A 110,306-nucleotide genomic window follows, 5' to 3' on the forward strand; every position below is an offset into this window, starting at 1 on the left:
CGCCATCGCCTTCGGCATCGGCGTCTACGTGCTGATGCTGTCGGCCTTCCAGACGCTGAACAACGAAGGCCAGGTACTGTGGCTGCTGTACACCGTGCCGCGCTCGATCGAGAGCGTGTTGAAGGAAAAAGCCCAGCTGTGGGGCGTGCTGACCATGGTCTATCCACTGGTCGTCATCGGCATCAGCGCCTGGTACACCACGCAGTTCGACTGGACCATGCTGGTGCTGCTGCTGATCGTCTTCGCCGGCATTCCGATCTACTCGGTGATCGCCGTCTCGCTGGGCGTGTTCGCCTGCGATCCGCAGGCGGTCGACGTCCGTTCCCGCGTGCGGCCGACCTACATCTATCTCTACATGCTGCTGGCCAGCTTCTACACCTGGTCGATCTACAGCAGCGTGTGGTCGCAAAAGCTGGTGGTGATGGTGCTGATCGCATCGATGGCGCTGGCCTTGTGGCAGAAGGCGCGCGACGCCCTGCCCTATCTGCTCGATCCGGCCGCAGCTCCGCCGCCGCGCGTATCGACCTCCGACGGGCTGATCGCCGCCACCGCCTTCTTCATCCTGCAGGGCATCGTCGTGCTGGTGATCGCGCGGGACCCGAAGGCCATCGATCCGAAATCCATGACCATCGCCTTCGCCGCGGCCGGCGCGCTGGTATATGCGCTGATGCGCTTCAGCTACTGGCGCAGCAAGGCGGCCGGCGTGCCGGCCATCCTGCGCGGCGGCGATGTCGCGCAATCGCTGCGCCATGGCGCGCTGACGGCCGGCGTGGCGTGTATCGCCGGCGTGGGCTACCTGGCCGCGCTGCACCACTCGGCGCTGTGGGCGGACGTCGCCCGGCAGACCGCGGCATCGACAGGCGGCCGTGGCTGGATCATGCTGCTGGCCGTGGTGGCCGCGCCGTTGTGCGAGGAATTCATCTTCCGTGGCCTAATCTACGGCGGCCTCCGGCGCTCGATATCCGCGCCGCGCGCCATGCTGATGAGCGCAGCGGTCTTCGCCGTGGTCCATCCGCCGCTGTCGATGCTGCCGGTATTCGCGCTGGGCCTGTGCACCGCGTGGACCTACGAGCGCAGCAAAAGCCTGCTGGCGCCCATGCTGGTCCACGCCTCATACAACGCGGTCATTCTCGGTTCGCAGCTCTGGCTATTACCTTGATCTCGAAATCGAAACCGTACAACCAGGTGACGCCGACAGCGGTAACGGTAGGATGCGGCGCATCGCCCCAGAACTCGCCGACGACGGACCAGATGCGCTCGAACCTCGTCGCCGGATCGACCATGAACACGGTGACGTCGACGACATCCTCGAAACTGCCGCCCGCCGCAGCCAGGATCGCGTTCAGGTTCTCGAATGCCTGGCGCACCTGGGCTTCCAGCTCGGGCTCCGGCGAGCCGTCGGGCAGACTGCCGACCTGCCCCGACACGAACAGAAAGCCATTGGACCGGATCGCCGGCGAATAACGGTTGCGCTCATACAGCGCCTGGCGGCCGGCGGGAAAAACTACGTCGCGTACAGACATGACTAACTCCTACAGTGATGGGATACCGAGACTGTAGAAAAATCCCGCCGAACGATAAACAGGCAAGACGTACAATGACTGTTTGGCGATCCCAAACAATCGAACCCGAAAACCCATGGACAGATTCGACACGCTGCAGGCGTTTGCCCGTGTAGTGGAAGCAGGCAGCTTCACCAAGGCGGCGCAGACGCTCAATATGAGCAAGACCACGGTGTCGCAGCTGGTGCAGCAACTGGAGGCGCGCCTGCGCGTCAAACTGCTGAACCGCACCACGCGGCAGGTCAAGGTTACGCCGGAAGGTGCGGCCTACTACGAGCGCGTGGTGCGCCTGCTGGGCGACCTGGAAGATGCGGACCATGCGCTGGCCGGCGATCTCGCCGCACCGCGCGGACGCCTGCGCATCGATGTTCCCAGCCCGTTCGCGCGACTGATACTGATGCCGGCGCTGCCGGAGTTCCACCGGCGCTATCCGGAGATCCAGGTCATCATGGGCGTGAGCGACCGCAATGTCGATGTCATTGGCGAGAACGTCGACTGCGTGCTGCGCGGCGGGGAAATCACCGTGCCGTCGCTGGTGGCGCGCCGCGTCGCGAACTTGCGGCTAGGCGCATACGCCGCGCCGGCCTACCTGCGCGGCGCGGGAACGCCGGCGCATCCCCGCGACCTGGAGCAGGCGCCGCATCACATCGTCGGCTTCCTGCGCTCCGGCAGCGGCACCATCGCGACCGCACGCATCAGGCGCCACCGCAACGGCGCGGAAGAATCGCTGGAATTGAAAGGCCGCTACGTGGTCGCGGCCGATGACGGCAACGCCTGCCTGGCGGCGGGACTGGCCGGCATGGGCGTGCTCTGGCTGCCGCGCTACATGGCGGCGCCGCACGTGGCGGCAGGCGAACTGGCCACCCTGTTCGAGGACTGGCAGCTCGATCCCATGCCTTTATACCTCGCCTATCCGCAGAACCGCCACCTCAGCGCCAAGCTGCGCGTGTTCATCGGGTGGATAGACGAGCTGGTGGCCGCCACTCAGTCCTTGTAGCGCATTTCCGCCAGCGCGAAGCCGCCACCGTGATAGGTGACGGCGGCGTTCGGCCCGGGATAGGCGCCGGTGGCCGGGAATTTGGCCGCGAACTGCGCCGAGCTGTCCTTTGCGTTGAAGCCCAGATGAGAGGCCTTGCTGTTGTCCCACCACTTGGACTGGTTGTCCGAGACGCCGAACAGGATCGTAAAGCCCACGCGCGGGGCAAACAGCGAGCAGCGCAGCGCCTCGACCAGATCGTCGTAGCTGAGCCACGTCACCATCATGCGCGGATCGACCGGTTCCGGGAACGACGAGCCGATGCGCAGGCAAACCGTCTCCAGACCGGTGCGGTCGAAGTAGTAGCTCGCCAGCTGCTCGCCGAAGCATTTGCTGACGCCGTAGAAGCTGTCCGGGCGCGTGCGGGCGTCCGCGTCGATGTAGTCGGTGTTGCGGTAGAAGCCGACGGTGTGGTTCGAGCTGGCGAAGATGATGCGCTTGACGCCGTGCTTGTGCGCGGCCTCATACAGGTTGGCCGTGCCGACGATATTGGCCGAGACGATGTTCTCGAACACGTTCTCGGTCGAGATGCCGCCGAAATGCAGCACCGCATCCACGTCTTCGAGCAACTTCATCACGGCCGGCTTGTCGGCCAGGTCGCACTGGATGATTTCCTCGCCTTCGCGGGCCTCGCCCATGTCGGCGATATCGGACAACACCACCACATCCGCCCAGGGCTTGATGCGGTCGCGCAGGATTTTACCCAGGCCGCCGGCGGCGCCGGTCAGCAGCAATCGTTTGAATGGTTTGGTCATTTTCAGGTCTCGTGTCTATTCTCGTGTTTTCAGGTCACCGGGGCCGGGTTGAACAGCACCAGTGCATTATGCAGCTTCCATTTTTCCGCCCAGGTACGGCGTCCGCTGGCGACATCCAGCAACAGCTGGAACATCTCCCAGCCGACGTCCGCGATGGTGGCCTCGCCGCTGGCGATGCGGCCGGCGTTGATGTCCATCAGATCGTGCCAGCGGGCGGCCAGCTCGTTGCGGGTGGCGACTTTAATCACCGGCACTTCGGCCAGGCCGTACGGCGTGCCACGGCCGGTGGTAAAGACGTGCAGGTTCATGCCGGCCGCCACCTGCAGCGTGCCGCAAATGAAATCGCTGGCGGGCGTGGCGGCGTAGATCAAACCCTTTTGCGTCAGCTTCTCGCCCGGCGACAGCACGCCCGAGATCGCACTGCTGCCCGACTTGACGATGGAGCCCATCGCCTTCTCCACGATGTTGGACAGGCCGCCCTTCTTGTTGCCGGGCGTGGTGTTGGCGCTGCGATCGACGCCGCCGCGCTTCAGGTAATTGTCGTACCACTCCATCTCGCGGATCATCGCTTCGGCCACTTCCGGCGTGGCGGCGCGCGAGGTCAGCTGGTCGATGCCGTCGCGGACTTCGGTCACCTCGGAAAACAACACGGTGGCCCCGGCGCGCACCAGCAGGTCGGTGGCAAAGCCCACGGCCGGGTTGGCGGTCACGCCGGAGAAGGCGTCGCTGCCGCCGCACTGCACGCCGACCACCAGCTCGGACGCCGGCACGGTCTCGCGCCGGCGCTTGTCCAGCGCGGCCAGGTTGATCTCGGCCTGCTTCACGATCGAATCGATCATCGACATGAAGCCGACATGCTGCGCATCCTGCAGGCAGACCAGCGCCGGATCGGCGCCGCCGCCGTTCTGGATCGGGATCGAACCCTTGGGGAACAAGCGCGTCGGCTGCAGCTTTTCGCAACCGAGGCTGACCACCATGGCCTGGCCGCCGAAGTTCGGGTTCAAGCTGATATTGCGCAGCGTGCGGATCGGCACCATCGCGCCCGGCGCGTCGATCGCCACGCCGCAGCCGTAGGTGTGCTCCAGGCCGACGACGTCGTCGACGTTCGGATACTTCGGCAGCAGTTCGTCCTTGATGCGCTTGACCGCGACTTCCACCACGCCCGCCACGCACTGCACGGTGGTGGTGATGGCCAGGATGTTGCGCGTGCCGACGCTGCCGTCCGGATTGCGGAAGCCCTCGAAGGTGTAGCCCTCCAGCGGCTCGGCCGGCGGCGGCTTGACCGTGGCGATCGGCAGGTTGACCAGTTCGCGCGCGGCGGGCATGTCCACATTCTGTTCGTTGACCCAGCTGCCGGCGGCGATGTCGCGCGCCGCGTAGCCGATGGTGACGTTATAGCGCTTGATCGGGTCGCCCTTGGCCAGGCTGCTCAGCGCGACCTTGTGTCCCTGCGGGATCGCCTCCAGCAGCGCCAGGCCGCTGGCGAAGACGGCGCCGGCGGACAGGCCGCCGTCGTTGACGACAATCGCGACGTTATCGTTGTCGTGCATGAGGATGTAGCGCGGCGTACCTGCGCTCGTCGGTGTCGTCATCTGAATTCCTTTTCCGGGCCCAGGTCCCGGCGAACGTTGTTTTTGCGTTGTTTTTTAGTGCTGCAAAGTGGTCAGGCCAGTTGGTTCGTGGCCGGCCGGCCGCTGGTTGTGGCCTTGACGCCACAGCCTGAGAACCGCATTATTCCGGGGCTTCTCCCCTGAAAAAACCGGTCGTCATACGGCTGCTTGATGATTTTAGTATGACAGCTAAAAATTAATTTGGCTAGTCCACATTGCATATTTGGTCTGACCACCTTAGAATGGCCTGACCAGATGGCAAGACAATGCCACTAACGAGATGAGACAAATGTTGAAAAAATCTTCCGCTCCAGCCGACGGCAACACCCACGAACCGCGCTTGTACCGCGTGGTGGCCGACCGCATCCAGGAGCTGATCCAGAACGAAAACATCGCCGCCGGCGAACGCCTGCCGTCCGAGCGCGATCTGGCCGCCAAGCTCAGCGTCAGCCGCGCCTCGCTGCGCGAAGCGCTGATCGCGCTGGAACTGGGCGGCGTGATCGAAGTGCGCGGCGGCTCCGGCGTCTATGTCAGCGACGTGCCCGAGCCGGTCGCCGCCGACCTGCCGGAAGCGGGCGCCGGGCCGTTTGAAGTGCTGTCCGCGCGCCGCCTGATCGAATCCGAAATCGCCGCCATCGCCGCGCGCGTCGCCACCGACAGCGCCATCGACGCCATCCTCAAGGCGGTGGTCGAGATGGAACAGAACCACGCCAACTATTCAAGCAACGAGCAGGCCGACCGCAACTTCCACATCGCCATCGCGCGCGCCACCGGCAACAGCGCGCTGGTCGGGTCGCTGAACTACCTGTGGGACCAGCGCGGCCGCCTGTGGCACAAGCTCAAGGAACACTTCCAGACCGAGGAGCTGCGCCAGGAGACACTGAAGGATCACCGCCGCATCCTGGAGGCCATTGCCGCCCACGATCCGGCCGCGGCGCGCAAAGCCATGCGCGCACACCTCGAACGCGTGACCCGCACCTTCTCGCGCGGATGAAGCATCGGCAGTAGCCGCAGCAATAGCAGTAATAGCAGCAATACCGCAGGACCGGCCTCGATGCCGGTCCGCGAACAAAGTAATCAAGTTATCGACCGGTTTGCGACCTCGGCCTGCCATCGCGCAGCAGCCCTCGTCTCAACGGCACGGAGTACGCGAGGTGCTCCAATCACGTCCAGTGCACATTCAGCACGACGCATAACTTTATTCAAAAAACGAAGGAGACAAGCATGAACAAGTCCGATCACTCGGTCCAAAAACGTTCCGCCCAACCCCGGCTGCTGTTGTCGGCCATTACCGTGGCTGTGCTGACGCTGGCCAACCAGGCTGCCGCGCAGCAGTCCGGCGAGGCGATGACCCGCGTCGAGGTGACCGGTTCGAGCATCAAGCGCCTGGCGACCGAGGCATCGCTGCCGGTCAGCACCGTCAAGGCCGAAGACTTCATCAAACAAGGTATCACCACGCTGGCCGACGTCATGATGTCGCTGCCGCAATCGGCTTCGCTGGCGCCGTCGAACGCCGGCTCCGGCACCAACATCAACCTGCGCGGCCTGGGCGTCAACCGCACGCTGGTGCTGCTGAACGGCCGCCGCATGGCCAACGAGGCGATCGCCGACGGCTATGCCAACCTGGACGTGATTCCAATGAGCGCCCTGTCCCGCGTTGAGATCCTGCGTGACGGTGCTTCGTCGATCTACGGCTCCGACGCGATCGGCGGCGTGGTCAACTTCATCACCAAGACTTCGTACGAAGGCCTGTCGTTGACCGGCCAGGAAGTGCAGCCTGAAAAGAACGGCGGCGGCGACGAGCAGCGCGCCAGCATCACCTGGGGCAAGGGCAACCTGGAACGCGACGGCTGGAGCGTCTACGGCACCATCGACGCCCACCAGCGCACCCGCCTGGCCGCCAGGGACCGCGCCGACCTGAGCTCCGCCGCCCTGCTGACCAGCATCGGCCGTCCGCCTACGCTGGGCACCGGCGGCAACGCGACGCCTGCAAACTTCACCACCTCCACCAACAAGACCGCGCAGAACCCGTACGCCGCAAGCGGCTGCCTGGCTCCTTATTCGATCGTCGGCCAGAAGGGCACTTGCGTCCTTGATGCCAACGAATACGGCACCGCGCTGTACGCCAACCAGCAAGTGACGTTCTACGCCCGCGCCGCCAAGAAGCTGAGTGAAGACCACGTCGTCACCGTCGACTACTCGCGCGGCGAGGAATTCATCCTCGGCACCAAGAACCCGACCAATGCGCTGGCCGTCAGCGGCGTCAGCGCCACGCTGCCATCGACCAGCAAATGGTATCCGGGCAAAGCCGGCGGCGTGCCTGCCGTGGCAGGCCTGAACAACGCACCGCTGATCCTGACCTGGGCCGTGGCCGACCTCGGCCTGGCCACCACCAAGGACGTCCAGCTGAACCAGCGCTTCTCGGTCAGCGACGAGGGCACGCTGGCGGGCTGGGACTACAAGGCCGGCCTGGTGGTCGGTATCTCGAATCGCGACAACTACTACTACTCCGGCTACGTCAAGGGCCAGGGCCTGCTGGACGGCCTGAAGAGCGGCGCCCTGAATCCGTTCGGCCTGCAGGACGCAGACGGCAAGGCCTACCTGGACACCATCAAGGTGGACGGCGCCAAGAACCGCACCTCGAAGAGCACCTTCACCGGCGTCGACCTGACCGCCAGCCGCTCGCTGATGGAACTGGAAGGCGGCTCGCTGGCGCTGGCGCTGGGTGCAGACTTCCACCGCGACACCACCGAAGACACCAAGCTGCCGATCAGCGGCGAAGTCACCTACGCCAGCGCCGTGCCGTCGCACGGTGAAGGCAATCGCAACGTGGCCGCGCTGTTCGCCGAGCTGAATGTGCCGATCACCAAAACGCTGGAACTGAACGCCGCCGTGCGCGACGACCATTTCAGCGACTTCGGCAACACCATCAATCCCAAGGTCAGCTTCCGCTACGAACCGACCAAGCAGCTGATGTTCCGCGGTTCGGCCAACACCGGCTTCCGCGCACCGACCCTGTTCGACCGCTACGGCTACCGCCTGCCGGGCGCCACCGGCCTGACCGCCGCCAAGTGGGACGATCCGGTCCTGTGCCCGGGCGGTACGCCAGGCGTGGCCGGCACCGGCAAGGCGCTGCCGGGCTACGTCGCTTCGACAGTCTGCAACACCACGCTGCCCAAGCAGACCGGCTCCAACCCCGACCTGGTGCCGGAAAAATCGAAGGGCTTCACGCTGGGTACCGTGTTCGAGCCGACCAAGTCGTCGATGGTGTCGATCGACTACTGGAACATCAAGATGACCGACATGCTGGCGAACTTGCCGGAGCAGGTCTACTTCCTCGATCCGGTGAAGTATGCGTCGTACTTCGTGCGCAACGCCGACGGCACGATCAACTACATCAAGAACACCACGATGAACCTGGGCGGCCAGAAGGCGGCCGGTGTCGACGTCTCGGCTTCGTACGCATTCCCGCGCACCGACTATGGCGACTTCAAGGCATCGATCGACGGCACCTACCTGACCCAGTTCGACAATCAGCTGGACAAGGGCAGCCCGTACGTATCGAACGTCGGCCAGTTCGGCCTGGCCAGCAACGGCACCACCAGCAGCCTGCCTATCATCACCTTCCGCTGGAAGCACACGCTTAAGCTGAACTGGGCCAAGGGCAACTGGAACATGCAGATGACCCAGAACTACAACTCCAAGTACACCGACCAGAACCTGGTAGCGCAGCAGTACTGGCGCAACATCAACTCGTACAAGGTATGGAACTGGACCACGACTTACAACGGCTTCAAGAACATCCAGATCACCGGCGGCATCACCAATCTGTTCAACGTGAATCCTCCAGTGACCAACAGCAGCCTGTATAGCTTCGGTTACCTGAGCAGCGCCGCCAGCCCGATCGGCCGCGCCTACAACGTCCGCGCAACCTACACCTTCTATTGAGAGAGCAGATGCATAACGACGAACAGAAACGCGAAGGCCTTGGCCGCCGCCGCTTCCTGCAGGCCCTGTCGGCTGCGGGCCTGACCGGCGCCGCCGGCCCGGCGGCGATGGCGGCCACGGCGAAAGCATCCGATCCGTGGAAGGAGGCGCAGGCGATCATCGACCGAGTCAGCAAGCCGCTGAAGTTCCGCGACGAGGATTTCACCATCACCGCTTTCGGCGCGGCTCCCTGCCAGACCAAAGCGGTGACGGCATGGACTTCGTTCACCGAGTCGGACACGCTGCAAACCCCGGTCTCCGGCTCGCATGACTGCTACCCTGCCATCGCCGCGGCCATCGCCGCCTGCCACAAGGCCGGCGGCGGCCGCGTGGTGATCCCTGCCGGCAGCTGGTACTGCGCCGGCCCCGTGGTGCTGCTGTCGAACGTGAACGTGCACCTGAAGGCGGATGCCCACGTCTACTTCAGCAACAACCCGGCCGACTACGCAAAGTACGGCGCCTACGACTGCGGCAAGAACGGCAAGCTGTCGATCACGCGCTGGGAGGGCAACGACTGCCTGAACTTCTCATCGATGATCTACGCCCACGGTCAGGACAACATAGCCCTGACCGGAGAAGACAACAGCGCCATCCTGGACGGCCAGGCCGGCGTCGCCTTCGACGGCGATCCGGATTGCTGGTGGTCGTACAAGGGCCGCGAGAAACCGAATTGGGCCGGCGACATCGCCGCCGGCGCCGGCAACTACGTCAAGCACACCAAGGGCAAGACCGAAGTGCACGTCAATCCGGCCAATCCGACCTCGCTGCGCGAAGTCGCGCCGCACCTGAGCGAAGCGGAAGCCCTGTTCATCCAGGGCCCGAACGACAAGTGGCGCACCGACTCCTACTATCTGCGTTCGCTGGCGGAAGCCCGGGTGCCGGTGGAGAAGCGCATCTTCGGCCTCGGTCACTACCTGCGTCCGCACATGGTGCAGTTCATCAGCTGCACCAACGTGCTGTTCGAAGGCTACCAGACCACCAACACGCCGTTCTGGCAGCACAACCCGGTCAACTGCCACAATATGCACGTGAAGAAGATCTATGCCAACAGCATGGGTCCGAACAGCGACGGCTTCGACCCGGAGTCGTGTACCAACGTGCTGATCGAGGACTGCCACTTCAACACCGGCGACGACTGCATCGCGATCGACTCGGGCAAGGGCCCGGACATCCAGTTCGGACCCGCCAAGAACATCGTGATCCAGAACTGCAAGATGCAGAGCGGCCACGGGGCTTTGACGCTGGGCAGCATCATGTCCGGCGGGATCGAGAACATCTACGCGCAGAACCTGGTGTTCGAGAACAGCAACTGGAAGACCGATCCGCTGAACATCGCGATCCGCCTGAAGACCAACATGAGCCGCGGCGGCTATCTGCGCAATATGCATGTGCGGAACGTGCACATCCCGAACGGTATCCGCACCACGCCGGCGTTCTACTCGTCGCTGCCAGGCTCGCTGATACCGAACAAGTCGGTGGCGACATCGGCGGGCGGCATCATCACCATCGATTGCGGCTACGATCCGATCAACGACAACGTGCGGATACGTCCGCCCAGTGTCAGCCATGTACGGATCTCGAACGTGACCTGTGCCAATGTCGAGACCAAGGATGGCAAGTTCTCCTGCTACCAGGCGATCGTGATCCTGGGGCCGGTGGCGTCGGACTACAACGGCCCGGGCAAGCCGGTGGTGCTGCCGGTGTCCGACATCGAAGTCAGCGACTGCGACCTGGGCACGCCGGTCAACGCCGACAAGCCGCTGTATCTCTATAACGTCAAGGGTCTGAAGCTGAAGAACGTCAAGATAGCCGGCAAGGCTGTCAACAAGAGTTTCTCCGCCTGAGTCCAGGCGCCGGACCGCGACGCGGCCGGCGCCTTTTTTTTATCCCGGATATCATCATGAACTTCCAGAGCCTCACCATTGCCGCCGCCCTGACACTGGCCGGCGCGGCCGGTCACGCCGCCGACATGCCTGCACCCGCGCCGGCCAAGCCGATCCGCGTGATCCTCGTCGGCGATTCGACGATGGCCAACACCAGCGGCTACGGCGACGCCTTCTGCGCCCGCATCAACCGCGCCAATACCTGCATCAACCTCGCCAAGGGCGGCCGCAGTTCCGGCAGCTTCCGCGCCGAAGGTCGATGGGACGAAGTCGAGGGCCTGCTGCGCGGCGCCGCCGCTTATCGCGCCACCTATGTGCTGATCCAGTTCGGCCACAACGACCAGCCGGGCAAGCCGGGCCGCTCGACCGACCTGAAAACCGAATTCCCCGCCAACATGACCCGCTATGTGCAGGAAGTGAAGGCGCTCGGTGGCGTGCCGGTACTGGTCACGCCGCTGACCCGCCGCAGCTTCACCAACAAGGTCCTGGAAAACAATCTGCTGCCATGGGTGGAAGTTATCCGCGCCACCGCCGCCGCGCAGCACGTCGCGCTGCTGGACCTGAACGCCGACAGCTACGCCGCCGTGCAAGCCATGGGCGAGGATGAAGCCGACACGCTGGCCATGGCGCCGCGTCCCGACAAGGCCACCGAAGCGTCGCTGGCGGCAGGCAAGGTGGAAGTCGCCGGCGCCGCCAAATCCGCCTTCGACCGCACGCACCTGGGCACCAAAGGCGCCGCCTACTTCTCGCGCATGGTGATGGAAGAGATGAAGCGCGCCTTGCCGGAAACGGCCGGCCAGTTCAAACCGGAAAGCGAGCAATAATGCGTGGCCTGCGCTTGGTAGCCACGGCCGCCACCATGCTCACAGCGGCGGCCATGGCACCTGTGCGCGCGCAGGACACGCGCACCGTCGCGGAACCAGTCGCCCCGCCATCATGCGCAGTGCTGACTCCCACTACCGACACACCCGGCAAAGACGACACCGCCCGCATTCAATCTGCCATCGACAAATGTGCCATCGGTCAGGCCGTACGGCTATCGGCCAACAACGAGAAACAGAATTTCGTCGCCGGCCCGCTGACGCTGCGCAGCGGCGTCGGCCTGCTGGTCGACGCCGGTGTAACGCTGTACGCCAGCACCAATCCAAAGCTGTTCGATCGCGGCGCAGGCACCTGCGGCACCGTCGACAAGCTGGGCAGGGGCTGCAAGCCCTTCATCACCGCCGAGCAGACCAAGGGCAGCGGCATCTTTGGCGCGGGCGTGATCGATGGCCAGGGCGGCCATGTGGTCGACGGCGCCGCGGAATCGTGGTGGCAGCTGGCGCGCCGCGCACAGAAGGAAGACGCACGCCAGAACGTGCCGCGCCTGATCGAAGTCACCAGTTCGCAGGACTTCACGCTGCACAAGATCACGCTGCGCAATTCGCCCAACTTCCATGTCACGCTGAACAAGGTGGACGGCTTTACCGCCTGGGACATGCGCATCGACACGCCGGCCACCGCGCGCAACACCGATGGCATCGATCCTATCTCGTCGCGCAACATCACCATCGCCCACAGCCATATCCGGACGGGGGACGACAACGTCGCCATCAAGGCCGGCAACAACGGGCCGACGGAGAACATCTCCATCCTGCACAACCACTTCTACAGCGGCCACGGCATGTCGATCGGCAGCGAGACGAATGGCGGCGTACGCCGCGTGCTGGTGGATGACCTGAGCATGGACGGCACCACGTCCGGCCTGCGCATCAAGAGCGACGTCTCGCGCGGCGGCGTGGTCGACCAGATCATCTATCGCAATGTCTGCCTGCGGGATGTCAAGGCTCCGATCGACATCAGCACCCGCTACAACCCGCGCGCGGAAGGCAACCAGGTTCCGGTCTATGGCAACATCGAGTTCGACCGCGTGCACGCCATCACGCCGGGCCGCATCATCATGCAAGGTTACGACGAACAGCATCCGCTGCAGGCGACGCTGCGTGACGTCGGCATCGCCGGCAAAGCCGACCGCAAGATCGAATTCGCCCGGCTGACCGGCGACGCGACGGCGACTTCGCAAGCTTTCTGCGATGGCCGTTTCCCCGTCTACCCTGTGCAGGCCACCAATCGCCCACAGCTCAGCATCGAGCAAGCCAGGCAATTCTCTTACGCCGAAGTGCTGAAATACGTCGGCGCCGCCGGTAGTGAGACCACCGATCCGTGGGATCCGCTGTCCGATCCGCTGGCAAAAGGCGCGGCCTTCACGCCTGACTACATCGTCGACAAGTCTGCCGCCGCCGACGGCATCAAGCTGTTCAACACCGTACAGGAAGCCGTCAACCGCGCGCTCGCCGACAGCAAGGATCATCCTGCCAAACGCCTGTACATGCTGCTGAAGCCGGGAACCTATCAGGAGCTGGTCTACATCCCGGCATCGGCGCCGCCGATCACCATGTACGGAGAAGGCAAGGACTCTGCCGTCACCAGGATCACCGCGAAGCTGGACGCCTCCAACACCGGCGCCGCCTATGCCGCCCAATACGGCGCGCAGTTCGCCAAGGCGCCCGTTGACGTGCAGGCGATGTACGCAAGCATCAAGGACCGCGCGCAGATCGGCACCTTCGGCACCGCCACTGTCTGGGTGCGGAACGACGGCTTCCAGGCGCGCAACCTGACTTTCGAAAACGGCTACAACAAGGACAGCGGCAATGCCCGCGCCGAGGAACTCCCCAACATCAACAACGTGCACCATCAAGCGCTCGCCCTGCAAGTGGACGGCGCCGACAAGTCGCAGTTCGAAAATATCCGCCTGATCGGTTTCCAGGACACGCTGTACCTCAAATCGCCGCAGACCGGCAGCACCTCGCGCAGCTTCTTCAATAGGTCCTACATCGAAGGCGACGTCGATTTCATCTTCGGCGACAGCACCGCCTACTTCCACCAGACCGAAATCAAATCGCTGGGTGACCGCGGCCTGTCCTACGCCGCCGCGCCGGATACCCATGTCAGGACGCGCTACGGCTTCGTCTTCGACAACTGCCGCTTCACGCACGACGGTTCCGCCAACGCCAAGGCCGGAACCTTCTATCTGCTGCGCCAGTGGTTCCACAGTTCCCGGTGCACGCCATACAGCAAGGTGCCTGTGGACGGCTACTCCTGCACATACGGCCCGGCCAATGGCTATCAGGCACCGAAGGGGACGATCGCCAAGGTCTCGCTGGAAGCAGTCGGCAAAATGGTTGTGCTCAATTCCCGCATCGGCTCACACATCAATCGCACGCGCCCCTGGTCCGACTGGAACAAGGAAGGCACGCTGGCCTTTCGTCCGGCCCAATACAACTCCGACGACCACTGGAACAATCTGATCAAGGCCGGCATCGATCCCGTCAAGGATCTCGGCTACACAAGCAAACCCTCGCCAGCGGATATCTACCTCGGTGAATTCAACAATTCGGACGAATAAGGAAACCAGCATGACTATCAACACCCAGCGCCGCAACCTGATGAAGGCCTTGCCGGCCGCGGGCCTGTCGTTCGGCATCCCCGCCGTAGCCGCCACCGCGCCCGATCCATGGCTGCAGGCGCAAGCCATCATCGACCATGTCTCCCGGCCGATGAACTTCCGCAAGCAGGATTTTTTCATCACCGCATACGGCGCGCAGACCTGCAAGCTGTCCAAGGTCAAGGCCTGGATCTCGTTCGAAGAACAGGACACGGTGGATACGCCCGCCGCCGGTTCGCCGGATTGCCATCCGGCCTTCGCCGCCGCCATCAAGGCCTGCAGCGAAGCGGGCGGCGGCCGCGTGCTGGTCCCCTCCGGGAACTGGTACTGCGCCGGTCCCATCGTCATGCTATCGAACGTGAACCTGCACCTGAGCGCGGGCGCGCAGATCTACTTCAGCAACAACCCGCTGGACTACGCCAAGTATGGCGACATCGATTGCGGCAAGAACGGCAAACTCTCGATCTCGCGCTGGCAGAGCAACGACTGCCTGAATTTCTCCTCAATGATCTACGCCTACGGCCAGGACAACATCGCGCTGACCGGCGACGACTGGACCAGCATCCTGAACGGCCAGGGCGGCGTGCCCTTCAACGAAGCCGGCGACTGCTGGTGGACCTGGAAAGGCAAGTTGAAGACCCTGAACGCCGTGGCGCAAGGCTCCACGCCGAACTACAAGGCCGGCAAAATGTCGGAGAACACCGAGAACCCATTGAACGCCGCGTCGCTGTCCACCGTCGCTCCGCTGCTGACCGAGGCGGAACGCCTGCTGATACAAGGTGAAGGACAACGCTGGCGAGCGGACGGCCAGTATCTGCCGGCGCTGTCTGAAGCGGGCGTGCCGCTGTCCAGGCGTGTGTTCGGCATCGGCCACTACCTGCGTCCGCCGATGATCCAGCTGATCGGCTGCACCAACGTGCTGCTGCAGGGCTACCACGTCACGCACACGCCATTCTGGCAGCACCACCCTGTCCACTGCCGCAACATCGTTATCCGAAAGGTCCATTGCGAAAGCCTTGGACCGAACAGCGATGGCTTCGACCCGGAAGCCTGCGACCACGTGCTGATTGACGGCTGCACCTTCGACACCGGCGACGACTGCATCGCCATCAAGGCCGGCAAGGATCTGGACACGCAATACGGTCCTTCGCAAAACATCGTGATCCAGAACTGCACCATGCAGAGCGGCCATGGCGCCGTCACGCTGGGCAGCGAGATGGCCGGCGGCATCCAGAACGTGTTTGCGCAGAAGCTGGTTTTCCAGAACATCAACTGGGCCACCAATCCGCTGAACACCGCCATTCGCTTGAAGACCAACATGAATCGCGGCGGCTACCTGCGCAATTTCTACGTGCGCGACATCTCGATTTCCAACGGCGTGCAGACCAGCCCTTCGTTCTATGCGTCGCTGCCAGGGTCGCCGATCCAGTCGAAGACCGTGGCCACGGCGGCCGGCGCCATCGTCACCTTCGATTGCGACTACACGCCGATCAGCGACAACGTCCGCACGCGGCCGCCGGTGGTGAACAACGTGCATATCTCGAACGTCAAGGTGGGCAATGTGAAGACCAAGGATGGCAAGTCCGCGTCGTGCTATCAGGCGATAGTGATACTCGGCCCGGTGGCGTCCGACTACAACGGCCCGCAACCCATGCCCGCCGTTGTGCCTGTGACGGACGTGACTATCACCGACTGCGATTTCGGCACACCTGTCAACACCGCGCAGCCCTGGTTCCTGTACAACGTCAAGGGACTGACGCTGAAGAACGTCACCATCGGTGGCAAAGTGCACAACGCCACGCTGTCGGTGTAAACTGCCCAAATTATTCCAAGAGGCCTGCCATGCGTCCATTGCTCATACTGTTGCTGTTGTCCGCCGCCGCCGTGCAGGCCGCGCCTGTCGAAGCTTTGAAGCCGATGGCTTTCCTGGCCGGGCATTGCTGGAAGGGTGATCTGATCGAAGGCAAGCAAAGCGATGAGCATTGCTTCCAGTGGATTTACGATAGCCAGGCGCTGCGCGACGTGCATACCGTGCACACTCCGGGTAAGCCTGACTACGTGGGCGAGACGACCTACTATTACGACTCACAGGCGAAGGAAGTGGCGTTCCTCTACATCGAAAACCTCGGCGGCTACAGCCGGGGCACGGTGGTGCCAACCGCCACCGGCTTCGAATTCCCCGCCACGCAATACGTCGGCGGCGGGCAAGCCCTGACCTACCGCGTCCGCTGGACGCTTAAAGGTCCCGACGCTTACGAAGCCTTCAGCGAGATGATCATCAAGGATAAATGGATCACCCAGTTCAAAGTAGTCTTGAAGAAGCAGTGATCACTTTTTGGTGCCGTTAGAAAAGTAAAACGAGATCACCAGCGTCGCCATCGGCAGCGCGCCGATTTTGATGATTTCGGTCAGTGCGGCTAACGCCCTATTGTCCGGGTAGCAGTACCGTTCGTTTGACGCAGACCAAACGAACAGGCCTTCGCTCGGGCGTTACGCGGAAGTAGTCGCCGACGCGGATCACGTCGGGATCGGTAGCCAGCAAAGCCGCAAACAAAAAGGGCAGACACCGTTGCAGCATCTGCCCCCGCATTACGCAGCGAACGGCGTTTCCGCCACACCTTTGACGCCAGGCCGCAGCAGCACGACCGAACCGCCCCACTCCGCATCCTCCGGCTTGCCGGAGACGATGGACGTGACCATCAGCGTGTCGAGATCCTTGCCGCCGAAGGCGCACATGGCGGGCTTCAGCATCGGTACCTCGACGCGGCGATCCAGCTTGCCGTCCGGCGTGAAGCGCAGCACGACGCCGCCGTCGTTACCGCAGATCCAATAGCAGCCGTCGCTGTCGATCGCGGCGCCGTCGGGACGGCCCACATAGGTCGACAGATCGGCAAACACCCGCTTGTGCGACGGCACGCCGTCGTCGATGTCGTAGTCGAACTCCCACACCATGCGGCGCGCCGGATGCGAATCCGACAGGTACATGGTGCGGCCGTCCGGCGAAAACGCCAAGCCGTTCTGGGTGATCAGCTCCGACACCACCGGCGCAGAAATGCCGCGCGCATCATAGCGATACAACTCGCCGACCGCGCGCGCGGCCGACATGTCCATGAACATGGTGCCGCTCCAGAAGCGGCCCTGGCGATCGCAGCGGCCGTCGTTGAAGCGCATGCCCGCGCCCAGGCCGGCCACCGGCGCCGCCAGCCTGGTCTGGACGGCGGCTTCCGCCTCGCCCAGCTCCAGGCTGAAGATGCCGGTCTCCATGCCCGCGATCAAACCGCCGTTCGACTTGGCAGCGACGCACGCGACCATCTCGGTGGTGGTCCAGAAGCGCGCCGCGCCGGTGGCGCCGTCCAGCCGCCACACGCGCTTGGCGGGAATATCGACCCAGTACCAGGCCGATTCCGCCGCGCTCCAGGTCGGGCTTTCTCCCACCGTGCAAGCAACGCCGCTTACGCGTTCCACGCCAGATCCCCGTTGACGACGCGCGGGATGTTTTGCGGGTTCTCGTCGGTCAGCGATTCAGGCAGCAGGTACGAAGGCACGTCCTGGTAGCAGACAGGGCGCAGGAAGCGGTCGATGGCCGAAGCGCCGACCGACGTCGAACGGCTGTCCGAGGTCGATGGGTACGGGCCGCCGTGCACCATCGCGTGCGACACTTCCACGCCGGTACCGAAACCGTTGAACAGGATGCGGCCGACTTTACGTTCCAGCACAGGCATCAGGCGCGCGGCCAGTTCGCGGTCGGCGGCGGTGGCGTGTACGGCTGCGGTCAGCTGGCCTTCGACGTGTTCGGCCACGGCCAGCATTTGCGCTTCATCGTCGCACACCACCAGCAGCGAGGTAGGTCCGAAGATCTCGCCTTCCAGCGCAGGATCGGTCAGGAAGGTGTGCGCGTCGACCTGGTACAGGAAGGCTTGCGCGCCGCATGGCAGCGCGTCGGAAGCCTGGCCTGCGGCGGCCTGCTTGACGCCGTTGACGCCTGCCAGCGTTTGCACGCCGGTGACGTAGGCCTTGTGTATGCCCGGGGTCAGCATGGTGGCTGCGCCCTTTGCGCCCAAGGTGCCGGCGGCGGCGTCGACGAAGGCTTGCAGCTTGTCGCTTTTGAGGCCGATCAGCAGGCCCGGGTTGGTGCAGAACTGGCCGGCGCCCAGAGTCAGCGAATCGGCGAACGCCTGCGGCAGCTTGGCGTTGTCCAGCGCGCCCGGCAGCAGGAACACGGGATTGATCGAGCTCATTTCGGCGTACACAGGGATAGGCTCCTTGCGTGCAGCGGCGGTTTTCATCAGCGCCACGCCACCGTTGCGCGAACCGGTGAAGCCGACAGCCTTGATGGCCGGATGGCTGACCAGGTTCTGGCCGATGGTCTGGCCGGAGCCGATCAGCATCGAGAACACGCCTTCAGGCATATTGCACTCGGCGGCGGCCTTGGCCACGGCCTTGCCCACCAGTTCCGAGGTGCCCAGGTGAGCCGAGTGGGCTTTCACCACGACCGGGCAACCGGCGGCCAGCGCCGACGCGGTATCGCCGCCGGCCACCGAGAACGCCAGCGGGAAGTTCGATGCGCCGAACACGGCGACCGGACCCAGGCCGATCTTGCGCAGGCGCAGATCGCTGCGCGGTGGGGTGCGTTCCGGCAGCGCGCTGTCCAGCGTGGCCGACTGGAAGCGGCCGTCGCGCACGACTTTGGCGAACAAGCGCAGTTGATTGCAGGTGCGGCCGCGCTCACCTTCGAGGCGGGCTTGCGGCAGGCCGGTTTCCTGCATCGCGCGCTCGATCAGCGCCGGACCCAGGTCCATGATGCGGTCGGCGATGGTTTCCAGGAACTTGGCGCGCACTTCCAGGCTGGTGGCGCGGTAGGCGTCGAAGGCAGCGTCGGCCAGTTCGCAGGCGCGCTGCAGGTCGGCGGCGCCGGCCAGGCCGAAGGCCGGCTCGATTTCCACGTTGCGCGACGGGTCGATCGCCTTCATCGAACCCTCTTTACCCAGAACCGCGCTGCGGCCAATAATCATTTCGCCAGTAATTTGCATAACCACTCCTTAGATGTGTGAAAAGCGCGGACGAGCCGCGCTTGTTTTAAAGCTGAAAAACCTTTGCTGATTACTGAGCGCCCTGCTTGAGCATCAGCTTATGCAGCATGTCGCATTCTTCCGCGGTCAGATCGGTCAGCGGTGCGCGCACCGGACCCGCATCGTGACCCGCCAGGCGCGCGCCGGCCTTGACGATGCTGACTGCGTAACCTGCCTTGCGGTTGCGGATCTCCAGGTAAGGAAGGAAGAATTCATCCAGCATGCGGTTTTGTTCGGCGTGATTATCCGAGGCCACCGCGTGATAGAAGTCCATTGCCAGCTTAGGCATGAAGTTAAACACCGCCGACGAGTATACCGGGGTTCCCAAAGCCTTGTAAGCAGCCGCATAAACTTCCGCGGTGGGCAGGCCGCCCAGGTAGCTGAAGCGGTCGCCCATCTTGCGCCAGATCGAGACCATCAGCTCGATATCGCCGACGCCGTCCTTGAAACCGATCAGGTTAGGGCAACGGTCGGCCAGCTTGGCCAGCGAGTCAGGCGTCAGGCGGCAGTTGGCGCGATTGTAGACCACCACGCCCAGCTTGGTCGCCTTGCAGACCTCGGCCACGTGTTCGATCAAGCCGTCCTGGCTTGCTTCGGTCAGGTAGTGCGGCAGCAGCAGCAGGCCCTGGGCGCCAACGCGCTCGGCTTCCTTGGCGTAGGCGGCGGCCACGCGGGTCGGACCGCCGACACCGGCCAGGATAGGCACCTGGCCGGCGCAGGTGTCGACCGCGGTCTTGATGATGTCGGTGTATTCGTTGGCCGTCAGCGAGAAGAACTCACCCGTGCCGCCGGCGGCGAACAGCGCGCTGGCGCCGTACGGTGCCAGCCATTCCAGGCGCTCGATATAGGTCGACTTGCGGAAGTTGCCTTCTGCGTCGAAGTCGGTTACCGGGAACGACAGCAGGCCAGAGGACAGGATTTTTTTGAGTTCATTCGGTTGCATAAGGTCTCCAAGTATCGACGTCTGAGCTATGTGGATGGGAACTTCGGCGGCATATTCGCCACCTGTTGTATGACATCGTACAACCATATCCGTTTGTGAGCAAGCAATTTAGCAAAAACTGCCGAATCGCCCGCCAGTCGTTGCTTTTTTTACGCCGGCTCGCCGGCGGCGATGCCCTCTTGCGCGCGGCGCAGGCGCTCGCGGCTGTTGCTCAAATGGGTGCGCATGGCGGCGCGGGCCGCCTCCGCATCCTTGCGCAGGATGGCGTTGTAGATATCGTCGTGCTCGCGGTTGACGCGCTCCAGGTACACGGCCGGGTCGTCATGCGCCAGCTGCGCCGAGTTGACGCGGGCGCGCGGGATGATGGCGTTGCCGAGGTCGCTGAGGATGTCGACGAAATAACGGTTGCCGGTGGCCTGCGCGATCAGCAGGTGGAAGGCCACGTCCGATTCGACCGATCCCGGACGGTTCTGCGAATTCTGGATGCGCCGCAATACCGCGCCCATTTCCTGCACCTGCTCTTCGCTGCGGCGGGTGGCCGCCAGCCAGGCCGCCTCGGTCTCCAGGCTGATGCGCAGTTCCAGGATCGCCAGCACGTCGCCGATGGTGCGGATGGTGTCGGACGAAATCCGCAGGTTGGCCGGCTGCGGCTCCAGCACGAAGGTGCCGATGCCGTGGCGGGTCTGCACCAGCCCGGCCGCCTGCAGGTGGGAGATCGCCTCGCGCACCACCGTGCGGCTGACGCCGTGCATCTCCATGATCACCGATTCGGTCGGCAGCTTTTCGCCCGGCTTCAGCGTGCCGGCCTGGATGCTGTTGGTGAAGGCCTCAACCACGCCCTGGGCGAGATTGCGGTGCTTCTTCTTCGGCACGAGGACGGTGGGAGCGGACATGGCGGCTGCGGTCTGGTTCATGGTTATTCACTGTTGTATGACGACTATAAGCATACACGCTTCCTGCGTGTCGCACGAAGCGCATATTGCCAGAGTTTTGACGAAAATTGTGCCTTAGACACTATTTTGACCACAATTAGTGGGTATGGACTAGTTCTACCGGCGCTCAGGCCAGCAGCGCGGCGCTCATGGACGCTGCCTCGTCGGCCGACTCGAGCACGATCTGCTGCAGCGCGGCGTTGTCGCTGAAGAAGCCGGCCAGGCTGGCGTGCTCCGTTGTCGGCGCCAACGGCGAGGCGACCGGCGCCAGCCGCTTGGCGATCAGCAGCGTGTCGCGCAGACCCAGCGGCGGCGGCGTCAGCGTGGCGCCGCGCAGCGACACGATGGCCTGGCTGACCGGATCGGGGATGGCCATCTTGCGCATCACCTCGCGACAGATGATTTCCTGCGCGGCGCCGGCCCAGTCGTCGGGATCGTCCAGCAAGCCCGGGATCTCGTCGGCGCGCGACAGCAGGTAAAAGCCCCCTGCCTCGTGCACGATGCCGGCGAACATCGCGGTATCGGGATCGGTGTTGGTCAGCCTGCGGGCGATCACATGGGCCAGCGCGGCCACATGGGCCGAATGGCGCCACAGCTGCTCGGCCTGGGCGCGCAGCGCGGCGTCGCGGATGGGGCTGCCGAACTGGCGCACCACCATCGCCGCCGCCATCGTGTACAGGTTGCGGAAGCCGACCCGCTGCACCGCCGAGCGCACGCTGGTCACCGGCGCGCCGCTGCGGTTGAACACCACGGCATTGGCCAGCGCCACGGTGCGCGCCGCCAGCAGCGGCTCGCCCAGCACCTTGCGGATCACGTCTTCGGTTTCGCAATCGGGATCGGACACCGCCATCTGCAGCCGCAATGCGGCATTGACGCTGGTTGGAAAGACCAGTTCCCCGCGCGAAGCTTGGGCGACGATATCGGCATAGTCTCTTAGTTTTTCCATAGCAACATTATAGCGCCATATACCGCTAACCAGCGCTTCCCTTCGCAACATGGGCGCCGGCGGCCGGCGCCAGCCGCAAAGCGTCGGCCAGACCCAACAGGCTGACCAGCGCCACCAGCAGGAAAGCGAGCCGGTAGTCGATGGCCGGCCAGTCGGCGATGCCGAACGCCTGCGCGCTCCAGTGGCCCAGCCGCACGCCGGTCGCCCCCAGCGCGATGCCCAGCCCCAGCGCGACCTGGAAGGCGGTGCTGAACAAGGTGTTGGCCGCCGCCATGCGCTGCTGCGGCACGTCGGCGAAGGCGATGGTGTTGAGGGCGCTGAACTGCATCGAGCGCGTCAGGCCGCCGGCGTACAGCACGGCGGCGATGATCCACACCGGCGTGGACGGCGTCAGCAAGGCGCAGCCGGCCAGCGTGGCGACGTTGGCCAGGCCGTTCACCAGGATCACCGGCTTGAAGCCGAAGCGGCGCAGGATGGGCGTGGTGGCGGGCTTCATCATCAGGTTGCCGGCGAAGACGGCGATCACCAGCAGGCCGGAATGGAAGGCGTCCAGCCCGAAGCCCAGCTGGAACATCAGCGGCAGCAGGAACGGCACCGCGCCGATCGCCATACGGAACAGCGAGCCGCCGACGATGGTGATGGCGAACGTGGGAATCGCGAACGAACCGAGGTCGATCAGCGGATGCGCGGCCCGGCGCAGATGCCAGCCCAGCGCGGCCAGCAGCGCGGCGCCGGCGGCGATGCAGGCGCCCGCCTCCAGCCAGTCCGGCCGCAGGCTGCCCGCCACCTCCGCGCCCCAGGTCAGCAGCAGCAGCGCGCTGGCGCTGAGCAGGAAGCCGGGCCAGTCGAACGGCCGCCGCGCCGCCGCGCGCTGGTCGGGCACCAGCCACCAGGCCAGCGCCAGCGCGATCACGCCCAGCGGCAGGTTCAGGTAAAAGATCCAGCGCCACGAGGCATAGCTGGTGATGAAGCCGCCCACCGGCGGGCCGAGCACCGGCGCCACCAGTGCCGGCCAGGTCAGCGTGGCGATGACGGCGATCAGGCGTTCCTTGGGCGTGTTGTTGAGCACCACGAGGCGGCCGACCGGTACCATCATCGCGCCGCCCGCGCCTTGCAGCACGCGCAGCCAGACGAATTCGCTCAGGCCGTCGGCCATGCCGCACAAAACGGAGGCCAGCGTGAAGATCGCGAGCGCGGCGGCAAACACGCGCCGCGCGCCGAAGCGTTCGGCCACCCAGCCGCTGATCGGGATGAACACGCCCAGCGTCAGCAGGTAGGCGCTGACGCCGATGTTCAGCGCCAGCGGCGCCACGCCGAATGTCCTGGCGATGTCCGGCACGGCCGTGGTGATCACGGTGCCGTCCAGGTTCTCCATAAAGAAGGCGCCGGCCACCAGCAAAGCTATCCATTTGCTGGCGGTCGGCGCCGGGGTGTTGCTAGTCATGTCCGGCCCTGGCTGCGTTCGCGTCGATGCGCTATTGTAGCGCCGGAGCGCACGACGTTGGCGGACAGCGGTCGGCCGGATGGCGATTACAGGTGTGCGGCGATCTGCGGCAGCAGCTCGTCGAAAGTGCGGCCCTTGCCGTTTTCGCCGATGGCATGCATCTTCCATTCGCCGTTGTGGCGGTACAGCTTGGCCATGATCTGCGCCGAGTGCGGTCCCTGCACCGACAGGTTGAAGCGCGCCACTTCCTTGCCGTTGACCGCGTCGACCAGGCGGCAGTAGGCGTTCTCCACCTGCGCGAAAGTCTGGCCGGTGAAGCTGTTCACCGTGAACACCAGGCTCTTGATCGACGACGGCACGGCGCCCAGGTCGACGTTGATCTGTTCATCGTCGCCGTCGCCGGCGCCGGTGCGGTTGTCGCCGGTGTGCTGGATGCTGCCATCCTTGCTCTTCAACTGGCGGAACCAGATCACGTCGACCGGCGCGCCGGACTCGTTGAACATCACGCACGAGGCGTCCAGGTCGACCGCCTCGGTCTTGGCGCCGAAGCCCAGGAAGCCCTTGCTCTTGATGGCGTCCCAACCGAGGCCCATCGTCACGCGGCCCAACGCGCCGCCGGCTTCCTTTTCCAGAGATATCTTCTGGCCCTTGCTTAAACTGACTGTCATGGTTGACTCCTATGTTGATTTACTGCGTGCCGCCGCGCTGCGCCCAGGCCTGGAACGCCGCGCCGTTGCGCGAGCAGATCAGGATTTTTCCTTGTCCGGAAAAGCGCAGCACCATGCCTTCGCCGCTGGTCTGGCTGTTGACCAGATTGCTCAGAAAGCCGCTGCTGCCGCCCGTGGTGACCGAGATTTCATAGCGCAGCGCGCTGTCCCATGCCACCACGTGCGAGTTATCGATGATCACGTCGCGCCCCGGCGTCACGTCCAGTTGCGACATCGAGCCGAAGCCCGACACCGCCACCTGGCCGACGCCGGCCGTCTCGGTGATGAAAAAGCCGCCGCTCTGCGCGAACAGCGCATTGCCCAGGCTTTGGGTACGCACCTTCAGCTCGACGCTGGAGGTGGCTGCGACGAAGGCGCCGTCGCTCAGCATGTACTGCTGCTGGCCAACGTCCAATATCTGCATCGCTCCGGGCAGGCGCGGCGCCAGCAGGCAATCGCCTTCGCCGCGCACCGCCTCGATATGCTGCTGGAAGAAGGACTCGCCGTTGGCGAAGCGGCGCATGATGGCCGCGCCGATGCCGCCGGTGACCTTGCCCTTCAAATCGAGCGCCGCTTCCATCATCACCATCGCATCGGACTCGCAGTAGATTTTTTCACCGTGAGCCAGCGAGACGTGCAGGAATGGGTCGATATCGCCGGTGATCGAAAACTTGGGCATGATTGAGTCCTTTCTTCTGACTTTAAATTAAACGCTTACGCCGAACGACGAAGCCAGTGGGCCCAGGCCGCCCTTGAAACCCTGGCCGACGGCCTTGAACTTCCAATCGCCGCCGTTGCGGTACACCTCGCCGAACACCATCGCCGATTCGGTGGAACCGTCTTCCGACAGGTCGTAGCGGGCGATCTCGCCGTTGCCGGCGGCGTTGACGCAGCGGATGAAAGCCTTCTGCACCATGCCGAAGTTCTGGCGGCGTTCGTCGCCTTCGTGGATCGTCGCGCAGATGGCGATGCGCTCCACGTTGGCCGGCACCTTGGTCAGGTCGATGGTGACGGTTTCGTCGTCGCCGTCGCCGGCGCCGGTGCGGTTGTCGCCGGAGTGCGTGACCGACTGGTCCGACGATTTCAGGTTGTTGTAGAAGATGAAGTCATTGTCGGCGCGGACCTTGCCGTCCACTTTCAACAGGAAGGCCGAGCCGTCCAGGTCGAAGTCCTTGCCGTCGGTGCTGCGTACGTCCCAGCCCAGGCCGACCACGATTTTCGACAGGCCGGGAGCTTCCTTGCTCAGATTGACGTTGCCGCCTTTTTGCAGACTGATTGCCATGATGTGATACTCCTAAAAAGAGAACCGGACCTTATTTACACTTGGTGCTGCAGGCGGCGGGCCGTGTCCGTAATTGACGGCCCGCCGGATTCTTGAAAATTTTATGCTGCGATCGCGACGGCGGCTTCCTGCTTGCGGCGGTGGCGTACCGAAGACCACAGCGAGGCGCCGATGAAGGCAACACCAATCAGGCCGGTGAACAGTTCCGGGATGTGGTACTTCATACTTGCCAGCATGATCGCGGCCAGGATACCGATCGCATAGTGCGCGCCGTGCTCCAGGAAGACGAATTCATCGAGCGTGCCCTTCTTCACCAGGTACACCGTCAGCGAGCGGACGAACATCGCGCCGATGGCCAGGCCCAGCATGATGATCACGACGTCGGTGGTGATGGCGAACGCGCCGATCACGCCGTCGAAGCTGAACGAAGCATCCAGCACTTCCAGGTACAGGAAGCCGCCGATACCGCCCTTCTTGACCAGGTCACCGACGTTGCTGCCCTCTTCTTCCTTCTCCAGCAGGTTGCTGATCGCATCGACGCCGACGTAGATCAGGATGCCCCACAGGCCGGACACCAGCACCACCAGCTTGTGCGCTTCGCCTACCAGGCCCATGGAGCCCAGCAGGACGCCCAGCGCAATCATTACCGAGATCGAGGACACCTTGCCCAGCGAGCCGAGTTTCTTCTCGACGTTGCCCAGCCAGTGCACTTCTTTCTCGTCATCGAGCAGGAAGTTCAGGAACACCAGCAGCAGGAACATGCCGCCGAATGCCGCCACTTCCGAATGGTGATTCGTCAGGTGCATCGAATACGTCTTGGGATCGTTCAGCGCCAGGTGCCACACGTCCATGATGCCGATGTCCGCGGCCACCGCCACGATCACCAGCGGGAACAGCAAGCGCATGCCGAACACCGCGATGATGATGCCGACGCCGAGGAACAGTTTCTGCCAGTAGTCGTCCCAGGTCTTCAGCACGGAAGCGTTGACCACCGCGTTGTCGAACGACAGCGATACTTCCATCGCGGCCAGGATCGCGGCGATGCCCACGGCGGACAAGGCGCCGCCCCATCCCGATAGTTCGTAGCCCCACCAGCCCGCTGCGGCCAGGCACAGGAACGTGACGAGGAATGACACTTTGAAGTGTTTCATTCTTTTCTCTCTTGGTTATGAATCGATGGGATGCAGTGTAGAGAACAAACGACTTTTTAAAAATAGAAGATAATTGAAGTATTCCTTCGTAAAAACAGAAGATCATGAAAACCAGTGGATTGAATTTCCGCCACCTGTATTTTTTCTGGATGGTGGCCAAGGAGGGCGGCGTGACGCGCGCGGCCGAGCGGCTGGGGCTGGCCGTGCAGACCATCAGCATGCAGCTGGCGTCGCTGGAGCAATCGATAGGCAAGCAGCTGCTGGAGCCGCAGGGACGGCGGCTGGTGCCGACCGAGGCCGGCAAGCTGGCGCTCATCTATTGCGACCAGATCTTCCTGCTGGGCGACCAGTTGCAGGATGCGCTGGACGAGGCGGAGGCGGGCAAGATGCGGCTGACGGTCGGCATTTCCGATTCGCTGCCCAAGCTGATCGCCTTCCGCCTGCTGCAGGCGACGCAGCAGATGGACCAGCAGGTGCGGCTGGTGTGCATGGAGGATGAATTTGAAAACCTGCTGGCCGACTTGGCGCTGGGCAAGCTCGACGTGGTGCTGACCGACCGCGCCGTGCGCGCCGGCGGCAGCCTGAAGGTGTTCAGCCACCTGCTGGGCGAGAGCGACATGAAGCTGTTCGGCGTTCCCAGGCTGGCGCGCAAATACCGGCGCAACTTCCCGGCCAGCCTGCATGGCGCGCCGCTGCTGCTGCCGACCCGCAACAACGCGCTGCGCGGCCGCATCGACGCCTGGTTCGTGCAGCACGAGGTGCGGCCGGACATCGTCGGCGAGTTTGAAGACAATGCGATGCTGAACACCTTCGGCCGCAACGGGCTGGGCCTGTTCTTCGCGCCGTCGGCGCTGGCGCAGGACATCGAGGATCAGTTCGGCGCGGTGCTGGTGGGCGACGCCCCGGAACTACGGGAACAGTTCTTCGCCATCTCCAGCGCCCGCAAGATCACCCACCCGGCGATCGAGGCCATCCTCAGCGCGGTGCACAGCGGCCCGTTCGCCATCGCCGAATAAGGCAGTCACAGGCTGGCCAGCAGCCGGGTCATGTCTTCCTTGCAGATTGCCAGCAGCTTCTTGGCGGCGGCGAGTTGGTCCAGGTGCGGTTGCATGGCATCGGCCTGCGCCGGGTCGAACGAGGGCAGGAACTGCTCTTCGATGGTGGCCAGCAGGGTGAATTTGTCGACCAGCGCGTTGAAGTTGGCCAGCACGGCGTCTTCCACCTGCAGCGCGGCCAGCCTGGCCTGGGCGGCGGCGGCCAGTTTGCGGTAGCTGTCCGGCGTTTCCGGCCAGCGCAAGGCCTGGCCGCCTATCTGCGCCAGCAACCACGAATATTCGGTCTGCGCCCGGCTGAATCCATAGATGAACTGCCCGACGCTCTCGTAATATCCCTCGCTCATTTGGTGGCCTTTTTTGTCTTTTTAACCATGCCGCCAACTATACTGGAATCCCAGGCCCCAATTTACGCACATTCTTGCGTCGGCGGCGTTTTTTGCGCTGCGCTGCCGCACAGTCGTTTAAGATGCATGTTTTAACTACCCGAATCGCCGCTCGGCCCCTATGCAAAACCTCATGCTTGTCGTGCTCGCCGTCTTCCTGGTCGCGCTCAATGGATTCTTCGTGGCGGCCGAATTCGGCATCGTCACGCTGCGCAAGACGCGCGTACGCGCCATCGCCAAGACGCAGGGACTCAAGGGCCGCATCCTCGGCAAGGTGCACGGCGAGCTGGACGCCTACCTGTCCGCCTGCCAGCTGGGCATCACGCTGGCCTCGCTGGGCCTGGGCTGGGTCGGCGAACCGGCCTTCGCCAGCCTGCTGGAACCGCTGCTGACGGCCATCGGCGTCACCGCGCCGGAAATCGTCCACGGCATCGCCTTCGTGTTCGCCTTCTGCGTGATCTCCTTCCTCCACATCGTGGTCGGCGAGCTGGCGCCGAAGTCGCTTGCAATCCGCATGCCGGAAGTGATCGGTCTGTGGAGCGCGCTGCCGCTGTACGGCTTTTACTGGACCATGTACCCCTTCATCTGGGTGCTGAACGAGAGCGCCAACATGGTGCTCAAGCTGGCCGGCCTGTCCGGCAAGGGCAGCCACGACAGCCACTATTCGGTCGACGAACTGAAGCTGATCCTGCGCACCAGCCAGCCGGGCGAAAAGTTCAACAAGGATGAGCGCAACATCCTGGCCCACTCGCTGGATTTCAGCGACCTGGCCGTATCCGACCTGATGCGTCCGATTAACGAGGTGATCGGCCTGTACGCCAACCGCCCGCTGAACGACAACCTGCAAACCATGCTGCGCAACCGCTTCAGCCGCTATCCCTACTACGACAAGGATGGCGAGACGGTGCTCGGCGTGGTGCACCTGAAGGACCTGTTCTTCGCCCAGCAGTCGGGCAAGCCGGTGACCGACCTGGTGCCCTTCCTGCGGCCGGTGGAGACGATCTCGGCCCGCACGCCGGCGCTGGAGCAGTTCCGCCGCTTCCGCGACGGCGCGCCGCATTTCGCGCTGATCGGCGAGAAGGGCAAGCGTCCGCTGGGCTTCATCACGCTGGACAACCTGCTGGGCGCGATGGTCGGCGAGATCCACGACGAGTTCCGCCTCAACGAGAACGACTGGCTCAAGCAGCCCGACGGCACGCTGGTCGGCAAGGCCAGCCTGCCGATCTTCTCGCTGGAGCGCACACTGGGCATCGACATCGAAAACGAGGAGCTCGGGCTGGAAGAGGTAGAATCGGTGGGCGGCCTGATTATGCTGAAACTGGGCGATATCCCGAAACAGGGCCAGCGCATCAGTTTCCGCGGTTTCGACATCGTCGCCAAGAAAATGAACGGCCCGCGTATCCTGCTGGTCAAGGTCATCCCGAAGGATGACACCGAGGACAACGCCGACCTGGATTAACCCGGTAGGAGGCACTGTGCTGAGGCGTTCGATCCTGTGCTGTACCCTGCTCTGCCTTGCCGGCGCGCCAGGCGCGGCGCCGGCCGGCGAATGCGGGCATCTGCGTGTCTCCTTCTACGAGGACGGCGCATTGTTCTACCGGGGTCCCGACGGCAGCTGGACCGGCATCGACAAGGACGTGGTCGACGAACTGGCGCGCCGGCTGGGTTGCACCATCGAAGCCAGCGTCGATTCGCGGGTGCGCATCTGGGCCGGCTTGAACGCCGGCACCATCGATATGTCGGTGTCCGCCATCCCGCTACCCGAGCGGGAAAAAATCGGCCCCATCATCCCCTACATGATCGGCCGCAATTACGTCCTGCTGCACAAGGACCTGAGCGCGCGCGTCACCAGCATGGAAAGCTTCCTCGCCGATCCACATTACAAGATCGCGGTGGTCAAGAGCTACAAGCACGGCAAGGCTTACGAGGCGTGGCTGGCGCAGCTGCGCGCCCAGGGCCGCGTGTTCGAGACGGCCGATCATCTTTCCATGCTGCGCCTGTTCAAGCTGGGGCGCGTGCAGGCCGTCATGGCGACGCCGACCACCTGGTATCCGCTGGTGAAACAGGAGCAGCTGGCCGGCACCTACAGCGTCATGGACTGGCGGCCCAAGGACAACATCGTCTCCGGACTGATCCTGTCGCGTCGGCGCATCGACGAAGCCACGGCGGCCCGCTTCAGCCAGGCGGTGCGGGCAATGCGCGACGACGGCACGCTGAGGCGCATCTTCACCCGCCACACCGACGCCGAGCGCGCCGCGCAGATGGTCAATTTCTAGGTGCCCTTGGTCCAGTTTTGCAGCAGGCCCAGGCCCACCGCCAGCAAGGTCGGGCCGATGAACAGGCCGACAAAGCCGAACGCCAGCACGCCGCCCATCACGCCCAGCAAGACCAGGATGAACGGCAGGCTGCTGCCGCGGCTGATCAGCATGGGCTTGACCACGTTGTCGACGCCGCTGATCAGGAACATGCCCCACACCAGCATGAAGATGCCCCAGCCGGTACGGCCTTCGTTGAACAGCCAGATCGCCGCGCCGCCCCAGATCAGCGGCGGTCCGACCGGCACCAGCGAGAACAGGAAGGTCGCCACCGACATCAGCGCGACGGCCGGCACGCCAGCGATCAGGAAGCCGATGGCGGCCACGCCGGCCTGCGCCAGCGCGGTGCCGAGCAGGCCGTACATCACGCCGCGCACGGTGCGGCTGACGGTATCGGCCACGGCCACGCTTTGCGCGCCGATCAGTTTATCCATGCCGGTGGCCAGCGCCGCCAGCATGGCGTGGCCGTCGCGGTACAGGAAGAAGCTGACGAACACCGCCAGGCTGACCTGCGCCACGCCGCTGCCCAGCACCATGCCGCCGCCCAGCAGGAAGCGGCGCGCCGGCTCCAGCAGGTTCTTGGCGACGTTCAGCAATTCCTCGCGGCTGCCCAGCAACTTGCGCAGATAGGTGTCGGCAGCTTCGCCGAGCACCGGAATATCCTTCAGCCACGACGGCGGCACCAAGGTGCCGCTATCGATGCCGGCCTTGATCTGGTCGTAGAAATCGGAGGCGTTGTCGGCCACGTTCCAGGTCACCAGCGCCAGCGGCAGGATGATCAGCAGGGTCAGGCCCAGGCTCATGGTGGCGGCGGCCAGCGCGCGGCGCTGCTTGCACCTGGCCAGCAGGCGCTCGTACAAGGGCCAGCTGGAGATGGTGATGGCGGTGGCGAACAGGATCGCGGCCAGGAACGGCCGCAGCACGGTCAGGCAGCCGATCACCAGCAGGACGACGGCCGCGAGGCGGGTATAGGGTTGGAAGCGCTGTCGCATGCGCCCCGCCTCAGGAGGACAGGGACAACAACTGCTTCACGTCATGCACCAGCGGCGCCGGGCCCTGCCCGCTGCGCACCAGCAGGCGGATCTTGCCCTGCTTGTCGAACACATAGCTGGCGGCGGTGTGGTCCATCGAATAGCTGCCCGGCGTCTTGCCCTCCACCTTGGCGTAGAACACCTTGAAATCCTTGCCGACGGCGGCGGTCTGCTCGGGCGTGCCGTACAGGCCGAGGAAACGCTTGTCGAAGGCCGGCACGTATTGCGCCAGCAGTTCGCGCGTGTCGCGCTCCGGGTCGACGGTGACGAACAGTACCTGCACCTGGTCGGCCTGCTGGCCCAGCTCCTTCATCACGGCCGACATCTCGGCCATCGTGGTCGGGCAAACGTCCGGGCACTGGGTATAGCCGAAGAACATGATGACGACCTTGCCCCTGAAATCGGCCATGGTGCGCGGCTTGCCGTTATGGTCGGTCAGCGCGAAGTCCTTGGCGAAGGCGGCGCCGGTCAGGTCGGTGTTCTTGAATTCCAGCCGGGGCGCAGGCTTCTCGCCGCAGGCGGCCAGCAATACGGACAGGGCCACCAGGGCCAGGGCGAGGAGTTTTTTCATCAGATCTTGAAGTAGTGGTCCACCAGCAGCGCTGCGAACAGCAGCGACAGGTAGATGATCGACCAGGTGAAGGCCTTGCGGGCCACCAGGTCGGTGTAGTGGCGGTAGATTTTCCACGCGTGGCGCAGGAACACGGCGTTCAGCACGATGGCGCAGGCCAGGTAAATCAGGCCGCTCATGTGCACCACGTACGGCAGCAAGGTGGTGGCGGCCAGCGCGATCGAATACAGCCAGACGTGGAACTGCGTGAACTGCATGCCGTGCGTGACGGGCAGCATCGGCAGGCCGGATTTGGCGTAGTCGTCGCGGCGGTACAGGGCCAGCGCCCAGAAGTGCGGCGGGGTCCAGACGAAGATGATCATCACCAGCAGCCAGGCCTGCATCGGCACGTCGTTGGCGACGGCGGCCCAGCCCAGTGCCGGCGGCATCGCGCCGGACAGGCCGCCGATGACGATGTTCTGCGGCGTGGCCGGCTTCAGTATCATGGTGTAGATGATGGCGTAGCCGACGAAGGTGACGAAGGTCAGCCACATCGTCAACGGGTTCACCAGCGAGTACAGGATCCACATGCCGGCGCCGCCGATGACGGCGGCGAAGACCACGGTCTGCGTGACGGTGATGTCGCCCAGCGCCATCGGGCGGCGGGCGGTGCGCGCCATGCGGGCGTCGATTTCGCGCTCGGCCAGGCAGTTGACGGCAAACGCGGCGCCGGCCAGCAGCCAGATGCCCGCCGTGGCGGCGATCAGCACGTGCCAGTCCGGCATGCCGTCGGTGGCCAGGAACATGCCGATCACGGCACAGAATACGGCCAGCTGCGTCACGCGGGGCTTGGTCAGCGCCCAGTACTGTGAAGCGCGGCTGGCGGGTTTGGAGATGGTTTGAGTGGTCATTGGCGTTGCTTGGTGAACTGGGCTTGCCCGAAACCGGCGCCTGAGGCTGCCTTTTTGGCAAGGTCGTACTGGTACTTAGCCTTGTAGTTTAACATGGTAAGCAGCAGGACCAGCATCGCCGCCCCGGCGTTGTGCAGCACCGCGATGGCCAGCGGGAAGCTGAGGAAGATGGTGGCGATGCCGCTGGCGATCTGCACCGCCAGCGTGACGGCGATATTGCGCGCGGTGCGGTGCAGCGCCGCGTGCTCCCACGCGCGCCAGGCCGTGTAGCCGGCCACCAGCGCGACGACGAAGCCGAAATTGCGGTGCACCCAGTGGATCGCCGTCAGCGCGGCAAACGGCAGGTAGTGGCCGGCCGCGGTCTTGCCCAGCTCGCGCCACAGGGTGAAGCCGTGTTCGAAGTCCATGTCCGGCACCAGCTTGCCGCCGCACAGAGGGAAATCGGTGCAGGCCAGCGTGGCGTAGTTGGTGCTGGTCCAGCCACCCAGCGCCAGCTGCACCAGCAGCAGCGCGGCCGAGGCGCCGGCCAGCAGGCGGATGTTGCGCATCGCCGGCGGCGAGGCCGTCACCGTGCGCACCGGCGAGATCAGCTGGTTCTGGCGGCCGCCGTACCAGGCCAGCAGCGCCAGCAGGCCCATGCCCAGCAGCAGGTGGGTGGTGACGATCACCGGCTGCAGCTTCAGCGTGACGGTCCAGGCGCCGAACGCGCCCTGCAGGCAGACAAAGCCGAACAGCAGCGCCGGCAGCCACGGCGCATATTCCGGCCGTGTGCCTTTCGACTTGCGCCACTGATAAATGGATTGCGCCAGCATCGCCACGATCAGCACACCGATCGTCATCGCCAGGTAGCGGTGGATCATCTCGATCCAGGCCTTGACCACGGTCACCGGGCCGGTCGGCAGCAGCGCTTCGGCCGCCGTGATCTGCTCATGCGCGAGGAAGGGATTGGCGGCGCCGTAGCAGCCCGGCCAGTCCGGGCAGCCGAGGCCGGAATCGGTCAGCCGCGTGAAGGCGCCGAACACGATCAGGTCGAAGGTCAGGAACACGCTGACCCAGACCAGCTTGCGGTACTTGTTGGCGTCGGACGAGGTCCACACCAGCGACAGCGGCAGCAGCGCGACCAGCAGCGCGGTCACGGCCATTTGGGCGATGGTGGTCGAGTGCATAGCCGGTCAGCCTATCGCCGAAGCCTTCAGCAGCTTGCTGATGTCCTTGTGGACCTTCTTCACCTTCTCGGTGTCGCTGGAGACGGCCCCTTTCGGGAAGCGCATCATCAGGTTGCCCAGCGGGTCGATCAGGTAGACGTGGTCGGACGCGCGGTCGCCGGCGCCTGGCTCCAGCGGCAGCCACTTGTCGATCACGGCGGCCGGCGCGCGCAGCATGCGGGTGCCGTCGTTGACGCGCATCAGCAGCGTGTCGAGCGGCTGCTCGTCGGTGATCATCCACACCCGCTCGATGCGCTCCATCTCCTTGCCCTGCATGGTGCGCAGCTGGCGCATCGCGAACAGCTGGTCCTGGCAATCCTGCCGGCAGTCGGACGGGCCGACCTTCAGCATGATCCACTTGCCCTTGTAGTTCTCCAGCGTGGCGGGCTTGCCGTCCAGCGTGGTGCTGGCCATGGCCGGGATCGGATGCTCGCGCGGGTCGATCAGCGCGCCGAAGTTGGTCACCCCGCCCTTGGGCTTGATGACGTAATAAGTAAGGTAGGAGCCGACCAGCGGCGCCGCGCAGACGGCCAGCACCAGCAACAGCTTCCAACGCCCACGGCTTTGATTACTTTTGTTTTCCACGTCTGAATCCGTTCACTACAAAGAAGATAACCGCCATCGCCGACAGTGCGTACCACTGGAAGGCGTAGCCCTGATGTTTTTCCACGCCCAGCGACGGCGCCGGCCAGCCGCGCACCATCCGCACATCGTCGCCGGCCGGCTTGGCCGGGCTCGTCTGCAGGACCACGAAAGGCTGCATGGTCAGGCCGCTGTCCTTGGCCACCTGCAGCGGATCGGCGTTCTGCACGATGGCTTTCGGCGTCAATACCGGTGTCTTGCCCAACTCCATCACGTGACCGGCATCCAGCCGCGCCGTGCCTTCCAGCGTGACGGTGCCGGCCGGCGTGGCGTAGACCGGTAGTTTGGCGCGGTCGGCCGCGTCGCGCGGCAGCCAGCCGCGCGCCACCAGCACGTGCATGTTCGATCCCGCAATTTTAAACGGCATCAGCAGATAAAAACCCGAGCGGCCGTCCGACGGACGGTTGTCCAGGTACAGCGGCCAGTCGGCGACAAATTCGCCGGTGACGGACACGCGACGGAACTCCACCGCCTCGGCCGCCAGCGGCGCGCCGTCGAGCAGCATCGGCGCGCTGGCGTTGCCCTGCGCCAGCTTGGCCTGCAGCACGATCTTTTGCGCCGCGCGGCGCTGCTGCCAGTTGCCCAGCTGTATGCCGAGCGTGACCACCAGCACGGTCGCCACGAAAGGGATCAGTTTAAAACGGAACGCAATACCCATTACAATGGAACCCCAATCAAACCATCTACCGGTCCTGCCATGAAAATTGCTGTCGCCATCGCGTTTATCCTGATCATCGGCAGCCTGGCTTCCGCCTTCTTCTTCCTGATGCGCGACAAGGGCAAAAGCAACAACACCGTGCGCGCGCTGGCGGTGCGGGTCGGATTGTCGATCGCCCTGTTCGCCGCGCTGCTGATCGCGCACAAGCTCGGTTACATCCAGCCGACCGGCATCCGCGGCTAACTCAGTTGCTAAAAAAAATAGCCGCATCCGGGACGGTCCCGCATGCGGCTTTTTCTTCAGCGCCGCAGCAACATCGCTGCGGCATTATATCGTTGTTACAGCCAGTAGACGACGACGTACAGGCCGAGCCAGACGACGTCGACAAAGTGCCAGTACCAGGCCGCGCCTTCGAAGGCGAAGTGATGGTCTGCCGTAAAGTGGCCGCGCAGCACGCGCACCAGCACCACCGACAACATGATCGCGCCCATCGTCACGTGGAAGCCGTGGAAACCGGTCAGCATGAAGAAGGTCGAGCCGTAGATGCCCGAGGTCAGCTTCAGGTTCAGTTCGGTGTAAGCGTGGTGATACTCAAAGGCCTGGAAGCCCATGAAGATCGCGCCCAGGGCGATGGTGGCGAACAGCCAGAACGCCGTCTGCGCACGGTGGCCGGCGCGCAGCGCGTGGTGCGAGATGGTCAGCGTCAGGCCCGAGGTCAGCAGCAACGCGGTGTTGATGGTCGGGATAGGGAACGGACCCATGGTCTTGAATTCCTGCACGGTGCCGGCAGGACCGACGTTACCCCAGTGCGCGGCGAAGTCAGGCCAGATGAACTTGTGGTCCAGGTCGCCCAGCCAAGGCATGGTGATCGTGCGGGCATAGAACAGCGCGCCGAAGAAGGCGCCGAAGAACATCACCTCCGAGAAGATGAACCAGGCCATCGACCAGCGGTAGGAGTGGTCGACGCGCTGGCCGTACTGGCCGCTCTCGGATTCCTTGATGGCCTCGCCGAACCAGAAATACAGCACGGCGATAATCGATGCCAGGCCAATATAGTTCACGACTGGGCCCCACGAAGCATCATTGACCCAGGCCGAAGCGCCGATCATGGTGGTCAGCAGGGACATGCCTGCCAGCAGCGGCCATTTGGATGGACCAGGCACGAAATAGTACGGTGCCGCGGCGTTATGTGAACTCATCTTCATCTCCCTAAATCAACTTTATTCGAGAATGCTACGTTTTACTTTAAAACTACAAACTTGACGATCGTGATCAGCAGTCCGATAAAGCAGGCCACGCCGATCAATGCCGCGATGATGATGTGCACCGGATTCAATTTCGCCGAATCGGTGTCGAAATCGCTCTTGCGGCGCAGGCCGAAGAACGACCAGAACACCGCCTTCATCGAATACATGAACGACGCCTGTTTCTTTTCCTCTTGCATGGCGCTCACCTTTACTTGGATGCGGTCTTGTCCAGACCGCCCACCTCGAAGAAGGTGTACGACAACGTAATCGTCTTCACGTCCCTCGGCAGCGCCGGATCGATGAAGAACACCACCGGCATCTGCCGCGCCTCGTGGGGTTTCAAGCTCTGCTGTTTGAAGCAGAAGCACTCGACCTTCTTGAAGTGCGGCATCGCGCTTTGCGGTGCGTAGCTCGGTATCGCCTGCGCGCTGACTTCGCGGTTCTGGGTGTTGACCACCTCGTACATCACCGTCGCCAGCTCGCCCGGATGCACGGTCATGCTGTGCGTCACCGGACGGAAACGCCACGGACCTTGCGCATTGCCGTCAAACTCGATCGTCACGTCGCGCGTCTTGTCGACCTGCGTGTTCGTATCGGCGCTGACCGTGCCGTCCTTCTGCGTCAGCACGTTGATGCCCAGCGCTTCGCAGATCTGGCGGTAGAACGGGTTCAGCGCGTACGCAAACCCGAACATCAGCACCGCCACCACGATCAGCTTGCCCAGCAGCGTGCGGTTCAGCCCGCCGGTTTCCTTGTCTTCGCTCACGTCGTCAGCTCAGCCACATCCGTTTAACGAACACGGACAGGAAAAAGAACAGTGCCACGCCGGCCAACAGCAGGCCGGTCCTTGCGTTATTCGGCTTCTTCTGTTCGCCCATGATTACTTGAACTGCGGTGGCGTTTCAAAGGTGTGGAACGGTGCTGGCGAAGGCACAGTCCATTCCAGGCCTTCGGCGCCGTCCCATGGCTTCGCTTCGGCTTTCTTGCCGCCGCGGATGGTCGGCAGGATCACGAAGAACAGGAAGAACACTTGCGACAGGCCGAAACCGAAGGCGCCGATGGAGGCGATCATGTTGAAGTCCGTGAACTGCGCCGAGTAGTCGGCGTAGCGGCGCGGCATCCCTGCCAGACCCAGGAAGTGCATCGGGAAGAAGGTGACGTTGAACGTGATCAGCGACAGCCAGAAGTGGGTCTTGCCCATGGTTTCGTTGTACATGTGGCCGGTCCATTTCGGCGACCAGTAGTAGAAGCCTGCGAACAGCGCGAACAGCGAACCGGCCACCAGCACGTAGTGGAAGTGCGCCACCACGTAGTAGGTGTCCTGCAGCTGGATGTCGATCGGGGTCACGGCCAGGATCAGGCCGGTGAAGCCGCCGATGGTGAACACGAAGATGAAGCCCACGGCGAACAGCATCGGGGTTTCGAAGGTCATCGAACCCTTCCACATCGTGGCGATCCAGTTGAACACTTTAACGCCGGTCGGCACCGCGATCAGCATGGTCGCGTACATGAAGAACAGCTGCGAGGTCACCGGCATGCCGGTGGTGAACATGTGGTGCGCCCAGACGATGAACGACAGGATGGCGATCGACGCCGTGGCGTACACCATCGAAGCGTAGCCGAACAGCTGCTTGCGGGCGAAGGCCGGCAGGATCTGCGAGACGATGCCGAACGCCGGCAGAATCATGATGTAGACCTCCGGGTGGCCGAAGAACCAGAAGATGTGCTGGTACATGACCGGGTCGCCGCCGCCGGCGGCGTTAAAGAACGAGGTGCCGAAGTGGCGGTCGGTCAGCGTCATGGTGATCGCGCCTGCCAGGACCGGCATCACGGCGATCAGCAGGTAGGCGGTGATCAGCCAGGTCCAGCAGAACATCGGCATTTTCATCAGCGTCATGCCGGGAGCGCGCATGTTCAGGATGGTGACGATGATGTTGATCGAACCCATGATCGACGAGGCGCCCATCAGGTGCATCGCGAAAATCGCCATGTCCATGCCCGGGCCCATCTGGGTCGACAGCGGAGCGTACAGCGTCCAGCCGGCCGCGGTGGCGCCGCCAGGGACCAGGAACGAGGTCGCCAGCAGGATCGCCGCAGGTGGCAGCAGCCAGAACGAGAAGTTGTTCATGCGCGCGAAGGCCATGTCCGACGCGCCGATCTGCAGCGGGATCATCCAGTTGGCGAAGCCGACGAAGGCCGGCATGATCGCGCCGAACACCATCACCAGGCCGTGCATGGTGGTCAGCTGGTTGAAGAACTCAGGCTGGAAGAACTGCAGGCCCGGCTTGAACAGCTCGGTGCGGATCATCAGTGCCAGCACGCCGCCCGAGAGCAGCATGATGAACGAGAACCACAGGTACAGCGTACCGATGTCTTTGTGATTGGTGGCAAACAACCAGCGCGACAAACCATGGGGATGGTCGTGAGCGTGATCGTGATCGTGTGCGTGATCCAAGGTGCTAGTGCTCATTTGTAACGCTCCTGATTACTTACGTGCAGCCACAACTTCGGCTGGTTGAACGATGTTTTCGGCGGCCTTGTTCGACCAGCTATTACGGGTGTAGGTGATGACAGCCGCGATATCCGTATCCGACAGTTGCTTCCAAGCCGGCATTTCGGCGGAGAATTTGCCGCTCTTCTTGCCGTGCAGCAGAACGTTGATCTGTTCAGCCTTGGGACCGTTGACCACTTCCGAGCCGTCCAGCGGTGCGAACGCGCCAGGCACGCCCTTGCCGTTGGCCTGGTGGCAGACCACGCAGTTGGCGCCGTAGACTTTTTCGCCCTTGGTTTTCAGCTCGTCGATGGTCCAGGTCTTGTTTGGATCGTCGGCCAGCGCGGCCATTTCTTTTTTCTTGCCATCGACCCAGGTCTTGTACTCGGCGTCGGTGACGACCTTGACCACGATAGGCATGAAGGCGTGTTCCTTGCCGCACAGCTCGGAGCAGTAGCCGCGATAGGTGCCGGTGTGTTCCGCCTTGAACCAGGTGTCGCGCACGAAACCGGGGATCGCATCCTGCTTGACGCCGAAGGCCGGGATCGACCACGAGTGGATCACGTCGTTGGCGGTGGTGACCATGCGGATTTTCTTGTTGACCGGAACCACGACTTCGTTGTCGACTTCCATCAGGTAGTTGTCGCCGCGCTTCTCGGTCGGCTCGAAGCCGGGAGAGCCCACTTGCGCGCGCGGGGTCGACAGGTTGGACAGGAAGGAGATGCCTTCGCCGTCGCCTTTCAGGTAGTCGTAACCCCATTTCCACTGCATGCCGGTCACTTTGATGGTGATGTCGGCGTTGGAGGTGTCTTTCATGCCGACCACGGTGCGGGTCGCAGGCAATGCCATGCCGATAACGATCAGGAACGGCACCACGGTCCAGGCGATCTCGACCGCGGTGGATTCATGGAAGGTGGCTGGCTTGTGGCCCAGCGACTTGCGGTGCTTGAAGATGGAGTAGAACATCACGCCGAACACGCCGACGAAGATGACCAGGCAGACCAGCATCATCCAGGTGTGCAGGCTGTAGATTTCGGACGCGATCTGGGTCGCTGGAGGCTGCAGGTTCAGTTCCCCTGCCACCGGGCCGCCGGTACCGCCGGTTGCCGCAGCGTAGGTACCCGTCGCGGTCGCCGCCGTGTCAGCCGCCCACGCTGGGATACTTGCCGCCATTACCGACAGCCCGAGCATCAACGATTGAAGTCGCTTCGCATGTTTCATGTTTTCCCCAACCACCCAAGAAATTAAAATATTTTTTTAACGACTCCGGATTTCGGTGAACTGAACCGGCGCCGCTCCTTAAACAACTTCAGGCCCCATGCCAGTCCCGTCTGAAAAAATCTTCATGACGCGACCCCGGCGGGACCTTGCGGCCTTTCACCTCGTCCCCAGATACTGCCCTGTGACAACGCAAAAGCCTGATTCTGCTTAATTCAAATGCTCGTTCGTGCTCGTTTCTGCCCGCATGCACCTCAGGTCGCTGGTTTATAGCTGGCGACGTGACATGCTGGCAAAATTAGTCAATGATTATATATAACAACAACGTCCCACATCAAGAAATAATCCAATCCGCAACTATGGCATAGCCCGGGGAACCACACTGTAACCGCAAACCCGCTACTGGCGCGGCTTTCGTGGTAAGTCAAAGCGGATGATCGCCTCGCCTTTGGACGTCATCCGGGGCGCCGGACGGAAGGCGTGGCCATAAATCACCTCGAAAGTCAGGCCCAGCTTGCCATCCGGCCGGCGGCCGCGCTCCAGCGCGTCCAGCATGCGGCGCCATGCCTGCCTGCCCATCAAGCCCCGCCGCAGCGTGCCCAGCGGATTGCCGCCCAGCGCGCGCACGTCGGCCAGCAGGGCTTGCGGCGTGTCGTAGGTGACGGTGATGACTTCCATGTCCAGCACCGGTGTCGAAAAGCCAACTTCCACCAACTGGTCGCCAAAATCGTGCATATCCACGAAAGGCAGCGTGTGCTGGGCCAGGTCGGCCTCGGCAAAGGCAGCCCTCAGCTCGCGGAAAGTGTCCGGCCCGAAGCAGGAAAACATCAGCAGGCTGTTCACCCGCAGCACGCGGCGCCACTCGGCGAACACGCGGTCCGGCTGCGGATGCCAGTGCAGGGCCAGGTTGGACCAGACCAGGTCGACCGAGTTCGGCCCCAGCGGCAAGTCGGCGAAATCGCCGCAGACCAGGTCCACGCCTGTCTTGGCCGGCAACAATTTGCTCAACAACTGGTTCAGCGAGGATTGTTTCGCAACCGGCCCCTGCGCCGCAAGCACCATCGCCTCGGCGGCGTCGATACCGAGTATTTGCGCTGCGGGATAAGATTTCTGCAACAGTGGCAGATCGGCACCGGCACCGCAGCCGGCGTCGAGCACCCGCTGCGGTGCAATTTTGATCAGTTCCAGGCGGTCGAACATGCGCGACGATATTTCCCGGCGCAGGAAATCGGAGGGCTGGATGCGTTCGGGGCGGCCGAACAGGGCGCGCACGCGCTCCTGGTCGATCGGCGCGCTTAATTTGGGGGGATTTGCGGGGACTTGCATGGTCGATAAGCGTGTAATGCGATAATGCGGCAGTGTACATGGTTGAAGGCAAAAGCGTGATCGAGCTCCCGACTCACCATACGATACGCCGGCTGCTGGGCCGCGCCAGCGGCGGTTTGCTGCGCGCGCTGCTGCCGCTGTCCTGTTCGCTGTGCGCCGCCGACAGCGACGACCTGCTCTGCCCCGGATGCGCCGCCCAATTTTTCGGCAGCGATGCCGCCGTCCCGCGCTGCCCGTGCTGTGCCAACCCGCTGCCGGCGGGCGCCGACAAGCAGCTGTGCGGCGCCTGCCGCAGCCACCGGCCGGCCTTCGACGTCACGCTGGTGGCGGCCGATTACGCGATGCCGATCGACCAGCTGGTGCTGCAGCTGAAATTCGGCCACCGCCTCGCGTTGGCGACGCTGTTCGCCCGCCTGCTGCGCGACGCCGTCCTGCAGCAACCAGGCTTTGCGCTGCCCGCGCTGCTGTGCCCGGTCCCACTCGGTCCCCGCCGGCTGGCCGAACGCGGCTACAATCAAGCCTTGGAAATCGCCAGGCCGCTGGCGCGCAGCCTGGGCGTCGCGCTGCACCCGCGCCTGGCCGTGCGCATGCGCGACACGACGGCCCAGAGCAGCGTCGCCCCCGACCAGCGCCAGCAAAACATCGCCGGCGCCTTCGCCATACCGGACGCGGCCCTGGTGGCGGGCCGCCACATCGGCCTCGTCGACGACGTCATGACCAGCGGCCGCACCTTGAACGAACTGGCGGCAACATTGAAGCGCCACGGCGCCGCGCGCGTGAGCAACCTGGTGTTTGCCCGCACGCCGCCCCATTGAACCGATAGAGGAGAATCACCTTGTTTCACGTCGTACTAGTCCAGCCGGAAATCCCGCCCAACACCGGCAACGTCATCCGCCTGTGCGCCAACACCGGCGCCCAGCTGCACCTGATCGAGCCGCTGGGCTTCCCGCTGGAGGACTCCAAGCTCAAGCGCGCCGGACTGGATTACCACGAGTACGCCCAGATGAAAGTGCACAAGGATTGGCCAGCCTTCCTGGCCGAGGTGCAGCCCGATCCGGCCCGCATGTACGCGATGACCACGCACGGGTCCTCGCCGTTCGCCAACGCCAGCTTCCAGCCCGGCGACGTGTTCGTGTTCGGCTCCGAAACGCGCGGCCTCGACCCGGCCTTCCGCGAAACCTTCCCGCCGGCCCAGCGCATCCGCCTGCCGATGCGCCCCGACAACCGCAGCCTGAACCTGTCGAACACGGTTGCCGTGGTGGTGTTCGAAGCCTGGCGCCAGAACGGCTACGCCGGCGGCGCCTGATACGCCGCAGCGGGCCGCCGCTCGGCGTGCAGCCATACCGACCATGCAACACCGGCCACCAGCAGCACGATCGCCAGCCATTCCAGCGGATGCGGTGCCCGGCGCTGGTAGAGATAACCGTACAGCAGCCCGAACAGCACTTCAAACAGCAGCAGCTGGCCGGACAAGGTCACCGGCACGCGGCGGCTGGCGATGTTCCACAACTGGTTGCCGATCACCGACGCCGCCGTCGCCACCAGGGTAATCACCAGCCAGAAATGCAGCCAGTCGCGCGGCGGGGCGGCGGCCTTGGATGTCGCCAGCCAGAGCACCGGCGCCAGCAAAAGTGCGACGAGCCCGCTGCTGATGCCGTACAGCCCCGACCAATCGGCGCTGCTGAAGCGAGGGTTGCGCTTGAGGAAGCGTGCGTTGTCGACCGCATACCAGGTCCAGCAGACCAGCGCGCCGAACGCGCACAGCATGCCCGCGGCCAGCGTCGGCCATGCGGCGACGCCCTCGCCCCGCGAAAACACTTCGACGTTGATGCACACCATGCCGGCCACCACCAGCAGCAACGGCCACGCCAGCACGCGCAAAGACACCGCGCCATGATCGCGCCGCCCGAGCAAGGTGACGCTCAGCGGCAGCAAGCCGATCACCAGCGAAGCACCGGCGACGCCGGCCAGCTGTACGCCGCAAGAGAGCAGCAGGTAATAGACGATATTGCCGGCCAGCGCGTGGCGCAGCAGGACCAGATAGTCGGACGGCATCAGCCGCCGCAGCAGTCCCGCCAGGCGCGGCGCCAGCAGCACCAGCATGATCAGCCCGTAGGCCAGGTAGCGCCCCAGCGCCAGTTCCAGCGGCGTAAAGTCCGCCAGCCACTTCGGCATCACGAAGATCGTGCCCCACATCGCCCCGGCCGCCAGGCCGCACAACACGCCATACCACATACCGCCTCCTGTCATCGAAGCGGTGATTGTCGGCGCGGACTGCCGGGAAGGATTGTGCAGGGCTAGCGGATTCTTGTCTGATCCTGCCGTTCGCGCTTGCGATAGGCCAGCGGCGTGACATCCAGTGCGCGGCGCATCGCATGGGTCAGCGCGCTCTGGTCGGCGTAGCCGGCCGCCGTCGCCAGCCGGGCGATAGGCAGATCGGTTTCCGCCAACTGGCGGCACACCCAGCGCAGGCGCATGTCAGTCAGCCAGGCCAGAGGCGTGGTCTGCAGCTCGTCGCGGAACACGCGGTGCAGGCTGCTGACGCTCATGTGCGCGGCCCCGGCCATCGTCTCGGTGCTCCACGGCTGGCCGGGATGTGTCTCGATGCGGCTCAACGCGGCCAGCAGGCGTGAAGCCGGCCGGATCTCCTGTTGCGCCAGCGACTCCAGCAGCAGCGGTGTCCAGTTGGCCAGCAAGGCCGGGCTGGCGCCGGATTGCGCGCGCATCAGTGCGATGAAGTCGATCAGCTTGGCCGCCGGCGCGCTGATCGGCGCATACGGCCGCTCGGCCAGCCGTCCGGCGGTTGCCTCGGGCACGGCCGCCAGGTCGAAGTCCAGTATCAGTGATTGATTCGGTTCGCGGGAGAATTGCGTATGGACCAGGCCCGGCTCGATGAACGCCGCGCGCAGCGGGTGCGCGACGCCGCCGGCGCCGTCGATGTCCAGGGTCAGCTTGCCCTTCAGCGGCAGCACCAGCTGGGCGAAGCTGTGCACGCCCGCCGACGGTACGGCATCGTAGCTGCGGAGATCGATTTCGGTAGGCATGGTGCCGTCAGTTTAGCACCTCCGCCGTCAACGGAAATACAGCATGCGGGTGAAGAAGGTGTAGCCGGACTCCAGCCACATCAGCCAGGCCAGCACCAGCAGGCAGGCAGGCGGCGCCAGGATGGCGTACATCAGCGCCGCGCGCTCCCAGCGCAGGTGCATGAACACCGCCACGATCAGCCCGGCCTTGGCCATCATCAGCAGCAGGATCAGCGTCCAGCGCAGATAGCTTTCGACGTGGAAGAAATCGACCAGGTAGGAAAACGTGCTGAGCACGAACAGCAGCAGCCACACCTTCAGGTACAGGCCGATCGGATGCGTGGTCGATTCCATGGCGCCCCCTACCAAAGATAAAACAGCGCAAAGATGAACACCCAGACCAGGTCGACGAAGTGCCAGTACAGGCCGGCGATTTCGACGATGTCGTATTTTTCATAATGGCCGCGCCGCACCCTCGCCGCAATGATGCTCAGGTAGATCACGCCGGCCGTCACGTGCAGGCCGTGGAAGCCGGTGATCATGAAGAAGCAGGCGCCGAACTGCGCTGCGCCGTCAGGATTGGCCCAGGGCCGCACGCCCTCCCCGATCAGCTTGCTCCACTCGAACGCCTGCATGCAGACAAAGGTCGCCCCCAGCGCGGCGGTCAGCAGCATCAGCCGGGAGCACACCGCCCGCTCGCCCCGGTAGGCGTAGTTGACCGCCATCGCCATCGTGCCGCTGCTGGTGATCAGCACGAACGTCATGATGGCGATCAGTATCAGCGGCAGCTGCGTGCCGCCTATCGTCAGCGAAAACACCTCGCTGGGATTGGGCCAGGCCGCCGTGGTCGAGATGCGCACCGACATATAGCCGGTCAGGAAACTGCCGAAGATGAAGGTGTCGCTGAGCAGGAAGATCCACATCATCGCCTTGCCCCACGGCACACGAAACGCCTCCCGGTCACCCGACCAGTCCGCCACCATGCCTTGCCAGCCTGCCGTCTTGTCGCTCATGGCGCACCTCCGCAAATCTGCTGCACCAGTTCCGGCGTCAGCCAGAACAACAGCGCGAACATGACCAGCCACAATCCCAGCAGGAAATGCCAGTAGCGCGCGCACAGCTGTATCGTCGCCACCCTGCCCGCCGCCCACGTTGCGACAACCAGGCCGCCGATCACGTGCAGGCCGTGCAGTCCGGTGATCAGGTAAAAGAAGCTGTTGGCCGGATTGCCGTCCAGCGCGAAGTTGGCCGCGATCATGGCTTGCCACGCCCATAGCTGCGAGGCCAGGAAGGCCAGTGAACACAGGCACGCCAAGCCATAGGCACGCCACGACACCGCCGTCTTGCCGCAGTCCGCCGCGCGCCACGCGCGCTGCCACGCAACGCTGGCCAGCGCCAGCAATGCCGTGCTGAGCCACAGCTGCCACGGCACGATCGGCAGCGGCCGCCAATCCGGCAGCCCCATGCGCATCACATAGGCCGCGCTGAACAGGAAGAACAGCATGGCGATCACGCCCATCAGCAGCCACAGGCCGGTGCGCCGGGCGGCGGTGCCGGCATGCCCGGTCACCAGGTAAAGACTGGAATTCATGGCGTGCTTTCCTCCTCGGACAGCTTGGCCGCGGCGCCCGCCGGCCGCCGCCGTGCCTCTTCGTCAGGCCCGTGGTTTTGCGGCAGGTAGTCGCTGTCGCCGTCCTGCCGGCCGTAGTCGTACGCGCCGCGATACACGACCGGCAGCTGCTCGCCCCAGTTGCCGTGCACCGGCGGCGTTTGCGGGGTTTGCCATTCGAGGCTGGCGGCGCGCCACGGATTGCCGCCGGCCACGCGCCCGCGCACCGCGCTCCAGCACAGGTTCAGCAGGAACAACAGCTGCGTCGCACCGACCACCAGCGCGACGATGGTGATGAACGCGTTCAGCGTCTGCGCAGATTCCGGAATGAACGAATAATTTTCATACGCATAGTAACGGCGAGGCATGCCGAGCAAGCCCAGGTAGTGCATCGGGAAGAAGATCAGGTAGGCGCCGATGAAGGTCACCCAGAAATGCACGCGGCCCAGCATGACGTCGTACATGCGCCCGCTGACCTTGGGAAACCAGTGATACAAACCGCCGAACACCGCCAGCACCGGCGACACGCCCATCACCATGTGGAAGTGCGCGACCACGAAGTAGGTGTTGGACAGCGGGATATCCACGCTCACATTGCCAAGGAACAGCCCGGTCAGCCCGCCGATGACAAAGGTGCTGATGAAGCCAACGGCAAACAGCATCGGCACCGTCAGGTGTATGTCGCCGCGCCACAAGGTCAACGTCCAGTTGTAGACCTTGAGCGCGGTCGGCACCGCGATGATCAGCGTGGTGGTGGCGAAGAAGAAGCCGAACAGCGGATGCATGCCGCTCACATACATGTGGTGCGCCCACACCACGAAGCTGAGTCCGCCGATGACGATGATCGCCCACACCATCATCCTGTAGCCGAAGATCTGCTTGCGCGCGTGCACGCTGATCAGGTCGGAAATGATGCCGAACGCCGGCAGCGCCACGATGTACACCTCGGGATGGCCGAAGAACCAGAACAGGTGCTGGAACAGCAGCGGACTGCCGCCCTGGTGCGGCAGGTGCTGGCCCATCGACACCACGGCCGGCATGAAGAAGCTCGTGCCCAGCGCCTTGTCGAACAGCATCATCACGCCGCTGACGAACAGCGCGGGGAAGGCGAACAGCGCCAGGATGGTGGCGGTGAAGATGCCCCATACCGTCAGCGGCATGCGCATCAGTGTCATGCCCTGGGTGCGCGCCTGCAGCACCGTGGTGACGTAGTTCAGCCCGCCCATCGTGGCCGCCGCGATGAACACCAGCAGCGATACCAGCATGACGACGATGCCCCATTCCGTGCCCGGCGTGCCCGGCAGGATGGCTTGCGGCGGATACAGCGTCCAGCCGGCGCCGGTGGGACCGCCCGGCACGAAGAAACTGCCCGCCAGTATCAGCACCGCCAGCAGGTAGAACCAGTAGCTCAGCATGTTCAGGAAGGGAAACACCATGTCGCGCGCGCCGACCATCAGCGGGATCAGGTAGTTGCCGAAGCCGCCCAGGAACAGCGCCGTCAGCAGGTACACCACCATGATCATGCCGTGCATGGTCATGAACTGGTAGTAGCGGCTGGCGTCGATGAAGGCGAACTTGCCGGGAAAGCCCAGCTGCAGCCGCATCAGGTCGGACAGTACCAGCCCCACCATGCCGATCGCCAGCGCCGTGATGGTGTACTGGATCGCGATCACCTTGTGGTCCTGGCTCCACACATAGCGCGTCCAGAAACTCTGGGGATGCCCGCCGCCGTAGCTCATCGTCGCCTCCTACTGCTTGATGGTCTTGATGTAGTCGACCAGTTGCCCAACCTCGGCCGGACTCAGCTGCTGAGCCGGCATGATGGGCTGATAGCCCTTGACGACGCGCGCGGCCGGATTGGTGATCGATTCCCGCAGATACGTCTCGTCCACGTGCACAGAGGCGCCGTCGTTCATGGTTTCGTTTTTGCCGAACAGGCCCTTCCACGTCGGCCCCACGCCGGGATTGCCGTCCACGCTGTGGCAGGCCGCGCAGCCGCGCGACTGCGCCAGCAGCCGGCCCTGTTTGCCGGGCTCGTCGCCGCCGGCCGACACCGCCGACATCCGCGCGGTAAACGTCGGCTGCGCCTCCAGCCAGGCCTGGTAGGCCGGGCCGTCGTCGACCACCACGTAGCTGCGCATGTTGAAATGGCCGATGCCGCACAGCTGCGCGCACATCACCTCGAACTTGCCGGTCCGCGAAGGCGTGAACCAGAACGACGTCACCATGCCCGGCACCATGTTCATGCGGGTGCGGAATTCCGGCACGTAGAAATCGTGCAGCACATCCTGCGCGCGCAGCAGCACGCGCACCGGCCGGCCGACAGGAATATGCACTTCCTGTCCCTCGACCAGCAGGTCGTCCTGGCCGCTGGGATCGGCCGGATTCAGGCCATAGGGATTGCTGTTGTTGATGAAGCGCACGTCGGTACTGCCCAGCTTGCCGTCCTTGCCGGGCAGGCGGTAGTGCCACTGCCACTGCTGGCCCAGCACTTCAAACACCATCGCATGGGCCGGCGGATCGATCAGCTTGGCGTATACCGACAAGCCCGGCGCCAGCATCGCGATGATGCCCACCGTGGTGGCGCCGACCAGCCACCACTCCAGTTTTGTACTGCCATGCGCGGCGGCCGCGCGCACGCCGTCCTGGTGCTTGAACGTCACCAGCGCATACGCCACGAACAGGTGGATGACGACGAACAGCAGGCCGGTGATGGCAAAGGTCAGCAGCAGCGCGTCATCCATCTGCTGCCAGTTCGACGCGATAGGCGTCAGCCACCACGGACTCATGTAATGAAATTCCAGGGCGCCAACTACGATCAGTATCAATACGAGAGCTAACGCCATGGCCTCTTCCTGAAGCTAGCGCGGCCGGCTCGGCCGTTCCAGCTTGAGATAAATGAAGGCTGCGGCCATGCCGAAAATGACATGGGCAATGGCCGTCGGCCACCCTCGCAGCGCTACGAACCATGTATAGACCGCGGCCATGCCATAAAAGTTCAGCGCGTAGAGCAGCAATCCGAACACGGCGCCGGCGGCCAGCGCCAGCCCCATGCTGGAATCAAGACGGAACGGCGCGATGATGGCGGCCAGCACGACGCCGAACGCCACGCCCAGCGAGTAGTGCACCAGCAGCGCGGCGACGGTGACGCCGAGACTGTAGCCGCTGCCCTGCAGCGCGTCCCAGCCCATCACCAGCGCGGCGATCATGTGGGTCGCCAGCCAGGGATCGTCGCTGCCGGTCGCGGCCAGCCAGATCGGCTCGAGCAGCATCAGCACGCCGCCGGCGCCGAAGCCCGCCACCGCAGCGGCGGCCCAGTCCGGCAGGCGCGCCTGCCAATGATGTGATTGCAGATGCAGTTCCATGATGTCTCCTCCCCGGATACCTGTGCGGCATTCAGTCTAGGAGTTTTTTCAGGACCTGTCAGCCCGCGCACGACTCGAAAACGACAGCCATAAAGCGAGCGCGCCGGCGCCAAGCAGACTCGTGCAGACGGTGCTGGCGGCCACCAGCGCGGCCGGGTTGCGCAAGCCCAGCAGGTCGGCCGCGAACGCCAGCGACACTGTCGCGATCAGCTGGGCCGGACAGAGGAAGCGCAGCTGGCGAAAGGCGCGCGCGTCGCCGCGCCGCCAGAACTTGAGCGCGACGGCAAACGCGGGCCCCCACAGCACGCCGAGAAAAACCAGCGCGGCGAAGGCGGAAAGCAGGATGCGCATGAGGAACCTAAGGACGCTGGGCGCGCACCTTGGTCAGCAGCTTGGTGGTCGAGCGGTCATGCTCGAAATCGATGGCGATGGCCTGGCCGCCGTAGGCCAGCACGGCCTGGCCTTCCGGGATCGCATCCATCTGGTAGTCACCGCCCTTGGCGTAGATTTCCGGACGCGCCTGCTGCACCACTTCCAGCGCGGTGTCCTCGTCGAAATCGACCACCAGGCTGACCGACTCCAGCGCGGCCAGCACCGCCATGCGGTCGGCGCAGGTGTTGAGCGGACGGTCGTCGCCCTTGCCCAGCCGCTTGACGGAGGCGTCGGTGTTGGCCGCCACCACCAGCGAGGCGCCCAGCGCGCGCGCCTGCGCCAGGTAGGTCACATGGCCGCGGTGCAGGATATCGAACACGCCGTTGGTCAGCACCACCGGCTTGGGCAGCGCGGCCACGCGGGCGGCCAGTTGTTCACGGGTGCAGAGCTTGGTTTCAAATTGAGGCATCAGGTTTCTTTTCTACTTGGATTCTTCTTCGTCCGGCTCTTCGTCGATCTGCATGCTGAGCGAGTCGGCGCCGGCGGACGGACTGTTGTCGCCGGGTTCCTTGCGGTCGCCGCGCAGCTTGATCTGCAGGCGCAGGCCGTTGGCCGAGTCGGCGTTGCGGATCGCCTCTTCGTAAGCGATGTAGCCCTTATTATAAAGTTCGTACAGCGCCTGGTCGAAGGTGCACATGCCCAGCTCGCGCGACTTGTGCATGATTTCCTTGATCGCCTGGAAGTTCCCCTTGAAGATCATCTCGGCGATGGTCGGCGTGTTGAGCAGGATTTCAATGGCGGCCTTGCGGCCCTTGCCGTCCTCGGTGCGCACCAGCCGCTGCGACACGATGGCGCGCAGGTTGGACGACAGATCCATCAGCAGCTGGTTGCGCCGCTCTTCCGGGAAGAAGTTGATGATGCGGTCCATGGTCTGGTTGGAGTTGTTCGCGTGCAGCGTGCCCAGGCACAGGTGGCCGGTCTCGGCAAACGCGATCGCGTGCTCCATGGTCTCGGTGTCGCGGATCTCGCCGATCAGGATCACGTCCGGCGCCTGGCGCAGCGTGTTCTTCAGCGCGTTGTGCCACGACAGCGTGTCGACGCCCACCTCGCGGTGCGTGATCAGGCAGCCCTTGTTCTTGTGCACGTACTCGACCGGATCCTCCACCGTGATGATGTGGCCGGCCGAATTGGCGTTGCGGTAGTCGATCATCGCCGCCAGCGTGGTGGACTTGCCGGAGCCGGTGCCGCCGACCACCAGCACCAGCCCGCGCTTGGTCATGATGACTTCCTTCAGCACCTCGGGCAGGTCCAGCTTTTCGAAATTCGGTATTTCCGATGCGATGGTCCGTATCACCATCGCCACGTTCTGCTGCTGCACGAAGACGTTGACGCGGAAGCGGCAGACGTCCGGCAGCGAGATGGCAAAGTTGCATTCCAGCTCAGCCTCGAACTCGCGCTTCTGCTTGTCGTTCATGATAGACAGGGCCAGCGCGCGGGTCACGGAGCCGGTCAGCTTCTGCTGGCTCAGCGGCTTCATCGCCCCCTGCGACTTCATGCTGGGAGGGAAATCCGCGGAAATGAACAAATCCGAACCGCCGGTGTGGTGCATCACCTTCAGCAGCTTGTGCAGGTAGGCCTGCGCCTCTTCTGGACCAAATGTGGAGGACATACTTGCCTTTCGATGGTTACGCCGCATTATATCGGCAGCATTCCGCTACAATAGCTTTTCTAATTATTGCATCCCAGCATCGCCTGTGTTCAAATACATTTCATGACACTGACCGAACTGAAATACATCGTTGCTGTTGCACGAGCGAAACACTTCGGACACGCGGCCGAAGCTTGCTATGTTGCACAGCCTACGCTTTCGGTCGCCATCAAGAAACTGGAAGATGAACTGGGCGTGGTCCTGTTTGAACGGGGCGGCGCCGAAATCTCCGTCACCCCGCTGGGCGCGCAAATCGTCGCCCAGGCCGAGCGCGTGCTGGAACAGACCGCCGCCATCAAGGAACTCGCCAAACAGAACAAGGATCCGCTGGCCGGACCGCTGCGCCTGGGCGTGATCTACACCATCGGCCCCTACCTGCTGCCGCCGCTGGTCAAGGGCATGATAGACAAAGTGCCGCAGATGCCGCTGATCCTGCAGGAGAACTTCACCGTGCGCCTGCTGGAAATGCTGCGCCAGGGCGAACTGGACGCGGCCATCATGGCGCTGCCGCTGCCGGAGCACGGCATGGCGCTGCAGGCGCTGTACGACGAGCCGTTCGTGGTCGCGATGCCGGCCCAGCATCCGTGGACCAAGCGCAAGAGCATCCCCGCCGACGACCTCAAGACCGAAAACATGCTGCTGCTTGGTAACGGACACTGCTTCCGCGACCAGGTACTGGAAGTATGTCCCGAGATGGCCCGTTTCTCTGCACCGGGCAACGGCATGCAGCGCACCTTCGAGGGCTCCTCGCTGGAAACCATCCGTCACATGGTCGCCAGCGGCATCGGCCTGACCGTGCTGCCGCGCGCCTCGGTGCCGGACATGGACAGCGACGACGGCATGCTGCGCTTCCGTCCCTTCGACCTGCCGGAGCCGTCGCGCCGGGTGGTCATCGTGTGGCGCAAAAGCTTCACCCGCAAGTCCGCCATCGACGCCGTGTGCGAAGTGGTCGCCGCCTGCAACCTGCCCGGCGTCACCCCGCTCAGCGCCGGATGACGGCGCCGCCGCACCGGCGGGCGCGGGATTTGCGATAATCCCATCTTTCCCTACGAACGACGTCATCCATGAACAAGCTGGAGCTGTATTTCCGCCTCGTGCGGCTGGACAAACCTATCGGCACGCTGCTGCTGCTGTGGCCGACGCTGTGCGCGCTGTGGCTGGCCTCCAACGGTAAGCCGGACTGGACCGTCGTCGGCATCTTCGCGCTCGGCACGCTGCTGATGCGCTCGGCCGGCTGCGCGATGAACGACTACGCCGACCAGGATATCGACAAGTTCGTCAAGCGCACCGCGCAGCGGCCGATCACCAGCGGTCGCGTCAGCGGCAAGGAAGCGCTGGCGATCGCCGCCACGCTGGCCCTGCTGTCGTTCTGCCTGATCCTGCCGCTGAACGCGCTGACCAAGCAGTTGTCGGTGGCCGCCGTCATCATCGCCGGCACCTATCCTTACTTCAAGCGTTTCTTCGCCATCCCGCAAGCCTACCTGGGCATCGCCTTCGGCTTCGGCATCCCGATGGCGTTTGCCGCGCTGCAGGGCGCGGTGCCGGTGGTGGCCTGGGTGCTGTTGCTGGGCAACGTGTTCTGGGCCGTGGCCTACGACACCGAGTACGCGATGGTCGACCGCGACGACGACCTGAAGATCGGCATCAAGACCTCGGCCATCACCTTCGGCCGCTACGACGTGGCGGCGGTGATGCTGTGCTACGCCGTGCATCTGGGCTTGCTGCTGGCGTGCGGCTGGCAGCTGGGTATGGGCGTGTGGTTTGCCGGCGGCGTGGCGGTGGCGGCCGGCATCGCCTGCTATCACTACACGCTGATACGCGGCCGCGAACGGGATCCCTGCTTCTACGCCTTCCGCCACAACAACTGGCTGGGCGCGGCGGTGTTCGCCGGCGTCGCGCTCGACTACGCGCTGCGATAGCGCGATGGCAGGCTTGCACGATTGAGCCACCGCAAGACGGCGCGGGCCCCGCTGTCTACACTGATTATCCCCCAGCCACCAGCCACCTAGACGAGGTCATCATGGATCAGACTCAACAGAACGGTAAAGCCATCTCCGACAGCCAGGCCGCCAGCAACACAGCGCGCGACAAGCTGATGGACGAATTGAAAAGCACCATCGGCGAAGCGGAGAAATGGCTGCAGGACACCGCCGGCCAGGCAAGCGCCGTCGCCTCCGAAGCCCGCGCCCGTTTCGACGACTCGCTGCGCACCGCCAGGGCCGACCTGCGCAAGCTGGAGGACAGCGTCATCGCCCGCGGCCGCGGCGCGGCCGAATCGGCCAACGTCTACGTGCATGACAACCCATGGAAAGCCGTCACCCTCGGCGCCACGATAGGCGTCATCTTCGGGCTGCTGATCGCCAGGAAGTAAATCGCGCTAAATCATGATCCTGGTTGATTCCGGACAGTCAGCTGAAGCGGCGGGTTATTGGCACTCTCGCAATGGCCACTGCATACCAGCCTCCACACTGGCACCATGCAGCTTAAGCACCGACTTCGGCGCCGCCATCAGCCATGCTTTCGCCAGCAGCACCGCCACACCGTCGCGGTGCGCCTGCGGCAGGCGCAGCAGGACCCACGGATGTTCGCGGTAATGGTCTGTGATGTAGTAGGTTTCCGGCGCTATCGTCAGCAGGCGTTCGCGCTCTTCCCACGTGGCGCGCACCGCGACCGACTCGCCATCCTCCTTCAGCCGCGCCATCAGCTTGCCTTTGACCTTCAGCGCCGGCGTGCCATACGAAGTCGACTCTTCCACCGCGGGAAGCGCCAGGCCGACAGCTTTGAAAGCAGCGTAATCCATGTCACCCGAACGAACTGCACCAGCCGCCGGCCGCCACCAGCTTGCCGGCGAAGATGGGACAGCCGCCCATACCATTCGGGCCATCCTCGTAGATCTGGCATTTGCTGCATTGGTCGCCGGGTTTGAACTCGGGGAATTTTTGCCGGTCCACCTTGCCGGCGTCAATCAAGTAGTTGAACTCTTTCGCCTGCGGCTCGTCCTCCTTGAGCGCCACGCGGTCGTCGGCCCACGCCATGCATCCCAGCGTCGCGGCGGCCAGGCCGGCGCAGGTGTTGAGAATAAATATTCGGCGATTCGTCATCTTTTTCCTTTCCGTCGCTGCCGCGCCACATGGCGCGACAAGGGCCATGATACGCCGTTGCGGCCGAAAACATGCTGCTATACTCAACGTTGCCAGGCACGCTACATTGACCAATAAAAAAATCAGGGGACAACATGTACAAGGCTATACGCGCAGTCGCACTTTGCGGTTCCATCGGCGTGTTGTTGGGCGCCTGCAGCAAGTCCGAAGCACCGGTGTCCGCCGAAACGGCCAGCGCTGACGCGGTCTTCCAGAAAAAACTGCAAGAGCAATTGCTGGACGCCAAGCCCGGCAGCGTGGTCGAGATCCCCGCCGGCACCTACCGACTGACCAGCGGCCTGACCCTGCGCGGCAACGGCGTGACGATACGCGGCGCCGGCATGGACAAGACCATCCTCTCGTTCAAGGGCCAGATCACCGGACCGGAAGGCATGCTGGTCTACTCCAGCAACTTCACCATCGAAGGCCTGACCATCGAGGACTCCAAGGGCGACGGCCTGAAGATCAACGACGGCGACAACATCACCATCCGCAAGGTCAAGGTGCAATGGACCGGCGGCTCCAAGGTCAGCAACGGCGCCTACGGCATCTACCCGGTCAAGACCAGAAACGTGCTGATCGAGGACTGCGTGGCGATCGCCGCGTCCGACGCCGGCATCTACGTCGGCCAGTCCAACGGCGTGGTCGTGCGCCGCTCGCGGGCCGAGCAGAACGTGGCCGGCATCGAGATCGAGAACACCATCAACGCCGACGTCTACGACAACGTCGCCACCAACAACACCGGCGGCATCCTGGTGTTCAACATGCCCAACCTGTCGCAGCCGGGCCATAGCACCCGCGTGTACAAGAACAAGGTCGAGAAGAACAACCTGGGCAACTTCGCCGCGCGCGGCACGGCGGTGGCCAGCGTGCCGGCCGGTTCCGGCATCGTCATCAACTCCAATTCGAAAGTGGAAATCTTCGACAACGACGTCACCGACAACCAGACCGCCAACGTCATCATCTCCAGCTACCACTCGACCGGCTACTACACCGAAAAAGGCGTGGCCGCCGGCTACGACCCGTATCCGAAGGCGATCTACGTGTACGGCAACCGCTTCAAGGGCGGCGGCGACTCGCCCGACGGCCTCGACCTGAAGGCGCTGAAGATCGCCATGTACGGCTTGAGCGGCCACCTGCCCGACGTGCTGTGGGACGGCTACGTGGACACCAAGCTGATGGTCAAGGGCGTGCTGCCGGCCGACCAGCGCATCTGCATCCAGGACGGCGTGGACGTGCTCAACGCCGACGGCCCGAACAAGTACAAGAACCCGAGCAAGGACACCGCGCCGTACCGCTGCGAACTGGCCAAGCTGCCGCCGGTGACCATTACCCAGCTCGCCGCGCAATCATGATGGGAGCAAGCGCAGTGCGCCCGCTGCTGTTGGCGGCAATGGCGGCGTGCGCACTGTCGGCATGCACGCAAAACCAGCAGCCGGTCAGCTTCATCGCCGAAGGCAATCCGGCCAAACTGAGCGACTGGCATCTGATGGCCGTCGCCGGCGGCCGCCTGAACCTGAATACCGGCGTCGTGCCCTACGATCTGAACACGCCGCTGTTCACCGACTATGCGCAAAAGCTGCGCACCGTGTGGATGCCGAAGGGGCTGAGCGCCGTCTACAACGCCGACACCACGTTCGAGTTCCCGGTCGGCACCATCATCAGCAAGACTTTCTATTATCCGAAGGCGTCCGGCCCGGCCAAGGCGGTGCTGGCGACCTACGACACCAGCAAGAACGGCGGCGACAAGCTGGACCTGGCCAATGTGCGCCTGATCGAAACCCGGCTGCTGGTGCGCCGCGCCGACGGCTGGATCGCCCTGCCCTACGTGTGGAATCCCGAGCAGACCGAGGCCGTGCTGTCGCGCACCGGCGACCAGGTGCCGCTGGAAGTGGTGCACGAGGACCGCAGCCGCAAGCGGCTGACCTATGTGGTGCCGAACGTGAACCAGTGCGCGTCCTGCCACGTGGCGGACGTCAAGTCGCGCCAGTTCCAGCCCATCGGACCGAAGGCGCGGCACATGAACCGCAACTACAGTCACGACGGCGTGAGCGTCAACCAGCTCGACTACCTGGCGCGCATCGGCTACCTGAGCGGCGTGCCGGCCAACGCGGCGGCGGCCGCGCCGCACAACGCCAACTGGCGCGATCCGGCGCAAACGCTGGACGCGCGCGCCCGCGCCTACCTGGACATCAACTGCGCCCACTGCCACAACGACAAGGGCGCGGCCAACACCACGGCGCTGCATCTGAACATCGGCGCACCGGCCGACCTGCACCTGGGATTGTGCAAGCCGCCGGTGGCGGCGGGCGCCGGCACCGGCGGCCATGGCTACGGCATCGCGCCCGGCAAGCCGGACGAGTCGATCATGGTCTACCGGCTCAGTTCCGCCGAAACCGGCATCATGATGCCGGAGCTGGGACGCGGCTCGGTCCACAAGGAAGGCGTGGCGCTGATACGCGCATGGATCGCGGCGATGAAGCAGGGCTGCGACAGCAAGAACTAGCTGGCCGCGCCCAGTTCGTCGCCCATCTCCCTGCCGCGGTGGGCGGCGGCCTTCATGGCCTTGATGATGGCGGCCTTGACGCCGCTCTCCTCCATGCTGGTCAGCGCAGCGTAGGTGGTGCCGCCCTTCGAGGTGACCCGCTCGCGCAGCAGCGACACCGGCTCGCTCGAGCGGATCGCCAATTGCGAGGCGCCGCCGAAGGTGGCCAGCGCCAGCTGCTTGCCCTGCTCCTCGCTCAAGCCCATTTCCACCGCGGCCTGCTGCATCGCCTCGATGAAGTAGAACACATAGGCCGGGCCGCTGCCGGAAACCGCCGTCACCGCATCGATCTGCGCCTCGTCGTCCAGCCACACGGTGGGGCCGACGGCGCGCAGGATGTCGTCCGCCATCCTCTTCTGTTCCGCGCTGACGCCGGCCGTCGCCGCCATGCCGGTGATGCCCATGCCGATCAGCGCCGGCGTGTTCGGCATGCAGCGCACGATGGCGCCGTAGCCGCCCAGCCAGCGCGACAGGTCGGCGCCGCGGATGCCGGCCGCGATCGACACGATCAGCGGCTGCCTGGCCGGCGAGATCAGCGGCGCCAATTGCGCCGCCACTTCGCGCATGCTTTGCGGCTTCACCGCCAGCACGATCACGTCGGCCGCCGACACGGCGCCGTCCGCGCCGGCGGCGGTGGTCACGCCGAACTGCGCGTGCAGCCGCGCCAGCGCTTCCGCGTTCGGGTCGGCCACGTGGATGTTGGCGCCGGCCGTCAGTTTGTTCGCCAGTCCGGCGATCAGGGCGGAGGCCATGTTGCCGCCGCCGATAAATGCTATTTTCATCGTCATGCCTTGTTGTATTGTCGTGATCCAAAAATGGCGCTGCCGACGCGCACGATGGTGGCGCCCTCGACGATCGCCGCGCGCATGTCGGCCGACATGCCCATCGACAGCGTATCGAGCGCCAGGCCGTCGGCGCGCAACTGCTCGTACAGCGCCCGCAGCTGCGCGAACGCCGCGCGCTGCTGTTCAAAGTCCTCGGCCGGCTCGGGGATCGCCATCAGGCCGCGTAACGTCAGATTCGGCAGCGCCGCGACCTTGTGGGCCAGCGCCGCCAGTTCGTCCGGGGCGACGCCGCTCTTGCTGGCCTCGCCGCTGATATTCACCTGCAGGCAGATCTGCAGTGGCGCCATGCCGGCCGGCCGCTGCTCGGACAGCCGCTGCGCGATCTTCTCGCGTTCGACCGTGTGCACCCAGGCGAAGTTCTCGGCGATGGGACGGGTCTTGTTGCTCTGGATCGGTCCGATGAAATGCCATTCCAGCGCCGGCGCGCCGGCCGCCTGCAGCGCCTTGATCTTGTCCAGTCCCTCCTGCAGGTAATTCTCGCCGAACGCGCGCTGGCCCGCGCCCACCGCCTCCAGCACCGCCTCCGGGCCGAAGGTCTTGGACACGGCCAGCAGGCGCACCGACTGAGGCGGCCGGCCAACATCTTGGGCTGTGGCAACAATAGTCGAGGTGATTGCTTGCAAGTTCTGGGGGATCAGGGACATAATCATCGGGTAAAAAATCGTTATTAAGCTGTACATCAGACTGCACATCACCAACGTCAGGCACAGGGATTATAAATGGACATCTCCGAACTTCTCGCATTCTCCGTCAAGAACAAGGCTTCGGACTTGCACCTGTCAGCCGGCCTGCCGCCGATGATACGGGTACACGGCGACGTGCGCCGCATCAACCTGCCGCCGCTGGAGCACAAGGACGTGCACGGCATGATTTATGACATCATGAACGACGGCCAGCGCAAGGCCTACGAGGAGATGCTGGAATGCGACTTTTCGTTCGCGATTCCGGGGCTGGCGCGCTTCCGCGTCAACGCCTACAACCAGGAACGGGGCGCGTCGGCGGTGCTGCGGACGATTCCGTCGAAGATCCTGAGCCTGGAGGAACTGAACGCGCCGAAGATCTTCGCCGATTTCGCCTTGAAACCGCGCGGCCTGGTGCTGGTGACGGGACCGACCGGCTCCGGCAAGTCGACCACCCTGGCGGCGATGGTCAACCACCTCAACGAAAACGAATACGGCCACATTCTGACGATCGAAGACCCGATCGAGTTCGTGCACGAATCGAAGAAATGCCTGATCAACCAGCGCGAGGTGGGGCCGCACACGCTGTCGTTCAACAACGCGCTGCGCTCGGCGCTGCGGGAAGACCCGGACGCGATCCTGGTCGGCGAGCTGCGCGACCTGGAAACCATCCGCCTGGCCCTGTCGGCGGCGGAGACGGGCCACCTGGTGTTCGGCACCCTGCACACCTCGTCGGCCGCCAAGACCATCGACCGTATCGTCGACGTGTTCCCGGCCGATGAAAAGGAGATGGTGCGGGCGATGTTGTCCGAATCGCTGCAGGCGGTGATCTCGCAGACGCTGCTGAAGACCAAGGACGGCAGCGGCCGTGTGGCGGCGCACGAGATCATGGTGGCCACGCCGGCGATCCGCAACCTGATCCGCGAAGCGAAGATCGCGCAGATGTACTCGGCGATCCAGACCGGCAGCAACGTCGGCATGCAGACCCTGGACCAGAACCTGACGGACTTGGTGCGCCGCAACGTCATCAGCGCCGCCGCCGCCCGCAACGCCGCCAAGACGCCGGACAACTTCCCCGGCTAAAACCTGGGGTCAGATCCGACATTTGGACACGAGCTCTGCCGTAGCGGCCGCTACGGCAGAGCTCGTGTCCAAATGTCGGATCTGACCCCGACTTAAAGGACACATCATGGAACGCGACCAGGCATCCAAATTCATGTTCGACTTGCTGCGCTTGATGACCAGCAAGAAGGGCTCGGACCTCTTCATCACCGCCGGCTTCCCGCCGGCCATCAAGATCGACGGCAAGATGACGCCGGTGTCGTCGCAGGTCCTGACCTCCGCCCACACCATGGACCTGGCCCGCTCCATCATGAACGACAAGCAGACCGCCTCGTTCGAGCTGACCAAGGAGGCCAACTTCGCCATCAGCCCCGGCGACCTGGGTCGCTTCCGCGTGTCGGCGTTTGTGCAGATGAGCTCGGTCGGCATGGTGTTGCGGACCATCACCAGCGAAATTCCCAAGCTCGAGGATCTCGGCCTGCCCGACGTGCTCAAGGACGTCGTCATGTCCAAGCGCGGCCTGGTGGTCATGGTCGGCGCCACCGGCTCCGGCAAGTCGACCACCTTGGCGGCCATGGTCGGCTACCGCAACGAGAACAGCTACGGCCACATCATCACCATCGAGGACCCGGTCGAGTACGTCCACCCGCACAAGAACTGCATCATGACCCAGCGCGAGGTCGGCGTCGACACCGACGACTGGGAAATCGCGCTGAAGAACACGCTGCGCCAGGCGCCGGACGTGATCCAGATCGGCGAGATCCGCGACCGCCAGACCATGGACCACGCGATCGCCTTCGCCGAGACCGGCCACCTGTGCCTGGCCACCCTGCACGCCAACAGCGCCAACCAGGCGCTGGACCGCATCATCAACTTCTTCCCCGAGGAGCGCCGCCAGCAGCTGCTGATGGACCTGTCGCTGAACCTGAAGGGCATGATTTCCCAGCGCCTGATCCCGAAGAAGGAAGCCAAGGGTCGCGCCGTGGCGATCGAGATCCTGCTCAATTCGCCGCTGATCTCGGACCTGATCTTCAAGGGCGAAGTCCACGAAATCAAGGAGCTGATGAAGAAGTCGCGCGAACTGGGCATGCAGACCTTCGACCAGTCGCTGTTCGACCTGCACGAGGCGGACCTGATCACCTACGAGGACGCGCTGCGCAACGCCGACTCCGTCAACGACCTGCGACTGGCTATCAAGCTGGAAGGCAAGGCCGCCAAGAACCGCGACCTGTCGGCCGGCACCGAACATCTGGGACTCGTCTAAGGAAGCACCGTGAGCACACTCTACGACATCACCGCCGACAGCCTGGCCGGCACCCCGGTCGACCTGGGCCGGTACAAGGGCCAGGTCCTGCTGATCGTCAACACCGCCAGCAACTGCGGCTTCACGCCGCAATACAAGGGGCTGGAGGCGGTCTACCAGCAGTTCAAGGACAAGGGCGTGACGGTGCTGGGCTTTCCCTGCAACCAGTTCGGCGCCCAGGAGCCGGGCCAGGCCGACGAGATCGGCGCCTTCTGCGAAAAGAACTACGGCGTCACCTTCCCGCTGTTCGCCAAGATCGATGTCAACGGCGACCACGCCCACCCGCTGTTCCAGAAGCTCAAGAAGGACGCGCCCGGCATCCTCGGTACCGAGGCGATCAAATGGAACTTCACCAAGTTCCTGATCCGCAAGGACGGCACCGTCTACGACCGCTACGCTCCATCCACCAAGCCGGAAGACCTGATCGCCGACATCGAAAAGCTGTTGGCCGAATAAGCTTGGTCAGGAAAGTTGTAAAATACTGAAAACGTTTTCCAAAAAACGTGCTTTGGGTTAACTTTTCGGTAATAATGGCCGTTGGTCATTTCCAATCGAATCAGTCGCCTATGTCGTTGTTTGGAAAAATACTTTCGCAATGGATGCGGATGGGGATGTATTCCCGTTTGTTCCTGCCCATCTTCGTCATCATTGCCGTGGTGGTGGGCCTGCGATACACCTTGCTGTTCCAGTCGGAAACGGAATACGCCAATGCCCGCTATCAAAAAGACGCGGGAGAACTGGGCGTTTACCTGCACAAGGCCCTGCTGCCGGCGCTGACCACGCCGGACCGCGCCGCCCTCGACAACATCCTGTCCGGCGCCCTGCTGCTGGAGGCCGACCTGGTCTCGGCGCGGCTGGACTACGCCGGCGGCCATCTCGAGGCGCTGCGCAGCGCGCGGCCGGCGCCCTCGTTTCCGGACTGGTTCCACGACCTGCACGGGCTGGCGCCGATCGACCGCACCATCTACATCGGCAACGCCATGCTGGTGCTGGCCTTCGAACCGACGCTGCCGCTGGAACAGGTCTGGCGCACGCTGCGCCAGCAGGCCGTCATCTCCACGGTCAACATCGCCATCATCTACACGCTGCTGGGCATCATCTTGTTCGCCAACAAGCGCATGCTCAAGCGCGTGACCGACACCACCACCCGCTTCCAGCACGGCGACCACAGCGTGCGCCTGCCGGTCAGCGGCACGCTCGAGGCGCGCACGGTGGCCATCACCTTCAACAACATGGCGCAGCGCGTGCAGGCGCTGGTGTACAAGCTGCAGCAAAGCCAGTCCGAGCTGAGCCGGCAATTGGAACAGACGCTGCGGGCGCAGGCGCAGCTGCAGGCAGAGAAGGACCGCATCGAAGTGACGCTGGCGTCGATCGGCGACGCCGTCATCACCACCGACCTGATGGGCAAGGTCGCCACCATCAACGACGTGGCGCAGCAGCTGACCGGCTGGTCCGAGTCGCGCGCGCGCGGCATGGAGCTGCATCAGGTGTTCGTCTTGGAGAACAACTTCGGCCAGCACTCGCTGCTCAAGTCGATGGCGGCGATCTACGCCGGCGGCGAAGTCGTCAAGGTCGGCAACCAGAGCCTGCGCAACCGCCTCGGCCAGAGTTTCACCGTCGAATACACGGCCAACGCGATCCGCGCCGCGCTTGGCGAGGTGCAGGGTTCGGTGCTGGTGTTCCGCGACGTGACGGAGCGCCGCCAGCTGATGCAGCAGATCTCCTGGCAAAGCAATCACGACATCCTGACCGGACTGCCCAACCGCGCCGCGCTGGCGGCCCGCTTCGAGCAGGAAGTGGCCCGCGCGCGCGACCAGGACTACCTGCTGGCCGTGTGCCTGTTCGACCTCGATCACTTCCAGCACGTGAACCAGACGCTGGGCCAGACCGTCGGCGACGAGATCCTCAAGCAGGCCGCCAGCCGCCTGCACGACTTTGCCGGCCAGCGTCATTACGTGGCGCGCCTGGGCGGCGATGAATTCGTGCTGCTGCTGCCCGAACTGGAAGACCGCGCCGGCGTCGAGCGGGCGATGGAGCGGCTGATGGCGGCGCTGTCGCGCGACTATGTGTGCGAAGGCCAGGCGGTCAGCATGTCGGCCAGCGCCGGCATCGCCGTCTACACCGGCAACGAGATCAGCGCCGACAGCCTGCTGCGCCACGCCGACCAGGCGCTGTACCAGGCCAAGATCACGGGCCGCAACCGTTATCATTTCTTCGACGCCGACCTGGACGAACAGGTCCGCACCCATCACAACCGCCGCACCGAGGTCCGCGCCGCGCTGCGCGCCGGCGAACTGCGGCTGTACTACCAGCCCAAGCTGGACATGCGCAAGGGCCGCATCGTCGGCATGGAGGCGCTGCTGCGCTGGCAACATCCGCAGCGCGGCATCGTCGGCCCGATGGACTTCCTGCCCATCGTCGAGCACAGCGACGTGATCGTCGACATCGGCGAATGGGTGCTGCGCGAAGCCCTGCGCCAGCTGCTGGTCTGGCGCGAGTCCAACCCCGACTGGGTCATCAGCGTCAACATCGCCGCGCGCCATTTCCAGCGTTCCGACTTCGTGGGGCAGCTGACGGCGATCCTGGCCGAGTTCCCGCAAGTGCCGCCGCACATGCTGGAGCTGGAGATACTCGAGTCGTCGGCGCTGAGCGACATCAGCCACGTGCGCCGCATCATGCTCGAGTGCCAGGCGCTGGGCATCAGCTTCGCGCTGGACGATTTCGGCACCGGTTACTCGTCGATGTCCTACCTGAAGCGCCTGCCGGCGGACGTGCTGAAGATCGACCAGAGCTTCGTGCGCAACATGCTGGTGGACCGCGACGATCTGCACCTGGTCAGCGCCGTCATCGGCCTGGCCAGGTCCTTCGGCCTGGGCGTGATCGCCGAGGGGGTCGAGACCATCGAGCACGGCGCCATGCTGATGCGGCTGGGCTGCGACCTGGTGCAGGGCTACGGCATCGCCCGGCCGATGCCGGCGGACGATGTGCTGCCCTGGGTCGCCAGCTTCGACCAGGCCAAGGTGTGGCAGGCCGCAGCCCAGCTGCCGCCTATCCTCAACCTGCACAGCGAACCGGCCGCCAGCACGTCGCAGATGCCCTTGTTCGTGCAGGGTTAGGCTATAGGCTAGACGGCGGCGCGCCGTTCGCTCATGCGCCGCTCGCTGAGCGAGCTGGGGCCGATCGCCTCGCCTATCCCTTCGGCCGTCTGCACGCCGCGCACCGTCCGGCGCTTGGCATACCAGTCGCGGATGATCTGGCCGGCCGTCTCGCGCGCGCCCAGCCCGAACGCCAGGCCCGCCGCCAGCGCCACCGCGCCGACCAGCGCCACAAACAGCGCGTCGACAAACATGGTCGCGATGCCGAGCTGGCCGATCGCCACGATCACGCCGAAGCCGAGCACCAGGCCACTGGCCACCTTGCCCAGCAGGTCGGCGTTGCGCAAATCGCTTTCCGCGGCGGTACCTCGCACCAGCTTGCCCAGCGAGTTGGCCGCCAGCCCGGCGATTACCAGGATCACCACCGCCACCACCACGTTCGGCAGCCATAGCAGCACCTGCCGCAGCACCTCCGACACCGCCGGCAGTCCCAGCGCATCGAAAGCGACCACCAGCGCGATCAGCCGCACGAACCACTTGACCACGGCGCCCACCACGCCGGCCGAATCCATCGGCATGCCCATGTTGTGGAAGAAGCCGGCCAGGCCGGCACGCTGTGCCAGGTCATTGAATTTAACGGAGCGCAGCAGGACCATTATGGCTTTCGCCAGCGCGGCCGCGATCAGCCAGCCGACGATGAGTATGACCGCAAATCCGATCAGTTTCGGGATCGCCTGAAACAGCATGGCCATGGCGGCGGACAGCGACGTCATCAAGGCCGTTCCCCACTCGGTGATTTGATTTTGCATGATTCCTCCAGTTGGTTCGATTGATCGCATGGAGGCAGGCCGCACCGGCGCCGCCGTTGCCTCCCCACCCTTGTGAGGCAATCGGCGACGGTCAAAGTTCCTGATTTACGCTGCGCCTTTGACGGGCGCCAAAAAACTAAGTCAGCGCGCGGTCGATCAGCTCGATCCAGTGCGTCACCGGCGTCTGCGTGCCCGACTGCAGGTGCGCGCTACAGCCGACGTTGGCCGAGACGATGGTGGCGGCGCCGGTATCGGCCAGGTTGGCCAGCTTGCGGTCGCGCAGCTGCAGCGACAGCTCCGGCTGCAGCAGCGAATAGGTGCCGGCCGAGCCGCAGCACAGATGGCTGTCGGCGCACAGCACGACGTCGACGCCGACCGCGCGCAGCACGCCCTCGACCTTGCCGCGTATCTGCTGGCCATGCTGCAGCGTGCACGGAGGGTGGTAGGCGACGCGTCCGCCGGCGCTGCCGTTACTGTTGCCGGTGCCTGCGCGGCGCTTCAATTCCTCTTCGAATTCGGGCATGACCTCGCTCAGGTCGCGCGTCAACGCGGCAATGCGCTGCGCCTTGTCGGCGTAGGCGCTGTCATGCGCCAGCAGGTGGCCGTATTCCTTGACCGTGACGCCGCAGCCGGAGGCCGTCATCACGATCGCCTCGACCGCGCCGTCCCGCACATACGGCCACCAGGCATCGACGTTGCGTCGCATGTCGTCCAGCGCCGCTTGCTGGTCGTTCAGGTGATGGCGCAGCGCGCCGCAGCAGCCGGCCTTGGGCGCGACCATCAGCTGCACGCCCAGCGCATCGAGCACGCGCGCGGTGGCGGCGTTGATGTTGGGCGCCATCGCCGGCTGCGCGCAGCCTTCCAGCACCAGCATCTTGCGCGCGTGTTCGCGCGTCGGCCAGGCGCCGGCGCCCTGCATCGCCGGAATCTTGTCCTGCAGCGCAGGCGACAGCAGCGGACGGAAAATCTGCCCCGCGCGCAGGGCCGCCGTGAACACCGCCTTGCGCGGCAAGGCTTGCTTCAGCACCAGCCGCTTCATGCGCTCGATGAACGGGCGCTCGACGCGCTCCTCCACCACCTTGCGCCCGATGTCGATCAGGCGCCCGTACTTGACGCCGGACGGACAGGTGGTTTCGCAGTTGCGGCAGGTCAGGCAGCGGTCCAGGTGGGTTTGCGTCTTGACCGTGACCGGCGCGCCTTCCAGCACCTGCTTGATCAGGTAGATGCGCCCGCGCGGACCGTCCAGCTCATCGCCCAGCAGCTGGTAGGTCGGGCAGGTGGCGGTGCAGAAGCCGCAGTGGACGCAGGCGCGCAGGATGGCGTCGGCCTCTTCGCCTTCGCGGGTGTTCTTGATGAAATCGGCGAGATTGGTTTGCATAGGCGTGGTCAGTACATGCGGCCGGGGTTGAAGATCCCTGCAGGATCGAAGGATCGCTTCAGCCGTTCGTGGATTTTCGCCACGGCCGGCGCCAGCGGATGGAATACGCCGACGCTCTTGTCCGCGCCGTGGAACAGCGTGGCATGGCCGCCGGCGGCCGCCACGGCGCCGCGGATGCCGGCCGCCTGTGCGGCGTCGCATTCGTCCATCCTCAGCCAGCGCTGCGCCCCGCCCCACTCGATCAGCTGTTCGCCGCGCAGGATGATGGCGCTGGCCGCCGATGGCACCGACAGGCGCCACAATGCGCCGTCGCTGGCGCCGCTGCTAAAATATGCATGCGATTGATCGCGCAGCGCGGCCCAGAACGCCGGGCCGTCGTCAAGCGCCTGGCCGCCAAGCTTGCGCAGCGCCGCGTCCACCGCCGCCTCCGCGCCGGACAGGCGCAGCGACAGCACGTCCCGGTGCCAGCAGCTCGCGGATATCGGCAGCGGCTGGCCGGCCCATTCGTTCAGCCGGCGCAGCGCGTCGATCTCGCTCATCTCGAAGCACAGGCTGGCCTCGCGCACCGGCACCGGCAGCACCTTGAGCGACACCTCCAGTATCAGGCCCAGCGTGCCCAGCGACCCTGCCAGCAAACGCGAGACATCGTAGCCGGCCACGTTCTTCATCACCTGGCCGCCGAAGCGCAGCGCCTCGCCGTGGCCGTCCATCAGCGCCGCGCCCAGCACGAAGTCGCGCACCGCTCCGGCGCTGGCGCGGCGCGGGCCTGACAGCGCGCTGGCCACCACGCCGCCGATGGTCGATTCCGCGCCGAGACGCGGCGGCTCGAAGGCCAGCATCTGGTTGTGCTGCGCCAGCAGCGCCTCGATTTCCGCCAGCGGCGTGCCGCAGCGCGCGGTGATCACCAGTTCCGTCGGCTCGTAGGCGACGATGCCGGCGTACGCGCGGGTATCGAATACTTCGCCTTGCAGCGACTGGCCGTACCAGTCCTTGGTGCCGCCGCCGCGCAGGCGCAATGGTTGGCCGGCCGCCGTCGCGGCGCGTATGCGCACGCTGAAGTCTTGGGCGATGGAGTGCATATCGGTGGTCAGGTTGTTCGTCATGCTGCTCCGTTCAGTAACGCGGCAAATGGGAGAACGGCAGCATGCCGCCGCTGACGCGCATCTTGCCGAATTCGGCACAACGGTTCAGCGTGGGAATGGCCTTGTCGGGATTGAGCAGCCCCGCCGTATCGAAGGCGCGCTTCACCGAGAAGAACGCTTCCAGCTCGGCCGGCGCAAACTGCGCGCACATGGAATTGATCTTCTCGATGCCCACGCCATGCTCGCCGGTGATGGTGCCGCCCACTTCCACGCACAGCGCCAGGATCTCGGCGCCGAACGCCTCGGCGCGCTCGAACTCGTCGGGAATGTTCGCGTTGAACAGTATCAGCGGATGCAGGTTGCCGTCCCCCGCGTGGAACACGTTGGCGCAGCGCAGGCCGTATTTGGTCTCCATCTGCGCGATCCCCTCCAGCACCTGGCCCAGGCGCTTGCGCGGGATGGTGCCGTCCATGCAGTAGTAGTCGGGCGAGATGCGGCCGGCCGCCGGGAAGGCGTTCTTGCGGCCGGACCAGAACTTCAAGCGCTCCGCCTCCGATTGCGACACCGCGATCGCGCTGGCGCCGGCCGTGTCGAGCACCGCCGACATGCGGGCGATTTCCTCTTCCACCTCCTCGACGGTGCCATCGGCCTCGCACAGCAGGATGGCGGCGGCGTCGGTATCGTAGCCGGCCTTGACGAACGGTTCGACCATGCGCGACGAGGTCTGGTCCATCATTTCCAGCCCGGCCGGGATGATGCCGGCGGCGATCAGCGCGGCCACCGCGTGGCAGCCCGCCACCACTTCGTCGAACGACGCCATGATCACGCGCGCGGTGGCCGGCTTGGGCACCAGCTTGACCGTCACTTCGGTGACGATGCCCAGCATGCCTTCGGAGCCGATGAACACCGACAGCAGGTCCAGTCCCGGCGCGTCGAGCGCCTCGCTGCCCAGCTCCACCACGTCGCCGTCGATGGTGACCACGCGCACGCGCAGCACGTTGTGCACGGTCAGCCCGTATTTCAGGCAATGTACGCCGCCCGAGTTCTCCGCCACGTTGCCGCCGATGGTGCAGGCGATCTGCGACGACGGATCGGGCGCGTAGTACAGGCCGTGCTGCGCCGCCGCTTCCGAGATCGCCAGGTTGCGCACGCCGGGTTGCACCACGGCGCTGCGGGAGTAGGCGTCCATGCGCACGATGCGGTTCAGGCGCGCGGTCGACAGCACCACGCCGTCGGCGATCGGCATCGCGCCGCCGGACAGGCCGGTGCCGGCGCCGCGCGGCACGATGGGCACGTTCAGCCCGCGGCACACCTTCAGCACCGCGACGATCTGCGCCTCGGTATCGGGCAGCACCACGATCATCGGCAGCTGGCGGTAGGCGGCCAGGCCATCGCATTCGTAGGGGCGGGTATCCTCGGGATCGGACAGCACGCAGCGCCCCGGCAGCGCCTCGCGCAGGGCCTCGGCAACCTGTAGTCGGCGCGCGGTGACGGTGGCGGGAGCGGCGGGGGCAGTGTTCATGGAGGGCGTTTTTGGGCGGCGTATGGTCGAGAGTCGATTGTAAGCACAAAACCCGGCGCCGCCTAATACAGGCTGTTGTGCATAGCACCACAGCGCCTGCGGTGACGGCTCTTACGTTAAAATGTCGTTAATACAAGAATTTTTTGAGGCTGTACAATAATTTTTTACCGTAGAAAAATAAAACCCATGCTGTTCTCCACTCCCGGTCACAACCACATCCGCTACCTGTGCATCGTGCTGCAGATCGTGCTGCAGGTCTTCCTGGTGGTCCAGGTATCGTTCTTCATTCTCGCCTGGATGGTCCCCATGCCGTTCGAGCTGCTGTGGTGGGTGATGCAGGTGCTGCCAGACGGCATGAGCGTGGCCGACATGCAGCGGCTGTCTTCGCTGTATCGGCTGCTGGGCGTACTCATCGGCCTGCTGCCGCTGAGCTTTCTGGTGTTCGGCGTGATCCGGCTGCGGCAGACGCTGCGCGAATTGCAGCGCGGCGCCATCTTCGCCACCCGCACCATCGGCTACATGCGGGCGTTTGCCGGCGCCGTGTTCGCGTCGGTCACGCTGTCGAGTCTGGAACCGGCGCTGCGCGCCATCGTGTTCAACCTGGTTTCCAACACCCGCGCCTTCCGCATCGGCTTCGACGTCACCTCCAACGAGGTGCTGTTGCTGCTGGTGTGCGGGCTGTTCTACCTGATCGCCGCCATCATGCACGAAGGCCGCCGCCTGGGCGAAGAAAACGAAGGCTTCATCTGATGACCATCATCGTCAACCTGGATGTGATGCTGGCCAAGCGCAAGATCAAGTCGAAGGAGCTGGCGGCCTTCATCGGCATCACCGAACAGAACCTGTCGCTGCTCAAGTCCGGCAAGGTGCGCGGCATCCGTTTCACCACGCTCAACAAGATCTGCGAGCGGCTGGCCTGCCAGCCGTCCGACATCCTCGAATGGCGCCCGGACGAAGGCGACCCAGCCGACGACGCCGGCGGCGACGACTTCTAAACCTCCCCTCCACCTGGCCTGCACGCCGCCGATGCGCTCTTGCGCAGGCGGCGGCGCGCCCCTCGCATTCGATATAACAAAAAAACAACGCTTAAAAATATCGTAAAACAATAACAAATTACTGATTGACACAAAAATATGATCGATTTACTATTTATTCCAGCTGAACCGGGAACTATGCTGCAGTGTCGATCTCACAGCTACCTTGATAACCACCCACATGGAGTTTTAAATGGAAAACATCGAAATCACCCAAGTAGAATTCGTCGTCGAAGAACTGGAAGCCCGCTTCGAAATGGAAGCCGTGCCTAGCGTTCCAGCACCGGACTGGACCTACACCTGCTCGGTGTCCGACAAGTAATACCGAGCTGGAAACGGGAGTCGCACGCCTCGCTCCCGTTTCTCTTCCCGCATCGTCCATCCCTCCCCATTCCGCACTCCCCCATGGCCGCCATACCCACGCTCAAAGAAGGCATCCGGATCTCGCCGTACCGCGAAGCGGGCGCCGCACAACGCTTCCTGCTGGAGCTGGACAACCGCCATTTCCTGATTACCGCCAAGTCGCGCGCACTGATCGAAGCGCTGCTGACGGCGCCGGCCACGCCCGACCAGCTGGAGCGCCAATACCTGCAACGCAGCGGCGCCGCGCTGCCGGCCGACGAACTGATCGCGCTGGCCGCCGCCACGCTGCCCGCCGCGCTGTTCAGCGACGCCGCCCCGGCCGCGCGCGGCAATCCCTTCACCATCAGCATCGACTTGCTGTCGCCGTGGTACGCCGGCCTGCTGACCGGCCGCCTGGCGTGGCTGTTCAAGCCGTCGCTGGCATGGAGCCTGGTGGCCATCTTCGCCGTGCTGCACGGCTGCGTGCTGCCGGCCGCCATGCACGCCGCCCACGAGGGCTGGAGCGGCAGCGGCGGCACGCGCCTGGTGGCCCTGCTGCTGCTGAGCGGACTGATCCACGAGCTGGGCCACACGACGGCCTGCCGCTATTTCAATTGCCCGCACGGCGCCATCGGCTTCGGCCTGTACGTGATCTTTCCCGCCTGGTACGCCGACGTCAGCAAGGCCTGGCGCCTGCCGCGCCGGCAACGCGCGGTGGTCGATCTGGGCGGCGTGTATTTCCAGGCGCTGATGCTGATCGGCGTCGACCTGTATGCGCTGGCCAGCGGCAGCCCCGACGCGCTCAAGCTGATCTGGCTGGTCACCTTCACCATGCTGTTCACGCTCAACCCCGTGTTCAAGTTCGACGGCTATTGGCTGCTGTCCGACCTCAGCGGCCTGCACAACCTGCACCGCCAGGTGCGCCAGGCCAGCGCCGAAATGCTGATGCCGCTGTTCGGCCGCGCCAGGCCCGGCGCGCGTTCGCCGGTGCTGTACGCCTACGGCCTGCTGAGCGGCGCCTACATGCTGTATTTCGCCAGCTTCCTGGTGACCGAAGTGCGGCGGCTGGCCCGGACGCTGCCGGACGCGCTGGCCGACAGCCTGCACCAGCTGGGCGCGGCCGCCGGCGCGGCCCGGCTGGCGGACGCCGGCTGGTCCGCGTGGCGCCTGCTGGGCGATCTGCTGTGGCCGCTGGTGATCGCCTCGGCCTGCGTCATGCTCGCCATGAAAACGCTGCGCGCGCTGGCGGGGCTGCGCAGCGCCGTCGTGCACGCCCGATTCGCCGCCTGACACCGCCACGGAGACGCCGCCATGTTCCTTCGCTTCCCCCACCTCGCCGCCCTGTTGCGCCGGCCGCCGGCAGCCTCCTATGCGGCGCGCCTGCAGCACCAGCGCGCCGAGGCCAACACCACCCGCCTCGCCGCCAAGGGCTTGCAACATGCGCTGGCCCTGGGCAACGACGAGGCGATGCGCGTCGCCGGCGCCGCGCAGGCGGCCTACCGCCAGCTGTGCGCGCAGAGCTCGCCCGGCAGCGCGCCGCAGGCGCTGCTGCGCACGCTGAGCGACCGCCTGGCACAACACTCCTGCCTGCTGGCCCTGCCGTACAGCCTGCCCGGACTGCGGCTGCTGCGCCAGCTGGCCGCGTCCGGCCTGCGCATCGTCGTCGTCACCACGCCGGTGGTGGAGCAGGTGCTGGCCGAGATCGGACTGCCCGCCGACAGGCCGGCCAGCGTCGGCACCAACCATGTGGTGCGGATGATCAAGGCCGGCACGCCGCAGCCGACGCTGTACATCTCCTTCCCGGAGCTGCACGCCGGCAGCGACGGCACCCGCACCTGGGTCAGCTTTAACGGCATGCGCCACGCCGTGTCGCTGCTGGAACCCTTGCTGTGTTGCCTGGGGCTGGAGGCGCTGTACACGCTGACTCCGGCCGAAGAACCCGAACTGACGATATTGCGGCTGACGCCGCTGAAGCCGCGCGACGCCAGCCTGACCATCAGCTCCGTCACCAGCTGGCTGACGCTGCATCTGCAAGCGGCCGCCAGCGCGCTGCCGGCGCAGACGCTGTCCTGGTCCCAGTTGTACCGCGCCAGCGCGCCCTACCTGCAAGTCGAACGCGACGACCAGCTCAAGCAGCTGAACGCCTACATCGACGCCTGGCACCGCCACGGCAACGGCCTGGACGGCGGCGCCTGCGCGGCGGCGCGCGCACGCCTGGCCGCCTGGGCCGCCCAACCTGTCACGCCCGCCCACCACGGCGCCGGCCTGCCGTCGCGAGGATAACCATGCCGTCAATGACCGAACTGCTGCTGCACCTGCGCCTGCACCTGGCGCGCGCGCAATTGGAACTGTCCAGCCTGGTCGAGCGCGACGGCCGCCGCCAGTTCGCGCAGGCCGTCGGCATCGCGCTGCCCGAACTGTCCGCAGCCGAGCTGGACCGCCTATACTTGCGCTACCGCCTGTCGATGCGCAATTTCCACCTGATCAAAACCCACCTGGCCGGGCTGGATGCGGCGCGGCTTGAATCGTTCGTCGCGCGCCATGTGCGCATCGAGGGCGACGTCTGCCTCGATCAGCTGAAGCGGGACGACAAGCCGGTCATCTTCGTCACGCCGCATTACGGCACCTTCCAGCTCGGCTGCCTGAAGCTGATCCAGGAAATCGGCCGCCACAAGACCGTCAACGCGTTCTACAACCCGCCGTCGGTCAGCAGCAGTTCCAGTGGTTTCGAGGAACTGTTCCAGCGCCTGGGCTATGGCTTCAACGCGCTGTTCAACGACGACAGCGCCGTGCTCAAGGCCTTGCGCGTGCTGCGCCGGGGCGAAGCGCTGACCATGATGCCGGACGTGTTCGACATCAGCGGCCATTCGCTGTACGTGCCGTTCTTTAACAGGCTGGTACCGGCGATGGCCGGCACCAGCCTGTTCGCGCTGAAGAGCAACGCCACCGTCATCGTCGGCCACAGCTGCCCCGGCGATGGGCTGGACACGACGGTACGGCTGGGTACGCCGTTGGCGGTGCAGCGCAGCGGCGACCTCGATGCCGACATCGCCGCGTTGACCGCCGCCATTTTCCGCGAGATCGAGGCGCAGATACGGCGCGCGCCGCAGCACTGGGTGTATTTGCCGGGCAGCGGCGAACTGCTGCAGCGGCGGCTGCGCGTGGACAACGGCTCGCCGCAGCAATGGCTGGAGCAACTGCGGTCGGCCGCGCCGGCCTTCAGCAACGCGATCCCTGAATTCCCCCAACTGTTGCAGGACCTGGCGCCACCGGCCCTGGCCGCAATGCAATGATCAACCGGAGAAGCCTGATGATCCACCCGATCCCGGCCGCGCTGTTGGCCTGCCTGTGCCTGAGCGCGGGCGCCGCCGAACGCGAACTGGCCGACTACCAGACACTGCTGAAAATCACCCACCTGGACAAGGTGTACGAGTTTCCCGCCGAGCAGCGCGACAAGCTGGTCATCCGCGGCAACATGAAGCCGCGCAACGCCACCATCCGGCCCGAGGAAGTGCGCCTGTTCCTCGTCGACGGCGGCGAGACCACGCGCCTGCCCGTCAGCGCCGACGGCGGCTTCGACCTGAAGTCCGATCCGCGCTGGCTCAAGGCCAACCCGATGATCTACACCAGCCTGGCGGCCGACGAGAAGTCGGCGTTTTCCTTCAGCGCCCGGCCGACGCTGCCCGACGGACTGCGCTTCAGCTACGCCAGCCTGATGACCAGCGTGCGCCAGATGAACGCCATGATGCGCGCCGGCGCCGGACCGATGCGCTTCTTCATGCCGACCTTCAGCGGCGTCGAGCTGCAGTTCCCCGCCACCGCCGCGCCGACGCTGGAGCTGCAGACGCGCGACGGCGTGCGCCAGTTGCGCGCCGACGCGCAATCGCGCATCCGGCTCAAGCTGGACGAAGCGCTGCTGGCCGCCAATGCGCAAATCCTGCTGTCGGCACGTCCGCTGGCGGCCGACTTCCTGACCGACTGAGGCCGCGCACGCCATGCAACGGTCGACCGCCACGGCAGGGATCAGACACTGGCTCAAACACCGCGGCCTGCGGGCGCTGCGCTCGCCGCTGGCGCGCATCGCGCTGGCCTGGTGCGTCGTGAGCCTGCCCGCGTTCGGGCTGGCCTCCCTGCTGGGACAGGATGCGTCACCGTTGTCCCAGCTGCTGCGTCCGCTACTGGTGACGGCGCTGTCGCTGGCCGCCTACTGCGGCTATGTGCGCCTGGTCGAACGGCGCCGTCCGGGCGAGCTGGCGGTGGCGGGCGCCTGGACCGAAAGCGGCGCCGGACTGCTGATCGGTGCGCTGGCGTTCGGCCTGGTGATGACGATACTGGCCGCCTCCGGCGCCTACCAGGTCGAAGGCCACAACCGCTGGGCCGAGCTGGCGCTGAACGTGCCGCGCTTCGTACAGGGCGCGGTGACCGAGGAGATCTTGTTTCGCGCCATCCTGTTCCGCATCCTGGAGCAGCGCTTCGGCAGCAGCGCCGCGCTGCTGGCCTCGGCGCTGCTGTTCGGCGCGCTCCATCTGAGCAATCCGGCCGCCACCCTGTTCAACGCTGCCGCGATTGCCATCGAAGCGGGTTTGATGCTGGCGGCCGCCTACATGCTGACCGGCCGGCTGTGGCTGTGCATCGCCATCCATTTCGCCTGGAATTTCGTGCAGGGACCGGTGTGCTCGGTGGCCGTGTCCGGCTATGCCCAGCAAGGCTTCCTGATCGGCAGGCTGGATGGACCGGACTGGCTGACGGGCGGCAGCTTCGGCGCCGAAGCCTCGCTGGCCGCCGTGGCGGTGTGCACCGTGTCGGGACTGGTGTTGCTGACACTGGCGCGCGACGCCGGCCGCTTCGTGCCCGCCGGCAGGCGATAAGAAACACCGCAGCCGTCCGGGCTGCTCAGGGCCGCCGAAAACTGATCTAGAGTAGGCATAGCAACAATGAAGGAAATCGCATGGACCTCGCACTTTACGGCGTACCGACAATGACCGACCACATCGAGCAGAAACTGGCCCAGGTCAAGGAAGTCATTTTCGAGCAGATCGAAGCGCTGCCGATGGCAATTGAATGGAGTTGCCCGACGCAGGAAGACTACTAAGCAGCACTTTTCGTTTAACTCCCGATGCTTTGCAAAGGCGCCCAAACGCCTTTGCTTTTTTTATGCAAAAATCCCGCACGATCATGGCATTGGCCAACATGCTGCGGCTGGGCATTCCGCGCCCCGCCGCCTATGCCCACATCCGCAAATGGCGCCGCTACCAGCAAAGCCTGCTGGCCAACGAACGCATGGACGCGCGCTACCGCCACCGAGGTCGAGTTCCGGACGCCAGCGTCTCGACGCTGTATATGTCCTGCCACTACGGCAGCTACCCGGTCCTGGTCAAGGCGCTGGCCGACGCATCGCCGGCGCGCAAGGTCTATTGCTGCATGAGCACGCAAAGCGACGAGCATGCGCAGATGTTGAACCGGCTGGCGCACCGGCACGGCTTCAGTATCCAGTTCATCCTCGGCGGCTTTCCACTGATTAAAGGCATACGCCGCGCGCAAGCCGAGCGGGCGCCGATTTTCGTGCTGATCGACCGTCCTTGGGGGAGCGGCTCGCCGGCAGACACCAGCCACGCCTTCCTCGATGGGAACATCCTGGCCAAACCCGCGCTGTTCACGCTGGCCGAGCGCATGCAACTGCCGCATCGCCTGCTGTTCGCCGATCCCGCGCCGGATGGCTGCGTGATCACCGATCTCGGCCCGTTGTCCCAGCGGGACTGCCTGCGCGCGCTGGAGCAGCGCGTGGCCGCACATCCCTACTACTTCGACCGCATGTTCGACCTGCACAAGTTTTTCTGGAACGAACGACGGCACGACGCCTATCTGTTGTTCAAGGTGGAGGCCGGCCGCTACATCCTCGACGTCGACCGCCAGCGCAGTTTCGAGTTGCCGGAACCGCTATACCGGCAGCTGGCGCAGGCCCGGCGCCGGCACGGCAATTTCGACGGAGTCGACGAACTGGCGCTCACCGGCCAGAGCGCAATATTCGGCCTGCGCCACCCGCGGCACGCCTGGTAGCGCAAAAACTGCTGACACGGCGGGCCGCCTTGGCGTATGCTTCGAACCCATCAGACAATCAGCTTATTCGGAGCGGCAGATGGCATACAATTTTGAGCAGGCTTGGCTACTGGCGCTGGAAGAGCGTCTTGGCGTGACGGCGCAGATCGCCGAAGTGGCGCTGGCAAACCGTCCGCGCATGCTGGTCTATTATTTCCCGGATTTCCCGGCGCAGGGCATGTTGACGGCGGTGACGGCCGGGCTGTCCAACGCCAACCACCCGAGCTGGGTCAACGGCCGGCCGGAACTGAGCTTCACGCTGAAAACCACCGACAGCGGCTGGGGCAGCGCGGCCGCCTATATCGCGCAGTCATTCTACGGCGACAGCCCGTTCCACTACCAGGCTTCGTTCAAGCTCGACGCGCCGATGTCCAAGGACAGCGCGATGAACGCCTGCTTCGTCTACAAGCCGCAGTTCATGAGCGACGAGCAGATCACCTTCGAGCTGCCCGACCGCACCATCCACCTGGCCGGCCTGTTTCCGATGTACGATGAGGAAGTCAGCATGTACGAAACCGTCGGCCTGCTGGAGTTCTGGAACACCCCGGGCTTCGATTGCTACGACCCGCGCCGCGCCAGCCTGGCGGCCAAATAACTACTGAGGAATCAAACATGGGCAACCGACTCTCCAAAATCGCCACCCGCACCGGCGACGGCGGCACCACCGGTCTGGGCGACGGCAGCCGCACCGACAAGGACAGCGTGCGTATCCACTCGATCGGCGAGGTGGACGAACTCAATTCGCACATCGGCCTGCTGCTGTGCGATGACATGCCGGCCGACCTGCGCGAAGAGCTGGTGACGATCCAGCACGACCTGTTCGACCTGGGCGGCGAGTTGTGCATCCCCGGCTACCAGATGATCACCGAGGCGCACGTCGAGCGCCTGGACACGCTGCTGGCCAAGTACAACGCCACCTTGCCGGCGCTGACGGAGTTCATCCTGCCGGCCGGCTCGCGCGCGGCCTCGCAGGCGCACATATGCCGCACCGTGTGCCGCCGCGCCGAACGCGCCATCGTCACGCTGGGCAAGACCGAGACCATCCACGAGCATCCGCGCCAGTATGTGAATCGCCTGTCGGACCTGATGTTTGTGCTGTCGCGCGTGTTGAACCGCTACGCCGGCGGCAGCGACGTGCTGTGGCAGCACGAGCGCAAGCGCGGCTAAGACACTACGGTTTGAACAACTGCTCCATCCCCTTCGCCATGCTGAGGCGCGAGGCGCTGGCCGGATAAGCGCCGGCCACCAGCGCCGCCTGGTCGCCCATGGCCAGCTTGCGATAGAAGCTGACCATCTCGCCGGCCGGCCAGCCGGCGCGATGCGCCAGCACCATGCCCAGTTGATCGGCCTCGGATTCCTGCAGGCTTGAAAGTTTGGACAGCCGTATCTGCAGCGACAGGTCGCTGTCCAGGCGCTCCATCAGCACCTCCAGCGGCGGCATCGGCTGACGGTTCAGGAATAGCGCTTCCGACAAGGTTTCTCGATGATGCTCGGCCACCGCGTGGGCGACTTCGTGCCCCAGTAACGTGGCCAGCTCGCCGTCGCTCAGCGCCAGCTGGCGCACGAAGGCGCTGCCGACCAGGATCTTGCCGCCCGCCATGCAGATGGCGTCGACTTCCGGATCGCTGGTGGTATGGAACTCCCACTGCCATGCCGCCGCTTCCGGCTTGAGCGCCACGGCGGCCCGTATCAAGCCGGCGCCTATGGTCTGCAAGCGCGCCAGCAAGGCGCGGTCGTCGTCCAGGCGCCCGGAAGCCGCCAGTTCGACCACGCGATCGATATAGCGGTCCTCCACCTTGCTGGCCACCTCCTCGGCGCTGAAAATCAGCTCCTGCGCCCGGCCTGATTCCGGCACCTGCGCACCGGCGCCGGCGTGCGCCAAACATGCGGCCATCAAGCCGACGGCGACCAGTTTCATCATGCCTCCCCGGCGCGATCCGATATAAACGGTTTATATCAATATACGCCATGCTCCGCAGGAGACAAGGATTTATATCAATTGTGCTGCGTAACCGGGAAGGTGAGCGATCTCAGTCGCCAGATGGTCGAGCAGCAGGCGCGCGCGCAGCGGCTGGTAGCGGCGCGACGGCGACAGCAGATGCAGCGGCTGAGGCCGCCCTTGCCATTCCGGCAGCACGCGCACCAGCGCGCCACTGCCGAGCAGGTCTTGCACCAGCCACAGCGGGCACAAGCCGATGCCGCCGCCGGCCGCCAGGCTTTCGCGGATCGCCAATGCGCTGTTGACGCGATAGCGGCCGTGCGTGTGCACGGTTTCCACTTGTTCGCCGCGCTGCAGCGTGAGCAAATCGCCGTCGGCCAGCCAGGCGAAACGGATGTAGTCGAAGCGCGCCAGATCCCGCGGCTGCAGCGGTTCGCCATGCGCGCGCAGGTACTCCGGCGCCGCCACCAGCTGCCGCGGCGACACCCCGGCCAGCCGCGCCACCGCATCGGGCGGCAGCTCATGTCCTTGGCGCACGGCAATGTCGACGCCATCCTTGACCAGGTCGACCATCCGGTCGTCGAGTATCAGCTCGATCTCGACCTGAGGGTAGCGCGCCATGAACGGCGCCAGCAAGGCGTTCAGGCGGAACTGCCCGAACGCGGAGGGCGCGTTGACCCGCACCAGCCCTGCCGGCGTGTCGGTCTGGCCGCGCGCATCGGCCACCGCTTCCTGGTAAGCGGCCAGCACGCCCAGCGCGCGCTGGTAGAAGCGGCTGCCTTGCGGCGTCGGCTGCAGGCTGGTGGTGCTGCGTTCCAGCAGGCGCACACCCAGCTCGCGTTCGAGCGCGACCATCAGCTTGCTGACGGTGGGCTGGCTCGTACCCTCCTCGCGCGCCACTGCGGACAAACTGCCCAGCTCGACGGCCCGCACAAAACAACGCAGTGAACGGATGGTATCCATGACGCCCTCATTCCATATTTGAATAAAGTATAGTCAGTTTTGCCGCCTTCCGCGCAATTCAGGAATGACCTATCGTGGGCTCCTCACTTTTCAGGAGCGCATCATGAACAAATTCCTCGCCGCTGCCGTGCTGGCGGCATCACTCACCGCGCCGCTGCATGCGGCGGAAAACTGGGTAGCCAGCTGGCAGGCCAGCCCGCACGCCGCCTGGCGCAGCGGAGATTTCGTGCTGCCGACCGGCATCCCCGACAGCCTGGCGCAGCAAACCGTGCGCGAAACGGCGCGCATCAGCGTGGGCGGCCGGCGCGTGCGCATCGTGCTGTCCAATCGCTACGGCAGCCAGCCGCTGGTGGTCGGCGAGGCGCATGTGGCGCGCGCCGCCGGGGCGGACGGCGGCATCGCGCCGGGTACCGATCAGGTGCTGACCTTCGGCGGCCAGCGCGGCACCGTCATTCCCGCAGGCGCGCCCGCAGTCAGCGACGCGCTGGAGATGCCATTGGCGGCATTGGAAAAACTGGCCGTCAGCGTCTACCTGCCGCAGAAAACGCCGCTGGCCACCTTCCACTGGGGCGCGCAGCAGACCGGCCATATCGCCGCCGGCAACGTCGCCTCAGCCGCCGCACTGCCCGGCGCGACGCCGCTGCACGGCCGCGCCCTGCTGGCGGGGATCTGGGTCGATGCAGCGGTGCCTACGCGCGCGGTGGTCGCATTCGGCGACTCCATCACCGACGGCAATGGCTCGACGCCGGACAGCGACCGGCGCTGGCCCGACCAACTCGCCGGGCACCTCGGCGCCGGCGGCGTGGCGGTGGTCAATGCAGGCATCTCCGGCGCGCGCCTGCTGGGCGACCGCATGGGTGCCAATGCCGCCGCGCGCTTCGAGCAGGACGTGCTGGCGCAGCCGGGCGTGCATACGGCGGTGGTGCTGATGGGGATAAACGATATCGGCTGGCCGCAAAGCGCATTCGCGCCGCAGGAGCCGCCGATGACGGCGGCGCGCATGATCGCCGCGTACCGGCAGCTGATCGCGCAGGCGCACGCGCGCGGCGTGCGCATCGTCGGCGGCACGCTGCTGCCGTTCGAAGGTGCGCTGCAAGGCACGCCCTTCGACGCCTACTACACGCCCGCCAAGGACGCGGTGCGCGGCGAGGTCAATCGGTGGATCAGGGAAAGCGGAGAGTTTGACGAGGTGGCCGATTTCGACGCGCTGCTGCGCGACCCGGACCACCCGTCGCGCATGCAGCCGCGCTACGACAGCGGCGACCACCTGCATCCCGGCGATGCCGGCTATGCGGCGATCGCCCGCAGCATCAGCCGTTATTGACGACCAGGCGCGGCTCGCCGCCCGCAAAGCGCTGTTTGATCGAGGCGGTGATGCCGGCTGCATCCAGGCCCACACTGCTCAGCAGCTTGGCCGGATCGCCGTGGTCGATGAACTTGTCCGGCAGGCCCAGCATCAGCAGCGGCTTGACGATGCCTTCGGCGGCCATCGCCTCGGCGACCGCCGAACCGGCGCCGCCCATGATGGAGCCCTCTTCCACCGTCACCAGGTAGTCATGTTCGGCGGCCAGCTTCTTGACCAGCTCGACATCCAGCGGCTTGACGAAGCGCATGTTGGCGACCGTCGCGTCCAGCGCGTCGCCGGCGCCGACCGACGGTGCGACCATCGAGCCGAACGCCAGGATCGCGATCTTCTGGCCCTTGCGCTTGATTTCGCCCTTGCCGATTTCCAGCGTGGTCAGCTCCGGCTTGATCGCCGCGCCGATGCCGGCGCCGCGCGGATAGCGGATCGCCGCCGGGCCGTTGTACTGGTAGCCGGTGGTCAGCATCTGGCGGCATTCGTTTTCGTCCGACGCCGCCATCACCACCATGTTCGGGATGCAGCGCAGGTAGGCCATGTCGTAGTTGCCGGCATGGGTGGCGCCATCGGCGCCGACCAGTCCCGCGCGGTCCAGCGCGAACGTCACGTCCAGGTTTTGCAGCGCCACGTCGTGGATCAGCTGGTCGTAGCCGCGCTGCAGGAAGGTGGAGTAGATCGCCACCACCGGTTTCAGTCCCTCGCAGGCCAGGCCGGCGCCGAAGGTCACCGCGTGCTGCTCGGCGATGCCGACGTCGAAGTAGCGGTCAGGATATTCCTGCTCGAAGCGCACCATGCCCGAACCTTCGCGCATCGCCGGCGTGATGCCGACCAGCTTCTTGTCGGCGGCGGCCATGTCGCACAGCCAGTTGCCGAATACTTCGGTGTAGGTGATCTTGCCCGGCGCGGCGGCCGGCTTGATGCCCTCGGCCGGATTGAATTTCGGCGTGCCGTGGTACAGGATAGGCTCGGCCTCGGCCAGCTTGTAGCCCTGGCCCTTTTTGGTCACCACGTGCAGGAACTGCGGCCCCTTGAGCTGCTTGATGTTCTGCAGCGTGGGGATCAGCGATTCCAGGTCGTGGCCGTCGATGGGGCCGATGTAGTTGAAGCCGAACTCCTCGAACATCGTGGCCGGAACCACCATGCCCTTCGCGTGTTCTTCCAGCCGCTTGGCCAGTTCCAGCACGGGGCCGGGCAGCACCGACTTGCCGACGTTCTTGGCGGCGGCGTAGAACTGTCCCGACATCAGGCGCGCCAGGTAGCGGTTCAAGGCGCCGACCGGCGGCGAGATCGACATGTCGTTGTCGTTCAGGATCACCAGCAGGTTCAGGTCTTCCTGCACGCCGGCGTTGTTCAGCGCCTCAAACGCCATGCCGGCGGTCATCGAGCCGTCGCCGATGACGGCGATGGCGTGGCGGTGCTCGCCCTTGATCTTGGCCGCCTGCGCCATGCCCAGCGCCGCCGAGATCGAGGTCGACGAGTGGGCCGTGCCGAAGGTGTCGTATTCGCTTTCGTCGCGCTTGGGGAAGCCGGAGATGCCGTTCAGCTGGCGCAAGGTGTGCATGCGGTCGCGGCGGCCGGTCAGGATCTTGTGCGAATAGGTCTGGTGGCCGACGTCCCAGACGATGCGGTCGTGCGGCGTGTTGAACACGTAGTGCAGCGCCACCGTCAGCTCGACGGTGCCGAGGTTGGACGACAGGTGGCCGCCGGTCTTCGACACGGAATCGAGCAGGTAGCTGCGCAGTTCGTGCGCCAGCGGCGTCAGCTGGGTGCGCGTCAGCTTGCGCACGTCGGCTGGGGTATGTATGTTTTCGAGCAAGTTCATTTATGCCTTCCGCTGCACGATCAAATCCGCGAGTTCGCGTAACCGCAGAGCTTTTTCTCCAAACGGCGCGAGCGCTGCGTGCGCGTCGAGCCGCAATTTTTCCGCCAGCGCGCGCGACGGCTCCAGACCCAGGATCGAGACGTAGGTCGGCTTGTTGTCGGCGGCGTCCTTGCCGGCGGTCTTGCCCAATGTGGCCGAATCGGCCGTCGCGTCGAGCACGTCGTCCACCACCTGGAACGCCAGGCCGATGGCGCGCGCATACACGTTCAGCGCGGCGAGTTCATTGTCGTCCAAATCCTTGCCGGCCAGCGCGCCCAACACCACCGAGGCGCGCAGCAAGGCGCCCGTCTTCAGTTGATGCATCTGCTCCAGCTGCTCCAAGGTCAGGCTGAGGCCGACGCTGTCCAAGTCGATCGCCTGGCCGCCGCACATGCCGGCCGAGCCGGAGGCGTGCGCCAGCAGGCGCAGCATCGCCACCAGGCGCGCGGCGGGAACGCTGGCCGCTTCCGACAGCACCAGGAAGGCCTGCGACTGCAGCGCGTCGCCGACCAGCAGCGCGGTCGCCTCGTCGTAAGCCACGTGCACCGTCGGCTTGCCGCGGCGCAGTTCGTCGTCGTCCATGCACGGCATGTCGTCGTGCACCAGCGAGTAGGCGTGGATCATTTCGACCGCCGCCGCCGCGCGGCTCAGCGTGGCCGCGTCGGCGCCGAACAGCGCGCCGGCCGCATACACCAGCAGCGGACGCACGCGCTTGCCGCCGCCCAACAGCGCATAGCGCATGGCCGCGTGCAGCTTGGTCGGCACCGCCGTGGCGGCGGGAAGAAAACCGGATAAATCGTTTTCGGATGCCGCCTGGACGGTCTTCATCCAATCGTCGAAGGCGCCGCTCATTGTTCGGCCTCGCCGGCTTCCGCGAACGGCTTGAGCATGTCGCCGTCCAGCACCTTGACCTGGGATTCCACTTTTTCCAGCTGGGCGGCGCAGAACTTCACCAGCTCGGAACCGCGCGCATAGGCGGCCACCGAGGCTTCCAGCGGCAGCTGTCCTGCCTCCATTTGCGCAACCAGCTGGGCCAGCTCCGCCATCGCTTCTTCGAACGAGACGGGGACGGCGGCGGTCGCGTCGGCAGTTAATTTCTTAGACATAGTCACTCAGGTTTCAAGGCAAAAACACGTGCCAGCGCAGTGTAGCCCGTTATTTTAGAACAAACCACCTCATCCGGTGGAACTATAGCCTCCCGCTGGCGGGGCAATCCATGGATTTTATCGCAATCGTCGCCATATGCCGTACCAGCATGCAATTTTCACAAGATTTTGCACGAAAAACGAGCACAGCAGTCCGCTGGAGAGGGGTAAAAGGCGGTATAATCTCCGGTTCTGTCCGAAATACCATTTTCAACAACTTTGAATTCAGGTCTTTACGGATTCTGTCTCTTCTTGGTTTGATGTATATATTAAGGGGGGTTGGGATGTCCGATCTGGGTACCCACGCCAAGCTGGCGCGTCCACACGCGCAACTTCCGGTTGACGTCTACTTTGACGAAGCGCTACTGCAGCGTGAAATGCAGCAATTATTCCAGTCTGGTCCGCGCTACGTCGGGCACGAACTGATGGTGCCGAACGTCGGCGACTTCGCGACCCTCGTTTCCGAAAACGAAGGGCGTATGCTGGTGCGCAACGCAAACGGGCTGGAGCTGCTGTCCAACGTCTGCCGCCACCGCCAGGCGCTGATGTTCAACGGCCGCGGCAACGCCAACAACATCGTCTGCCCGCTGCACCGCTGGACCTACGACCTCAAGGGCGAACTGATCGGCGCACCGCACTTCCCGGAGACGCCCTGCCTGAACCTGCCGAAGACCAGGCTGCAAAGCTGGAACGGCCTGCTGTTCGAGCAGAACGGCTACAACGTCATGGAAAAGCTCAATGAGCTGTCGGTGACCAGGGACCTGGATTTCTCCGGCTATATGTTCGACCACGTCGAAGTGCAGACCTGCAATTACAACTGGAAGACCTTCATTGAAGTCTACCTGGAGGACTACCACGTCGAGCCCTTCCATCCGGGCCTCGGCGGCTTCGTCAGCTGCGACGACCTGCGCTGGGAATTCGGCCAGGACTACAGCGTGCAGACGGTGGGCGTCAACCGCGGCCTGCAGAAATCCGGCTCGGAGATCTACAAGCGCTGGCAGGAGCAGGTGCTCAAGTTCCGTGGCGGCGAACCGCCGCCGTACGGCGCGATCTGGCTGACCTTGTATCCGAACATCATGGTCGAATGGTATCCGCACGTGCTGATCGTCTCGACCCTGTGGCCGGACGGCCCGCAGCGCACCAAGAACGTGGTCGAGTTCTACTACCCCGAGGAGATCGTGCTGTTCGAGCGCGAGTTCATCGAGGCCGAGCGCGCGGCCTACATGGAAACCTGCGCCGAGGACGACGAGATCGCCCTGCGCATGGATGCCGGCCGCAAGATCCTGATGCAGCGCGGCACCAGCGACGCCGGCCCCTACCAGTCGCCGATGGAAGACGGCATGCAGCACTTCCACGAGTGGTATCGAGCCAATATCGACTTATAGGATTTTCGATGCAATCACTTTGGATGTTGTTTGCCAGTTTCATGTTCGCCGCGATGGGGGTGTGCGTGAAGCTGGCCTCGCAAGAGTTTTCAACCTCCGAACTGGTTGTGTATCGCGGAATAGTCGGCATCATCGTGCTGGCCGTCGCGATCCGCGCCCAAGGCGGATCGTTCCGCACCACCATGCCGTATGCCCACCTGTGGCGCGGCGTGGTCGGCGTGGTGTCGCTGTGGCTGTGGTTCTATTCGATCGGCAAGCTGCCGCTGGCCACCGCCATGACGCTCAACTACATGGCGCCGATCTGGATCGCCGTCTGGCTGTTCGCGATGGGTTGGTGGCATGCCAAGAACCAGGTCAGGTGGCCGCTGCTGGCGGCGGTGGCGATGAGCTTTGTCGGCGTCACCCTGCTGCTGCAGCCGGCCTTCCAGGCCAACCTGCTGGCTCCCGCCCTGCTGGCGCTGTCTTCCAGCGTGCTGTCGGCGATGGCCTATCTGCAGGTGCGCAAGCTGGGCCTGGCCGGCGAGCCGGAGAACCGCGTGGTATTCTATTTCGCCATCATGAACCTGGTCGCCGGTGTCGCCGGCAACTACGTGTTCGCCGGCGCCGGCGGCGCCGTGTGGCACTCGATCGCCAGCGTGCACGGCGCCTTGCTGATGCTGGGCATCGGCATTTGCGCCACCAGCGCGCAGATCGCGATGACGCGCGCCTATCGCCTCGGCAACACGCTGGTGGTGGCCAACCTGCAATACACCGGCATCGTGTTTTCCAGCGTGTGGGGTGTGCTGGTGTTCGGCGACGTGTTCAGCTGGCACAGCTGGCTGGGCATCTCCATCATCCTGCTGTCCGGCGTGGCCGCAACGTTCTACAATACGCGCAACACCGAACGCGGTAAGGCGATAGCCAGTACCGACCCGATAGCCAGCGAAGTATAAGGAGCACGCATGCACACCACCCTGATCAGCGCCGCCGACCTGTCCCAGCATCTGACCGATGACAACTGGGTGATCCTCGATTGCCGCCACGACTTGATGAATCCGAACGCGGGCCGCGACGGCTTTGCCATCGGCCACATCCAGGGTGCGCAGTTCGCCAACCTCGATACCGACCTGGCGGGCGCCAAGACCGGCCCGGACGGCAAGTTCCGCGGCCGCCATCCGCTGCCGGCGCGCTCCGCGCTGATCGAGACGCTGCGCGGCTGGGGCATCAGCGACGATACGCAAGTGGTGGCCTACGACGCGCACGGCGGCATGTTCGCCGCGCGCCTGTGGTGGCTGTTGCGCTGGGTCGGCCATCCGGCGGTGGCGGTGCTGGACGGCGGCCTGGCCGCCTGGCAGTCGCAGGGCCTGGGCATGGTGACGCTGGCCGAGCGCCGCACGCCGGGCACCATCAGCGACAAGCCGTCGCTGGTGAAGACGGTGTCGGTGGACGAGGTGGTGGCCAACCTGGCCACGCAGGAACGCACGGTGGTCGACGCGCGCGCGGCCGACCGCTATCGCGGCGAGAACGAGACCATCGACCCGGTCGGCGGCCACATCCCCGGCGCCAAGAACCGCTTCTTCAAGGACAACCTGGGCGCCGACGGCCGCTTCAAGGACGCCGCGCAGTTGAAGGAAGAATTCGCCCCGCTGTTCGCCAGCGCGCCGCAAGCGATCATGCAATGCGGCTCGGGCGTGACGGCCTGCCACAACCTGCTGGCCCTGGAAGTGGCCGGCCTGCCCGGCGCCGCGCTGTATCCCGGCTCCTGGAGCGAATGGTGCGCCGATCCAGCCCGCCCGGTGGCGACCGGCAATTAAGATTTGTGCGGCTGACGCGCCCGGCGCGTCGGCTAGATACTCCCGGCCGCGCCTGCGGCAAGGCGCGCGGGATTGAGCGGCCACAAGCCTTAGTGGCCGTGCGTCAGGAACAGGACGATGGCGACGCCGGCGGCGATCAGCAGCACTTGCGGCACTGATTCGCGCATCGTCGCGCGGCGCTGCATCTGCGGCATCAGGTCGCTGACGGCGATGTAGATGAAGCCGGACGACGCGAACACCAGCACATACGGTATCAGGCTGCTGGCGCGGTCCAGCGTGTAGTAGCCGAGCAGCCCGCCGACGATCGCCATCAGGCTGCACAGCAGGTTGTAGACATAGGCGCGCGTGCGCGAAAAACCGGCGTTCAGCAGCACGATGAAGTCGCCGATCTCCTGCGGAATCTCGTGCGCGATGATGGCCAGCCCCGTCACCAAGCCCAGCTCCGGATTGGCCAGGAAGGCCGCCGCGATCAGGATGCCGTCGGTGAAGTTGTGCATGCCGTCGCCGACCAGAATCATCCAGCCGGCCTTGCCCGCCTCGTGCTTATCATGGCCGTGATGGTGGTGGTGGCCGTCGCCCTCGTGATGGTGCGAATGGCGCAGGATCGCCAGCTTCTCCAGCAGGAAGAACGCCAGCAGCCCGCCCAGCAGCGTGGCGAACAGGCTGCGCGCGCTGGCCTGCGACTCGAAAGCCTCCGGCAAGGCGTGCAGCAGCGACGTCGACAACATGATGCCCACCGACAGGCTGACCATACGCTCCACCACCTTCGACAGCAGCGTAAACGAGAACACGGCGGCAGCACTGATGCTGACGACGCCGGCGACCGTGGTGGCCAGTAATATGGAGATAAGGACAGGATCGATGTTATAGCCTCTGGTAGCAGGAGCCGTGCCGCTGCGAGCGGGCCGGGGGCGTTATTTTACCGCCCAGCCCGGTTTTATGCTTACTTTGGCTAAAATTTGATCAGGACACGCCGTTTTGCTTGAACCAGGCCAGCGTGCGGCCCCAGCCATCCTTGGCGTCCGCCTCGACGTAGCTCGGACGATAATCCGCATTGAACGCATGGCCGGAGTTCGGATAGATGACGAAGGTCGACTTGTTCGGCCCCTTGGCCAGCGCGGCCTTCATCACCGTGATCGATTCCTGGGTGATGCCCGTGTCCTTCAAGCCGTACAGGCCCAGCACCGGCACCGTCAGAGTGCCAGCGATATCGACCGGATGCCTGGGAAAGTTGGCGTTGGTCTCGCCGATCAGCCGGCCATACCAGGCCACGCCGGCCTTCAGCGACGGATTGTGCGCGGCGTACAGCCAGGTGATGCGGCCGCCCCAGCAGAAGCCGGTGATGGCGACCTTGTCCGGATTGCCGCCGTTGGCCTTGGCCCAGGCCACCACCGCGTCGAGGTCGGTCATCACTTGCGCGTCCGGCGTCTTGGAGATGATGTCGCGCTGCAGGTCGGCGATCGAGGCCACCTTCTGCGGATCGCCCTGGCGCACGAACAGGTCCGGCGCCAGCGCCAGGTAGCCCAGCTTGGCGAAGCGGCGCGCGACGTCGGCGATGTGCTCGTGCACGCCGAAGATTTCCGAGACCACCAGCACCACCGGCAGGTTGCTCTTGCCTTCCGGCTGGGCGCGGTACACCGGCACGGTCTGGCCGTTGACGGTGATGGTGATGGTGCCGGCGGTCAGGCCGACGGTATCGGTGTGGATGACGTTCTGCGCCACCACCGGCATCGCGGCGGCGGCGAAGCCGGTGCCCAGCGCCACCTTCAGGAAATCGCGGCGGTCGACGCCGTCCGACAGGCTGGTTTTGGCCAGCAAACTCTCTGCATCACGTTTCAAATCATCCATCCGATTCCTCCTTGATTAGTGTGCGGAAGCACAACTTAATGTGCTTCATCCCAGTTCTTACCAACGCCAACCTCTGCGATCAACGGCACCTTCAATTCAGCCACGCCGGCCATCAGTTCCGGCAGCTTCTGCTTGACCAGTTCCAGCTCGGCATCCGGCACTTCAAGCACCAGTTCATCGTGCACCTGCATGATCATCTTGGTCTGCAGCTTGTCTTTTTCCAGCCAGTCCTGCACCGCTACCATGGCCAGCTTGATCAGGTCGGCCGCCGTGCCCTGCATCGGCGCGTTGATCGCCGCGCGTTCGGCGCCCTGGCGGCGCGGGCCGTTCGGCGAATTGATCTCCGGCAGCCACAGGCGGCGGCCGAACACCGTCTCCACGTAGCCGCGCGCCTTCGCCTGCAGGCGCGTGTCGTCCATGTACTGCTTGACGCCCGAGAAGCGCGCGAAATAGCGGTCGATATAGCTTTGCGCGGCGCCGCGCTCGATGCCGAGGTTGCCGGCCAGGCCGAACGCGCTCATGCCGTAGATCAGGCCGAAGTTGATCACCTTGGCATAGCGGCGCTGCTCGCTGGTCACTTCTTCCGGGCCCACGCCGAAGATCTCGGCGGCGGTGGCGCGGTGGATGTCCACGCCTTCGGCGAAGGCGCGCAGCATGTTCTCGTCCTCCGAGATGTGCGCCATGATGCGCAGTTCGATCTGCGAATAGTCGGCCGACACGATATGGCTGCCCGGCGGCGCGATGAACGCCTCGCGGATGCGGCGGCCTTCCTTGGTGCGGATCGGGATGTTCTGCAGGTTCGGGTCGTTGGAGGCCAGGCGTCCCGTCACCGCCACCGCCTGCGCGTAGTTGGTGTGCACGCGACCGGTCTCCTGGTTGATACCCTTCGGCAGCTTGTCGGTGTAGGTCGACTTCAGCTTAGACAGGCTGCGGTATTCCAGCAGCACTTTCGGCAGCGGGTAATCCTCGGCCAGCTTTTGCAGCACTTCCTCGTCGGTGGACGGCGCGCCGCTCGGGGTCTTCTTCACCACCGGCAGCTTCAGCTTCTCGAAGAAGATCTCGCCGATCTGCTTCGGCGAGCCGAGGTTGAACGGCTGCTCAGCCAGCTCATGCGCCTTGGCTTCCAGCTCGACGATGCGCGCGCCCAGCTCGGCCGATTGAATGTTCAGCAGCTCGGCGTCGATATGCACGCCGTTGCGTTCTATCTTCTGCAGCACCACGGCGGTCGGCAGTTCGATATTGCGGTAGATGAAGGCCAGCTTGGCGTCGTTTTCCACCTCGCCTATCATCGCCAGGTGCAGGCGCAGCGTGATGTCGGCGTCTTCCGCCGCGTAGTCGGTGGCGCGGCCGATTTCCACCTTGTCGAAGGTGATCATGCTGGCGCCCTTGCCGCAGACGTCAGAGAACGGGATCGTCGTGTGGTTCAGGTGGCGCAGCGCCAGGCTGTCCATGTCGTGCGTGCGGTGCGATTCGAACACATAGGATTCGAGCAGCGTGTCGTGATGGACGCCCTGCAGCTTGACGCCGTGGTTGGCGAAGATGTGGCTGTCGTATTTCAGGTTCTGGCCGACCTTGAGCTTGCTCTCGTCTTCCAGCCATGGCTTGAGTTTTTCCAGCACGTGCTCGCGCGACAGCTGCTCCGGCACGCCCTGGTAGGAGTGCGCCACCGGAATGTAGCAGGCCACGCCCGGCTCCACCGACAGCGAAATGCCGACCATCTGCGCCGTCATCGGCTCCAGCGACGTGGTCTCGGTATCGACGGCGGTCAGCTTGGCCGCGCCGATCAGGGCGATCCACTTGTCGAGCTGCTCGTCGGTCAGCACGGTTTCGTAATTGGTGGCGACTTTCGGCGCCTCGCCGAACATGTCCAGGTTGGCGGAAACGGCGCCGCCGGCCGCAGGTTCGGCGCCAGCTGCGGCCTTGCCTACCGGCGCCTGCGGCGTCGTCGCGCCCAGCTCGCGCAGCAGCGTCTTGAAGCCGTACTTGCTGAAGAAGGCCAGCAGCGTTTCCTGGTCCTCGCCGCGCGCCACCAGCGATTCGCTGATCGACATCATGTGGCCCGACAGGTCGCAGTCCAGCTTGACGGTGATCAGCTCACGGCCCTTGGGCAGCCATTCCAGCGCGCTGCGCAGGTTCTCGCCGACCGCGCCGCTGATCTTTTCCGCGTTGGCGATCACGCCGTCCAGCGAGTCATAGGCGGTCAGCCACTTGAGCGCCGTCTTCGGCCCGCACTTGGACACGCCCGGCACGTTGTCGACGGTATCGCCGATCAGGGTCAGGTAATCGATGATGCGGTTGGGCGGCACGCCGAACTTGGCCAGCACGCCGGCCTCGTCCATCTTCTCGTTGGTCATGGTGTTGATCAGCATGACTTGCGGATTGACCAGCTGCGCCAGGTCCTTGTCGCCGGTCGACACCACCACGTTCATGCCGGCCTTGGCGGCCTGCACCGACAAGGTGCCGATGACGTCGTCCGCCTCCACGCCGTCGACCATCAGGATGGGCCAGCCCATGGCCTTGACCGCCTCGTGGATGGGCTCGATCTGCAGGCGCAGGTCGTCCGGCATCGAGGCGCGGGTGGCCTTGTATTCCGGATACATATCGTCGCGGAAGGTCTTGCCCTTGGCGTCGAACACGCAGGCGATGTAGGCGGCGGGATAGTCGGCGCGCAGGCGGCGCAGCATGTTGACCATGCCGTGCATGGCGCCGGTCGGATGGCCGTCGGGGCTGCGCAGGTCGGGCAGCGCATGGAAGGCACGGTACAGGTAGCTGGAACCGTCAACTAACAACAGGGTATTTTGCATAGGGACTAGATAAGGGTGAGGTGCGCCGTCAACAATAGCGGCTTTGCCACGAATGGCGCATTATCGCAGGTTTTCGGCGCCGTCCGGCAGGCGCCAGAGTTTCAATAATGACAATTTCGTGTTGCGCAAACCAGGAGCTTGCGCCTTTTAAAACAGCGAAGCGTGTCAGTTTGTTACAATGGATCATACATAAAAATTCCATGGCTATTCACACCCTCTAAGGCGATCCATCATGATGCGCACCTCCACCCTCCTGCCGGCCCTGCTGCTGACTCTGGTCACCCACGCGGCGTTGGCGCAGTCCACTCCCAGCCAGGCGCCGCCGAAACTGGAAAAGATAGAGGAAGTGGCGGACGACCCGATCACGGTCACGGCCAAGCAGACCCAGGAACACCAGATCTCCGAGAAGCGCGACAACAGCGGCAACGTCGTCGAAGCCACCGTCAAAAGCGGTCCGAGCACGTATAAACTGAAGCCGAACCACCCCGCCGGCACGGCCCTGCCCGGCGACGCACTGGGCGGCGCCAACCGCGGCGCGCAATGGACGGTGATGGAGTTCGACATCGGCAAGAAGAAGAAAAAGACCACGGAAGAAGACGGTTCGGCGGACACCGCCGCGCCGCCAGCCGTGAAATAAAACAATAACGCAGGCGCCCGCCATGGCGGGCATCCTCAGCTAACCTCATCAGATTTTCACATGGCAGTGTTTACCCCGGTCTCCCTGGACGATATCGCCCAGTGGATCAAGCAATTCCCCCTCGGCTCGGCGTTGGCGCTCAAAGGCATCAGCTCCGGCATCGAAAACAGCAATTTCTTCCTGACGACGGAGCGCGGCGAGTTCGTGCTGACGATCTTCGAGAACCTGTCCTTCGAACAATTGCCGTTCTATCTCAAGCTGATGCACCACCTGGCCGACCGCGGCGTGCTGGTGCCGGCGCCGGTCGCCAACGACCAGGGCGAGCTGATCGTCGCCCTGCACGGCAAGCCGGCGTCCATCGTCAGCAAGCTCGAGGGCAGTTCGCAAATGGATCCGCAGCCGGTGCATTGCGCCGCAGTCGGCGCCATGCTGGCGCGCATGCATATCGCCGGCCTGGACTACGAACTGCAGCAACCCAACCTGCGCGGCCTGGACTGGTGGAACGAAACCACGCCGCAAGTGCTGCCCTTCCTGTCGGACAGCAACGCCCACCTGCTGAAGGCCGAGATGCATTTCCAGGAAGCCTTTGCCGGCTGCCACACCTACCGCCAGTTGCAGGTGGGTCCGGTGCACGCCGACCTGTTCCGCAACAACGTCATGTTCGACGGCGAACGCCTGACCGGCTTCTTTGATTTCTATTTCGCCGGCTGCGACACCTGGCTGTTCGACGTCGCCGTCACCGTCAACGACTGGTGCATAGCCCTCGATACCGGCGTGCTCGACACGGCCCGCGTGCGCGCCCTGCTGGACGCCTATCACGCCGTGCGGCCGTTCACCGACGCCGAGCAAACCGCGTGGCAGCCGATGCTGCGCGCGGCGGCGCTGCGCTTCTGGCTGTCGCGCCTGTACGACTTCCACCTGCCGCGCGAGGCCGAGATGCTGACGCCGCACGATCCGACCCACTTCGAGCGCATCCTGCGCGAACGCATCGCCACGCCGGCGCCGGGGCTGCGCGGATGAGCAAGCTTCCCGCACGCACAGGCTGGCACTGGGTCAAACAAGGCATGCAGGTATTCCGCAGGCAGCCGGGCGCGCTGATGGCGCTGTTCTTCTGCTGTATGTTCCTGTCGCTGTTTTCGCTGCTGATCCCGCTGATCGGCGGCATGGCGCCCATCCTGCTGGCGCCGATGTTCAGCGTGGCGCTGCTGCAGGCCTGCGCCGACATCGACGACGGCAAGCGCGCCATGCCCAACCTGGTGCTCAGCGGTTTCCGCAAGCCGGCGCGCCGGCCGCTGCTGGGCCTGGGGGTGCTGTACCTGCTGGTGATGCTGCTGTCGCTGACGGTGCTGAGCCTGATGGACGGCGGCGTGCTGGTGCAGATGGCCACCCGCCAGATCGAGATGGACCAGAAGCTGCTGGAGGATTCGCGCAGCGCGTTGTTTGTGTCGTCCGGCGTCTACATGGCCGGCTGGATGCTGACCTGCCTGGCCGCGCCGCTGATCTACTGGCAGAAAATGACGCTGGCCAAGGCGCTGTTCTTCAGCGTGGTCACCGTGTGCCGCGACATCAAGGCCTTCCTCGCGGTGGCGATCGTGCTGTTCCTGATGTTCCAGGTCTGCACCGCGATCCCGGTGCTGCTGTTCGACTCGCCGCAGCTGGAAGTGGCCTCCATCTTCACCATCTTCCTGATGATGATCGTGCTGATGCACTGCACGCTGTATGCCAGCTACCGCCAGATCTTCGGTGCGCCGCCGCAGGCCGAAGTCGCGGCGGTCAAGCTGGACCAGCAAGATTAAGCTTTAACGCCCCATCCGTTCCAGCTTGGCGATGCTCAGGTCCAGCACCTTCATGCCGTGGCTGCCGAAGTTGATCTGGGCGCGCGCATTGCTGCCGCTGCCCTCGATGTTGACGATCACGCCTTCGCCGAACTTGCCATGGGCGACCGACTCGCCGATGCGCCAGCCGGCGCCGGGCGCCTTCTGCGCGATCTTCTGCGCGATGGCGTTGTCTGAACCGACCAGCGGCGTTTCGTCCCAGGCCGACTTCTTGTTGGCGAACCAGTGCGACTGCACTTTCGGCGACAGCCACTTCAACGACTCTTCCGGCAACTCGTCGAAGAAGCGCGACTTCATGTTGTAGCGGGTCTGTCCATGCAGCATGCGGGTCTGCGCAAAGCACATGTACAGGCGCTGGCGCGCGCGCGTGATCGCCACGTACATCAGGCGGCGCTCTTCCTCCACGCCGTCATGCTCGCGCGAGCTGCTCTCGTGCGGGAACAGGCCCTCTTCCAGTCCGGTGATGAAGACGTTGTTGAACTCCAGTCCCTTGGCCGAGTGCACCGTCATCATCTGCACGGCTTCCTGGCCGGCGGTGGCCTGGTTGTCGCCCGCCTCCAGCGACGCGTGCGACAGGAAGGCCGACAACGGCGACATCACGGTGGCCAGCGGCGCATCGGCGTCGAGGATCTCGAAGCCATCCTCGTTGACGATCGGCGCGCCGGACTGGGCTTGCGCCTGCGGGCCCAGGTGCGCGGGCGCGCCCTGGCCGAAGCCTTCTTCCGAGACGAACTGCGTGGCCGCGCTGACCATCTGCTCCAGATTCTCTATGCGGTCGGCCCCTTCTTTTTCAGTCTGGTAGTGGGCCAGCAGGCCGGAAGCCTCCAGCACCACGCGCACCAGTTCCGGCAAGGCCATCTGCTGCGTCTCGAAGCGCGCGCCCTCGATCAGCTTGACGAAGCCGCCCAGCGACGAGCCGGCCTTGCCCGCCACATAAGGCACGGCGGCGTACAGCGAGATGCGGTGCTGGTCGGCGGCCGCCTGCAGCGCTTCGATCGAGCGCAGGCCGATGCCGCGCGTCGGGAAGTTCACCACCCGCAGGAAGGCCGAATCGTTGTGCGGGTTGTCCATCAGCTGCAGGTAGGCGATCGCATGCTTGACCTCGGCGCGCTGGAAGTAGCGCAGGCCGCCATAGACGTGGTACGGAATGCCGGCCGAGAACAGCGCATGCTCGATCACGCGCGACTGCGCGTTGGAGCGGTACAGCACGGCGATCTCGCTGCGGGCGGCGCCGTCGGCGATCAGGTTCTTGGTTTCCTCGATGATCCACTGCGCCTCGGCCAGGTCCGAGCTGGCCTCGTAGACGCGCACCGGCTCGCCGTGGCCGGCGTCGGTGCGCAGGTTCTTGCCCAGGCGCTTGCTGTTGTTGGCGATCAGCACGTTGGCGGCATCGAGGATGTGGCCGTGCGAGCGGTAATTCTGCTCCAGCTTGATCAGGTTCTTGACGTGGAACTCGCGTTCGAACGCGCTCATGTTGCCCACGTTGGCGCCGCGGAACGCGTAGATGCTCTGGTCGTCGTCGCCGACGGCAAACAGCGCGCCGCCGCCGTCGCGCTCGCCGTGGCCGGCCAGCAGCTTGAGCCACTTGTATTGCAGGTCGTTGGTGTCCTGGAACTCGTCGACCAGGATGTGCTTGAAGCGCTGCTGGTAGTGTTCGCGCAGCGGCTGGTTGCGGCTGAGCAGCTCGTAGGTGCGCAGCAGCAGCTCGGCGAAATCGACCACGCCTTCGCGCTGGCATTGATCGTCGTACATCTGGTACAGCTCGACCTTCTTGCGCTCGTCGGCGTTGTAGGGATCGATCTTGTCGGCGCGCAGGCCCTGGTCCTTGGCGTTGTTGATGAAGTACATCACCTCTTTCGGTGGAAACTTCTCATCGTCGACGTTGTTGGCCTTGATCAGGCGCTTGATGGCGGACAGCTGGTCTTGCGAATCGAGGATCTGGAAAGTCTGCGGCAGCGCGGCGTCGCGGTGGTGGGTGCGCAGCAGGCGGTTGCACAGGCCGTGGAAGGTGCCGATCCACATGCCGCGTGTATTAATCGGCAACATCGCCGACAAACGCGTCATCATCTCCTTCGCCGCCTTGTTGGTGAAGGTCACGGCGAGCAGGCCTGACGGCGACACCTGTCCGGTCTGGATCAGCCAGGCGATGCGGGTGGTCAGTACGCGGGTTTTGCCGGAACCGGCGCCCGCCAGGATCAGGGCGCTTTGTGCCGGCAGGGTCACGGCGGCGAGTTGTTCGTCGTTGAGGTTGTGAAGAAGATTTTGCATCCCGTGATTATACCGGGACTCACCTCAACGACGCGGTTCAAGCCGACGGTACGGGCACCGCTTTGCCGTTTTTCTGGGCTTCACGTATCAGTTCCCTGGTCGCACGCTCGGCTTCGCGGCTGGCCTTGGCCTGCTCGCGGCCCAGTTCGCCCATCTGCCGGCCCAGTTCCACCATCGGCCGGTTTTGCTCGGCCATCTTGCGGCTCATTTCCTGCACCGGCACATGCGCCTGGGCGATCTTTGCCGCCTGCGCGGAGATCTCGGCCTGGTATTGCGCTATCTGCTTGCCCAGCGGTTCCATTTCGGCGCGCAGCTGGTCCTGCCTGGCGCGGTAGGCGCGCATTTTCTCAGGAGTGGGATCGCCTTCTATTTCGCGCGCGGCCTGCTCCATCTTGCGGCCGATGGTTTCCTGCTGGCGCACCACGCGCTCCAGCTGGCGGTGCTGGCGTTCCAGCTCGCGCTCGGGTCCGCTGGCGGTCTCGCGGGAGACGGCTTCCATCTGCGCGCCTATCGCTTCCATCGCCTTGCCCTGCACTTCCATTTTCTTGCCCTGCTCTTCCATCTGTTTGCCGATGCGGTTGGCCGGCCCCCAGGCCTCGTTGACCTTGGCGAGCGTGACGGGATCCTGGATCACATAGGTTTTGTCGCCGTCGCGGAACCAGACGAAATCGCCCTTCATGGATTGGCGCATGCCGTCGACGCGGGCCAGGTCGCGCCTGTCGGCGGAGACGGTCATGCGGTCACGGTCGGCCTGCACCAGCGCGTAGGCGAAGTCGGCATCGTTGCGGTTCATCGTCAGGCGGTCGAATTTGAAAGAACGCACGCCGTTCGGACCGGTCTGGACCCGCAGGTCGGACGCGGCAATTGCAGGAACCGGTGGCAATGGGGGAATTTCCACGGCGCGCATCGCCGGTACTGCCGGCACTGCCGGGATGGCGGGAATGGCCGGAATAGCTGGAATGGCTGGAATGGCCGGAATAGCTGGAATGGCAGGAACCGGTGGCACTACATGGATCGCCATACGTGCTACGGGTGCAGCAGGAGCGGCAGGTGCGGCCGGCGCAGCTGGGGCTGCTGGAGCTGCCTTCGCGGCGGGCGCGGCCTTGGCGGCCGGCGCAGGCTTGGCGACCGGGTACGGCTCCGGCGCTGGCTCGGGGGCTGGCACCGGCTCGGGTGCGGGCGCAGCGGCAGGAGCCACCGCGCTTTGCGGCTCGGCCATGGCGGCAGCCGGCGGCGCGGCATGGGCGTAGAACACGGCGCCGGCGGCGAACAAACCCATCAAGGGCAAAGCCATCTTCCAGCTGACCGGTTCAACATCGGGACGCAGCAGGCGTTTGATACGAGACATGAGATTTCCTCCGTGAGCCGCGTGGGCAAGTTGTGTGGTATCGAACTGGAAACGATCCAGTTCCGACAGGGCTTGCGCCAGCCGTTGCGGCTGGCCGAGCATGCCTACCGCCAGGTCGTCGGCGATTTGTTCCCGCTCGATCCGTATCCTGCGTGACAAGGCCCAAACACTAGGGTGATAGAACAGCACGATTTCTATCGCGCTTTGAATCAGGTTGACCAGGTAGTCGTGCCGCTTGATGTGCGCCAGTTCATGCGCCAGCAGCGCTTCGAGCAAATCGGGCGGCATGCCGCTGACCAGCGCCGTCGGCACCAGCACGATCGGACGCCAGCAGCCGGCGGTGATCGGGCTGTCGAGCAGGTCGGCCACGCCCAGCCTGACGTGCTGCGGAATCTCGAAGCGGCGCGCCAGCTCGGACAAGCGGCGCTGCCAGTAATGATTGACGGTGTATTCGTCGGGACGGGTGCGCTCGGCCACCCATTTCAGGCCCACCGCCAGCCGCAGCGACATCAGCGCCGCGCCGGCCAGCCATAGGCCGACCACCCACGGCAGCTGGCGGCGCAACATGGTTTCCCAGGCGGACAAGGTATCGTCGCCGAACAGGGTCGGCACGATGGCGGCGGCGCCAAGTCCGGCGCCGGCCGTGCCATCGGCATTGACCAGCACGCTCAGCATGTGGACCGCGCTGTCGCCGCGGTTGGCGTCGGCCAGGTGCATGAAGATGCTGGCCAGCGGCAGCGCCGCGCACAACAGCATGCCGGCGCAGGCCACCGCATACCGGGTCTGCGGACGGGCGCCGCGCAGCGCATACATCGCCAGCGCAACGCCCCAGCCGATCAGCAGGCCTTGCCAGATGAAATGCAGCAGTGCCCAGCCTACTGCGGGCACCAGGGCCGGCAGGACGCTATTCATAAGCGCCTGCCTGCCGTGAAATCGTCACCATGCGTATTGCTTCCATGCCGCACTCCCAGTTGATGGATGTAGAATAAATTATCTAGATGACGATGTCTAGAACTTTTTTTCTACATGCGACCAACGGTGTTTAACGTGCGCGCTTGGCGCTGATGGTCACGACCGGCATCTTGACGCCGTCCACCACGGCCACCTTCACCGAGCCGGGATCGATCGCGGGTGCGGTGCGCACTTCGGCGCTGGCGTAGCCGGTGGCGCACAGGATGACTGCGCTGGCTACAAAGATGACTTCCATGTTTTTCAGTACGTTCATGATGTTTCTCCTTCAGTGGTGGGCCTTGCTTCCATGACTCCACTGTAGACAAACACCCCGCCGAGCGCCTGCGGATTGCGACGGAATGCAACTTTGACGGAGCAAAGCGCATCCCGCCGCGACGGACGTCAGTAAATGACCACCGAACGGATCGATTCGCCGCTCTTCATCAGGTCGAAGCCTTCATTGATGCGCTCCAGCGGCAGACGGTGGGTGATCAGGTCGTCGATATTGAGCTTGCCTTCCATATACCAGTCGACGATCTTCGGCACGTCGGTGCGGCCGCGCGCGCCGCCGAAGGCCGAACCCTTCCACACGCGCCCCGTCACCAGCTGGAACGGACGGGTGGAAATCTCCTGCCCCGCCGCCGCCACGCCAATGATGATCGACTGGCCCCAGCCCTTGTGGCAGCACTCCAGCGCCTGGCGCATGGTGGTGGTGTTGCCGATGCACTCGAAGCTGTAGTCGGCGCCGCCGTCGGTCAGCTGGATGATCGCGTCGACCACGTTGTCCACCTCCTTCGGATTGATGAAGTGGGTCATGCCGAACTTGCGCGCCATCTCCTGGCGGGCCGGGTTGATGTCGACGCCGATGATCTTGTCGGCGCCCACCATTTTGGCCGCCTGGATCACGTTCAGGCCGATACCGCCCAGGCCGAACACGACGACGTTGGCGCCCGCCTCCACCTTGGCCGTGAACAGCACGGCGCCGACGCCGGTGGTCACGCCGCAACCGATGTAGCAGACTTTATCGAACGGCGCGTCCTCGCGGATCTTGGCCAGCGCGATTTCCGGCACCACGATGTAGTTGGAGAAGGTCGACGTGCCCATGTAGTGATAGATCGGCTTGCCGTCGATGGAGAAGCGGCTGGTCGCATCCGGCATCAGGCCGCGGCCCTGGGTCGAGCGGATCGACTGGCACAGGTTGGTCTTTTGCGACAGGCAGAACTTGCATTGGCGGCATTCCGGCGTGTACAGCGGAATGACGTGGTCGTCCTTCTTCAGCGACTTGACGCCGGGGCCGACGTCGACCACCACGCCCGCGCCCTCATGGCCCAGGATGGCCGGAAAGATGCCTTCCGGATCGGCGCCCGACAGCGTGTAGTAATCGGTGTGGCAGATGCCGGTGGCCTTGATTTCCACCAGCACCTCGCCCTCGCGCGGACCGCCCAGTTCCACTTCCTCGATCGTCAGCGGTTTGCCCGCCTGCCATGCAATGGCTGCTTTGGTTTTCATTGTTCGTCCTGTGGCTGCGTTGTTCGGGATGCCGGAACGGGCGTGCCGTTCCGGTGATCCGCCATGATAGCAAGCCGGGGACGATCTGTGGTGCGGGGACTATTGCGGCTCGACCGGCATCGCCTGGCCGATGCCGAGCAGGTCGGACACCGTGCGCCACAGCTGGCGCGGCGAAGTCCACGGCTTGGGCAGGAAGGCGCTGCCGACGGTGTGGCGTTCCGGGTGGCGCGCCGAATACAGCAGCACCCGGGCGTCGCCCTGGCGCATGCGCACCGTCGACAGCAGGTCGGCGCCGTCGCCGTCCGGCAGGTCGGGATCGATCACCACCAGCGCGAACTGCTCCAGCTCCAGCAGCCGCTGCGCGGCCGCGAAGGTCGCCGCGTGGGTGACGTGGGTTTCCGGCACAAGCAAGGTCGACAGCACCAGCGCGGCGTCGGCGTCGCCGTCCACATGCAGCACGCGCGGCGCCGTCGCAAAGATGGAAAAGCCGATGGCAGCACCGCCCTCCTGGTCGTTGAAGGGCCGGTAGGTGTCCTGGGAAATATCGTTGGTCATGGGTGTCTCCGCACACAAAGCTGATAGAAATGCGATGCCCGGCTACTGGGTAAGACTGGGAATCGCAGACGATCGGCGGAGTTGGGCCGAGGGAATCAAGACGGGCGCAGGGAACAGGCGGCCGGTGAGGCGGCAGGCGCAGGTTGGAGGCCCTGCCGCGTAGTACTACGTATAGTGTATCTGAAAAATTCCCGAAGGCAAGAAAATGCTTGCCTTCAGGCACAGATGTTTACTTTTTGAGACGCTGGTTGAAGGCCGCGTGCAGGCTGTTCAGTGTTTCCTCGGCCGACAGCAGCTGGTCGGCCACCTCGTTGACCTTGCGCCGGTTGGAGCGGGCGTGGTCGCGCAGCACCTCGAAGGCGGTGTTGCGGTCGGTCTGGAATTTGCACATCAGCAAGCCGACGGCCAGGCTGGTCTCGCGGCCGGCGGCCAGCGCCGCGTTCAGGTTCAGCTCGGTGCGCCGCAACTGGCGGATTTCGTCGGCGCGGGCCAGGCCGGCGGCAAAGGCCGGCATCAGATGCTTCTCGTCGACCGGCTTGACCAGGAAGCCGACCGCGCCATAGGAGGCGGCCTGCTTGCCGGCGTCGGCGTCGCCGCGGCCGGACAGGAACATGAAAGGCACCGAACTGGTCGCGTGCAGCTGCTTGGCCAGCTCCAGGCCGTTCATGCCGGGCATGTGAATGTCCAGCAAGGCCAGGTCGGGCTCGCGCTGGGCGATCGCCTGCAAGGCCTGCTCGGCGGACGACGCTTTCAGGATGTCGTAGCCGGCGTGGCCGAGCACCTCGCCGAGGAAGTCGAGCAGCAGTTGATCGTCGTCGACGATGAGTATCAAACGCTTCGGGCTGGTAGGTACATTCATGTGGCGGCAACCTTGGGCTTAAGCTAACGCTCCAATTATACGGCCGAAAACCACCCGTGACGCGAACGTTTTATTGCATTTTGTACAGCGCCAGGAAGCGGCCGACGGCGGCGGCCACGCTGTCGGCCTGGTACACGCTGCTGATGGCGGCCACCATGTTGGCGCCCCTGTCCACCAGCGGCGCGGCGTTTTCCGCGGTCATGCCGCCGATGACGACGGTCGGCACGGCGATCGCCTCGCGCGCCTGGTCGAGGATCTCCAACTTGGTAGTCACTGCGTATTTCTTCACGCGCGACGGGTAGAAGCCGCCGAACGCCACATAGCTGGCGCCGGCCGCCTGCGCATCCAGCGCGCGCGGCATGTCGCCGTAGCAGGAGGCGCCGATGATCTTGCCGGAGCCGAGCCGGGCGCGGACCTGCGCGACTTCGGCGTCGGTGCCGCCGAGGTGGACGCCGTCGGCATCGATCTGCTCGCACAGCTCGACGAAATCGTTGACGATGAACGGCACGCCGTAACGCCGGCACAGCGCCAGCAGCGCCGTGGCCTGCGCCAGGCGCAGTTCGGGGCCGGCTTCCTTGTGGCGGTATTGCAGCATCGCAATGCCGTCGCGGCCGGCGGCCAGCGCCTGTTCGCTCAGGTCCAGCAGGCGGTCGGTGTCGTCCCAGTTGGGGGTGACCAGGTAAAGTCCTTGCATGATGCCCTCTCAGGTTAGGGGTGAGCGCAGCGGAATGCGCTGGCCGGCGGCCACCGCGTAGGCGTCGCGCAGCGCGCCGTGGGTGTATTGCTGGGCCAGCGACAGCGCGCCGGCGGTCGGCGCGCCCAGCGCCAGCTGGCCGGCGATGGCCGATGCCAGCGTGCAGCCGCTGCCGTGGAAGCCGCCGTCCAGGCGCGGCCAGCGCCATTCGCGCTCGGCATCGCCGGCGCGCACGGCGCCGTGGGACGGGCCGAACCAGCGGTTGACCACTTCGTCGCCGTCGGCATGGCCGCCGGTGATCAGCACATGGCGGCAGCCGCGCGCCAGCAGCGCCTGCGCCTGGGCGGCCGGCTGGGCTTCGCCCGTCAGCGCCTGCGCTTCCGGCCCGTTCGGCGTCAGCACCGTCGCCAGCGCCAGCAGCGGCGCCAGTGCCTTCACGGCGTTGTCGCGCGACAGCAGGTCGCCATGGCCGCTGGCCAGCACCGGATCCAGCACCACCGGCAGGTCCGGCTGGCGGCCGCGCAAGTGCACGATCACCTCGGCGATCGCCAGCGCATTGGCAGCGCTGCCGGGGATGCCGATCTTCACCGCGCCGATGGCCATCTTCTCGACCAGCGTCCACGCCTGGCGCAGCACCATGCCGCTGTCGACCGGCTGCACGCCGTGGACGCGGTCATTGTCCTGCACCGTCAGCGCGGTGACGACGGTGAGCGCATGCGCGCCCTGCCCGGCGACGGCCTGCAGGTCCGCCGCGACGCCGGCGCCGCCGGACGGATCCATCCCGGCGAACACCAGCACGCAAGGCCGTTTGTCCGCAGCCTGCAGCGTCGCGCTCACGACAGCCGGCCGGCCATCGGCGACGACGGCGAGGCCGCGAACTTGCGCGGAATGCGGCCGGCCAGGTAGGCCTCGCGGCCCGCCTGCACCGCCAGCTTCATGGCGCGCGCCATGCGCACCGGATCCCGCGCGCCGGCGATGGCGGTGTTCATCAGCACGCCGTCGCAGCCCAGCTCCATCGCGATGGCGGCGTCGGACGCGGTGCCGACGCCGGCGTCGACCAGCACCGGCACCTTGGACTGCTCGATGATCAGCGACAGGTTCCAAGGATTCAAAATGCCCATGCCGGAACCGATCAAAGAGGCCAACGGCATCACCGCCACGCAGCCGATGTCCTCGAGGATCTTGGCCTGGATCGGATCGTCGCTGCAGTAGACCATGACGTCGAAGCCATCCTTGACCAGCGCCTCGGCGGCGATCAGCGTTTCCGGCATGTGCGGGAACAGCGTCTTCTCGTCGCCCAGCACTTCGAGCTTGACCAGCTTGTGGCCGTTCAACAGCTCGCGCGCCATCTGCAGCGTGTAGATGGCGTCCTTGGCGGTGTAGCAGCCGGCCGTGTTGGGCAGGATGGTGTATTGCGACGGCGGTAGCACGTCCAGCAGGCTGGGCGCCTTCGGATCCTGGCCGATGTTGACGCGGCGGATCGCCACGGTGATGATTTCCGCTTCGGCGGCGTCGGTCGCCTCGCGGGTTTGCGGCAGGTCCTTGTACTTGCCGCTGCCGACCAGCAGCCGCGATGTGTAGGTCTTGCCTGCGATAGTCAATAGGTCTTGATTGCTCATGTCCGTTCCTTATTCAAGTTCCTTGCCGATCAACCGCCGCCGATGGCGCGCACGATGTCGACCTTGTCCTGCGGCTGCAGCTCGCGCTGCGGCCACTGCTGGCGCGGCACCACCGAGCGGTTGACCGCCAGCGCCAGCGCCTGCCCCGTCAACGACAGCGCATCGACCAGTTGATCCAGCGTCTGCCTCGGCGGCACCGCGTGCGGCGCGCCGTTGAGTTCAATCTCTATCATGCCGGCCTCACAGCTTGCGATACAGCTCGGCGCCGCTCTTGATGAACTCCACCGCCTTGACCTGCATGCCCTGCTGCAGCGCCGCGCCGTCGGACATGCCGTTGGCCGCCGCGTACTCGCGCACTTCCTGCGTGATCTTCATCGAGCAGAAATGCGGACCGCACATCGAGCAGAAGTGCGCCACCTTGGCCGAATCCTTGGGCAGGGTCTCGTCGTGGAACTCGCGCGCCTTGTCCGGGTCGAGGCCGATGTTGAACTGGTCGTCCCAGCGGAATTCGAAGCGCGCCTTGGACAGCGCGTTGTCGCGGATCTGCGCGCCCGGATGGCCCTTGGCCAGGTCGGCAGCATGGGCGGCGATCTTGTAGGTGATGATGCCGTCCTTGACGTCGTTCTTGTCGGGCAGGCCCAGATGCTCCTTGGGCGTGACGTAGCACAGCATCGCCGTGCCGTACCAGCCGATCTGCGCGGCGCCGATGCCGGAGGTGATGTGGTCGTAGCCGGGCGCGATGTCGGTGGTCAAAGGGCCCAGCGTATAGAACGGCGCTTCGTGGCACTGCTCCAGCTGCAGGTCCATGTTCTCTTTAATGAGCTGCATCGGCACGTGGCCGGGGCCTTCGATCATCACCTGCACGTCGTGCTTCCAGGCGATCTGGGTCAGCTCGCCCAGGGTTTTCAGTTCGCCCAGTTGCGCCTCGTCGTTGGCGTCGTAGATCGAGCCGGGACGCAGGCCATCGCCCAGCGAGAACGACACGTCGTAGGCCTTCATGATCTGGCAGATCTCTTCGAAGTGCGTGTACAGGAACGATTCCTTGTGATGCGCCAGGCACCACTTGGCCATGATCGAACCGCCGCGCGAGACGATGCCGGTCAGGCGCTTGGCCGTCATCGGCACGTAGCGCAGCAGCACGCCGGCGTGGATGGTGAAGTAGTCGACGCCCTGCTCCGCCTGCTCGATCAGCGTGTCGCGGTAGATTTCCCAGGTCAGGTCCTCGGCCTTGCCGTTGACCTTTTCCAGCGCCTGGTAGATCGGCACGGTGCCGATAGGTACGGGGCTGTTGCGGATGATCCATTCGCGCGTTTCGTGGATATGCTTGCCGGTGGACAGGTCCATGACGTTGTCGCCGCCCCAGCGGATGGCCCAGGTCATCTTCTCCACTTCCTCGCCGATCGACGAGGTGACGGCCGAGTTGCCGATGTTGGCGTTGATCTTGACCAGGAAGTTGCGGCCGATGATCATCGGCTCGATTTCCGGGTGGTTGATGTTGGCCGGGATGATGGCGCGGCCGCGGGCGATTTCCTCGCGCACGAATTCCGGCGTGATCTCGGCCGGGATGCTGGCGCCGAACGACTGGCCCGGATGCTGGCGGCCCATCAGGTCGGCCAGGCGCTGGCCCATCGGGCCGGACGTCTTCAGGCTCTCCAGGTATTCCTTGCGGCGCAGGTTTTCGCGGATGGCGACGAACTCCATCTCCGGCGTGATGATGCCCTGGCGGGCGTAGTGCATCTGCGTGACGTTCTTGCCCTCGCGCGCGCGGCGCGGCTTGCGGTGCAGGTTGAAGCGCAGCTCGGCCAGCGCCGGATCGGCCAGGCGCGCCTGGCCATATTCGGAGGTCGGACCGTCCAGTTCCTCGGTGTCGTTGCGCTCCAGTATCCACGGCAGGCGCGGCGTCGACGCCAGGCCGGAACGGATGTCGATCACCGCGTCGGGATCGGTGTACGGGCCGGAGGTATCGTAGACGTAGATCGGCGGATTGGCCTCGAAGCCGAACGATGCCGGCGTGTCGGACTGGGTGATTTCGCGCATCGGCACGCGGATGTCGGGACGGCTGCCTTGAACGTAGACCTTGCGGGAATTGGGTAAAGGCTTGATGGCTGCCTCGTCCACCGTGGCGGTGGCGGAGAGGAATTTGGCGTTGGCGTTCATTTGGCTCCTTTGTTAGCTACAGGAGCCAGCAAAGGAGGTTGGACTTGCCCATCACGGATACGGCGATGTGTGGCGGCGATGTCCTAAGCTTCCCTTCGCTGGCATTATCCAGATCAGGTTCGGAGGGTATTTCTCACCCGCGCCTCGCTGTGCGATTTGCAGGACCCCTAGCGTTTGCCACCTTGCGGCAGCGCGACGATTATAACCTTGCCTTGGGAATTACAACAACCGATTCTTCCTCGGCACAGAAAATACCCTGCGTGCGGATTCAAGCGAGCCGAGGTGTAACAAATGTAAGAGGCGCGCGCTATGTTCGGCATCGCACATAAAAGTTTCTAGAAAGAACTCACACTATCCGCACAGCGACACCGCGTCGCCACAACAAGCGCCAGACGCGCGATTATCGGGAGACCCATCATGAAACCAGCACGCCCATCCATCTATCTTGCCGCCGCCGCGGCCTTGTCCCTGTCCGGCCTGAGTGCCTGCGGCGGCGGTGGCGGCAGCAGCGGCGATACCGCCCCCCCAGTCACCATGGGCACGCTGGCCGTGTCGATGACGGACGCGCCGTCTTGCGGCTTCGATGCCGTCAACGTCACGGTCAACAAGGTACGCGTCAACCAGAGCAGCTCGGCCAGCGACACCGATGCCGGCTGGACCGACATCACACTGAACCCGGCCCGCAAGATCAACCTGCTGACCCTGACCAACGGCACGCTGGAGGCGCTGGGACAAACCGCGCTGACCGCCGGCCACTACACGCAACTGCGGCTGGTGCTCGACCCGAACACCGGCAACGGACTGGCCAACTCCGTCGTCGTCAGCGGCAGCACCACCGAGCAATCGCTGGATACGCCGAGCGCGGTGCAAAGCGGCATCAAGCTGATCAACGCCTTCGATGTCGCCGCAGGCCAGCGCGTCGACCTGGTGCTGGACTTCGACGCCTGCAAATCCATCGTCACCAAGGGCAACGGCAAGTACGCGCTGAAACCGGTGGTGAAGGTGATCCCGACCACGCTGAACGGCATCGGCGGCTTCGTCTCGACCGCGCTGCTGGCCAGCCACGTGATGGTGTCGGCGCAGCAGAGCGGCGCCATCGTCAGCGCCACCACGCCCAATCCCACCACTGGCGAGTTCGCGCTCAGCCGCCTGCCGCTGGGTAACTACGACGTGGTGGTCACGGCCGACAGCCGCGCCGCCGCCGTGGTCGGCACAGTGCCGGTGACCAGCACCTCGGCCACGGTCGCCATCAGCACCGCCGCCGCGCCGATCACGCTGCCGGCCACCGCCACCGGCAGCATCGGCGGCACCGTCACGCTGACGCCGGCCAGCAGCACCGCCACCGCCTACGTCGCCGCCAAGCAGAGCTTCGTGGCCGGGCCGACGGTCACGATCAAATACCAGGGCGCCGACCTGGCCAGCGGCAGCTACACGCTGAGCGGCCTGCCGGTCGGCGCGCCGCAATACGCGGTGTACAGCGCCACGCTGCCGCTGCAATTCGCCAGCGCCGCCACCGTACTGCCGGGCGCGGGCAAATACATGGTCGAGGCCTCCGCCGAGGGCTACACCACGGCCAGCCTGCCGCTGGTCGACATCTCGCTGCTCAATCAAAGCAACGTCAACTTCAACCTGAAGCCATAAGCGCCGGGAGGCGAACCGGGCTTGCCCTTCTACCGGAAGGGCAAGCCCAGCAACCTGACCAATTGGCGGTCGCCGGGGTATTGCTCGCGGTCCGCCACGCCCAGCCGCTCCGGCGCCGTACCCGGCAAGCGGAAGGTGCCGAACAGCTGGTCCCAGATCGAGACGGTGGCGCCATAGTTCCCTGCCTCATCCAGGTTGGCGCTGTGATGAAAACGGTGCAGCTCGGTGCCGATCAACAAGCGGTTGAACCATCCCGCCCTGGCATCGACGTTGAAGTGCGACACCAGCCCCTGGAAGCCATTGAACGCCGAGGCGGCGAACACGGCCGCCGGCGAAAAGCCGAACAGGATGGCCGGCAGCATCAGCAGCACGCGGACGTAGGCGCTGTTGATGGGATGTCCCACCACATGCATGAACACGTACACCTCGCCAGGCAGATGGTGGACCGCATGGGTCTTCCACAGCCAGCGGCCCAGCCAGCCCCGCCCTTCATGGCTGTAGCGATGCAGCCAGTACCAGAGAAAATCCGACATCAGCACCGCGCAGACCGCTTCCACCTGCCAGGGCAGCGCGCTGTGATGAAGCGGTAGCCCAGCGTGACGACCGGCCAGCCAGGTCACGGCCTGCGTGGTCGCGGCAATCGTCGCGCCGTTGACGACCAGCATCGGCAAATCGCGCCGCAGGAACGATGCCCGGGTCATGTTCCACTCGCTGCGCATCGGCGCGAGTCGCTCCAGGGCCACCATGGTGGCGATCAGGGTCAGCAGATAAACCGGATAGGCTTGGCCAAGCGGCCCGAGCCGGCCGCCGACCGCGGCGTGGATGAAAACCAGCGTGGCGGCCAGGGCGAGCGGATAAAACAGATAGCACCGCCAGTTCGGGCGGGACGCGGCGAAAGGCCGCACGGGCACAAAGGGATCGGACATGGACTACACTCCTGTAATGGACACGTGTTCATGATCGCCCACAGTTCTTCGCCGCGACAGCGCGAAGGCCGGGGCGGTGTCCGTTAGCAGACATCCACCCGCTTTATGTCCAGGAACGCCATGACCGACAGCACACCAGCACCGGACCGCCGCGTCCTCAAAACCAAGGCAGCACTGCGCGACGCGATGCTGGACTTGATGGCTCTGCGTGGCTGGGACGAGCTGACCATCCAGGAGATTTGCGACCGTGCCAACGTGGGCCGCTCGACCTTCTATGTGCACTATCAGAGCAAGGAGGACCTGCTGTCCGAAGGCCTGAACGAGTTGCGCGACATGATCGCCGCGCAGGGGGCGGACACGGAACATGCCGGCTGCCACTTTCTGGCCGGCCTGCTGAGCCACATGGCACAACAGCGCGACGTGTTCAGGGCAGCCATCGGGCGCCGCAGCGGGCACGGCGTGGCGCGCCGCTTCCGGCACATGGTGTTCCAGCTGGTGGTGATCGAACTCAAACGGCGACGGCACCCGGCCGCCGCGCATCCATGGGTGGCCATGTTCGTGGCTGGCGGCATCGTCGAGGCGATGGCGTGGTGGGTGGACGCGCCCGAGCCGCCGTCGATCGACGACATGCGGCGCGAGCTCGACGAACTGGCCCTGGCCGCGCTGGGGGGCGCAGCCGCGGGTTCAATCCTTGAATGAAGGCGGGCGCTTGCTCATGCCGGACATCATGGCCTCCTGCAGGTCGGCCGACATCAGCATGGCCGCGTTCCAGGTGGCGTTGTAGTTCAGGCCGTCGGCCACCGTGTGGTCGCGGGCGTAGGTGATCATTTCCTTCACGCCGCGGATGGCCAGCGGCGCCTTGGCGGCAATGTCGGCGGCGATGGCGCGCACGCCGTCGCGCAAGGCTTCCGGCGAGTCGAACACGCGGTTGACCAGGCGGATGTCCTTCGCCTCGGCGGCATCGACCTTGCGCGCCGTGTAGGCCAGCTCGCGCGCCATGCCGTCGCCGATCAGCTTGGGCAGGCGCTGCAGCGTGCCGACGTCGGCCGTCATGCCGATGTCGATTTCCTTGATGGTGAACCAGGCATCGGCCGAGCAGTAGCGCATGTCGGCGCAGCAGATCAGGTCGATGCCGCCGCCGACGCAGGCGCCGTGCACGGCCGCCAGCACCGGCTTGCGGCAGCGCTCCAGGCTGGTCAGCGTATCCTGCAGGTCGAGGATCACGCGGCGCAGGTTCTCGCGCGTGCGGCCGTCGCAGTCGTCGCGGATCTGCGCGCCCAGGCCCATCATCATCTGCAGGTCGATGCCTGCGGTGAAGCCCTTGCCTTCGCCCGCCAGAATCGCCACCCGGATCTCCGGCGTCGCATCGATGTACT

The 110,306-nt window shown here is 64.8% G+C and carries 112 protein-coding genes and 1 riboswitch (2 of these 113 only partly in view); of the genes, 45 read left to right on the forward strand and 67 right to left on the reverse strand.

Features of this window, described 5'->3' with window-relative positions; genetic code table 11:
- A protein-coding gene (locus ACCD07_RS08055) for a CPBP family intramembrane glutamic endopeptidase (RefSeq protein WP_413447041.1) crosses the window boundary here: on the forward strand, window positions 1-1,159 show its end. 1,223 nt of this gene lie to the left of the window's left edge; the window shows 1,159 of its 2,382 coding nt (coding positions 1,224-2,382); its start codon lies beyond the left edge, outside the window; it ends in the stop codon at window positions 1,157-1,159.
- Here ACCD07_RS08055 and ACCD07_RS08060 read toward each other — a convergent pair.
- Window positions 1,125-1,523 carry a RidA family protein gene (locus tag ACCD07_RS08060; protein ID WP_176654661.1) on the reverse strand — a complete coding sequence of 133 codons (399 nt, stop codon included), beginning with the start codon at window positions 1,521-1,523 and terminating at the stop codon, window positions 1,125-1,127. The two genes, ACCD07_RS08055 and ACCD07_RS08060, sit on opposite strands and share 35 nt — an antisense overlap.
- 115 nt (window positions 1,524-1,638) lie before the next feature.
- On the opposite strand from ACCD07_RS08060, the gene ACCD07_RS08065 reads away from it, so the two are divergent.
- Window positions 1,639-2,559 (forward strand): LysR substrate-binding domain-containing protein, encoded by a 921-nt coding sequence (locus ACCD07_RS08065; RefSeq protein ID WP_413447042.1) that lies wholly within the window; start codon window positions 1,639-1,641, stop codon window positions 2,557-2,559.
- Here the strand turns inward: ACCD07_RS08065 and ACCD07_RS08070 are convergent.
- Together ACCD07_RS08070 and garD are read right to left on the reverse strand one after the other, a co-directional pair.
- Window positions 2,547-3,353: an NAD-dependent epimerase/dehydratase family protein gene (locus ACCD07_RS08070; protein ID WP_353399736.1), complete on the reverse strand. Its 807-nt coding sequence runs from the start codon at window positions 3,351-3,353 to the stop codon at window positions 2,547-2,549. The two genes, ACCD07_RS08065 and ACCD07_RS08070, sit on opposite strands and share 13 nt — an antisense overlap.
- A 29-nt stretch (window positions 3,354-3,382) precedes the next feature.
- Window positions 3,383-4,945 carry a galactarate dehydratase gene (garD, locus tag ACCD07_RS08075; RefSeq protein WP_176654664.1) on the reverse strand — a complete coding sequence of 521 codons (1,563 nt, stop codon included), beginning with the start codon at window positions 4,943-4,945 and terminating at the stop codon, window positions 3,383-3,385.
- A 307-nt stretch (window positions 4,946-5,252) separates the two neighbouring features.
- Here garD and ACCD07_RS08080 point away from each other — a divergent pair, with 307 nt between their 5' ends.
- The 7 genes from ACCD07_RS08080 (at window position 5,253) to ACCD07_RS08110 (ending at window position 16,645) form a co-directional block, all read left to right on the forward strand.
- Window positions 5,253-5,957 (forward strand): FadR/GntR family transcriptional regulator, encoded by a 705-nt coding sequence (locus ACCD07_RS08080; RefSeq protein ID WP_176654665.1) that lies wholly within the window; start codon window positions 5,253-5,255, stop codon window positions 5,955-5,957.
- Between the two features lie 230 nt (window positions 5,958-6,187).
- Window positions 6,188-8,911 carry a TonB-dependent receptor plug domain-containing protein gene (locus ACCD07_RS08085; protein ID WP_353399732.1) on the forward strand — a complete coding sequence of 908 codons (2,724 nt, stop codon included), beginning with the start codon at window positions 6,188-6,190 and terminating at the stop codon, window positions 8,909-8,911.
- 8 nt (window positions 8,912-8,919) lie between these two features.
- Entirely contained in the window at window positions 8,920-10,794 is a 1,875-nt protein-coding gene (locus ACCD07_RS08090) for a glycoside hydrolase family 28 protein (protein ID WP_413447043.1), read from the forward strand.
- Window positions 10,795-10,850: 56 nt separating this feature from the next.
- The gene (locus ACCD07_RS08095) at window positions 10,851-11,657 is read left to right on the forward strand and encodes a rhamnogalacturonan acetylesterase (RefSeq protein WP_413447044.1); all 807 of its coding nucleotides are present in this window, start codon (window positions 10,851-10,853) and stop codon (window positions 11,655-11,657) included.
- A 119-nt stretch (window positions 11,658-11,776) separates the two neighbouring features.
- Complete coding sequence (locus ACCD07_RS08100) at window positions 11,777-14,278, forward strand: pectinesterase family protein (RefSeq protein WP_413447045.1); 2,502 nt, start codon at window positions 11,777-11,779, stop codon at window positions 14,276-14,278.
- A 10-nt stretch (window positions 14,279-14,288) separates the two neighbouring features.
- Window positions 14,289-16,130, forward strand: a complete 1,842-nt coding sequence (locus tag ACCD07_RS08105; protein ID WP_413447046.1) for a glycoside hydrolase family 28 protein — start codon at window positions 14,289-14,291, stop codon at window positions 16,128-16,130.
- A gap of 29 nt (window positions 16,131-16,159) precedes the next feature.
- Window positions 16,160-16,645: a hypothetical protein gene (locus tag ACCD07_RS08110; protein ID WP_413447047.1), complete on the forward strand. Its 486-nt coding sequence runs from the start codon at window positions 16,160-16,162 to the stop codon at window positions 16,643-16,645.
- 261 nt (window positions 16,646-16,906) lie between these two features.
- Here ACCD07_RS08110 and ACCD07_RS08115 read toward each other — a convergent pair whose 3' ends face one another.
- From ACCD07_RS08115 to ACCD07_RS08160, 10 genes are all read right to left on the reverse strand, one after another.
- Window positions 16,907-17,782: an SMP-30/gluconolactonase/LRE family protein gene (locus ACCD07_RS08115; RefSeq protein ID WP_176654673.1), complete on the reverse strand. Its 876-nt coding sequence runs from the start codon at window positions 17,780-17,782 to the stop codon at window positions 16,907-16,909.
- Window positions 17,770-19,347 (reverse strand): aldehyde dehydrogenase (NADP(+)), encoded by a 1,578-nt coding sequence (locus ACCD07_RS08120; RefSeq protein ID WP_413447048.1) that lies wholly within the window; start codon window positions 19,345-19,347, stop codon window positions 17,770-17,772. The genes ACCD07_RS08115 and ACCD07_RS08120 overlap by 13 nt, the downstream gene beginning before the upstream one ends.
- Window positions 19,348-19,417: 70 nt before the next feature.
- Complete coding sequence (kdgD, locus tag ACCD07_RS08125; RefSeq protein WP_176654675.1) at window positions 19,418-20,329, reverse strand: 5-dehydro-4-deoxyglucarate dehydratase; 912 nt, start codon at window positions 20,327-20,329, stop codon at window positions 19,418-19,420.
- A 149-nt stretch (window positions 20,330-20,478) separates the two neighbouring features.
- Entirely contained in the window at window positions 20,479-21,243 is a 765-nt protein-coding gene (locus ACCD07_RS08130) for a FadR/GntR family transcriptional regulator (protein WP_176654676.1), read from the reverse strand.
- A 145-nt stretch (window positions 21,244-21,388) separates the two neighbouring features.
- Window positions 21,389-22,207, reverse strand: coding sequence for an HDOD domain-containing protein (locus ACCD07_RS08135; RefSeq protein ID WP_176654677.1), 819 nt, complete (start codon window positions 22,205-22,207; stop codon window positions 21,389-21,391).
- 25 nt (window positions 22,208-22,232) lie between these two features.
- A complete protein-coding gene (locus tag ACCD07_RS08140; protein WP_413447049.1) occupies window positions 22,233-23,651 on the reverse strand; it encodes an MFS transporter in 1,419 nt (472 codons plus the stop codon).
- Between the two features lie 86 nt (window positions 23,652-23,737).
- Entirely contained in the window at window positions 23,738-24,319 is a 582-nt protein-coding gene (locus tag ACCD07_RS08145; RefSeq protein WP_176654679.1) for a TerD family protein, read from the reverse strand.
- Window positions 24,320-24,338: 19 nt separating this feature from the next.
- Window positions 24,339-25,037, reverse strand: a complete 699-nt coding sequence (locus tag ACCD07_RS08150) for a TIGR00266 family protein (protein ID WP_176654680.1) — start codon at window positions 25,035-25,037, stop codon at window positions 24,339-24,341.
- A 27-nt stretch (window positions 25,038-25,064) separates the two neighbouring features.
- A complete protein-coding gene (locus ACCD07_RS08155) occupies window positions 25,065-25,640 on the reverse strand; it encodes a TerD family protein (protein ID WP_176654681.1) in 576 nt (191 codons plus the stop codon).
- 101 nt (window positions 25,641-25,741) lie between these two features.
- Complete coding sequence (locus tag ACCD07_RS08160; protein WP_176654682.1) at window positions 25,742-26,791, reverse strand: DUF475 domain-containing protein; 1,050 nt, start codon at window positions 26,789-26,791, stop codon at window positions 25,742-25,744.
- Window positions 26,792-26,895: 104 nt separating this feature from the next.
- Here ACCD07_RS08160 and nhaR point away from each other — a divergent pair, with 104 nt between their 5' ends.
- Complete coding sequence (gene nhaR, locus ACCD07_RS08165; protein WP_176654683.1) at window positions 26,896-27,807, forward strand: transcriptional activator NhaR; 912 nt, start codon at window positions 26,896-26,898, stop codon at window positions 27,805-27,807.
- Window positions 27,808-27,812: 5 nt separating this feature from the next.
- On the opposite strand, the gene ACCD07_RS08170 is transcribed toward nhaR, so the two are convergent.
- On the reverse strand, window positions 27,813-28,190 hold the full coding sequence (locus ACCD07_RS08170) for a hypothetical protein (protein ID WP_176654684.1): 378 nt from the start codon (window positions 28,188-28,190) through the stop codon (window positions 27,813-27,815).
- A gap of 160 nt (window positions 28,191-28,350) precedes the next feature.
- Between ACCD07_RS08170 and ACCD07_RS08175 the strand changes: the two genes are divergently transcribed.
- Together ACCD07_RS08175 and ACCD07_RS08180 are read left to right on the forward strand one after the other, a co-directional pair.
- A complete protein-coding gene (locus ACCD07_RS08175) occupies window positions 28,351-29,688 on the forward strand; it encodes a hemolysin family protein (RefSeq protein WP_176654685.1) in 1,338 nt (445 codons plus the stop codon).
- A gap of 16 nt (window positions 29,689-29,704) precedes the next feature.
- Window positions 29,705-30,505, forward strand: coding sequence for a substrate-binding periplasmic protein (locus tag ACCD07_RS08180; RefSeq protein ID WP_353399689.1), 801 nt, complete (start codon window positions 29,705-29,707; stop codon window positions 30,503-30,505).
- On the opposite strand, the gene ACCD07_RS08185 is transcribed toward ACCD07_RS08180, so the two are convergent.
- Genes ACCD07_RS08185 through ACCD07_RS08210 form a run of 6 tightly spaced genes read right to left on the reverse strand, consistent with a single transcriptional unit; the run spans window position 30,502 to window position 35,541 of the window.
- Window positions 30,502-31,536 (reverse strand): AI-2E family transporter, encoded by a 1,035-nt coding sequence (locus ACCD07_RS08185; RefSeq protein WP_353399686.1) that lies wholly within the window; start codon window positions 31,534-31,536, stop codon window positions 30,502-30,504. The two genes, ACCD07_RS08180 and ACCD07_RS08185, sit on opposite strands and share 4 nt — an antisense overlap.
- A gap of 10 nt (window positions 31,537-31,546) precedes the next feature.
- A complete protein-coding gene (locus tag ACCD07_RS08190; protein WP_176654688.1) occupies window positions 31,547-32,146 on the reverse strand; it encodes an SCO family protein in 600 nt (199 codons plus the stop codon).
- A complete protein-coding gene (gene cyoE, locus ACCD07_RS08195) occupies window positions 32,146-33,036 on the reverse strand; it encodes a heme o synthase (RefSeq protein ID WP_176654689.1) in 891 nt (296 codons plus the stop codon). The genes ACCD07_RS08190 and cyoE overlap by 1 nt, the downstream gene beginning before the upstream one ends.
- Complete coding sequence (locus ACCD07_RS08200; protein WP_413447050.1) at window positions 33,033-34,202, reverse strand: COX15/CtaA family protein; 1,170 nt, start codon at window positions 34,200-34,202, stop codon at window positions 33,033-33,035. Before ACCD07_RS08200 ends, cyoE begins: the two co-directional genes overlap by 4 nt.
- A gap of 6 nt (window positions 34,203-34,208) precedes the next feature.
- Window positions 34,209-34,826: a redoxin domain-containing protein gene (locus ACCD07_RS08205; RefSeq protein WP_176654690.1), complete on the reverse strand. Its 618-nt coding sequence runs from the start codon at window positions 34,824-34,826 to the stop codon at window positions 34,209-34,211.
- Window positions 34,810-35,541, reverse strand: coding sequence for an SURF1 family protein (locus ACCD07_RS08210; protein ID WP_176654691.1), 732 nt, complete (start codon window positions 35,539-35,541; stop codon window positions 34,810-34,812). The genes ACCD07_RS08205 and ACCD07_RS08210 overlap by 17 nt, the downstream gene beginning before the upstream one ends.
- Before the next feature lie 39 nt (window positions 35,542-35,580).
- Between ACCD07_RS08210 and ACCD07_RS08215 the strand changes: the two genes are divergently transcribed.
- Window positions 35,581-35,784, forward strand: coding sequence for a twin transmembrane helix small protein (locus ACCD07_RS08215; RefSeq protein WP_176654692.1), 204 nt, complete (start codon window positions 35,581-35,583; stop codon window positions 35,782-35,784).
- Window positions 35,785-35,879: 95 nt separating this feature from the next.
- Here the strand turns inward: ACCD07_RS08215 and ACCD07_RS08220 are convergent, their stop codons facing one another.
- The 7 genes from ACCD07_RS08220 to ACCD07_RS08250 form a co-directional block, all read right to left on the reverse strand.
- Window positions 35,880-36,740: a cytochrome c oxidase subunit 3 gene (locus ACCD07_RS08220; protein ID WP_176654693.1), complete on the reverse strand. Its 861-nt coding sequence runs from the start codon at window positions 36,738-36,740 to the stop codon at window positions 35,880-35,882.
- Between the two features lie 41 nt (window positions 36,741-36,781).
- Window positions 36,782-36,985, reverse strand: coding sequence for a DUF2970 domain-containing protein (locus tag ACCD07_RS08225; RefSeq protein WP_176654694.1), 204 nt, complete (start codon window positions 36,983-36,985; stop codon window positions 36,782-36,784).
- A gap of 11 nt (window positions 36,986-36,996) precedes the next feature.
- Window positions 36,997-37,554, reverse strand: a complete 558-nt coding sequence (locus tag ACCD07_RS08230; RefSeq protein WP_353399670.1) for a cytochrome c oxidase assembly protein — start codon at window positions 37,552-37,554, stop codon at window positions 36,997-36,999.
- A gap of 4 nt (window positions 37,555-37,558) precedes the next feature.
- Complete coding sequence (locus ACCD07_RS08235; RefSeq protein WP_217430623.1) at window positions 37,559-37,666, reverse strand: cytochrome oxidase small assembly protein; 108 nt, start codon at window positions 37,664-37,666, stop codon at window positions 37,559-37,561.
- Between the two features lie 2 nt (window positions 37,667-37,668).
- On the reverse strand, window positions 37,669-39,258 hold the full coding sequence (ctaD, locus tag ACCD07_RS08240) for a cytochrome c oxidase subunit I (RefSeq protein ID WP_176654696.1): 1,590 nt from the start codon (window positions 39,256-39,258) through the stop codon (window positions 37,669-37,671).
- A gap of 15 nt (window positions 39,259-39,273) precedes the next feature.
- Window positions 39,274-40,500: a cytochrome c oxidase subunit II gene (coxB, locus tag ACCD07_RS08245; RefSeq protein ID WP_176654697.1), complete on the reverse strand. Its 1,227-nt coding sequence runs from the start codon at window positions 40,498-40,500 to the stop codon at window positions 39,274-39,276.
- A 396-nt stretch (window positions 40,501-40,896) separates the two neighbouring features.
- Window positions 40,897-41,823: a methyltransferase domain-containing protein gene (locus tag ACCD07_RS08250; RefSeq protein WP_176654698.1), complete on the reverse strand. Its 927-nt coding sequence runs from the start codon at window positions 41,821-41,823 to the stop codon at window positions 40,897-40,899.
- Window positions 41,824-41,861: 38 nt separating this feature from the next.
- Between ACCD07_RS08250 and ACCD07_RS08255 the strand changes: the two genes are divergently transcribed.
- Window positions 41,862-42,638 (forward strand): ComF family protein, encoded by a 777-nt coding sequence (locus ACCD07_RS08255; protein ID WP_413447051.1) that lies wholly within the window; start codon window positions 41,862-41,864, stop codon window positions 42,636-42,638.
- Between the two features lie 20 nt (window positions 42,639-42,658).
- Complete coding sequence (gene trmL / locus ACCD07_RS08260) at window positions 42,659-43,129, forward strand: tRNA (uridine(34)/cytosine(34)/5-carboxymethylaminomethyluridine(34)-2'-O)-methyltransferase TrmL (RefSeq protein WP_176654700.1); 471 nt, start codon at window positions 42,659-42,661, stop codon at window positions 43,127-43,129.
- Here trmL and ACCD07_RS08265 read toward each other — a convergent pair.
- The 11 genes from ACCD07_RS08265 to ACCD07_RS08315 form a co-directional block, all read right to left on the reverse strand.
- Window positions 43,111-44,058 carry a DMT family transporter gene (locus tag ACCD07_RS08265; RefSeq protein WP_413447052.1) on the reverse strand — a complete coding sequence of 316 codons (948 nt, stop codon included), beginning with the start codon at window positions 44,056-44,058 and terminating at the stop codon, window positions 43,111-43,113. The two genes, trmL and ACCD07_RS08265, sit on opposite strands and share 19 nt — an antisense overlap.
- Window positions 44,059-44,120: 62 nt before the next feature.
- Entirely contained in the window at window positions 44,121-44,867 is a 747-nt protein-coding gene (locus ACCD07_RS08270; RefSeq protein ID WP_413447053.1) for a helix-turn-helix domain-containing protein, read from the reverse strand.
- Window positions 44,868-44,894: 27 nt separating this feature from the next.
- Window positions 44,895-45,200, reverse strand: a complete 306-nt coding sequence (locus tag ACCD07_RS08275) for a cytochrome C oxidase subunit IV family protein (RefSeq protein ID WP_176654703.1) — start codon at window positions 45,198-45,200, stop codon at window positions 44,895-44,897.
- An 8-nt stretch (window positions 45,201-45,208) separates the two neighbouring features.
- A complete protein-coding gene (locus ACCD07_RS08280) occupies window positions 45,209-45,859 on the reverse strand; it encodes a heme-copper oxidase subunit III family protein (protein WP_413447054.1) in 651 nt (216 codons plus the stop codon).
- Window positions 45,856-46,437, reverse strand: coding sequence for a bb3-type cytochrome oxidase subunit III (locus tag ACCD07_RS08285; protein WP_413447055.1), 582 nt, complete (start codon window positions 46,435-46,437; stop codon window positions 45,856-45,858). Before ACCD07_RS08285 ends, ACCD07_RS08280 begins: the two co-directional genes overlap by 4 nt.
- Entirely contained in the window at window positions 46,434-48,194 is a 1,761-nt protein-coding gene (gene ctaD, locus ACCD07_RS08290; RefSeq protein ID WP_413447056.1) for a cytochrome c oxidase subunit I, read from the reverse strand. Before ctaD (ACCD07_RS08290) ends, ACCD07_RS08285 begins: the two co-directional genes overlap by 4 nt.
- A 9-nt stretch (window positions 48,195-48,203) precedes the next feature.
- Window positions 48,204-49,301 carry a c-type cytochrome gene (locus tag ACCD07_RS08295; RefSeq protein WP_413447057.1) on the reverse strand — a complete coding sequence of 366 codons (1,098 nt, stop codon included), beginning with the start codon at window positions 49,299-49,301 and terminating at the stop codon, window positions 48,204-48,206.
- Between the two features lie 15 nt (window positions 49,302-49,316).
- Window positions 49,317-49,820, reverse strand: coding sequence for a hypothetical protein (locus ACCD07_RS08300; protein WP_176654708.1), 504 nt, complete (start codon window positions 49,818-49,820; stop codon window positions 49,317-49,319).
- Between the two features lie 48 nt (window positions 49,821-49,868).
- A complete protein-coding gene (locus ACCD07_RS08305) occupies window positions 49,869-50,171 on the reverse strand; it encodes a hypothetical protein (protein WP_176654709.1) in 303 nt (100 codons plus the stop codon).
- A gap of 7 nt (window positions 50,172-50,178) precedes the next feature.
- Window positions 50,179-50,661, reverse strand: a complete 483-nt coding sequence (gene rfaE2 / locus ACCD07_RS08310) for a D-glycero-beta-D-manno-heptose 1-phosphate adenylyltransferase (RefSeq protein WP_176654710.1) — start codon at window positions 50,659-50,661, stop codon at window positions 50,179-50,181.
- Between the two features lie 12 nt (window positions 50,662-50,673).
- The gene (locus ACCD07_RS08315) at window positions 50,674-51,861 is read right to left on the reverse strand and encodes a PilT/PilU family type 4a pilus ATPase (RefSeq protein ID WP_176654711.1); all 1,188 of its coding nucleotides are present in this window, start codon (window positions 51,859-51,861) and stop codon (window positions 50,674-50,676) included.
- Between the two features lie 102 nt (window positions 51,862-51,963).
- Between ACCD07_RS08315 and ACCD07_RS08320 the strand changes: the two genes are divergently transcribed.
- From ACCD07_RS08320 to ACCD07_RS08330, 3 genes are all read left to right on the forward strand, one after another.
- Window positions 51,964-52,896, forward strand: coding sequence for a hydrogen peroxide-inducible genes activator (locus ACCD07_RS08320; RefSeq protein ID WP_353399642.1), 933 nt, complete (start codon window positions 51,964-51,966; stop codon window positions 52,894-52,896).
- A 68-nt stretch (window positions 52,897-52,964) separates the two neighbouring features.
- Window positions 52,965-53,819 (forward strand): 4-hydroxybenzoate octaprenyltransferase, encoded by an 855-nt coding sequence (gene ubiA, locus ACCD07_RS08325; protein ID WP_413447058.1) that lies wholly within the window; start codon window positions 52,965-52,967, stop codon window positions 53,817-53,819.
- 101 nt (window positions 53,820-53,920) lie between these two features.
- Window positions 53,921-54,271, forward strand: coding sequence for a DUF883 family protein (locus tag ACCD07_RS08330; protein ID WP_176654714.1), 351 nt, complete (start codon window positions 53,921-53,923; stop codon window positions 54,269-54,271).
- 54 nt (window positions 54,272-54,325) lie between these two features.
- On the opposite strand, the gene ACCD07_RS08335 is transcribed toward ACCD07_RS08330, so the two are convergent.
- Window positions 54,326-54,700, reverse strand: coding sequence for an MmcQ/YjbR family DNA-binding protein (locus ACCD07_RS08335; RefSeq protein WP_413447059.1), 375 nt, complete (start codon window positions 54,698-54,700; stop codon window positions 54,326-54,328).
- A gap of 1 nt (window position 54,701) precedes the next feature.
- Window positions 54,702-55,001, reverse strand: coding sequence for a high-potential iron-sulfur protein (locus ACCD07_RS08340; protein ID WP_413447060.1), 300 nt, complete (start codon window positions 54,999-55,001; stop codon window positions 54,702-54,704).
- A gap of 134 nt (window positions 55,002-55,135) precedes the next feature.
- Between ACCD07_RS08340 and ACCD07_RS08345 the strand changes: the two genes are divergently transcribed.
- Entirely contained in the window at window positions 55,136-56,395 is a 1,260-nt protein-coding gene (locus ACCD07_RS08345) for a parallel beta-helix domain-containing protein (RefSeq protein WP_413447061.1), read from the forward strand.
- Window positions 56,392-57,546 (forward strand): SO2930 family diheme c-type cytochrome, encoded by a 1,155-nt coding sequence (locus ACCD07_RS08350; protein ID WP_413447062.1) that lies wholly within the window; start codon window positions 56,392-56,394, stop codon window positions 57,544-57,546. The genes ACCD07_RS08345 and ACCD07_RS08350 overlap by 4 nt, the downstream gene beginning before the upstream one ends.
- On the opposite strand, the gene proC is transcribed toward ACCD07_RS08350, so the two are convergent.
- Window positions 57,543-58,367, reverse strand: coding sequence for a pyrroline-5-carboxylate reductase (gene proC / locus ACCD07_RS08355; RefSeq protein ID WP_413447063.1), 825 nt, complete (start codon window positions 58,365-58,367; stop codon window positions 57,543-57,545). The genes ACCD07_RS08350 and proC overlap by 4 nt on opposite strands.
- 2 nt (window positions 58,368-58,369) lie before the next feature.
- Complete coding sequence (locus tag ACCD07_RS08360; RefSeq protein WP_176654722.1) at window positions 58,370-59,074, reverse strand: YggS family pyridoxal phosphate-dependent enzyme; 705 nt, start codon at window positions 59,072-59,074, stop codon at window positions 58,370-58,372.
- Between the two features lie 75 nt (window positions 59,075-59,149).
- Here ACCD07_RS08360 and ACCD07_RS08365 point away from each other — a divergent pair, with 75 nt between their 5' ends.
- The 4 genes from ACCD07_RS08365 to ACCD07_RS08380 all read left to right on the forward strand — a co-directional run bounded on the left by ACCD07_RS08365 (window position 59,150) and on the right by ACCD07_RS08380 (window position 64,591).
- Entirely contained in the window at window positions 59,150-60,193 is a 1,044-nt protein-coding gene (locus tag ACCD07_RS08365; RefSeq protein ID WP_176654723.1) for a type IV pilus twitching motility protein PilT, read from the forward strand.
- Window positions 60,194-60,299: 106 nt separating this feature from the next.
- Window positions 60,300-61,436, forward strand: a complete 1,137-nt coding sequence (locus ACCD07_RS08370) for a PilT/PilU family type 4a pilus ATPase (RefSeq protein WP_176654724.1) — start codon at window positions 60,300-60,302, stop codon at window positions 61,434-61,436.
- A 9-nt stretch (window positions 61,437-61,445) separates the two neighbouring features.
- Entirely contained in the window at window positions 61,446-61,931 is a 486-nt protein-coding gene (locus tag ACCD07_RS08375) for a glutathione peroxidase (protein ID WP_353399602.1), read from the forward strand.
- Between the two features lie 155 nt (window positions 61,932-62,086).
- Complete coding sequence (locus ACCD07_RS08380) at window positions 62,087-64,591, forward strand: putative bifunctional diguanylate cyclase/phosphodiesterase (RefSeq protein ID WP_413447064.1); 2,505 nt, start codon at window positions 62,087-62,089, stop codon at window positions 64,589-64,591.
- 8 nt (window positions 64,592-64,599) lie between these two features.
- Here ACCD07_RS08380 and ACCD07_RS08385 read toward each other — a convergent pair whose 3' ends face one another.
- From ACCD07_RS08385 to ACCD07_RS08400, 4 genes are all read right to left on the reverse strand, one after another.
- On the reverse strand, window positions 64,600-65,379 hold the full coding sequence (locus tag ACCD07_RS08385) for a mechanosensitive ion channel family protein (RefSeq protein WP_413447065.1): 780 nt from the start codon (window positions 65,377-65,379) through the stop codon (window positions 64,600-64,602).
- 136 nt (window positions 65,380-65,515) lie between these two features.
- On the reverse strand, window positions 65,516-66,757 hold the full coding sequence (gene glcF / locus ACCD07_RS08390; protein WP_353399596.1) for a glycolate oxidase subunit GlcF: 1,242 nt from the start codon (window positions 66,755-66,757) through the stop codon (window positions 65,516-65,518).
- 8 nt (window positions 66,758-66,765) lie between these two features.
- Window positions 66,766-67,860 (reverse strand): glycolate oxidase subunit GlcE, encoded by a 1,095-nt coding sequence (gene glcE / locus ACCD07_RS08395; RefSeq protein WP_413447066.1) that lies wholly within the window; start codon window positions 67,858-67,860, stop codon window positions 66,766-66,768.
- Window positions 67,861-67,870: 10 nt separating this feature from the next.
- Window positions 67,871-69,361: an FAD-linked oxidase C-terminal domain-containing protein gene (locus tag ACCD07_RS08400; RefSeq protein ID WP_413447067.1), complete on the reverse strand. Its 1,491-nt coding sequence runs from the start codon at window positions 69,359-69,361 to the stop codon at window positions 67,871-67,873.
- A gap of 186 nt (window positions 69,362-69,547) precedes the next feature.
- Here ACCD07_RS08400 and ACCD07_RS08405 point away from each other — a divergent pair, with 186 nt between their 5' ends.
- From ACCD07_RS08405 to ACCD07_RS08460, 12 genes are all read left to right on the forward strand, one after another.
- Window positions 69,548-70,111, forward strand: a complete 564-nt coding sequence (locus ACCD07_RS08405) for a hypothetical protein (protein WP_176654730.1) — start codon at window positions 69,548-69,550, stop codon at window positions 70,109-70,111.
- A complete protein-coding gene (locus ACCD07_RS08410; RefSeq protein ID WP_176654731.1) occupies window positions 70,111-70,356 on the forward strand; it encodes a helix-turn-helix domain-containing protein in 246 nt (81 codons plus the stop codon). The genes ACCD07_RS08405 and ACCD07_RS08410 overlap by 1 nt, the downstream gene beginning before the upstream one ends.
- 232 nt (window positions 70,357-70,588) lie before the next feature.
- On the forward strand, window positions 70,589-70,717 hold the full coding sequence (locus ACCD07_RS08415; RefSeq protein ID WP_353399589.1) for a hypothetical protein: 129 nt from the start codon (window positions 70,589-70,591) through the stop codon (window positions 70,715-70,717).
- An 83-nt stretch (window positions 70,718-70,800) separates the two neighbouring features.
- The gene (locus ACCD07_RS08420; protein ID WP_413447068.1) at window positions 70,801-72,027 is read left to right on the forward strand and encodes a hypothetical protein; all 1,227 of its coding nucleotides are present in this window, start codon (window positions 70,801-70,803) and stop codon (window positions 72,025-72,027) included.
- Between the two features lie 21 nt (window positions 72,028-72,048).
- Complete coding sequence (locus ACCD07_RS08425) at window positions 72,049-73,020, forward strand: hypothetical protein (protein WP_413447069.1); 972 nt, start codon at window positions 72,049-72,051, stop codon at window positions 73,018-73,020.
- Between the two features lie 2 nt (window positions 73,021-73,022).
- Window positions 73,023-74,030: a lysophospholipid acyltransferase family protein gene (locus ACCD07_RS08430; protein ID WP_176654734.1), complete on the forward strand. Its 1,008-nt coding sequence runs from the start codon at window positions 73,023-73,025 to the stop codon at window positions 74,028-74,030.
- A gap of 17 nt (window positions 74,031-74,047) precedes the next feature.
- Window positions 74,048-74,719, forward strand: a complete 672-nt coding sequence (locus ACCD07_RS08435; RefSeq protein ID WP_176654735.1) for a DUF2987 domain-containing protein — start codon at window positions 74,048-74,050, stop codon at window positions 74,717-74,719.
- A 13-nt stretch (window positions 74,720-74,732) separates the two neighbouring features.
- The gene (locus ACCD07_RS08440) at window positions 74,733-75,605 is read left to right on the forward strand and encodes a CPBP family intramembrane glutamic endopeptidase (RefSeq protein WP_176654736.1); all 873 of its coding nucleotides are present in this window, start codon (window positions 74,733-74,735) and stop codon (window positions 75,603-75,605) included.
- 80 nt (window positions 75,606-75,685) lie between these two features.
- Complete coding sequence (locus ACCD07_RS08445) at window positions 75,686-75,829, forward strand: hypothetical protein (protein WP_176654737.1); 144 nt, start codon at window positions 75,686-75,688, stop codon at window positions 75,827-75,829.
- 62 nt (window positions 75,830-75,891) lie between these two features.
- Complete coding sequence (locus tag ACCD07_RS08450) at window positions 75,892-76,794, forward strand: hypothetical protein (protein ID WP_413447070.1); 903 nt, start codon at window positions 75,892-75,894, stop codon at window positions 76,792-76,794.
- A 79-nt stretch (window positions 76,795-76,873) separates the two neighbouring features.
- Window positions 76,874-77,428: a hypothetical protein gene (locus tag ACCD07_RS08455; RefSeq protein WP_413447071.1), complete on the forward strand. Its 555-nt coding sequence runs from the start codon at window positions 76,874-76,876 to the stop codon at window positions 77,426-77,428.
- A gap of 17 nt (window positions 77,429-77,445) precedes the next feature.
- The gene (locus ACCD07_RS08460; RefSeq protein WP_413447072.1) at window positions 77,446-78,000 is read left to right on the forward strand and encodes a cob(I)yrinic acid a,c-diamide adenosyltransferase; all 555 of its coding nucleotides are present in this window, start codon (window positions 77,446-77,448) and stop codon (window positions 77,998-78,000) included.
- Window positions 78,001-78,004: 4 nt separating this feature from the next.
- On the opposite strand, the gene ACCD07_RS08465 is transcribed toward ACCD07_RS08460, so the two are convergent.
- The gene (locus tag ACCD07_RS08465) at window positions 78,005-78,754 is read right to left on the reverse strand and encodes a M48 family metalloprotease (RefSeq protein WP_413447073.1); all 750 of its coding nucleotides are present in this window, start codon (window positions 78,752-78,754) and stop codon (window positions 78,005-78,007) included.
- 69 nt (window positions 78,755-78,823) lie between these two features.
- Entirely contained in the window at window positions 78,824-79,735 is a 912-nt protein-coding gene (locus ACCD07_RS08470) for a LysR substrate-binding domain-containing protein (RefSeq protein ID WP_413447074.1), read from the reverse strand.
- A gap of 103 nt (window positions 79,736-79,838) precedes the next feature.
- On the opposite strand from ACCD07_RS08470, the gene ACCD07_RS08475 reads away from it, so the two are divergent.
- Entirely contained in the window at window positions 79,839-81,059 is a 1,221-nt protein-coding gene (locus ACCD07_RS08475) for an SGNH/GDSL hydrolase family protein (RefSeq protein WP_413447075.1), read from the forward strand.
- Here the strand turns inward: ACCD07_RS08475 and dxs are convergent.
- Genes dxs through ACCD07_RS08490 form a run of 3 tightly spaced genes read right to left on the reverse strand, consistent with a single transcriptional unit; the run spans window position 81,046 to window position 84,062 of the window.
- A complete protein-coding gene (gene dxs / locus ACCD07_RS08480; RefSeq protein ID WP_413447076.1) occupies window positions 81,046-82,917 on the reverse strand; it encodes a 1-deoxy-D-xylulose-5-phosphate synthase in 1,872 nt (623 codons plus the stop codon). The genes ACCD07_RS08475 and dxs overlap by 14 nt on opposite strands.
- The gene (locus ACCD07_RS08485) at window positions 82,918-83,808 is read right to left on the reverse strand and encodes a polyprenyl synthetase family protein (protein WP_413447077.1); all 891 of its coding nucleotides are present in this window, start codon (window positions 83,806-83,808) and stop codon (window positions 82,918-82,920) included.
- Window positions 83,805-84,062, reverse strand: coding sequence for an exodeoxyribonuclease VII small subunit (locus ACCD07_RS08490; RefSeq protein WP_176654745.1), 258 nt, complete (start codon window positions 84,060-84,062; stop codon window positions 83,805-83,807). Before ACCD07_RS08490 ends, ACCD07_RS08485 begins: the two co-directional genes overlap by 4 nt.
- A 323-nt stretch (window positions 84,063-84,385) precedes the next feature.
- On the opposite strand from ACCD07_RS08490, the gene ACCD07_RS08495 reads away from it, so the two are divergent.
- From ACCD07_RS08495 to ACCD07_RS08505, 3 genes are read left to right on the forward strand one after another with little or no spacing between them, the layout of a single operon-like run.
- On the forward strand, window positions 84,386-85,486 hold the full coding sequence (locus ACCD07_RS08495) for an aromatic ring-hydroxylating oxygenase subunit alpha (RefSeq protein WP_176654746.1): 1,101 nt from the start codon (window positions 84,386-84,388) through the stop codon (window positions 85,484-85,486).
- Between the two features lie 8 nt (window positions 85,487-85,494).
- Complete coding sequence (locus ACCD07_RS08500) at window positions 85,495-86,418, forward strand: DMT family transporter (RefSeq protein WP_176654747.1); 924 nt, start codon at window positions 85,495-85,497, stop codon at window positions 86,416-86,418.
- A 9-nt stretch (window positions 86,419-86,427) separates the two neighbouring features.
- The gene (locus ACCD07_RS08505) at window positions 86,428-87,279 is read left to right on the forward strand and encodes a sulfurtransferase (protein ID WP_413447078.1); all 852 of its coding nucleotides are present in this window, start codon (window positions 86,428-86,430) and stop codon (window positions 87,277-87,279) included.
- 89 nt (window positions 87,280-87,368) lie between these two features.
- Here ACCD07_RS08505 and ACCD07_RS08510 read toward each other — a convergent pair whose 3' ends face one another.
- The 3 genes from ACCD07_RS08510 to polA form a co-directional block, all read right to left on the reverse strand.
- Window positions 87,369-88,070 carry a ZIP family metal transporter gene (locus tag ACCD07_RS08510; protein WP_176654749.1) on the reverse strand — a complete coding sequence of 234 codons (702 nt, stop codon included), beginning with the start codon at window positions 88,068-88,070 and terminating at the stop codon, window positions 87,369-87,371.
- 172 nt (window positions 88,071-88,242) lie between these two features.
- Window positions 88,243-89,127, reverse strand: a complete 885-nt coding sequence (locus ACCD07_RS08515) for a dienelactone hydrolase family protein (protein ID WP_413447079.1) — start codon at window positions 89,125-89,127, stop codon at window positions 88,243-88,245.
- 35 nt (window positions 89,128-89,162) lie between these two features.
- A complete protein-coding gene (gene polA, locus ACCD07_RS08520; RefSeq protein ID WP_413447080.1) occupies window positions 89,163-91,931 on the reverse strand; it encodes a DNA polymerase I in 2,769 nt (922 codons plus the stop codon).
- A 232-nt stretch (window positions 91,932-92,163) separates the two neighbouring features.
- On the opposite strand from polA, the gene ACCD07_RS08525 reads away from it, so the two are divergent.
- From ACCD07_RS08525 to ACCD07_RS08535, 3 genes are read left to right on the forward strand one after another with little or no spacing between them, the layout of a single operon-like run.
- Entirely contained in the window at window positions 92,164-92,568 is a 405-nt protein-coding gene (locus ACCD07_RS08525) for a hypothetical protein (protein ID WP_176654752.1), read from the forward strand.
- A gap of 60 nt (window positions 92,569-92,628) precedes the next feature.
- Window positions 92,629-93,588 carry a homoserine kinase gene (locus tag ACCD07_RS08530; RefSeq protein WP_176654753.1) on the forward strand — a complete coding sequence of 320 codons (960 nt, stop codon included), beginning with the start codon at window positions 92,629-92,631 and terminating at the stop codon, window positions 93,586-93,588.
- The gene (locus tag ACCD07_RS08535; protein WP_413447081.1) at window positions 93,585-94,364 is read left to right on the forward strand and encodes a BPSS1780 family membrane protein; all 780 of its coding nucleotides are present in this window, start codon (window positions 93,585-93,587) and stop codon (window positions 94,362-94,364) included. The genes ACCD07_RS08530 and ACCD07_RS08535 overlap by 4 nt, the downstream gene beginning before the upstream one ends.
- Before the next feature lie 3 nt (window positions 94,365-94,367).
- Here the strand turns inward: ACCD07_RS08535 and ACCD07_RS08540 are convergent, their stop codons facing one another.
- The 11 genes from ACCD07_RS08540 to thiC all read right to left on the reverse strand — a co-directional run bounded on the left by ACCD07_RS08540 (window position 94,368) and on the right by thiC (window position 106,363).
- Entirely contained in the window at window positions 94,368-96,671 is a 2,304-nt protein-coding gene (locus ACCD07_RS08540) for a UvrD-helicase domain-containing protein (protein ID WP_176654756.1), read from the reverse strand.
- Between the two features lie 37 nt (window positions 96,672-96,708).
- Complete coding sequence (locus tag ACCD07_RS08545; protein ID WP_413447082.1) at window positions 96,709-98,931, reverse strand: M56 family metallopeptidase; 2,223 nt, start codon at window positions 98,929-98,931, stop codon at window positions 96,709-96,711.
- Window positions 98,932-99,061: 130 nt separating this feature from the next.
- Entirely contained in the window at window positions 99,062-99,244 is a 183-nt protein-coding gene (locus tag ACCD07_RS08550) for a hypothetical protein (protein ID WP_176654758.1), read from the reverse strand.
- 128 nt (window positions 99,245-99,372) lie between these two features.
- On the reverse strand, window positions 99,373-100,479 hold the full coding sequence (locus tag ACCD07_RS08555) for an S-(hydroxymethyl)glutathione dehydrogenase/class III alcohol dehydrogenase (protein ID WP_413447083.1): 1,107 nt from the start codon (window positions 100,477-100,479) through the stop codon (window positions 99,373-99,375).
- A 99-nt stretch (window positions 100,480-100,578) separates the two neighbouring features.
- A complete protein-coding gene (locus tag ACCD07_RS08560) occupies window positions 100,579-101,034 on the reverse strand; it encodes a response regulator (RefSeq protein ID WP_176654760.1) in 456 nt (151 codons plus the stop codon).
- 229 nt (window positions 101,035-101,263) lie between these two features.
- Entirely contained in the window at window positions 101,264-101,893 is a 630-nt protein-coding gene (locus tag ACCD07_RS08565; RefSeq protein WP_176654761.1) for an ANTAR domain-containing response regulator, read from the reverse strand.
- A 70-nt stretch (window positions 101,894-101,963) separates the two neighbouring features.
- Window positions 101,964-102,587, reverse strand: coding sequence for a thiamine phosphate synthase (gene thiE, locus ACCD07_RS08570; RefSeq protein ID WP_413447084.1), 624 nt, complete (start codon window positions 102,585-102,587; stop codon window positions 101,964-101,966).
- A 9-nt stretch (window positions 102,588-102,596) separates the two neighbouring features.
- Entirely contained in the window at window positions 102,597-103,367 is a 771-nt protein-coding gene (gene thiD, locus ACCD07_RS08575) for a bifunctional hydroxymethylpyrimidine kinase/phosphomethylpyrimidine kinase (RefSeq protein WP_413447095.1), read from the reverse strand.
- Between the two features lie 53 nt (window positions 103,368-103,420).
- On the reverse strand, window positions 103,421-104,206 hold the full coding sequence (locus tag ACCD07_RS08580) for a thiazole synthase (RefSeq protein WP_413447085.1): 786 nt from the start codon (window positions 104,204-104,206) through the stop codon (window positions 103,421-103,423).
- Between the two features lie 29 nt (window positions 104,207-104,235).
- Window positions 104,236-104,439 (reverse strand): sulfur carrier protein ThiS, encoded by a 204-nt coding sequence (gene thiS / locus ACCD07_RS08585; RefSeq protein WP_176654764.1) that lies wholly within the window; start codon window positions 104,437-104,439, stop codon window positions 104,236-104,238.
- A gap of 7 nt (window positions 104,440-104,446) precedes the next feature.
- Window positions 104,447-106,363 (reverse strand): phosphomethylpyrimidine synthase ThiC, encoded by a 1,917-nt coding sequence (gene thiC, locus ACCD07_RS08590; protein WP_176654765.1) that lies wholly within the window; start codon window positions 106,361-106,363, stop codon window positions 104,447-104,449.
- A 73-nt stretch (window positions 106,364-106,436) separates the two neighbouring features.
- Window positions 106,437-106,542, reverse strand: a riboswitch (TPP riboswitch).
- Between the two features lie 238 nt (window positions 106,543-106,780).
- Between thiC and ACCD07_RS08595 the strand changes: the two genes are divergently transcribed.
- Window positions 106,781-108,004 carry a DUF4382 domain-containing protein gene (locus tag ACCD07_RS08595; RefSeq protein WP_176654766.1) on the forward strand — a complete coding sequence of 408 codons (1,224 nt, stop codon included), beginning with the start codon at window positions 106,781-106,783 and terminating at the stop codon, window positions 108,002-108,004.
- A gap of 29 nt (window positions 108,005-108,033) precedes the next feature.
- On the opposite strand, the gene ACCD07_RS08600 is transcribed toward ACCD07_RS08595, so the two are convergent.
- A complete protein-coding gene (locus tag ACCD07_RS08600; RefSeq protein ID WP_413447086.1) occupies window positions 108,034-108,930 on the reverse strand; it encodes a sterol desaturase family protein in 897 nt (298 codons plus the stop codon).
- A 186-nt stretch (window positions 108,931-109,116) separates the two neighbouring features.
- Here ACCD07_RS08600 and ACCD07_RS08605 point away from each other — a divergent pair, with 186 nt between their 5' ends.
- Entirely contained in the window at window positions 109,117-109,629 is a 513-nt protein-coding gene (locus ACCD07_RS08605; protein WP_413447096.1) for a helix-turn-helix domain-containing protein, read from the forward strand.
- On the opposite strand, the gene ACCD07_RS08610 is transcribed toward ACCD07_RS08605, so the two are convergent.
- On the reverse strand, window positions 109,615-110,306 hold the 3' portion of the coding sequence (locus ACCD07_RS08610; protein ID WP_413447087.1) for a crotonase/enoyl-CoA hydratase family protein. Its footprint extends 124 nt past the window's final position; only the last 692 of its 816 coding nucleotides appear in the window; the start codon falls outside the window, past its right edge; it ends in the stop codon at window positions 109,615-109,617. The two genes, ACCD07_RS08605 and ACCD07_RS08610, sit on opposite strands and share 15 nt — an antisense overlap.

Source organism: Duganella sp. Dugasp56 (assembly GCF_047304105.1).
GTDB lineage: Bacteria > Pseudomonadota > Gammaproteobacteria > Burkholderiales > Burkholderiaceae_D > Rugamonas > Rugamonas hordei.

What these genes read in the sequence shown, in the direction of transcription:
- ACCD07_RS08550 (WP_176654758.1), bottom strand. Translation starts at nt 99,244, where the DNA reads ATGAACGTACTGAAAAACATGGAAGTCATCTTTGTAGCCAGCGCAGTC.
- thiS (WP_176654764.1), bottom strand. Translation starts at nt 104,439, where the DNA reads ATGATAGAGATTGAACTCAACGGCGCGCCGCACGCGGTGCCGCCGAGG.
- ACCD07_RS08150 (WP_176654680.1), bottom strand. Translation starts at nt 25,037, where the DNA reads ATGCCCAAGTTTTCGATCACCGGCGATATCGACCCATTCCTGCACGTC.
- ACCD07_RS08505 (WP_413447078.1), top strand. Translation starts at nt 86,428, where the DNA reads ATGCACACCACCCTGATCAGCGCCGCCGACCTGTCCCAGCATCTGACC.
- ACCD07_RS08315 (WP_176654711.1), bottom strand. Translation starts at nt 51,861, where the DNA reads ATGTCCTCCACATTTGGTCCAGAAGAGGCGCAGGCCTACCTGCACAAG.
- ACCD07_RS08430 (WP_176654734.1), top strand. Translation starts at nt 73,023, where the DNA reads ATGCCGTCAATGACCGAACTGCTGCTGCACCTGCGCCTGCACCTGGCG.
- ACCD07_RS08250 (WP_176654698.1), bottom strand. Translation starts at nt 41,823, where the DNA reads ATGCAAGTCCCCGCAAATCCCCCCAAATTAAGCGCGCCGATCGACCAG.
- ACCD07_RS08360 (WP_176654722.1), bottom strand. Translation starts at nt 59,074, where the DNA reads ATGTCCCTGATCCCCCAGAACTTGCAAGCAATCACCTCGACTATTGTT.
- ACCD07_RS08345 (WP_413447061.1), top strand. Translation starts at nt 55,136, where the DNA reads ATGTACAAGGCTATACGCGCAGTCGCACTTTGCGGTTCCATCGGCGTG.
- ACCD07_RS08495 (WP_176654746.1), top strand. Translation starts at nt 84,386, where the DNA reads ATGTCCGATCTGGGTACCCACGCCAAGCTGGCGCGTCCACACGCGCAA.
- ACCD07_RS08405 (WP_176654730.1), top strand. Translation starts at nt 69,548, where the DNA reads ATGCTGTTCTCCACTCCCGGTCACAACCACATCCGCTACCTGTGCATC.
- ACCD07_RS08275 (WP_176654703.1), bottom strand. Translation starts at nt 45,200, where the DNA reads ATGGAATCGACCACGCATCCGATCGGCCTGTACCTGAAGGTGTGGCTG.
- ACCD07_RS08410 (WP_176654731.1), top strand. Translation starts at nt 70,111, where the DNA reads ATGACCATCATCGTCAACCTGGATGTGATGCTGGCCAAGCGCAAGATC.
- ACCD07_RS08555 (WP_413447083.1), bottom strand. Translation starts at nt 100,479, where the DNA reads ATGAAAACCAAAGCAGCCATTGCATGGCAGGCGGGCAAACCGCTGACG.
- ACCD07_RS08540 (WP_176654756.1), bottom strand. Translation starts at nt 96,671, where the DNA reads ATGCAAAATCTTCTTCACAACCTCAACGACGAACAACTCGCCGCCGTG.
- ACCD07_RS08465 (WP_413447073.1), bottom strand. Translation starts at nt 78,754, where the DNA reads ATGATGAAACTGGTCGCCGTCGGCTTGATGGCCGCATGTTTGGCGCAC.
- ACCD07_RS08155 (WP_176654681.1), bottom strand. Translation starts at nt 25,640, where the DNA reads ATGGCAATCAGTCTGCAAAAAGGCGGCAACGTCAATCTGAGCAAGGAA.
- ACCD07_RS08415 (WP_353399589.1), top strand. Translation starts at nt 70,589, where the DNA reads ATGGAAAACATCGAAATCACCCAAGTAGAATTCGTCGTCGAAGAACTG.
- ACCD07_RS08545 (WP_413447082.1), bottom strand. Translation starts at nt 98,931, where the DNA reads ATGAATAGCGTCCTGCCGGCCCTGGTGCCCGCAGTAGGCTGGGCACTG.
- ACCD07_RS08280 (WP_413447054.1), bottom strand. Translation starts at nt 45,859, where the DNA reads ATGAGCGACAAGACGGCAGGCTGGCAAGGCATGGTGGCGGACTGGTCG.
- ACCD07_RS08530 (WP_176654753.1), top strand. Translation starts at nt 92,629, where the DNA reads ATGGCAGTGTTTACCCCGGTCTCCCTGGACGATATCGCCCAGTGGATC.
- ACCD07_RS08145 (WP_176654679.1), bottom strand. Translation starts at nt 24,319, where the DNA reads ATGACAGTCAGTTTAAGCAAGGGCCAGAAGATATCTCTGGAAAAGGAA.
- ACCD07_RS08335 (WP_413447059.1), bottom strand. Translation starts at nt 54,700, where the DNA reads ATGGATTACGCTGCTTTCAAAGCTGTCGGCCTGGCGCTTCCCGCGGTG.
- thiC (WP_176654765.1), bottom strand. Translation starts at nt 106,363, where the DNA reads ATGAACGCCAACGCCAAATTCCTCTCCGCCACCGCCACGGTGGACGAG.
- ACCD07_RS08220 (WP_176654693.1), bottom strand. Translation starts at nt 36,740, where the DNA reads ATGAGTTCACATAACGCCGCGGCACCGTACTATTTCGTGCCTGGTCCA.
- ACCD07_RS08605 (WP_413447096.1), top strand. Translation starts at nt 109,117, where the DNA reads ATGCTGGACTTGATGGCTCTGCGTGGCTGGGACGAGCTGACCATCCAG.
- ubiA (WP_413447058.1), top strand. Translation starts at nt 52,965, where the DNA reads ATGAACAAGCTGGAGCTGTATTTCCGCCTCGTGCGGCTGGACAAACCT.
- ACCD07_RS08130 (WP_176654676.1), bottom strand. Translation starts at nt 21,243, where the DNA reads ATGAACCAGACCGCAGCCGCCATGTCCGCTCCCACCGTCCTCGTGCCG.
- ACCD07_RS08580 (WP_413447085.1), bottom strand. Translation starts at nt 104,206, where the DNA reads ATGAGCAATCAAGACCTATTGACTATCGCAGGCAAGACCTACACATCG.
- nhaR (WP_176654683.1), top strand. Translation starts at nt 26,896, where the DNA reads ATGAAAACCAGTGGATTGAATTTCCGCCACCTGTATTTTTTCTGGATG.
- ACCD07_RS08425 (WP_413447069.1), top strand. Translation starts at nt 72,049, where the DNA reads ATGTTCCTTCGCTTCCCCCACCTCGCCGCCCTGTTGCGCCGGCCGCCG.
- ctaD (WP_176654696.1), bottom strand. Translation starts at nt 39,258, where the DNA reads ATGAGCACTAGCACCTTGGATCACGCACACGATCACGATCACGCTCAC.
- ACCD07_RS08095 (WP_413447044.1), top strand. Translation starts at nt 10,851, where the DNA reads ATGAACTTCCAGAGCCTCACCATTGCCGCCGCCCTGACACTGGCCGGC.
- ACCD07_RS08470 (WP_413447074.1), bottom strand. Translation starts at nt 79,735, where the DNA reads ATGGATACCATCCGTTCACTGCGTTGTTTTGTGCGGGCCGTCGAGCTG.
- ACCD07_RS08085 (WP_353399732.1), top strand. Translation starts at nt 6,188, where the DNA reads ATGAACAAGTCCGATCACTCGGTCCAAAAACGTTCCGCCCAACCCCGG.
- ACCD07_RS08110 (WP_413447047.1), top strand. Translation starts at nt 16,160, where the DNA reads ATGCGTCCATTGCTCATACTGTTGCTGTTGTCCGCCGCCGCCGTGCAG.
- ACCD07_RS08135 (WP_176654677.1), bottom strand. Translation starts at nt 22,207, where the DNA reads ATGGAAAAACTAAGAGACTATGCCGATATCGTCGCCCAAGCTTCGCGC.
- ACCD07_RS08445 (WP_176654737.1), top strand. Translation starts at nt 75,686, where the DNA reads ATGGACCTCGCACTTTACGGCGTACCGACAATGACCGACCACATCGAG.
- ACCD07_RS08225 (WP_176654694.1), bottom strand. Translation starts at nt 36,985, where the DNA reads ATGCAAGAGGAAAAGAAACAGGCGTCGTTCATGTATTCGATGAAGGCG.
- rfaE2 (WP_176654710.1), bottom strand. Translation starts at nt 50,661, where the DNA reads ATGCCTCAATTTGAAACCAAGCTCTGCACCCGTGAACAACTGGCCGCC.
- ACCD07_RS08450 (WP_413447070.1), top strand. Translation starts at nt 75,892, where the DNA reads ATGCAAAAATCCCGCACGATCATGGCATTGGCCAACATGCTGCGGCTG.
- proC (WP_413447063.1), bottom strand. Translation starts at nt 58,367, where the DNA reads ATGAAAATAGCATTTATCGGCGGCGGCAACATGGCCTCCGCCCTGATC.
- ACCD07_RS08120 (WP_413447048.1), bottom strand. Translation starts at nt 19,347, where the DNA reads ATGCAAATTACTGGCGAAATGATTATTGGCCGCAGCGCGGTTCTGGGT.
- ACCD07_RS08455 (WP_413447071.1), top strand. Translation starts at nt 76,874, where the DNA reads ATGGCATACAATTTTGAGCAGGCTTGGCTACTGGCGCTGGAAGAGCGT.
- ACCD07_RS08140 (WP_413447049.1), bottom strand. Translation starts at nt 23,651, where the DNA reads ATGACTAGCAACACCCCGGCGCCGACCGCCAGCAAATGGATAGCTTTG.
- cyoE (WP_176654689.1), bottom strand. Translation starts at nt 33,036, where the DNA reads ATGACCACTCAAACCATCTCCAAACCCGCCAGCCGCGCTTCACAGTAC.
- ACCD07_RS08090 (WP_413447043.1), top strand. Translation starts at nt 8,920, where the DNA reads ATGCATAACGACGAACAGAAACGCGAAGGCCTTGGCCGCCGCCGCTTC.
- ACCD07_RS08440 (WP_176654736.1), top strand. Translation starts at nt 74,733, where the DNA reads ATGCAACGGTCGACCGCCACGGCAGGGATCAGACACTGGCTCAAACAC.
- ACCD07_RS08160 (WP_176654682.1), bottom strand. Translation starts at nt 26,791, where the DNA reads ATGAAACACTTCAAAGTGTCATTCCTCGTCACGTTCCTGTGCCTGGCC.
- dxs (WP_413447076.1), bottom strand. Translation starts at nt 82,917, where the DNA reads ATGAACTTGCTCGAAAACATACATACCCCAGCCGACGTGCGCAAGCTG.
- ACCD07_RS08295 (WP_413447057.1), bottom strand. Translation starts at nt 49,301, where the DNA reads ATGGCGTTAGCTCTCGTATTGATACTGATCGTAGTTGGCGCCCTGGAA.
- ACCD07_RS08190 (WP_176654688.1), bottom strand. Translation starts at nt 32,146, where the DNA reads ATGAAAAAACTCCTCGCCCTGGCCCTGGTGGCCCTGTCCGTATTGCTG.
- glcF (WP_353399596.1), bottom strand. Translation starts at nt 66,757, where the DNA reads ATGCAAACCAATCTCGCCGATTTCATCAAGAACACCCGCGAAGGCGAA.
- thiE (WP_413447084.1), bottom strand. Translation starts at nt 102,587, where the DNA reads ATGCAAGGACTTTACCTGGTCACCCCCAACTGGGACGACACCGACCGC.
- ACCD07_RS08365 (WP_176654723.1), top strand. Translation starts at nt 59,150, where the DNA reads ATGGACATCTCCGAACTTCTCGCATTCTCCGTCAAGAACAAGGCTTCG.
- ACCD07_RS08270 (WP_413447053.1), bottom strand. Translation starts at nt 44,867, where the DNA reads ATGCCTACCGAAATCGATCTCCGCAGCTACGATGCCGTACCGTCGGCG.
- ctaD (WP_413447056.1), bottom strand. Translation starts at nt 48,194, where the DNA reads ATGAGCTACGGCGGCGGGCATCCCCAGAGTTTCTGGACGCGCTATGTG.
- kdgD (WP_176654675.1), bottom strand. Translation starts at nt 20,329, where the DNA reads ATGCAACCGAATGAACTCAAAAAAATCCTGTCCTCTGGCCTGCTGTCG.
- ACCD07_RS08385 (WP_413447065.1), bottom strand. Translation starts at nt 65,379, where the DNA reads ATGCAAAATCAAATCACCGAGTGGGGAACGGCCTTGATGACGTCGCTG.
- coxB (WP_176654697.1), bottom strand. Translation starts at nt 40,500, where the DNA reads ATGAAACATGCGAAGCGACTTCAATCGTTGATGCTCGGGCTGTCGGTA.
- ACCD07_RS08285 (WP_413447055.1), bottom strand. Translation starts at nt 46,437, where the DNA reads ATGAATTCCAGTCTTTACCTGGTGACCGGGCATGCCGGCACCGCCGCC.
- ACCD07_RS08210 (WP_176654691.1), bottom strand. Translation starts at nt 35,541, where the DNA reads ATGGGTATTGCGTTCCGTTTTAAACTGATCCCTTTCGTGGCGACCGTG.
- ACCD07_RS08200 (WP_413447050.1), bottom strand. Translation starts at nt 34,202, where the DNA reads ATGCACTCGACCACCATCGCCCAAATGGCCGTGACCGCGCTGCTGGTC.
- ACCD07_RS08600 (WP_413447086.1), bottom strand. Translation starts at nt 108,930, where the DNA reads ATGTCCGATCCCTTTGTGCCCGTGCGGCCTTTCGCCGCGTCCCGCCCG.
- ACCD07_RS08175 (WP_176654685.1), top strand. Translation starts at nt 28,351, where the DNA reads ATGCAAAACCTCATGCTTGTCGTGCTCGCCGTCTTCCTGGTCGCGCTC.
- ACCD07_RS08500 (WP_176654747.1), top strand. Translation starts at nt 85,495, where the DNA reads ATGCAATCACTTTGGATGTTGTTTGCCAGTTTCATGTTCGCCGCGATG.
- glcE (WP_413447066.1), bottom strand. Translation starts at nt 67,860, where the DNA reads ATGACGAACAACCTGACCACCGATATGCACTCCATCGCCCAAGACTTC.
- ACCD07_RS08420 (WP_413447068.1), top strand. Translation starts at nt 70,801, where the DNA reads ATGGCCGCCATACCCACGCTCAAAGAAGGCATCCGGATCTCGCCGTAC.
- ACCD07_RS08475 (WP_413447075.1), top strand. Translation starts at nt 79,839, where the DNA reads ATGAACAAATTCCTCGCCGCTGCCGTGCTGGCGGCATCACTCACCGCG.
- polA (WP_413447080.1), bottom strand. Translation starts at nt 91,931, where the DNA reads ATGCAAAATACCCTGTTGTTAGTTGACGGTTCCAGCTACCTGTACCGT.
- ACCD07_RS08305 (WP_176654709.1), bottom strand. Translation starts at nt 50,171, where the DNA reads ATGCGCATCCTGCTTTCCGCCTTCGCCGCGCTGGTTTTTCTCGGCGTG.
- thiD (WP_413447095.1), bottom strand. Translation starts at nt 103,367, where the DNA reads ATGGATCCGTCCGGCGGCGCCGGCGTCGCGGCGGACCTGCAGGCCGTC.
- ACCD07_RS08185 (WP_353399686.1), bottom strand. Translation starts at nt 31,536, where the DNA reads ATGCGACAGCGCTTCCAACCCTATACCCGCCTCGCGGCCGTCGTCCTG.
- ACCD07_RS08560 (WP_176654760.1), bottom strand. Translation starts at nt 101,034, where the DNA reads ATGACCAACGATATTTCCCAGGACACCTACCGGCCCTTCAACGACCAG.
- ACCD07_RS08330 (WP_176654714.1), top strand. Translation starts at nt 53,921, where the DNA reads ATGGATCAGACTCAACAGAACGGTAAAGCCATCTCCGACAGCCAGGCC.
- ACCD07_RS08255 (WP_413447051.1), top strand. Translation starts at nt 41,862, where the DNA reads ATGGTTGAAGGCAAAAGCGTGATCGAGCTCCCGACTCACCATACGATA.
- ACCD07_RS08080 (WP_176654665.1), top strand. Translation starts at nt 5,253, where the DNA reads ATGTTGAAAAAATCTTCCGCTCCAGCCGACGGCAACACCCACGAACCG.
- ACCD07_RS08370 (WP_176654724.1), top strand. Translation starts at nt 60,300, where the DNA reads ATGGAACGCGACCAGGCATCCAAATTCATGTTCGACTTGCTGCGCTTG.
- ACCD07_RS08485 (WP_413447077.1), bottom strand. Translation starts at nt 83,808, where the DNA reads ATGAGCGGCGCCTTCGACGATTGGATGAAGACCGTCCAGGCGGCATCC.
- ACCD07_RS08525 (WP_176654752.1), top strand. Translation starts at nt 92,164, where the DNA reads ATGATGCGCACCTCCACCCTCCTGCCGGCCCTGCTGCTGACTCTGGTC.
- ACCD07_RS08350 (WP_413447062.1), top strand. Translation starts at nt 56,392, where the DNA reads ATGATGGGAGCAAGCGCAGTGCGCCCGCTGCTGTTGGCGGCAATGGCG.
- ACCD07_RS08170 (WP_176654684.1), bottom strand. Translation starts at nt 28,190, where the DNA reads ATGAGCGAGGGATATTACGAGAGCGTCGGGCAGTTCATCTATGGATTC.
- ACCD07_RS08435 (WP_176654735.1), top strand. Translation starts at nt 74,048, where the DNA reads ATGATCCACCCGATCCCGGCCGCGCTGTTGGCCTGCCTGTGCCTGAGC.
- ACCD07_RS08595 (WP_176654766.1), top strand. Translation starts at nt 106,781, where the DNA reads ATGAAACCAGCACGCCCATCCATCTATCTTGCCGCCGCCGCGGCCTTG.
- ACCD07_RS08490 (WP_176654745.1), bottom strand. Translation starts at nt 84,062, where the DNA reads ATGTCTAAGAAATTAACTGCCGACGCGACCGCCGCCGTCCCCGTCTCG.
- ACCD07_RS08265 (WP_413447052.1), bottom strand. Translation starts at nt 44,058, where the DNA reads ATGTGGTATGGCGTGTTGTGCGGCCTGGCGGCCGGGGCGATGTGGGGC.
- ACCD07_RS08070 (WP_353399736.1), bottom strand. Translation starts at nt 3,353, where the DNA reads ATGACCAAACCATTCAAACGATTGCTGCTGACCGGCGCCGCCGGCGGC.
- ACCD07_RS08235 (WP_217430623.1), bottom strand. Translation starts at nt 37,666, where the DNA reads ATGGGCGAACAGAAGAAGCCGAATAACGCAAGGACCGGCCTGCTGTTG.
- ACCD07_RS08400 (WP_413447067.1), bottom strand. Translation starts at nt 69,361, where the DNA reads ATGAACACTGCCCCCGCCGCTCCCGCCACCGTCACCGCGCGCCGACTA.
- ACCD07_RS08065 (WP_413447042.1), top strand. Translation starts at nt 1,639, where the DNA reads ATGGACAGATTCGACACGCTGCAGGCGTTTGCCCGTGTAGTGGAAGCA.
- ACCD07_RS08340 (WP_413447060.1), bottom strand. Translation starts at nt 55,001, where the DNA reads ATGACGAATCGCCGAATATTTATTCTCAACACCTGCGCCGGCCTGGCC.
- ACCD07_RS08105 (WP_413447046.1), top strand. Translation starts at nt 14,289, where the DNA reads ATGACTATCAACACCCAGCGCCGCAACCTGATGAAGGCCTTGCCGGCC.
- ACCD07_RS08060 (WP_176654661.1), bottom strand. Translation starts at nt 1,523, where the DNA reads ATGTCTGTACGCGACGTAGTTTTTCCCGCCGGCCGCCAGGCGCTGTAT.
- ACCD07_RS08215 (WP_176654692.1), top strand. Translation starts at nt 35,581, where the DNA reads ATGAAAATTGCTGTCGCCATCGCGTTTATCCTGATCATCGGCAGCCTG.
- ACCD07_RS08380 (WP_413447064.1), top strand. Translation starts at nt 62,087, where the DNA reads ATGTATTCCCGTTTGTTCCTGCCCATCTTCGTCATCATTGCCGTGGTG.
- ACCD07_RS08320 (WP_353399642.1), top strand. Translation starts at nt 51,964, where the DNA reads ATGACACTGACCGAACTGAAATACATCGTTGCTGTTGCACGAGCGAAA.
- ACCD07_RS08515 (WP_413447079.1), bottom strand. Translation starts at nt 89,127, where the DNA reads ATGGATGATTTGAAACGTGATGCAGAGAGTTTGCTGGCCAAAACCAGC.
- ACCD07_RS08300 (WP_176654708.1), bottom strand. Translation starts at nt 49,820, where the DNA reads ATGGAACTGCATCTGCAATCACATCATTGGCAGGCGCGCCTGCCGGAC.
- ACCD07_RS08535 (WP_413447081.1), top strand. Translation starts at nt 93,585, where the DNA reads ATGAGCAAGCTTCCCGCACGCACAGGCTGGCACTGGGTCAAACAAGGC.
- ACCD07_RS08565 (WP_176654761.1), bottom strand. Translation starts at nt 101,893, where the DNA reads ATGAATGTACCTACCAGCCCGAAGCGTTTGATACTCATCGTCGACGAC.
- garD (WP_176654664.1), bottom strand. Translation starts at nt 4,945, where the DNA reads ATGACGACACCGACGAGCGCAGGTACGCCGCGCTACATCCTCATGCAC.
- ACCD07_RS08460 (WP_413447072.1), top strand. Translation starts at nt 77,446, where the DNA reads ATGGGCAACCGACTCTCCAAAATCGCCACCCGCACCGGCGACGGCGGC.